Origin of the sequence: Pseudomonas sp. JL2 (genome assembly GCF_031570495.1) — a bacterium.
GTDB lineage: Bacteria > Pseudomonadota > Gammaproteobacteria > Pseudomonadales > Pseudomonadaceae > Aquipseudomonas > Aquipseudomonas rhizophila.
The window spans coordinates 56,866-147,930 of sequence record NZ_JAKUDH010000015.1; the positions used below are offsets into that span (position 1 = coordinate 56,866).

Annotated in this window: 86 protein-coding genes, 3 tRNA genes and 1 pseudogene; 40 read left to right on the plus strand and 50 right to left on the minus strand. The window is 59.8% G+C overall.

Annotated elements, in window-relative coordinates:
- Positions 1-154 precede the first annotated feature (154 nt).
- Both MKS85_RS18990 and MKS85_RS18995 read left to right on the plus strand, forming a co-directional pair.
- Positions 155-1,285 (plus strand): carbon-nitrogen hydrolase family protein, encoded by a 1,131-nt coding sequence (locus MKS85_RS18990; protein ID WP_188251329.1) that lies wholly within the window; start codon positions 155-157, stop codon positions 1,283-1,285.
- Between the two features lie 4 nt (positions 1,286-1,289).
- Entirely contained in the window at positions 1,290-2,327 is a 1,038-nt protein-coding gene (locus MKS85_RS18995; protein WP_188251330.1) for an AraC family transcriptional regulator, read from the plus strand.
- Between the two features lie 41 nt (positions 2,328-2,368).
- Here the strand turns inward: MKS85_RS18995 and MKS85_RS19000 are convergent, their stop codons facing one another.
- From MKS85_RS19000 to MKS85_RS19050, 11 genes are all read right to left on the minus strand, one after another.
- Positions 2,369-2,515 (minus strand): hypothetical protein, encoded by a 147-nt coding sequence (locus MKS85_RS19000; RefSeq protein ID WP_171061343.1) that lies wholly within the window; start codon positions 2,513-2,515, stop codon positions 2,369-2,371.
- Positions 2,516-2,631: 116 nt separating this feature from the next.
- The gene (locus tag MKS85_RS19005; protein WP_188251331.1) at positions 2,632-3,582 is read right to left on the minus strand and encodes a DUF2242 domain-containing protein; all 951 of its coding nucleotides are present in this window, start codon (positions 3,580-3,582) and stop codon (positions 2,632-2,634) included.
- A gap of 221 nt (positions 3,583-3,803) precedes the next feature.
- Complete coding sequence (locus MKS85_RS19010; RefSeq protein ID WP_310663116.1) at positions 3,804-5,675, minus strand: SurA N-terminal domain-containing protein; 1,872 nt, start codon at positions 5,673-5,675, stop codon at positions 3,804-3,806.
- 225 nt (positions 5,676-5,900) lie between these two features.
- A complete protein-coding gene (locus MKS85_RS19015; protein ID WP_047228496.1) occupies positions 5,901-6,176 on the minus strand; it encodes an HU family DNA-binding protein in 276 nt (91 codons plus the stop codon).
- A 148-nt stretch (positions 6,177-6,324) separates the two neighbouring features.
- Positions 6,325-8,721 (minus strand): endopeptidase La, encoded by a 2,397-nt coding sequence (gene lon / locus MKS85_RS19020; RefSeq protein WP_076383967.1) that lies wholly within the window; start codon positions 8,719-8,721, stop codon positions 6,325-6,327.
- A gap of 161 nt (positions 8,722-8,882) precedes the next feature.
- Positions 8,883-10,166, minus strand: a complete 1,284-nt coding sequence (gene clpX, locus MKS85_RS19025) for an ATP-dependent Clp protease ATP-binding subunit ClpX (protein ID WP_047228498.1) — start codon at positions 10,164-10,166, stop codon at positions 8,883-8,885.
- Between the two features lie 107 nt (positions 10,167-10,273).
- A complete protein-coding gene (clpP, locus tag MKS85_RS19030; RefSeq protein ID WP_003183177.1) occupies positions 10,274-10,915 on the minus strand; it encodes an ATP-dependent Clp endopeptidase proteolytic subunit ClpP in 642 nt (213 codons plus the stop codon).
- Positions 10,916-11,008: 93 nt separating this feature from the next.
- Positions 11,009-12,319, minus strand: coding sequence for a trigger factor (gene tig, locus MKS85_RS19035; protein WP_092400570.1), 1,311 nt, complete (start codon positions 12,317-12,319; stop codon positions 11,009-11,011).
- A 416-nt stretch (positions 12,320-12,735) separates the two neighbouring features.
- Positions 12,736-12,820, minus strand: a tRNA-Leu gene (locus MKS85_RS19040).
- Positions 12,821-12,877: 57 nt separating this feature from the next.
- Positions 12,878-12,953 (minus strand) — tRNA-His (locus tag MKS85_RS19045).
- Between the two features lie 41 nt (positions 12,954-12,994).
- Positions 12,995-13,071: transfer RNA gene (locus tag MKS85_RS19050), tRNA-Arg, on the minus strand.
- 281 nt (positions 13,072-13,352) lie between these two features.
- On the opposite strand from MKS85_RS19050, the gene folD reads away from it, so the two are divergent.
- Together folD and pbpG are read left to right on the plus strand one after the other, a co-directional pair.
- Positions 13,353-14,207, plus strand: coding sequence for a bifunctional methylenetetrahydrofolate dehydrogenase/methenyltetrahydrofolate cyclohydrolase FolD (folD, locus tag MKS85_RS19055; protein WP_047228500.1), 855 nt, complete (start codon positions 13,353-13,355; stop codon positions 14,205-14,207).
- Positions 14,208-14,476: 269 nt separating this feature from the next.
- Positions 14,477-15,415 carry a D-alanyl-D-alanine endopeptidase gene (gene pbpG / locus MKS85_RS19060; RefSeq protein WP_076386598.1) on the plus strand — a complete coding sequence of 313 codons (939 nt, stop codon included), beginning with the start codon at positions 14,477-14,479 and terminating at the stop codon, positions 15,413-15,415.
- 45 nt (positions 15,416-15,460) lie between these two features.
- Here pbpG and MKS85_RS19065 read toward each other — a convergent pair whose 3' ends face one another.
- Both MKS85_RS19065 and MKS85_RS19070 read right to left on the minus strand, forming a co-directional pair.
- Positions 15,461-15,664 (minus strand): DUF6021 family protein, encoded by a 204-nt coding sequence (locus tag MKS85_RS19065; RefSeq protein ID WP_076383965.1) that lies wholly within the window; start codon positions 15,662-15,664, stop codon positions 15,461-15,463.
- 99 nt (positions 15,665-15,763) lie between these two features.
- Positions 15,764-16,441, minus strand: a complete 678-nt coding sequence (locus MKS85_RS19070; protein ID WP_047228501.1) for a peptidase C39 family protein — start codon at positions 16,439-16,441, stop codon at positions 15,764-15,766.
- A gap of 223 nt (positions 16,442-16,664) precedes the next feature.
- On the opposite strand from MKS85_RS19070, the gene MKS85_RS19075 reads away from it, so the two are divergent.
- Positions 16,665-16,832: a hypothetical protein gene (locus tag MKS85_RS19075; RefSeq protein WP_171061342.1), complete on the plus strand. Its 168-nt coding sequence runs from the start codon at positions 16,665-16,667 to the stop codon at positions 16,830-16,832.
- A 76-nt stretch (positions 16,833-16,908) separates the two neighbouring features.
- On the opposite strand, the gene MKS85_RS19080 is transcribed toward MKS85_RS19075, so the two are convergent.
- Positions 16,909-17,658 (minus strand): TerC family protein, encoded by a 750-nt coding sequence (locus tag MKS85_RS19080; protein WP_047228502.1) that lies wholly within the window; start codon positions 17,656-17,658, stop codon positions 16,909-16,911.
- Positions 17,659-17,686: 28 nt separating this feature from the next.
- Positions 17,687-17,938: a hypothetical protein gene (locus MKS85_RS19085; RefSeq protein ID WP_107322275.1), complete on the minus strand. Its 252-nt coding sequence runs from the start codon at positions 17,936-17,938 to the stop codon at positions 17,687-17,689.
- 136 nt (positions 17,939-18,074) lie between these two features.
- Here MKS85_RS19085 and nhaR point away from each other — a divergent pair, with 136 nt between their 5' ends.
- Positions 18,075-18,971: a transcriptional activator NhaR gene (gene nhaR / locus MKS85_RS19090; protein WP_076383964.1), complete on the plus strand. Its 897-nt coding sequence runs from the start codon at positions 18,075-18,077 to the stop codon at positions 18,969-18,971.
- Here the strand turns inward: nhaR and MKS85_RS19095 are convergent.
- Entirely contained in the window at positions 18,968-20,125 is a 1,158-nt protein-coding gene (locus MKS85_RS19095; RefSeq protein ID WP_047228505.1) for an MFS transporter, read from the minus strand. The genes nhaR and MKS85_RS19095 overlap by 4 nt on opposite strands.
- Before the next feature lie 283 nt (positions 20,126-20,408).
- Between MKS85_RS19095 and sstT the strand changes: the two genes are divergently transcribed.
- The gene (sstT, locus tag MKS85_RS19100) at positions 20,409-21,641 is read left to right on the plus strand and encodes a serine/threonine transporter SstT (RefSeq protein ID WP_188251333.1); all 1,233 of its coding nucleotides are present in this window, start codon (positions 20,409-20,411) and stop codon (positions 21,639-21,641) included.
- A gap of 186 nt (positions 21,642-21,827) precedes the next feature.
- Here the strand turns inward: sstT and MKS85_RS19105 are convergent, their stop codons facing one another.
- Positions 21,828-22,337 (minus strand): DUF1993 family protein, encoded by a 510-nt coding sequence (locus MKS85_RS19105; RefSeq protein ID WP_047228507.1) that lies wholly within the window; start codon positions 22,335-22,337, stop codon positions 21,828-21,830.
- A 130-nt stretch (positions 22,338-22,467) separates the two neighbouring features.
- Here MKS85_RS19105 and MKS85_RS19110 point away from each other — a divergent pair, with 130 nt between their 5' ends.
- Entirely contained in the window at positions 22,468-23,115 is a 648-nt protein-coding gene (locus MKS85_RS19110; RefSeq protein WP_047228508.1) for a YceH family protein, read from the plus strand.
- Here MKS85_RS19110 and MKS85_RS19115 read toward each other — a convergent pair whose 3' ends face one another.
- Complete coding sequence (locus tag MKS85_RS19115) at positions 23,116-23,934, minus strand: shikimate 5-dehydrogenase (protein ID WP_188251334.1); 819 nt, start codon at positions 23,932-23,934, stop codon at positions 23,116-23,118. It lies immediately after the preceding gene.
- Positions 23,935-24,095: 161 nt separating this feature from the next.
- On the opposite strand from MKS85_RS19115, the gene MKS85_RS19120 reads away from it, so the two are divergent.
- Entirely contained in the window at positions 24,096-24,446 is a 351-nt protein-coding gene (locus MKS85_RS19120) for a hypothetical protein (RefSeq protein ID WP_047228510.1), read from the plus strand.
- Positions 24,447-24,542: 96 nt separating this feature from the next.
- Here MKS85_RS19120 and MKS85_RS19125 read toward each other — a convergent pair whose 3' ends face one another.
- From MKS85_RS19125 to MKS85_RS19140, 4 genes are all read right to left on the minus strand, one after another.
- On the minus strand, positions 24,543-26,063 hold the full coding sequence (locus MKS85_RS19125) for a nucleobase:cation symporter-2 family protein (protein ID WP_047228511.1): 1,521 nt from the start codon (positions 26,061-26,063) through the stop codon (positions 24,543-24,545).
- A gap of 140 nt (positions 26,064-26,203) precedes the next feature.
- Positions 26,204-27,022, minus strand: a complete 819-nt coding sequence (locus MKS85_RS19130) for an arylamine N-acetyltransferase (RefSeq protein ID WP_107322271.1) — start codon at positions 27,020-27,022, stop codon at positions 26,204-26,206.
- A gap of 110 nt (positions 27,023-27,132) precedes the next feature.
- Positions 27,133-27,927 (minus strand): exodeoxyribonuclease III, encoded by a 795-nt coding sequence (gene xth / locus MKS85_RS19135; RefSeq protein ID WP_047228513.1) that lies wholly within the window; start codon positions 27,925-27,927, stop codon positions 27,133-27,135.
- 107 nt (positions 27,928-28,034) lie between these two features.
- Positions 28,035-29,606 carry a GGDEF domain-containing protein gene (locus MKS85_RS19140; protein WP_188251336.1) on the minus strand — a complete coding sequence of 524 codons (1,572 nt, stop codon included), beginning with the start codon at positions 29,604-29,606 and terminating at the stop codon, positions 28,035-28,037.
- Positions 29,607-29,906: 300 nt separating this feature from the next.
- On the opposite strand from MKS85_RS19140, the gene chrA reads away from it, so the two are divergent.
- The gene (gene chrA / locus MKS85_RS19145) at positions 29,907-31,262 is read left to right on the plus strand and encodes a chromate efflux transporter (protein ID WP_160891330.1); all 1,356 of its coding nucleotides are present in this window, start codon (positions 29,907-29,909) and stop codon (positions 31,260-31,262) included.
- On the opposite strand, the gene arsN2 is transcribed toward chrA, so the two are convergent.
- Positions 31,259-31,690, minus strand: coding sequence for an arsenic resistance N-acetyltransferase ArsN2 (gene arsN2 / locus MKS85_RS19150; protein WP_188251337.1), 432 nt, complete (start codon positions 31,688-31,690; stop codon positions 31,259-31,261). The two genes, chrA and arsN2, sit on opposite strands and share 4 nt — an antisense overlap.
- Before the next feature lie 192 nt (positions 31,691-31,882).
- Here arsN2 and MKS85_RS19155 point away from each other — a divergent pair, with 192 nt between their 5' ends.
- Positions 31,883-33,034, plus strand: a complete 1,152-nt coding sequence (locus MKS85_RS19155) for a mechanosensitive ion channel family protein (RefSeq protein ID WP_188251338.1) — start codon at positions 31,883-31,885, stop codon at positions 33,032-33,034.
- Positions 33,035-33,109: 75 nt separating this feature from the next.
- Here MKS85_RS19155 and MKS85_RS19160 read toward each other — a convergent pair whose 3' ends face one another.
- The 3 genes from MKS85_RS19160 to MKS85_RS19170 form a co-directional block, all read right to left on the minus strand.
- Positions 33,110-33,370: a hypothetical protein gene (locus MKS85_RS19160; RefSeq protein ID WP_177500506.1), complete on the minus strand. Its 261-nt coding sequence runs from the start codon at positions 33,368-33,370 to the stop codon at positions 33,110-33,112.
- Between the two features lie 123 nt (positions 33,371-33,493).
- On the minus strand, positions 33,494-34,714 hold the full coding sequence (locus MKS85_RS19165; RefSeq protein WP_188251339.1) for an MFS transporter: 1,221 nt from the start codon (positions 34,712-34,714) through the stop codon (positions 33,494-33,496).
- 121 nt (positions 34,715-34,835) lie between these two features.
- Positions 34,836-35,858 carry an alpha/beta hydrolase gene (locus tag MKS85_RS19170; protein WP_188251340.1) on the minus strand — a complete coding sequence of 341 codons (1,023 nt, stop codon included), beginning with the start codon at positions 35,856-35,858 and terminating at the stop codon, positions 34,836-34,838.
- 247 nt (positions 35,859-36,105) lie between these two features.
- On the opposite strand from MKS85_RS19170, the gene MKS85_RS19175 reads away from it, so the two are divergent.
- Complete coding sequence (locus MKS85_RS19175; RefSeq protein WP_139049585.1) at positions 36,106-37,023, plus strand: AraC family transcriptional regulator; 918 nt, start codon at positions 36,106-36,108, stop codon at positions 37,021-37,023.
- 122 nt (positions 37,024-37,145) lie between these two features.
- Here the strand turns inward: MKS85_RS19175 and MKS85_RS19180 are convergent, their stop codons facing one another.
- The 3 genes from MKS85_RS19180 to MKS85_RS19190 all read right to left on the minus strand — a co-directional run bounded on the left by MKS85_RS19180 (position 37,146) and on the right by MKS85_RS19190 (position 39,934).
- Positions 37,146-38,033, minus strand: a complete 888-nt coding sequence (locus MKS85_RS19180; protein WP_139049584.1) for a LysR family transcriptional regulator — start codon at positions 38,031-38,033, stop codon at positions 37,146-37,148.
- Between the two features lie 4 nt (positions 38,034-38,037).
- Complete coding sequence (locus MKS85_RS19185) at positions 38,038-38,724, minus strand: cysteine hydrolase family protein (RefSeq protein ID WP_076383957.1); 687 nt, start codon at positions 38,722-38,724, stop codon at positions 38,038-38,040.
- A 124-nt stretch (positions 38,725-38,848) separates the two neighbouring features.
- Positions 38,849-39,934 (minus strand): diguanylate cyclase, encoded by a 1,086-nt coding sequence (locus MKS85_RS19190; RefSeq protein ID WP_047228522.1) that lies wholly within the window; start codon positions 39,932-39,934, stop codon positions 38,849-38,851.
- Between the two features lie 182 nt (positions 39,935-40,116).
- Between MKS85_RS19190 and MKS85_RS19195 the strand changes: the two genes are divergently transcribed.
- From MKS85_RS19195 to MKS85_RS19210, 4 genes are all read left to right on the plus strand, one after another.
- Complete coding sequence (locus MKS85_RS19195; protein ID WP_188251341.1) at positions 40,117-41,571, plus strand: NAD(P)/FAD-dependent oxidoreductase; 1,455 nt, start codon at positions 40,117-40,119, stop codon at positions 41,569-41,571.
- Between the two features lie 16 nt (positions 41,572-41,587).
- Positions 41,588-42,517, plus strand: coding sequence for an alpha/beta fold hydrolase (locus MKS85_RS19200; protein ID WP_047228524.1), 930 nt, complete (start codon positions 41,588-41,590; stop codon positions 42,515-42,517).
- 156 nt (positions 42,518-42,673) lie between these two features.
- The gene (locus MKS85_RS19205) at positions 42,674-44,050 is read left to right on the plus strand and encodes a VOC family protein (protein WP_223194424.1); all 1,377 of its coding nucleotides are present in this window, start codon (positions 42,674-42,676) and stop codon (positions 44,048-44,050) included.
- A gap of 230 nt (positions 44,051-44,280) precedes the next feature.
- Positions 44,281-44,799, plus strand: a complete 519-nt coding sequence (locus MKS85_RS19210) for an Hcp family type VI secretion system effector (RefSeq protein ID WP_047228526.1) — start codon at positions 44,281-44,283, stop codon at positions 44,797-44,799.
- A 313-nt stretch (positions 44,800-45,112) separates the two neighbouring features.
- On the opposite strand, the gene MKS85_RS19215 is transcribed toward MKS85_RS19210, so the two are convergent.
- From MKS85_RS19215 to MKS85_RS19235, 5 genes are all read right to left on the minus strand, one after another.
- Positions 45,113-45,283, minus strand: coding sequence for a hypothetical protein (locus MKS85_RS19215; protein ID WP_171061341.1), 171 nt, complete (start codon positions 45,281-45,283; stop codon positions 45,113-45,115).
- 31 nt (positions 45,284-45,314) lie between these two features.
- Positions 45,315-45,557 (minus strand): hypothetical protein, encoded by a 243-nt coding sequence (locus MKS85_RS19220; protein ID WP_047228527.1) that lies wholly within the window; start codon positions 45,555-45,557, stop codon positions 45,315-45,317.
- Between the two features lie 65 nt (positions 45,558-45,622).
- Positions 45,623-46,696 carry a lipocalin-like domain-containing protein gene (locus tag MKS85_RS19225; RefSeq protein WP_188251342.1) on the minus strand — a complete coding sequence of 358 codons (1,074 nt, stop codon included), beginning with the start codon at positions 46,694-46,696 and terminating at the stop codon, positions 45,623-45,625.
- On the minus strand, positions 46,686-49,151 hold the full coding sequence (locus MKS85_RS19230) for an FtsX-like permease family protein (RefSeq protein ID WP_223194429.1): 2,466 nt from the start codon (positions 49,149-49,151) through the stop codon (positions 46,686-46,688). Before MKS85_RS19230 ends, MKS85_RS19225 begins: the two co-directional genes overlap by 11 nt.
- Positions 49,151-49,819 (minus strand): ABC transporter ATP-binding protein, encoded by a 669-nt coding sequence (locus MKS85_RS19235; protein ID WP_047228530.1) that lies wholly within the window; start codon positions 49,817-49,819, stop codon positions 49,151-49,153. The genes MKS85_RS19230 and MKS85_RS19235 overlap by 1 nt, the downstream gene beginning before the upstream one ends.
- 247 nt (positions 49,820-50,066) lie before the next feature.
- Here MKS85_RS19235 and MKS85_RS19240 point away from each other — a divergent pair, with 247 nt between their 5' ends.
- The gene (locus tag MKS85_RS19240; RefSeq protein WP_188251344.1) at positions 50,067-51,986 is read left to right on the plus strand and encodes an acyltransferase family protein; all 1,920 of its coding nucleotides are present in this window, start codon (positions 50,067-50,069) and stop codon (positions 51,984-51,986) included.
- 1,038 nt (positions 51,987-53,024) lie between these two features.
- On the opposite strand, the gene MKS85_RS19245 is transcribed toward MKS85_RS19240, so the two are convergent.
- The gene (locus MKS85_RS19245; protein WP_188251345.1) at positions 53,025-54,776 is read right to left on the minus strand and encodes a sulfatase-like hydrolase/transferase; all 1,752 of its coding nucleotides are present in this window, start codon (positions 54,774-54,776) and stop codon (positions 53,025-53,027) included.
- 378 nt (positions 54,777-55,154) lie between these two features.
- Between MKS85_RS19245 and MKS85_RS19250 the strand changes: the two genes are divergently transcribed.
- From MKS85_RS19250 to MKS85_RS19330, 17 genes are all read left to right on the plus strand, one after another.
- Positions 55,155-56,519: a UDP-glucose/GDP-mannose dehydrogenase family protein gene (locus tag MKS85_RS19250; RefSeq protein WP_047228533.1), complete on the plus strand. Its 1,365-nt coding sequence runs from the start codon at positions 55,155-55,157 to the stop codon at positions 56,517-56,519.
- On the plus strand, positions 56,516-57,586 hold the full coding sequence (locus tag MKS85_RS19255; protein WP_107322257.1) for an NAD-dependent epimerase: 1,071 nt from the start codon (positions 56,516-56,518) through the stop codon (positions 57,584-57,586). The genes MKS85_RS19250 and MKS85_RS19255 overlap by 4 nt, the downstream gene beginning before the upstream one ends.
- Positions 57,583-58,329: a sugar transferase gene (locus tag MKS85_RS19260; protein WP_188251346.1), complete on the plus strand. Its 747-nt coding sequence runs from the start codon at positions 57,583-57,585 to the stop codon at positions 58,327-58,329. Before MKS85_RS19255 ends, MKS85_RS19260 begins: the two co-directional genes overlap by 4 nt.
- A complete protein-coding gene (locus tag MKS85_RS19265; RefSeq protein WP_047228536.1) occupies positions 58,330-58,974 on the plus strand; it encodes a CpsD/CapB family tyrosine-protein kinase in 645 nt (214 codons plus the stop codon).
- Positions 58,975-58,995: 21 nt separating this feature from the next.
- Positions 58,996-60,063 carry a polysaccharide biosynthesis/export family protein gene (locus MKS85_RS19270; protein ID WP_188251347.1) on the plus strand — a complete coding sequence of 356 codons (1,068 nt, stop codon included), beginning with the start codon at positions 58,996-58,998 and terminating at the stop codon, positions 60,061-60,063.
- A 2-nt stretch (positions 60,064-60,065) separates the two neighbouring features.
- Entirely contained in the window at positions 60,066-61,658 is a 1,593-nt protein-coding gene (locus tag MKS85_RS19275; RefSeq protein ID WP_047228538.1) for a Wzz/FepE/Etk N-terminal domain-containing protein, read from the plus strand.
- Complete coding sequence (locus MKS85_RS19280) at positions 61,655-62,758, plus strand: glycosyltransferase family 4 protein (protein WP_076383949.1); 1,104 nt, start codon at positions 61,655-61,657, stop codon at positions 62,756-62,758. Before MKS85_RS19275 ends, MKS85_RS19280 begins: the two co-directional genes overlap by 4 nt.
- Positions 62,755-64,125, plus strand: a complete 1,371-nt coding sequence (locus MKS85_RS19285) for an O-antigen ligase (protein WP_047228540.1) — start codon at positions 62,755-62,757, stop codon at positions 64,123-64,125. The genes MKS85_RS19280 and MKS85_RS19285 overlap by 4 nt, the downstream gene beginning before the upstream one ends.
- Positions 64,122-65,078, plus strand: a complete 957-nt coding sequence (locus tag MKS85_RS19290; protein WP_047228541.1) for a glycosyltransferase — start codon at positions 64,122-64,124, stop codon at positions 65,076-65,078. Before MKS85_RS19285 ends, MKS85_RS19290 begins: the two co-directional genes overlap by 4 nt.
- A complete protein-coding gene (locus MKS85_RS19295; RefSeq protein ID WP_188251348.1) occupies positions 65,071-66,207 on the plus strand; it encodes a glycosyltransferase family 2 protein in 1,137 nt (378 codons plus the stop codon). Before MKS85_RS19290 ends, MKS85_RS19295 begins: the two co-directional genes overlap by 8 nt.
- Positions 66,208-66,218: 11 nt before the next feature.
- Positions 66,219-67,223, plus strand: coding sequence for a polysaccharide deacetylase family protein (locus tag MKS85_RS19300; RefSeq protein WP_107322255.1), 1,005 nt, complete (start codon positions 66,219-66,221; stop codon positions 67,221-67,223).
- A complete protein-coding gene (locus tag MKS85_RS19305; protein ID WP_188251349.1) occupies positions 67,220-68,524 on the plus strand; it encodes a lipopolysaccharide biosynthesis protein in 1,305 nt (434 codons plus the stop codon). Before MKS85_RS19300 ends, MKS85_RS19305 begins: the two co-directional genes overlap by 4 nt.
- 239 nt (positions 68,525-68,763) lie before the next feature.
- A complete protein-coding gene (locus MKS85_RS19310) occupies positions 68,764-69,453 on the plus strand; it encodes a GNAT family N-acetyltransferase (protein WP_076383944.1) in 690 nt (229 codons plus the stop codon).
- A 214-nt stretch (positions 69,454-69,667) separates the two neighbouring features.
- Complete coding sequence (locus MKS85_RS19315; protein ID WP_047228547.1) at positions 69,668-70,357, plus strand: hypothetical protein; 690 nt, start codon at positions 69,668-69,670, stop codon at positions 70,355-70,357.
- Positions 70,358-70,362: 5 nt separating this feature from the next.
- Positions 70,363-71,541: a GNAT family N-acetyltransferase gene (locus tag MKS85_RS19320; RefSeq protein ID WP_076386594.1), complete on the plus strand. Its 1,179-nt coding sequence runs from the start codon at positions 70,363-70,365 to the stop codon at positions 71,539-71,541.
- On the plus strand, positions 71,513-72,307 hold the full coding sequence (locus MKS85_RS19325; RefSeq protein WP_047228569.1) for a ChbG/HpnK family deacetylase: 795 nt from the start codon (positions 71,513-71,515) through the stop codon (positions 72,305-72,307). Before MKS85_RS19320 ends, MKS85_RS19325 begins: the two co-directional genes overlap by 29 nt.
- Positions 72,308-72,403: 96 nt before the next feature.
- The gene (locus MKS85_RS19330; RefSeq protein ID WP_076383943.1) at positions 72,404-73,345 is read left to right on the plus strand and encodes an alpha/beta hydrolase; all 942 of its coding nucleotides are present in this window, start codon (positions 72,404-72,406) and stop codon (positions 73,343-73,345) included.
- 189 nt (positions 73,346-73,534) lie between these two features.
- On the opposite strand, the gene MKS85_RS19335 is transcribed toward MKS85_RS19330, so the two are convergent.
- From MKS85_RS19335 to MKS85_RS19360, 6 genes are read right to left on the minus strand one after another with little or no spacing between them, the layout of a single operon-like run.
- Positions 73,535-75,277, minus strand: a complete 1,743-nt coding sequence (locus MKS85_RS19335) for an ABC transporter substrate-binding protein (RefSeq protein WP_047228549.1) — start codon at positions 75,275-75,277, stop codon at positions 73,535-73,537.
- A gap of 46 nt (positions 75,278-75,323) precedes the next feature.
- A complete protein-coding gene (locus tag MKS85_RS19340; protein WP_047228550.1) occupies positions 75,324-75,596 on the minus strand; it encodes a DUF2160 domain-containing protein in 273 nt (90 codons plus the stop codon).
- Between the two features lie 10 nt (positions 75,597-75,606).
- Positions 75,607-76,407 (minus strand): carbohydrate ABC transporter permease, encoded by an 801-nt coding sequence (locus tag MKS85_RS19345; RefSeq protein WP_047228551.1) that lies wholly within the window; start codon positions 76,405-76,407, stop codon positions 75,607-75,609.
- 10 nt (positions 76,408-76,417) lie between these two features.
- The gene (locus MKS85_RS19350) at positions 76,418-77,284 is read right to left on the minus strand and encodes a carbohydrate ABC transporter permease (protein WP_047228552.1); all 867 of its coding nucleotides are present in this window, start codon (positions 77,282-77,284) and stop codon (positions 76,418-76,420) included.
- Positions 77,281-78,390 carry an ABC transporter ATP-binding protein gene (locus MKS85_RS19355; RefSeq protein WP_188251350.1) on the minus strand — a complete coding sequence of 370 codons (1,110 nt, stop codon included), beginning with the start codon at positions 78,388-78,390 and terminating at the stop codon, positions 77,281-77,283. Before MKS85_RS19355 ends, MKS85_RS19350 begins: the two co-directional genes overlap by 4 nt.
- Positions 78,390-79,484, minus strand: a complete 1,095-nt coding sequence (locus MKS85_RS19360) for an ABC transporter ATP-binding protein (protein ID WP_047228554.1) — start codon at positions 79,482-79,484, stop codon at positions 78,390-78,392. Before MKS85_RS19360 ends, MKS85_RS19355 begins: the two co-directional genes overlap by 1 nt.
- A 418-nt stretch (positions 79,485-79,902) precedes the next feature.
- On the opposite strand from MKS85_RS19360, the gene MKS85_RS19365 reads away from it, so the two are divergent.
- The gene (locus tag MKS85_RS19365) at positions 79,903-81,747 is read left to right on the plus strand and encodes a sigma-54-dependent Fis family transcriptional regulator (RefSeq protein WP_188251351.1); all 1,845 of its coding nucleotides are present in this window, start codon (positions 79,903-79,905) and stop codon (positions 81,745-81,747) included.
- A gap of 99 nt (positions 81,748-81,846) precedes the next feature.
- Here MKS85_RS19365 and MKS85_RS19370 read toward each other — a convergent pair whose 3' ends face one another.
- Positions 81,847-82,371 (minus strand): anti-virulence regulator CigR family protein, encoded by a 525-nt coding sequence (locus tag MKS85_RS19370; protein ID WP_047228556.1) that lies wholly within the window; start codon positions 82,369-82,371, stop codon positions 81,847-81,849.
- Between the two features lie 125 nt (positions 82,372-82,496).
- Between MKS85_RS19370 and MKS85_RS19375 the strand changes: the two genes are divergently transcribed.
- Together MKS85_RS19375 and MKS85_RS19380 are read left to right on the plus strand one after the other, a co-directional pair.
- Positions 82,497-83,711, plus strand: coding sequence for an MFS transporter (locus MKS85_RS19375; RefSeq protein ID WP_139049570.1), 1,215 nt, complete (start codon positions 82,497-82,499; stop codon positions 83,709-83,711).
- 204 nt (positions 83,712-83,915) lie between these two features.
- Positions 83,916-84,122 carry a hypothetical protein gene (locus tag MKS85_RS19380; RefSeq protein WP_188251352.1) on the plus strand — a complete coding sequence of 69 codons (207 nt, stop codon included), beginning with the start codon at positions 83,916-83,918 and terminating at the stop codon, positions 84,120-84,122.
- A 49-nt stretch (positions 84,123-84,171) separates the two neighbouring features.
- Here MKS85_RS19380 and MKS85_RS19385 read toward each other — a convergent pair whose 3' ends face one another.
- The 5 genes from MKS85_RS19385 to MKS85_RS19405 form a co-directional block, all read right to left on the minus strand.
- Positions 84,172-84,480, minus strand: coding sequence for an AzlD family protein (locus tag MKS85_RS19385; RefSeq protein ID WP_047228559.1), 309 nt, complete (start codon positions 84,478-84,480; stop codon positions 84,172-84,174).
- On the minus strand, positions 84,477-85,187 hold the full coding sequence (locus MKS85_RS19390) for an AzlC family ABC transporter permease (RefSeq protein WP_173406747.1): 711 nt from the start codon (positions 85,185-85,187) through the stop codon (positions 84,477-84,479). The genes MKS85_RS19385 and MKS85_RS19390 overlap by 4 nt, the downstream gene beginning before the upstream one ends.
- Positions 85,188-85,348: 161 nt before the next feature.
- Positions 85,349-85,717, minus strand: coding sequence for a hypothetical protein (locus tag MKS85_RS19395; RefSeq protein WP_047228561.1), 369 nt, complete (start codon positions 85,715-85,717; stop codon positions 85,349-85,351).
- Between the two features lie 205 nt (positions 85,718-85,922).
- Positions 85,923-86,120, minus strand: coding sequence for a hypothetical protein (locus tag MKS85_RS19400; RefSeq protein WP_047228562.1), 198 nt, complete (start codon positions 86,118-86,120; stop codon positions 85,923-85,925).
- Between the two features lie 182 nt (positions 86,121-86,302).
- Positions 86,303-86,809, minus strand: a complete 507-nt coding sequence (locus MKS85_RS19405) for an AAA family ATPase (protein ID WP_047228563.1) — start codon at positions 86,807-86,809, stop codon at positions 86,303-86,305.
- Positions 86,810-86,994: 185 nt separating this feature from the next.
- On the opposite strand from MKS85_RS19405, the pseudogene MKS85_RS19410 reads away from it, so the two are divergent.
- Together MKS85_RS19410 and MKS85_RS19415 are read left to right on the plus strand one after the other, a co-directional pair.
- A pseudogene (locus tag MKS85_RS19410) lies at positions 86,995-87,804 on the plus strand (GyrI-like domain-containing protein); the annotation flags it as partial.
- A 78-nt stretch (positions 87,805-87,882) separates the two neighbouring features.
- On the plus strand, positions 87,883-88,098 hold the full coding sequence (locus tag MKS85_RS19415) for a DUF6434 domain-containing protein (RefSeq protein ID WP_214914446.1): 216 nt from the start codon (positions 87,883-87,885) through the stop codon (positions 88,096-88,098).
- Positions 88,099-88,129: 31 nt separating this feature from the next.
- On the opposite strand, the gene MKS85_RS19420 is transcribed toward MKS85_RS19415, so the two are convergent.
- Positions 88,130-88,330: a hypothetical protein gene (locus tag MKS85_RS19420; protein ID WP_188251353.1), complete on the minus strand. Its 201-nt coding sequence runs from the start codon at positions 88,328-88,330 to the stop codon at positions 88,130-88,132.
- Positions 88,331-88,894: 564 nt separating this feature from the next.
- Here MKS85_RS19420 and MKS85_RS19425 point away from each other — a divergent pair.
- The gene (locus MKS85_RS19425) at positions 88,895-89,233 is read left to right on the plus strand and encodes a YceK/YidQ family lipoprotein (protein ID WP_188251354.1); all 339 of its coding nucleotides are present in this window, start codon (positions 88,895-88,897) and stop codon (positions 89,231-89,233) included.
- Between the two features lie 72 nt (positions 89,234-89,305).
- Here the strand turns inward: MKS85_RS19425 and MKS85_RS19430 are convergent, their stop codons facing one another.
- Together MKS85_RS19430 and MKS85_RS19435 are read right to left on the minus strand one after the other, a co-directional pair.
- Positions 89,306-89,650, minus strand: a complete 345-nt coding sequence (locus MKS85_RS19430) for a hypothetical protein (protein WP_188251355.1) — start codon at positions 89,648-89,650, stop codon at positions 89,306-89,308.
- Positions 89,647-89,976 (minus strand): MFS transporter, encoded by a 330-nt coding sequence (locus tag MKS85_RS19435; protein WP_188251356.1) that lies wholly within the window; start codon positions 89,974-89,976, stop codon positions 89,647-89,649. Before MKS85_RS19435 ends, MKS85_RS19430 begins: the two co-directional genes overlap by 4 nt.
- Between the last annotated feature and the right edge of the window lie 1,089 nt (positions 89,977-91,065).

Consider the following 91,065-nt stretch of genomic DNA (forward strand, 5'->3'; position numbering starts at 1 on the left):
ATCAGTCATGCCAGACAGCCTAAGAGCGGGAAGCTGCGTGCTCAATGGCCGTAACTGACAACTTAATGATCCAAATGCGCAACGCCCCTTGGCAACACCCCATCGTGGGCCCTACCCTAGTCAGCGAATCCGCACACGGCCGCTGACTGTTCCCATGCGCAAATTTCTGTACCTGCTGTTGTCACTGGCCTTGATTGCCGCCCTGATCACCTACGCACTGTGGACGGTGGATCGTCCGGCGGGTCATTACCTGTCAGACCTTCGCATCAACCTGGCGGTGAACCAGGGCACCCCCGCCGATCAAGGCAACTTGCTGGGCATCCAGCCCGAACTGTTCCCCACCGACTACCAGAGCCCCGAACGCCTGCACCGCAAACTGGCGGCCTATCTGCAAACCGCTCGTGACCTGGGCTTGCTCAATGACAAAACCGTGGTGGTCTTGCCCGAGCACATTGGCACCTGGTTGATGGTCGCCGGGGAAAAAGACGAGTTGTATCAGGCCGCCACGTTGAAGGAAGCGATGAACTGGCTGGCGGTCAGCAACCCGCTGGCGTTCATCCAGGCGCTGGTCAGCGCAAAAGGTGACAACCGGCTGGACGATGCTTACTTGCGCATGAAAGCCGACACCATGGCCCGTGACTACCAGGCACTGTTCGGCGGACTCGCCAAGGAGTTCGGCGTGACTCTGGTGGCCGGCTCCATCGTGCTGCCCGAGCCAAGCGTCAGCGATGGCCAACTGAAAGTGGGCCGGGGCCCGTTGTACAACAGTAGCTTGGTGTTCGGCCGCGACGGTCGGCCGCTGGGCCAGCCACAGCGCCAACAGCACCCCATGTTCGAGCAACAGGGCGTGCTTGGGCCAGACCATCCAGACACAATCAGCGTCGTCGACACCCCTGCCGGTCGCCTGGGCGTGCTGATCGGCAGCGACAGTTGGTACCCGGTTCATTATCGGCAGTTGAATGAACAGGGTGCGCAATTGGTGGCAGTGCCTGCCTTTGTCAACGGTCGCCATACCTGGGAAAAACCTTGGAGTGGCTATAGGGGCCTGTCCACACCGAGTGAAGTCAGCCTCAAGCCTGGGGAAGTGAGTGAAGGCCAGGCCTGGCATCGCCTGACACTGACCAGCCAGCCGCCCAGCAGCCAGGCCAGGGGCGGCGTCAGTGTCTTCCTGCGCGGTCAGTTCTGGGACAACGGCAGCGCCGGGCAGAGTTTCATCAGTCATGACGGCGAGCATTTTCCCGACGGTGAAGCTCGTGGCGCCCGTCTGCTGAACCTGTGGCTGTAACACCATGAAACCGCAACCGATGCGACTGGGAGACTTGTCAGTCAGCTTCGTCCATAGCCTGGCCGACGCGGTTGCCAGCCATGGCCACGATCCCCAGCCTTTGCTTGAACAATACGGTCTGGATGCGGCACGCCTGGCCGAGCCCGGGGCTCGTCTGTCGATCCCGCGCTACATGCGCCTGGGGCACGCCGCCATCCAACAGACCCAGGACCCTGCCTTGGGTTTGCGCATGGGCCAACTTAGCCGCTTGAGCCAGGCCGGGCTGGCAGGCGTGACGGCGGCTCAGGCACCGACGGTGCGCGAAGCCGCGCGGTGCATGATCCGCTTCGAGCCGCTGTACGGCTCCAACTATCGCGGTCAGTCGAGTTTTCATGAAGATGCCCGAGGCGCGTGGCTGCGGTTCTATTCCATCAGCCCCTATAACGCCTACAACCGCTTCGTCGTGGATTCGATCATCGCCGGCTGGCTGGCGCAGCTGTCCTGCGTGAGTGCTGTCGCGTTGAGGGCTGAACGGGTGGAAATCGAGTTCGAAGCACCGGCATACCTGGAGGCCTATCGCGCGCTCGGTGACTGCCCGATCCAGTTCGGTGCCGAACACAATCAGCTACGCCTGGGACTCGACAGTCTCGCCCAACGCAACCCCCAACATTGCCCCGGCACCTGGCGACACCTGGTTCAGTTGTGTGAACGGGAACTGGAGCAATTGACGCGCACCCGCAGCCTGCGCGAGCGCATCATCCAACTGCTGGGGCCCTTGCTCAACGGCGGTCGGGAACCCGACCTGGAAGAAGTGGCGGCGCGTCTGAAGCTGCCGACCTGGACACTGCGTCGCAAACTGGCCGAAGAAGGCACGCAATTTCGCGCAATCCTCAACGACACTCGCCGCGACCTGGCCATGACCTACATTCGCGACACTGAACTGGCGTTTGGTGAAATCGCGTACCTGCTGGGGTTCGCCTCAGCGGAAGCCTTTCAACGCGCCTTCAAGCGCTGGAACAACCAGACTCCGGGCGAGTTTCGGCGCAGTCGTAGAAGCATTTAAGCTGCAAACTTGCCGCTTATAACGTGTAGCTTTTAGCTGATTTACAGCTCTGTTGCATCCTCGGCGGGTTCCAGGGGATCAAGCTCATACGCCTGATATTCCAGCAGCTCTTCCTGATAATCATCCATCTTGAATCCTTCCCATAACGTAACGTTGAAACCGATGCCTGATGGCGCTGGAATCAGCATAAAGCCGCTTTATGAACAAAACATGAAGCAAAAGCTTCATGAATTAAACGTAGCACAGCGCTGGGAAATTACTGCGTGCAGGTGTGGCAAGGGATTTCCACCCTTGCCACTGAGCATCAAGAGGCGGGAAGCGGCTGGATCGGCTCGGAGGGGGCCGGCAAGGCGCTGGAGGGTGGCGGTGTAATGGCTTGCGTCGACGACTCTGGCTCGGATGATTCAGGCTCACTGGGTGCGATGGGCGCAGGCTCGGCCGGCGGCGCGACCGGCTCCGAACTGGCCGGAAAAGTCTCGGCAGGCGCGGGCGTGGCCTCCTCCACCGGCGCGACTGGCGCCGGTGCCGGTTCGGGAGCCGATTCGGAAGCCGGCTCCGGCTCTGGAGCTAGAGCAGGTACAGGAATCGGTGCCGGCTCTGGTGCAGGAACAGGCATCGGTGCCGGCTGCGGAGTAGAAACCGGTGACAACGCCGCCGGCTCGACCTGGGGTTCAGGAACGCCAAGCTCAGCCTTGGGCTTTTCGGTTTCTTCCACGGGTTTCTTCGCCTCGGGGGGCAGGAACAACTCCACGAGGGCAAAGAAACGCTCATAGAACTTCGCCGACGACACGGTTTCGCTGGCAACCTTGACCATCGAATCATCGGACGAGCCGATCGGCATCGACACCGATCCCAGCACCCCCACGCCCAAGCTGGCGGAGTTGTTGGTTTTTTTCAGCGCATAACGGTCCTGCAAGGCGTTGGCAAACATGGTCGCACGGTGTCCGGGACCACTGTCTTGCGCACAGACCAGATTGAAGCTGATCTCCATATGGGTTTCGCCGGTCTGCTGAAAACTCTTGTGACCGCTGACCAGCTTCGGATCGCTACTGGTAATGATGTAGCCCTGGCTGAGCAATGCCCGGCGCCCGGCTTCGCAGGTCGCCGCATCATTCACTGAATAGGAACGCGAGAACGTACCGGAGTCATCGAAGTTTTCATGCTCGTAGATAGCGGTTTTCTTCGACGAGCAACCGGCTGCAGCGGCCAGCACCAGTGCCAGCCCGACGGTGCGCATAGGGAATGATTTGAACATTGAACATCCTGAGGAAAACGATCCGGGGCGTATTGTGCAACAGAACGCTGCCAGGCCGCGTGGCTAATCTTGTCTCAAACGGGTTACAAGTCTACTGGGGGTTATTTGCGGGAAAAAGACGCGAATTCGGTGGAGCGACGAAGATACTGCCCGATGCAACAAGCAGACACAAAAAACCCGGCCTTTCGGCCGGGTCGTTGTGGGGCAAACCATCAGAGCACTTAGAAGCGCTCGATGTCCGCCTCACTCTCCAACTGCTTGCGATAGGCAGCGAAGTCCTGCTGGCCGACACGAGAAGCGAGATAACGGCGGTATTGCGCCTTCTCCTCATCGCTCGGTGCCGCCGCTTCGTTCACGCCGTTCAAACGCACGATGACCAGACTGCCGTCGGGCAACGTCACACTGCTGAACGTCGGCTTGTCTTTCGATTCGGGTTTAGGCATCCGGAACAATGCCTGCAACACCGCCGGATCAATCCCTTCCTGGCTTCGAGTCGCCGCCTCGATGACCTTCCATTTCTGACCTTCGACAGGTTGATCCAGGGCCGTCTTGCCATCGCGCAAACCGGCAATCAACTCCTCGGCCCGGGTCTTGGCCGCCGCACTGGCATGTTCCTTCGCCAGTTGAGCGCGAATGGCCCCGTCCACGCTTTCCAGTGGCATTTGCTCGGGCTTGCGGTGCTCCTTGGCACGCAGCACCACCACGGTTTCCGGGTCCAGCTCGATGGCGGTGCTGTTTGCACCCTCATCCAGTACCTCCGGGCTGAACGCGGCGGTCACCACGGCGCGGTTGGCCGCGATCCCCTCCCCACCCTCACGGCCGAACGGCGCCGAAGTGTGGACGGTCAGTTTCAGGTCCTGAGCCGGCTGTGCCAGGTCGGAGGCTTCGAAAGAGGCATCCTCCAGTTGCTTGGTCGCCTCCACGAAACGCTGCTCAACCTGCTGGGTTTTCAGCTCGCGAACAAGCTTGTCCTTGAGGCTGGCAAACGTTGGCACTTCAGGCGCTTCGACTCCCAACAACTTGATCAGGTGAAAACCGAAATCGGTACGCACCGGTGCCGATACCTGATCCTTGCTCAACGCATACAGAGCCTTTTCGAACTCCGGATCGTAGACACCCGGACCGGCATAACCGAGATCGCCGCCGCTGTTCGCCGAACCTGGGTCCTGGGAGAACTCCTTGGCCAACGCCTCAAACGATTCGCCTTTGGCCAAACGAGCCTGAATCTCTTCGATCTTCGCCTTGGCCTCGGCTTCGGTGACCTTGTCGTTCACTTCGATCAGGATGTGCGCAGCACGACGCTGTTCGGACAGGTTCGCGATTTCTTTCTGATAGGCCGCTTGCAGGTCTTCATCCTTGACGCTGACCTGATCGAAGAAAGAAGCCTTCTTCAGCTCAAGGTAGTCGATGACCACCTGGTCGGGCGTCATGAATTCCTTGGCATGCTTATCGTAGTAAGCCTTGACCTCATCATCGGTCAGTTTGACCGTCGACGAGTCGGCCTGGATATTCAAGGTGGCGAAATCCCGGGTCTGTTTTTCCAGACGGGCGAAGGCCAACACCTGGGCGTCGGTGACAAAACCACTCCCCGCCAGACCTGCGCGCAACTGGCCGATCAGCATCTCCTGAGCCAGCATCTGACGAAATTGCATGCGGCTGTAACCCAGCTGGCGGATCACCTGATCGAAACGCTCGGCGCTGAATTTGCCATCGACCTGAAACTCAGGCGTTTGCAGGATCACTTGATCCAGCGCCGCTTCGGAGAAAGCGAATTTCGAATCTTGCGCGCCTTGCAGCAACAGCTTGCGATCGATCAGGCCTTTGAGCGCTGAGTCGCGCAGCATTTTTTCGTCCAGCAACGAAGCGTCGAAATCCTTGCCCAGCTGTTGCATGAGCTGGCGGCGTTGCATGTCGACCGCCTGGCTCAGCTCGTTCTGGCTGATCTCTTCGCCGTTGACCTTGGCTGCGTCATTACTGTTGGTGGTAGCTTGAAAAATGGCATCGAAACCGGTCAACGCCATCAATACGACGATGACCCCGATGATGGTTTTGGCAATCCAGCCTTGTGAATTGTCCCTGATATTCTGCAGCATGCGTCCCCCAGAAACGGTTGAACTTCAAATTTAGGCAACCGTGGAGCGTGGGTAGAATCCGGATAGAAGAAAGGCGCATCCGAGGATGCGCCTTCTCGTAACTGGCGGAGCGGACCGGACTCAAACCCGCGAGTCCTGGCGTGACACACCGGCTACAAACCGGCTGTATGACCGCTCCGCTGCCAAGCCAGGCATGACCCCGACCCGGATAAACTCGGTGAAACCTTAGTCGTTAACAGCTTCTTTCAATGCCTTGCCAGCTTTGAAACCAGGCTTTTTGGCAGCAGGGATTTCCAGCGTTTGGCCGGTCTGCGGGTTGCGGCCGGTACGCGCTGGGCGATCAGTCACGGAGAAGGTGCCGAAACCAACCAGAACTACGGAGTCGCCGGCCTTGAGAGCGCCAGTGACGGATTCGATTACAGCGTCCAGCGCACGGCCAGCAGCAGCTTTCGGGATATCAGCGGATGCAGCGATAGCATCAATCAGTTCCGACTTGTTCACTCTAAGTCCCCTTATATCTATTTGAGATGATTCTAAGTTTTTTTGGTGAAAGCAAAAACGAGTGCTGAATGGCCTACAGACACTTAAGAGCCGCTTTATAACAAGGGCTCTAAAAAACTGTCAAGGAAGCCCCCCAGGCAAATGCGTATTAATGCGTGCTAATTCTTTCCTTAGAGTCAGACTCTCGCTTGTCTTCCTTCGCGACTATCTCCGGAGCCACATCCGGCAAGGGCTCCGGCGCGTATTGCAGCGCAATTTGCAGGACCTCGTCAATCCATTTAACCGGTTTGATCTGAAGATCCTGCTTAATGTTGTCAGGAATCTCCTTCAAATCGCGGACATTCTCCTCGGGAATGATCACGATCTTGATCCCGCCACGGTGAGCCGCCAGCAGTTTTTCCTTCAGACCGCCGATGGCCAATACCTGGCCACGCAGGGTGATTTCACCCGTCATGGCGACGTCGGCGCGCACAGGAATGCCGGTCAGCGCGGATACCAGGGCCGTGCACATGCCTACGCCGGCGCTCGGGCCGTCCTTGGGCGTAGCCCCTTCAGGCATGTGGATATGCGTATCGCGCTTCTCGTGGAAGTCCAGGGGGATGCCCAGGCTCCGGGCGCGGCTGCGCACGACCGTCAGCGCTGCGGTGATCGACTCGACCATCACATCGCCCAGCGAACCGGTCTTGATCAGTTGACCCTTGCCCGGTACCACGGCCGCTTCGATAGTCAGCAACTCGCCACCGACCTGAGTCCACGCAAGGCCAGTCACCTGACCAATCTGATCCTGCTGCTCGGCGAGGCCGTAGCGGAATTTGCGAACACCCAGGAAGTGCTCCAGCAGGTCCGAAGTAACCTTGACCGCGAAGCGTTTTTCCAGCGCATGCTCTTTGACCGCCTTGCGGCAGACCTTGGCAATTTGCCGCTCCAGACCACGCACACCCGCCTCGCGAGTGTAGTAGCGGATAATGTCGCGAATCGCTTCCTCGTCAAATTCCAGCTCGCCTTTTTTCAGGCCGTTGGCTTGGATTTGCTTGGGCGAAAGGTATTTGACGGCGATGTTGATCTTCTCGTCTTCGGTGTAGCCCGGCAGACGGATCACCTCCATCCGGTCCAGCAGTGCTGGCGGAATGTTCATGGAGTTGGAGGTGCAGAGGAACATCACGTCCGACAGGTCGTAGTCGACCTCCAGATAGTGATCGTTGAAATTGTGATTCTGCTCCGGATCGAGCACTTCGAGCAGCGCAGAAGCGGGATCGCCGCGCATATCGCTGCCCATCTTGTCGATTTCATCCAAAAGAAACAGCGGATTGCGCACGCCAACCTTAGTCATCTTTTGAATCAATCTTCCTGGCATCGACCCGATATAAGTGCGGCGATGCCCCCGAATTTCCGCTTCATCGCGCACGCCACCGAGGGCCATGCGCACGAATTTACGATTGGTCGCGTGGGCAATCGACTCTGCCAGCGATGTTTTACCGACCCCGGGAGGCCCCACCAGGCACAGTACCGGCCCGCGAATTTTCTTCACGCGTTTTTGCACGGCGAGGTATTCGAGGATACGTTCCTTGACCTCTTCCAGACCGTAATGGTCGGCATCGAGAATATCTTCGGCGCGGGCCAGGTCCAGACGGACCTTGCTTTGCGCCTTCCACGGCACCTGAACCAGCCAGTCGATATAGGAGCGCACCACAGTGGCTTCGGCAGACATAGGCGACATTTGCTTGAGCTTGTTCAGCTCGGCCTGGGCCTTGGCAAGTGCATCCTTGGGCAGGCCGGCGGCATCGATGCGCTTTTTCAGCTCTTCGATTTCGTTGTGCCCTTCGTCACCATCGCCAAGTTCCTTCTGAATGGCCTTCATCTGCTCATTCAGGTAGTACTCGCGCTGGCTGCGCTCCATCTGCTTCTTGACGCGACCACGAATGCGCTTCTCGACCTGCAGTAGGTCGATTTCGCCATCCAGCAGTGCCAGCACGTGTTCGACACGGGCAGACAAATCGATGATTTCGAGAATTTCCTGCTTCTGCTCGATCTTGAGGGCCATGTGGGCCGCCATCGTATCGACCAGCCGCCCAGGTTCGTCGATGCTGTTAAGCGACGACAGGACCTCAGCAGGCACCTTCTTGCCCAACTGCACGTATTGTTCGAACTGCGACAGAAGACTGCGGACAAACACCTCAGACTCACGCTCGGGCGCGTCCACTTCGTCGATCAGCGACACTTCGGCCCGGCAATGGCCGTCCACTTCGCTGAAACGCTCGACCGTGCCACGCTGCTCACCTTCGACCAGGACCTTGACGGTGCCGTCGGGCAGCTTGAGCAGCTGCAGAACTGTTGCAATTGTGCCTACGCGATAAAGTGCGTCTTCGCCGGGATCATCGTCAGCAGGATTTCTCTGCGCCAACAGAAGAATCTGCTTGTCACCCGTCATCGCAGCCTCGAGGGCTTCGATAGACTTCTCGCGCCCCACGAACAGCGGGATAACCATGTGCGGATAAACCACGACATCACGCAATGGCAGGAGAGGCAATTCGATGGTTGTCTTCATGATTTCGCCTCTACGGCGGCCACAAGGCCGGAAACAGATGGAAGTAAGCTTGAAACCAAGATGGGGGCAGCCTTGAAAAAAAACAAGCGCAAAGACACGTCTAAAACGCGCAAAAAGCAAAGGGGCCCGAAGGCCCCTTCTTTATTCCGGCACCGGGACGCTTAAGCGTCCGGCGCGGCCTTGGCAGCCGGCTCTTTGTTTTCGTAGATATACAAAGGCTTGGACTTACCTTCTATAACGCTTTCATCGATCACGACTTTACTCACCTCAGACTGCGAGGGGATCTCATACATCGTGTCCAGCAATACGCCTTCCAGAATCGAGCGCAACCCACGGGCACCGGTTTTACGCTCCAGGGCTCGTTTGGCAACCGATTTCAGCGCGTCGGAACGGAACTCCAGGTCTACACCTTCCATTTCGAACAGCTTGGCATATTGCTTGGTCAGGGCATTCTTCGGCTCGGTCAGAATCTGCATCAGTGCAGCTTCATCCAACTCGTCCAGCGTCGCCAGGACCGGCAAGCGACCCACGAATTCCGGGATCAGACCGAACTTGACCAAATCATCAGGTTCGACTTCACGCAGGGATTCACCGACCTTCTTACCCTCTTCCTTACTGCGCACTTCGGCGTTGAAACCAATGCCGCCACGGGTGGAACGGTTTTGAATAACCTTTTCCAGGCCGGAGAACGCGCCACCGCAGATGAACAGAATGTTACGCGTGTCGACCTGCAGGAACTCCTGCTGCGGATGCTTGCGACCACCCTGAGGCGGAACGGAAGCCACGGTACCTTCGATCAGCTTGAGCAAGGCCTGCTGCACGCCCTCGCCGGAAACATCCCGGGTGATGGACGGGTTGTCGGACTTGCGGGAAATCTTGTCGATTTCGTCGATGTAGACGATACCCATCTGGGCCTTTTCCACATCGTAATCGCACTTCTGCAGCAGTTTCTGAATGATGTTCTCGACATCCTCACCCACATAACCCGCCTCGGTAAGGGTGGTTGCGTCGGCGATGGTGAATGGAACGTTCAGCAAACGGGCCAGGGTTTCGGCAAGCAGGGTTTTACCCGAGCCTGTCGGGCCGATCAGCAGGATGTTGCTCTTGCCGAGTTCGACCTCGTCATTCTTTTTGTCACGTTGGTTCAGGCGCTTGTAGTGGTTGTACACCGCTACGGCCAGTACCTTTTTCGCGCGCTCCTGACCAATGACATATTGATCAAGGATGCCGCTGATTTCTTTAGGCGAAGGCAACTTATGCGCGCTGCTTTCGGCCTGGGCTTCCTGCACCTCCTCGCGGATGATGTCATTGCACAGGTCGACGCACTCGTCGCAAATGAAGACCGAGGGGCCGGCAATCAATTTGCGTACTTCATGCTGGCTTTTGCCACAGAAGGAGCAATAAAGCAGTTTGCCGTTGTCCTCGCCGTTGCGGGTGTCAGTCATTCGATCGATCCAAATCCGATAGGCTTGCAACACAAGATGAAGGCAATTGCGGGCTTTTTCAAGCCCGCAGGCGGCCGGTCATCCCAACCACCTGCATTTTGAGCGGCTTAGGCAGGCATTTGACGCTTGTTGATCACGGAGTCGATCAGGCCATATTCGGCCGCACGCTCAGCGCTCATGAAGTTGTCACGCTCGGTGTCACGCTCAATGGTTTCGAGGCTTTGGCCGGTGTGATGGGCCAGCAGCGAGTTCAAGCGCGAACGAATGTGGAGGATTTCCTTGGCATGGATGTCGATATCCGACGCCTGCCCCTGGAAACCACCCAACGGCTGGTGAATCATCATGCGCGAATTAGGCAGGCAGTGACGCTTGCCCGCTGCGCCACCGGCGAGCAGGAATGCGCCCATGCTGCAGGCCTGGCCGATGCAGATGGTGGAAACGTCAGGCTTGATGAACTGCATGGTGTCGTAGATCGACATGCCTGCTGTCACCGAGCCACCAGGTGAGTTGATGTACAGATGGATATCCTTGTCCGGGTTTTCCGCTTCAAGGAACAGCAGTTGCGCCGCAACCAGGTTGGCCATGTAGTCTTCAACGGGGCCGATCAGGAAGATGACGCGTTCCTTGAGCAGACGCGAGTAGATGTCATAGGCACGTTCGCCACGGGCAGACTGCTCGATAACCATCGGGACCAGGCCGCCTGCGGCTTGGATGTCAGAGCTCTGCTGATAAAAAGAATTGCGGGACATGTCTCGCAGTCACTCCCAAATAGTTATGTCTTGAATACGCATAAGCCAGCGCGAAGGCTGGCTTATGGGTGTGTATTTCTTACCGCAGAACGATCAATCGGCTTGTGGAGCTTCCACCGGCTTGACCGCTTCTTCGTAAGAGACCGCTTTATCGGTCACGCTAGCTTTCTGCAGAACAGTATCCACAACTTGTTCTTCCAGCACAACCGAACGGACTTCGTTCAGTTGCTGGTCGTTCTTGTAGTACCAGGACACGACTTGCTCAGGCTCCTGATAGGCCGAAGCCATTTCCTGGATCAGCTCGCGAACGCGGGCTTCGTCAGGCTTGAGTTCGAACTGCTTGACCACTTCAGCAACGATCAGGCCCAGCACAACGCGGCGCTTGGCTTGCTCTTCGAACAGCTCAGCGGGCAGTTGGTCCGGCTTGATGTTGCCGCCAAACTGTTGAACAGCCTGTACACGCAGACGGTTCACTTCGTTGTCCAGCAAAGCCTTTGGCACTTCGATCGGGTTGGAGGCCAGCAGACCGTCCATGACCTGGTTCTTGACCTTGGACTTGATGGCCTGACGCAGCTCACGCTCCATGTTCTTGCGAACTTCGGCGCGGAAACCTTCCAGACCGGTTTCCTTGATGCCGAACTGGGCGAAGAACTCTTCGTTCAGCTCTGGCAGTTTCGGCTCGGAAACGCTATTGACGGTCACGGTGAACTCGGCGGTTTTACCAGCCAGGTCCAGGTTCTGATAGTCCTCAGGGAAGGTCAGGTTCAGAACGCGCTCTTCACCGGCCTTGGCGCCAACCAGGCCATCTTCGAAGCCAGGGATCATGCGGCCAGAGCCCAGCACCAGCTGAGTAGCCTTGGCGGAACCACCGGCGAACACTTCACCGTCGACCTTGCCGACGAAATCGATGTTCAGTTGATCTTCGTTCTGGGCAGCACGATCGGCCACTTCGAAACGGGTGTTCTGCTTGCGCAGGATGTCCAGCATCTTGTCCAGGTCGGCATCCGAAACATCGGCGCTCAGACGCTCGACGGAGATGGACTCGAAACCGGCAACCGTGAACTCAGGGAACACTTCGAACGTGGCGATGAACTCCAGGTCCTTGCCCTTTTCCAGCACTTTAGGCTCGACGGACGGAGCACCGGCCGGGTTCAGCTTCTGCTCGACGACCGCTTCGTAGAACGAAGACTGGATCACATCGCCCACGGCTTCCTGACGTGCGTCAGCTTCATAACGCTGACGGATCACGCTCATTGGCACTTTGCCTGGGCGGAAACCTGGGATTTTGGCCTTTTGGGCAGTCTGCTGCAGACGCTTGTTGACCTGAGTCTCGATGCGCTCAGCCGGCACGGTGATGCTCATGCGGCGCTCAAGAGCAGAAGTATTTTCAACAGAAACTTGCATGGATATTCCTCGTTGCACAGACGTTGGCCGGGCGTTTCCGACCCCAGAATCAAGGGCATGCATTCTAGTAGGTCAAACTCAAGAAGTCACCCTACTGAAAAAGGGCTGGAAACAGGCGCCGAATTTAGGAGCGGACATACGGTCATGCCTCGCCCGGATTGCAAATACAGTCGGTCGCTGCAAGGCTCTGGGTCAATGCTTCTATATATAGGAGCAGCAAACCCGCGCGCCCGGCATCCGGTCTCGCGAGGAGACCAACGGGCATGCCGCGCATCATCAGGAAACACAATCGTGATGACCCGGGCACCCCGCACAACCCTGAACCAGGGTCGGCGACAAAAAAATCATGAATACAAAAACGGCGCAGCCCTCTTCAGGTACTGCGCCGTTCTCTGCTATTTAAATAGCGACTTGTATGGTGCGGACGGAGAGACTCGAACTCTCACACCTTGCGGCGCTGGAACCTAAATCCAGTGTGTCTACCAATTCCACCACATCCGCGTATCAAGCTTTTAAAGCAAAGGCGCCAGACTGTTAATCTGGCGCCTTTCTAGAATATGGGGTGGACGATGGGGATCGAACCCACGACAACGGGAGTCACAATCCCGTGCTCTACCAACTGAGCTACGCCCACCATATTGCCTTGTTGCCTTACTTGTGCCAAAGCTGCCTAATTGGCGCACCCGGCAGGACTCGAACCTGCGACCATCCGCTTAGAAGGCGGATGCTCTATCCAGCTGAGCTACGGGCGCCTTTTTAATCTGTATTCTTGGACGATTACAAACTAAGTGCTTTCAGTGTTACCGAGTTAAAACAACCAACTCTGCTCCACCTTCTTAACCAGTGCTAGGCTGTGCCCGACAAGTGCGACGAATGTTATAGACGGCCTGATAGGTCGTCAACTCTTTTTTAAAAAAAATTCATTTAATTAAAGGGGTTAGGGGAATTTGCAGACCAAGCGCCTTTGCCCTCACGCCTCGGCATGCGAGAATGCGTTCTCTTTTTTTCCCCTCTCGATGGTTAACCACGCGCAATGACTGCACAACTTATCGACGGCAAATCGATCGCCGCCAGCCTGCGCCAGCAGATCGCCCAACGAGTCACCGAGCGTCGCCAGCAAGGCCTGCGCACGCCCGGCTTGGCGGTGATCCTGGTCGGCAGCGATCCTGCCTCTCAGGTTTATGTCTCGCACAAGCGTAAAGACTGTGAAGAGGTCGGCTTCCTTTCCCAGGCCTACGACCTGCCTTCCGAAACCACTCAGCAAGCATTGGCTGATCTGATTGATCGCCTGAACGACGACCCGAACATCGACGGCGTTCTGCTCCAACTACCCCTGCCTGAACACCTCGACGCCTCCAAACTGCTGGAGCGTATCCGCCCGGACAAAGATGTCGACGGCTTCCATCCTTATAATGTCGGTCGCCTGGCCCAGCGTATCCCGCTGCTGCGCCCCTGCACCCCCAAAGGCATCATGACGTTGCTGGAAAGCACCGGCGTGGACCTGTACGGTCTCGATGCCGTGGTGGTTGGCGCGTCCAACATCGTCGGCCGTCCGATGGCCATGGAGTTGCTGCTGGCCGGCTGCACCGTCACCGTGACCCATCGCTTTACCAAGGACCTGGCTGGACACGTCGGCCGCGCCGACCTGGTGGTCGTTGCCGCCGGCAAGCCTGGCCTGGTGAAGGGCGAGTGGATCAAGGAAGGCGCCATCGTCATCGACGTGGGTATCAACCGCCAGGACGATGGCAAGCTGGTCGGCGACGTGATCTACGAAACCGCCCTGCCCCGTGCAGGCTGGATCACTCCAGTCCCTGGCGGCGTAGGTCCGATGACCCGTGCCTGTCTGCTGGAAAACACCTTGTATGCGGCGGAAACGCTGCATAGCTGATACGCCTTTTCAGCGCAGTTCCAATCCCTGTGGGAGCGAGCCTGCTCGCGATAGCTTTGTCTCAGCCTTCATCCATGCTGACTGACACACAGCTATCGCAAGCAGGCTCGCTCCCACAGGAGTTTTTGCGCCCTTCATTAAACTTTATTTAATCGCAAGCCCCGGCGGTACAGGCATATGGCGCTGTCGTCGCCCATACTCATAAAATGCAGCGCTTTTTTAACAAGCCATTGCTGCACGGCACCTTCAACTCTATCGAGTCTACTCGCGTGAAAATCCGTCTTTCTATCCTCAGCCTGTTCTTCGCTTTCACAGGTACCTTTATCACGCAGAATGTCGAGGCGCAGGAAACCATCGCCACCCCGCGAGACACCTCAAAACTGCAAGTCGCCTCGGGCAGCGCGATACTGCTGGACTTGCAGACGAATAAAGTCGTTTATGCCAGCAATCCCGACGTAGTGGTGCCCATCGCTTCGGTGACCAAATTGATGACCGGTCTGATCGTGCTGGATGCCAAGCAGGATCTGAATGAATACATCTCCATGACCATCGCCAATACACCGGAGATGAAGGGGGTATTTTCCCGGGTCAAGCTCAACAGCGAACTGTCACGCCGGGACGTGTTGCTGATTGCCCTGATGTCGTCGGAGAACCGCGCCGCCGCCAGCCTCGCCCACCACTACCCGGGCGGGTACGCAGCGTTCATCGCGGCCATGAACGCCAAGGCAAAGGCGCTGGGCATGAGCAGCACCCACTATGTCGAACCCACAGGCCTGTCGATTCACAACGTATCCACCGCCCGGGACCTGACCAAACTGCTGATCGCGGCACGCAAATATCCATTGCTGAGCGAACTGAGTACCACCAAGGAAAAGACCGTAACCTTCCGCAAACCGGTTTATAGCCTGGGCTTTCGCAATACCGACCACTTGGTCCATAAGGCTGGCTGGGACATCCAACTGACCAAGACCGGCTTCACCAATCAGGCCGGCCACTGCCTGGTACTGGTGACGAAAATGAGCAATCGACCGATGGCCTTGGTGGTGCTGGATGCGTTTGGGAAATACACCCACTTCGCCGATGCCAGCCGGATCCGTAGCTGGGTGGAAACCGGCAAAAGCGCCAGCGTCCCTGCCGCGGCCCTTCAATACAAGGCGGCCAAGAACCTCAAGAGCCGCCAAACCGGTGTAGTCGAAGCGTCGAATTAATTAACCAGGCAAACAAAGCCCCGACTCATCGGGGCTTTGTTTTATTCAAGGTTTTAGATCACCCAACGGGTCATACGCTCTGGAACCGGGCTCCTCCTGCTCATCCTCTTCGTCCAGAGGCGCCTTGGCGGGGCCTATCGGATCGACTTGAGGATCGCCGAGATCCGGCGAGTCGGGATCAAACCCCAAATCATCGCCAGAAGAATGTTCGGAAGAATGTGGCCCCGTAGGTGTTTTCGACTGTGCCATGCTTTTCTCCTCGCAAGCATGGGCCGGATATTCCGGCCCTGAGGTTAGGAGCCTCTGGCATGGCGGGTGGTGCCCGACAAGTGACGAACGGGGGTGAGATCAGTGTGCGCCGCTCAGGGCTTGAGTCGCCCGGGCCGCTGCCTGCTCCTGCCCTGCCCCGGCCAGTTCGCCCGCAGCTTTCAGCCAGCGCTGAGAGTCTACCTTGGCCGGGAGCTGCGTAGGTCGCTGGACCAATACCGCCCAGCCTCCAGCATCCTTGAGAGCCGACTCAAACCCACTGAAGCTCATCAGCAGCCGCCGGTTCATCCCTGATCGCAGCAAGACCGTCTGCTTTTGGCGGTCATAACCGACGAGAATGCCGTATCTGGGCCCAGACCAGAAAGCCGACCCCTCCGTATAGCGCACCAACACGGGATAACCTGCCGCGACTTGCTCCAACAGTGCCGGCAGTTCGCTGTCGAGGGGGTACACCACCAGCCCATACTCTCGCGCCAGGGTCTGCAGGTTCTGCTGCAAATGAGCCTCGCCTTCCGGCAGATGCAGAGGCTTCTCCAGCAGCCCCGGGGTGATTACCGTGCCTTGCAGCGTCAAGAGGCTGGCCAGCGACTGGGGGCCACCCTGGTACATCTCACCGCGAAAAAACGGCACGCTGTTGAGTTCCACCCGCTCGGGCAGGCGCTGAATCTGCGGCGACACACTGCCTGCGCAACCCGCCAGGGCCGCCAGGCAGGCCGTCACCAGTACCAGTGATCGAAAAGAGGAAATTACCGGAAACATTAGGACTCTCTTGTTAAGGCACCCGACATCGGGCCAGGCAAGGGCCGTCGATCATAAGGTGCAGACAGACGTGGGTATAGCCTTAAACAGCAGTCCCATCGCGGCGATAGAACGAAGCGGTCCGTCTGTCATCAATACCGATCGATTCCCTGCAACACTTTAGCGACTAGACTGTCCATTGTAACGAGTGCGTCGCCCTGAACTTGGGCAGAAGGAGGCACAGATGAGCCTGACCACAACAATCCTGATGCTGATATTCGGCTGGTTAAGCGTCGCCACAGCCATGCTGTGGGGCGTTTTGCGCATTGCACGCCGCCATCATCCTGCGCCACGACCAGCGCGGGCGGAAAAAGCACCAAAACCGGCCAGGCGCCACGCCGCCGCACACTGACCGGCCCGCCGCCCTTCAAAAATCCAAAAAAAAAGCCGCCCGGGCATGGACCCGGGCGGCTTTTGAGTGCCTGTAATCAGGCTTTGTCAGCCAACGCCCTTTGCTGACGACGACGCGACATCATGTTCAACACCTCAATCGCTGCCGAGAACGCCATGGCTGCGTAGATATAGCCCTTGGGCACATGAGCACCAAAGCCTTCGGCGATCAACGTCATGCCGATCATGATCAGGAAGCCCAGCGCCAACATGACCACTGTCGGGTTGTCGTTGATGAACTTGGCCAGCGGCTCGGCCGCCAGCAACATCACCAACACCGAGATCACGACGGCGATGATCATGATCGGCAGATGCTCGGTCATGCCCACGGCGGTAATGATGCTGTCGATGGAAAATACCAGGTCCAGCATCAGGATCTGACCGATCGCAGCGGCAAATCCGAGGGTCACGCCGGAGGTGGCGGATTTCGGATCATTCGGTGCCGGGTCCATGCTGTGGTGGATCTCGGTGGTGGCTTTCCACAGCAGGAACAGGCCGCCGGCGATCAGGATCATGTCCTTCCAGGAGAATGCCTGACCGAGGATTTCGATAACCGGCTCAGTCAACTGCACGATGAAAGCAATGGTGCTCAACAAGCCCAGGCGCAGGATCAGCGCCATGCCAATGCCGATACGCCGCGCCTTGGCGCGGTGCTGTTCGGGCAGTTTATTGGTCAGGATCGAAATGAAGATCAGGTTATCGATGCCGAGCACGATTTCCATGACGACCAGAGTCGCCAGCGCGATCCATGCAGTGGGGCTGGCAGCGAGTTGTAAAAGATAATCCATGGGTCAGTCCTGACTCGATATGACGGGGTTAAATGGTTTGGGTGGAGGTTTCGGATTCTTCAGCCTCATCCGCCGGCTTCTTCTTGGGGCTGATCAACCCGCCAGTGGCCTCGCTGATCGCCTGTTCCGCAGCCTTATGGGTGTCATCGATTGCCTGCTTGGCCGTTTCCGCGGCTTGCCCCATCAACTGCTGGGCACTTTTTTCGGCCTGTTCACAGCCAACGAGGGCGATTGAAGACACTGCCAACAAGGCCGCCAAACCCAGGGTTTTGTACGTCATGGATAAATGCCTCTCAGGGTTAAACAGAGCACCAAAGGTGGCTCACCGATGGCCCGGCATTCTAGAGAGGTGAATACTTCAGGAAAATTCGTATTTTCAGCGGTTATACTTCGATTTTTACGAATCGGTGTGCCTTATGCTCAATTACCGACAGTTGCATTACTTCTGGGTGGTGGCCAAGACCGGCAGCATTGTGCGGGCCTGCGAGCAACTGAACCTGACACCACAAACCATCAGCGGGCAGATCTCGCTGCTCGAGCAAACCTTTAACATCAAGTTGTTTCGCCGCGTCGGGCGACAGTTGGAACTGACCGAGGCTGGCCGCCAGACGCTGCCCTATGCCGAACACATGTTCCAGTTGGGTGGCGAACTGGAGCTTATGCTCCGGGCGCAACCCAATGAGCAGCAGACGCTGTTCCGGGTCGGGGTGGCGGACGTGGTGCCCAAGTCCATCGTCTATCGACTGCTGGCGCCGACCATGGAGCTGAGTGAGCCGCTGCGCATCACCTGCCGCGAAGACAAACTCGAGCGGCTGTTGGCGGACCTGGCGATCCAGCGCCTGGACCTGGTGATTTCCGACAGCCCGATGCCGACCCACCTGGACATCAAGGGTTATAGCCAGAAGTTGGGAGAGTGCGGGATCAGCTTCTTTGCCACCGCTGCGCTGGCCGAGCGCTATGGGCAGGATTTCCCCCGCAGCCTGAATGACGCCCCGCTGCTGATTCCAGGTGCCGAAACCGTGGTACGCAGCCGCTTGCAACGCTGGTTCGCCGAGCAACAGATCCAGCCACGCATCGTCGGCGAATTCGACGACAGCGCGCTGATGCAGGCCTTCGGGCAATCAGGCAGCGGAATTTTCATCGGCCCGAGCGTGATCGCCGAAGAAGTTCAGCGTCAGTACGGCGTACAGGTGATCGGCCAGACCGATGCGGTCAGCGAGTCGTTCTATGCCATTTCCGTGGAGCGCAAGGTCAGCCATCCGGGCATCGTCGCCATCGCCGAAGGGGCCCGACGCGAGCTGTTCAGCGCTTAGGACTGCGCGCAGGCGGCACGGGGCTTGAAGGTCATCAGCAATAACGCCAGCAGGATCGATATGAGGATGAACCCGGACGCGGCAAAACCAACGCTGCCCAGGCCCAGGGTATCGATGACGCGCCCACCGACCATCGCCCCCAAGCCAATTCCCAGATTGGCCCCGGCGATGTTCAGCGATGCGGCAAAGGCTGGAGCCTCAGGCGCGGCCTTCATCAGTCGTACATGACTGACCAGGAACAGGGCCGCCTGGGTCACTCCCCAGATGCCCATCGCTGCCGCCAGCCCGACGGTCGAATGAATGCTCGGCACCAGCGCCACCATGCCGCCGATCAGGAACAGACAAAACACCATCGAGGCGATCAAAGGGTGTCGGTCCACCGCGCGGCCGCCCAGAGAGTTACCCACCAGCCCCACGGCCCCGAAGCCCATCAGGCACCAGCCCACCAGTGTGCCGTCGAACCCGGCCAGGCGCTCGAGGATATCGGCCAGGTAGGTGTACGCGGTGAACATGCCGCTGAACACCAGGATCGACAGCAGCACATGGCCCTGCATCAACGGGCTGCGCAATATCTTGAGTTGCGAGCGCAAACTGACCTGGTGCTGATGCAGATTGGTTTTGGGCAGGTAGACAAACAGCAGCAAGGCCTTGGCGAACGCAACGAACGCCAGGATGGCGAAGGCGCTGCGCCAGCCGAACGCATCAGAAATCAGCGTGCCTACCGGAATACCGAACACCGTGGCACAGACAATGCCGAACCCGATCCGGGCGATGGCCCGCCCGGCAAACTGCGGCCCGACAATGTCCACTGCCGTTTCACTGGCCAATGCCCAGAACACCGGTAGCCCCAAGGCTGGGATCAATCGGGCGACGGCCATTACGCCGATATTGGGGGCCAGCGCCGCCAGTGTGTTGGCCAGACCAAACATCACCAACACGCTGATAAACAGCTTGCGCCGCTCAAAGCGGGCGAACCAGGCGGTCAGGAACGGCCCGAATGCCGCCACGGTAAATGCAAACAGCGTGACCAGCAGCCCGGCCTGGGCAATCGTGACTTGCAGGTCGCGGGCAATGGATGGCAACAGGCCGACGATGATGAATTCGGTGGTCAGCACTGTAAAACCAGCCGCCGACAACAGAAAAACAGACAACATGCAGAACTCCAGCAAAACAACGACACCAGCGTCAGCCCAAAAGGGTCGCTGGCAGAGTAGAAAGGGGATTGGCCCAAAGCCTAACAGAATGCGCCCCTCAGACAAACGCGTGTGAACGCCCAAGCGACGGATCGTCACAGGTCCGTCAGGTTTTTCCGCGGGCTGTGATAAAGTCCGCGGCCTGCAAACGCTGTACTTTCTTTTCGGTCCCGCTCACGTGGCCTGCCCGCCTGTTGCCCTGAGGGGTCGACCGTTGCACACAAAAAAAATCAGAGATGCCGTTATGACTGCTTTGTCTCCTTCCGTTCTACACCGCCTCAAACGCACCGGCCTGGTGACGCAAATCGTCATCGGTCTGATCGCCGGCATCATCCTGGCGTGGCTGGCACCGGACCTTGCCAAGTCCACCGCTTTCATCGGTAAGGTCTTTGTGTCAGCGCTCAAGGCCGTGGCACCGATCCTGGTGTTCGTGCTGGTCATGGCGTCGATCGCCAACCACAAGCACGGTCAGGAAACCCATATCCGGCCCATTCTCTTCCTGTACCTGCTCGGCACTTTCGCCGCCGCAGTGGTCGCAGTGGTTGCCAGTACCCTGTTTCCGTCCAACCTTGTCCTGGTGTCCCATGACGTCGCCGTCACCGCCCCCGGCGGCATCGGCGAAGTACTGCAGAGTTTGATGCTCAGCGTGGTGGACAATCCGGTCAGCGCCCTGATGAATGCCAACTTCATCGGCATTCTTGCCTGGGCCATCGGCATGGGCATTGCCATTCGGCATGCTGGCGAAACCACCCGTACCGTGCTCGGGGATCTGTCCAACGGCGTGACCGTGATCGTGCGCGTGGTCATCTGCTTCGCCCCGCTGGGGATCTTCGGCCTGGTGGCCTCGACCCTGGCAACCTCAGGTTTCAGCGCGTTGCTGGGCTACCTTCACCTGTTGACCGTGCTGATTGGCTGCATGCTGTTCGTGGCGCTGGTGATGAACCCGCTCATCGTGTTCTGGAAGCTGCGTCGCAACCCGTACCCACTGGTCTTCACCTGCCTGCGCGAGAGCGGCATTACCGCATTCTTCACCCGCAGTTCGGCGGCGAATATCCCGGTGAACCTGGAACTGAGCAAACGCCTGGGCCTGCACGAAGACACCTATTCGGTATCGATCCCGCTGGGCGCGACCATCAACATGGCCGGCGCCGCCATTACCATCACCGTACTGACCCTGGCGGCGGTGCATACCCTGGGTATCGTGGTGGACGTGCCGACCGCCGTGCTGCTGAGCGTCGTCGCGGCCATTTGTGCCTGCGGCGCGTCCGGCGTGGCCGGTGGTTCGCTGTTGCTGATTCCCCTGGCATGCAGCCTGTTCGGTATCCCCAGCGACATCGCCATGCAGGTGGTCGCCGTGGGCTTCATTATCGGTGTCCTGCAGGATTCGGCGGAGACTGCGCTCAATTCCTCTACCGATGTGCTGTTCACCGCGGCGGCTTGCTTGGGTGAGGAAGAGAAGCGCGAACGCGTGGCCTGACAGCGGCGCTGGAGGTATGACCGTCATCGCGAGCAGGCTCGCTCCCACAGGGTTTGTGGCAGATACAAATCCAATGTGGGAGCGAGCCTGCTCGCGATAGCGATGGCACAGCCACCGTGTAAACAGACCGCCACAAAAAAGCCCGGGACGGCCCACACCGTCCCGGGCTTTTTCATGCTGGCGGGTTTAGAACGCGCCCATGTAGTCGCGTTTGCCCACTTCCACGCCATTGTGGCGCAGCAGCGCATAGGTGGTGGTGACGTGGAAGAAGAACTGCGGCAGACCATAGGTCAGGAGGTAGTTCTGGCCGGTGAAGCGTTTTTCTTTCGGCGTGCCCGGACGGGTGACGATTTCGATGCCTTCCTTGCCGTCGATCTGCTCGGGGCTGATGCCGTCGATGAACGCCAATACCTTGGTGATCAAGGCTTGCAGTTCGGCAAAGGTGGTTTCGCTGTCGTCATATTTCGGCACTTCAAGCTCGGCCAGACGCGCGGACACGCCTTTGGCGAAGTCCACCGCGATCTGCACCTGGCGTACCAGAGGGAACATGTCAGGGTACAGGCGGGCTTGCAGGAACGCGTTCGGGTCGATGTTTTTCGCAGTGGCGTGGGCTTCAGCCTTGTTCAGGACATCACTCAGGGCGTTGAGCATCTGCTTGAAAACCGGGATGGAAGCGGCGTACAGGGAAATAGTCATGGCGATCTCATGCAGGTGGCAGGAAAGGACAAATCAAACGGGTGCGATTATAGCCACGCCTTGTTGCGCACCTTGTCTTTTATTGCGCAAGGATTAGGCTAGGCGGCTTCCACAGCATAGGGAACGCGCGATGAGTATCGAAGAACAAAGCCCGGCCGAAGAACCGCGGCTCAACAGCACGGAAATCCGCATTCTCGGCGCGCTGGTCGAAAAGCAGGCCACCAACCCCGAGACCTACCCGCTGACGCTCAACGCCCTGGTGCTGGCCTGCAACCAGAAGACCAGCCGTGAGCCGGTCATGAACCTCAATCCGGGCCAGGTCGGCCAGAGCCTGCGTGCGCTGGAAGGTCGCGGCTTTACCAAACTGGTGATGGGCAGCCGCGCCGACCGCTGGGAGCATCGGGTCGACAAGGCCCTGGAGCTGGTGCCGGCCCAAGTGATTCTGATGGGGTTGCTGTTCTTGCGCGGCCCGCAGACAGTCAATGAACTGCTGACCCGTAGCGGGCGGATGCACGATTTCGAAGACACCGAACAGGTGGTGCATCAGCTTGAACGGCTGATCGCCCGTGGCTTGGCGCTGTTGGTGCCGCGTCAGCCCGGCCAGCGGGAAGACCGTTACATGCACGCCATGGGCGACCCGGCGGATATCGAAGCGATCCTCGCCGCCCGCCAGCATCCCGTGGAGCGTGGTGCCGGCAGCGGCGTGTCGCTGGAGCGCATCGAAGAACTCGAAGCGCGGATCGCCGCGTTGGAAGAACGGCTGGCGCGACTGGAGTAATCAGGATCGAGCGAACGCCACGGCCTTCTTGAATTGTTCCGCGCTGGGCCGCACGCCGGTGTACAGGACAAACTGCTCCAGGGCCTGGATCGCAATCACTTCGAGCCCGGTGATGACCCGTTTGCCCTCAGCCTGGGCGCGCACGATCAGCGGCGTTTGCGACGGGATCGCCACCACATCGAACACCGTCTCGGCCGCTGCAATGGTCTCGGGCTCGAACGCCAGTTGATCGGCTTCCGGGCCACCGGTCATGCCGATCGGCGTGACGTTGATCAGCATCTGCGGCCGTCGCTGCCCCAGTTCAGCCTGCCACTCGTAACCCAGGGAGCCGGCCAAGGCTCGCCCGGCGGTTTCGTTGCGGGCCACGATCAAACCGTTTGAGTAACCACCGTCGCGCAAGGCGCTGGCCACGGCCTTGGCCATGCCGCCGCTACCGCGCAGAGCAAAGGTTGAACCCTTGGGCACCGCATGGGTTTGCAGCAATTGGGCGATCGCGATGTAGTCGGTGTTGTAGGCCTTTAAATGGCCATCGGTGTTGACGATGGTATTGATGGACTGGATCGCGGCGGCGGAAGGATCGAGTTCGTCGACCAGGGCGATGCAGTCTTCCTTGAACGGCATCGACACCCCGCACCCGCGGATGCCCAAGGCGCGGATGCCGCCTACAGCACCGGGCAAGTCCTGGCTGCTGAATGCCTTGTAGTAAAAATTCAGCCCCAGTTGCTCATACAGGTGATTGTGAAAGCGCAGGCCGAAGTTCCCAGGGCGCGCCGATAGTGACATGCACAGTTGAGTGTCTTTGTTGGGGTTGATCTGCATGCGTGACTCCTTGCAGTAAAGAAACCGCTACAGACCTTACACAATATTTACCCAACGGCACGGCAAATTCTGAAAAAATCGCTGTCAGAGCAAGTATCCCCGCGACCCTCATTCGGGTCTGTTGCAGACCACAGGCGCCGGGGCCAAAACGAGGAATCGTTATGAACCGTCAACTCCCCATCATCGCCCTGCTCATGGGGGCACTCGCGGTCACCGGCCAGGCATCCGCCCATGGTCGAGGTGGTTGGGAGGGGCCCGCCGTGTTTGGCGCAATCGTTGGTTCGGCCATCGTCGGCTCAGCGATCATCAACCGTGATCGTCCGGTCTACGTGCAGCAACCGGTGTACGTCCAGCCACAACCGGTTTATGTGCAGCAGCCGCCACCGGTCTACTACCAGCCACAGCCGGTCTACATCGAGCGCCCTGTCTACTATCGTCCGGCGCCGGTGTATTACGGGCCACCACGGGGCTATTACTACGGCCCACCGCGCGGTCATTACGGGCGCTGGTGATCAGTCTCTGAGGCAAAAGGAAAGGCCTGTGATCCTCGATCACAGGCCTTTCTTTATTAAGAGACATAAAGCCGAGCAAGCGCCGTCGTCACGAGGCTAGACGTGCTCGCTGCTTTTCAATCGTACCGGGCCATGCTCTACCGGTGCATGGGCTGCCTCCGACACCACCGGAATCTCGTTGCCATCGCAGTCGTGCAGCTTGCCGTCACTGAAGTAGTCGCCTTCACGCAGCGCCGCCAGGTCCTGATAACGCAACACCCGCTCGGTACCGGCGGCGAATACGGACTGTTGATCCGAGTTACCCCGGGTGAAGTGATTGAAGGCCAGGTTCAGCACGATTGCCATGATCGCCGAAGAGCTGATGCCCGAATGGAAGATTGTCGCGAACCAGCTCGGGAAATGATCGTAGAAATTCGGCGCGGCGATGGGAATCATGCCAAAACCGATAGAGGTGGCGACGATGATCAGGTTGACGTTGTTGCGGTAGTCGACTTTTGACAGCGTGCGGATGCCGCTGGCAGCCACGGTGCCGAACAGCACAATACCGGCACCGCCCAACACCGAAGTCGGCACCGCCGCGATCACTCGGCCCATGAACGGCAGCAGGCCGAGTACCACCAGAAATACCCCGCCAGTTGCCACCACGAAACGGCTCTTGATCCCCGTCACCGCCACCAGCCCGACATTCTGGGCAAAGGCGCTCTGGGTGAAAGAGCCAAAGATCGGCGCGATCATGCTCGACAGCATGTCGGCCCGCAAGCCGTTACCCAGACGCCTGGAGTCGACTTTGGTGTCGATGATCTCGCCCACCGCGAGGATATCGGCGGACGTTTCCACCAATGTCACCATGATCACGATGCACATCGACAGAATGGCCGCGACATGAAAAGTCGGCATGCCAAAGTGGAAAGGTGTGGGGAAGCCGAACATCGGGCCTTGGCTGACGGATGAAAAGTCCGCCATGCCCAGGAATACGGCGATGACCGTACCAATGACCATTGCCAGCAGAATCGACAGCCGCGAGATCGTCGCGCTGCCCATTTTGCTCAGCAGCAGCACCAGGACCAGGGTGACGGCGGCCAAACCGATATTGGCCATGCTGCCGAAATCGGCGGCGTGGCTATTGCCGCCCATCGCCCAGCGAGCGGCTACCGGCATCAAGGTCAGGCCAATGGTGGTGATGACGATGCCAGTGACCAGCGGCGGAAAGAACCGGGTGATTCGCGAGAACACCGGAGTAATCAGTAAGCCGATCAAGGACGCGGCGATCACCGCTCCGAGGATGGCCTGGAACCCCCCTTCTCCGCCGCTGCCGACGATCGCCACCATGGTCGCGACCCCGGAAAACGAAACGCCCTGCACGAGAGGCAACTGACAGCCGAAAAACGGCAGGCCAAGGGTTTGCAACAATGTTGCAAGCCCCCCCGCGAACAATGACGCCGCGATCAACAGGCCGATGTCCGCCGGTGACAAACCGGCGGCCTGACCGATGATCAGTGGCACAGCGACGATGCCACCGTACATGGTCAACACATGTTGCAGGCCGTAAGCCATATTCGCGCCGACGCCAAGGTTTTCGTCCTCGGGCCGTGGGAGTGAAACATGGGGCGTTTTCATGGTTCGGGAGTTCCCTGTTTTTTGTTATGCGCACACTGTATTCAAAACTCAGGACAAATGTCCATAGAGTTGTATACAACTTATTGCGCACAGCCATCCTCTCCCGCGGATCCTTGCGCCTCCCCTGCTACCCCACTTCGTTACAGAAGCCCAACCACGGCGGGCCGTAAAAGCTCGCGTGGCGGTACGCGCAGACCAAACTCGTTTTCCAGCAGGTCGATCAGTTCGTCGGCGTCGGTGATTGTCCGGCGCTCGCTTTGCTCGCCTATCCGGTGCAAGGCATAGCTGTTTCCGTTCAGGGTCTTGCGCAATCCATCGCCAGTGCGAGCCACCATCAACCGGCCCATGAATGGCGACTCGGGGTGGTTGCTGACGTACCAATTGCCGACGGTGTAGTCGATGTCTTCCTGGCGCTGCAGATCGAACAGGTACATCGGCCGCCATTCGTCGGCCACGCAGGCACGCAGCAGATAGCCGTCCGGGTGAGCCTCGATGCGATAGGGTTCGTGGGGAGTGGCCTGGATGTCACGGCTGTCCAGCAGCAGCGGCGCAGTAGGCACCATGCCGCCGAAGCCGACATCGGTGGTGTAACGCACGCCGTCAAGCGTCACCAGGCTGAGGCGGTGGGTGCGGGCGGGCCAGGCACCCTCGGGGGCATTCATCACCACCCGTCCGGTGATGCCTCGGGCTTCGAAGCCCAGTTCCAACAGCAGCGCCAGGAACAATTGATTGAGCTCATAGCAGTAGCCGCCGCGGCCTTGTTCGAAGACTTTTCGCTCCACTGATTCGAGGTCGATGGGGACGGGTTGGCCCAGCAGCGTCGAAAGGGTTTCAAAGGGGAACTCGGCGGTGTGGCGTCGTTGAAGCAGGCGCAAGGTGTCGAGGGTCGGGGCTGGCGGTGTGTCGAAGCCCAGGCGTTGCAGATAACGGCCCGAATCGTTCAGTCGGGTTTGGCTCATGAGGATGTCCTTTCCTGTCCAGTGCAGGGCTTACAAAAAGTCCGCTGCTGGGGTGCAGATATAAGGCATTCGCCTTTGCGAGACAATAACCGACCGCAGACCTCGCTCCCTCACCGACGTTTTCGCGAAGCGAGCCGGATCCAGGTCGGAGCATGGTCGCTGGGATGCGGTTGATTCCTGACCCATGCGTCCACGCCCGCCTCGCTCAGGTAAGGACTGGCCGCCGGGTTGAGCAGCAGGTGATCGATGCGCAGCCCGGAGTTCTTTTGCCAGTGCTGACGGAAATAATCCCAGAAGGTGTATACCCGCTCGTCCGGGTACAGATGGCGCAACGAATCGGTCCAACCCTGGTCGAGCAACCTTTGGTAACACTCGCGGCTTTCGGGTTGCAGCAGGGCATCCTTGAGCCAGGAACGCGGGTTGTAGATGTCCAGATCGGTGGGCACCACGTTGTAGTCACCCGCCAGCACCACCGGATGATCGCTGGCCTGCAGCCCCTGGGCATAAGCGATCAGCCGTTCGAACCAGGCCAGTTTGTAATCGAATTTGGGCCCAGGTTGCGGGTTGCCGTTAGGCAGATAAAGACAACCCACCAGCACGCCATGCACCGCTGCCTCCAGGTAACGACTGTGGCGGTCATCGTCGCCACCGGGCAAGCCACGGCGGCTCTCCAGCGGTTGCGCATCACGGGCCAGGATCGCAACGCCATTCCAGGACGCCTGGCCGTGCCAGAGCGATCCGTAACCAACCGATTCCAGCTGCGCTGTGGGGAAATCCTTGTCCGCTGCCTTGAGTTCCTGCAAGCAGACAATGTCGGGTTTCTCCCGCTCCAGCCACTCCAGCAGATTGGGCAGTCGGGCCCGGATACCGTTGATATTGAAGGTCGCTATGCGCAGGTTTTTCATCGGGCCAGGGCTCCAGATCCAGGACACTAGCTGTGACCGACAAGCCACCGTGGTGGTTGCAACGACTTACGATCTCCCGGCCATCGATTTTGATGATTTCTGCGACCTCAACGATCCGAGCGCGCCAGCGTATCAAACCCGTCTTCCATCGATAACGCCGCCACTCGGTTGCGTCCGCTGTGCTTGGCCTGATAAAGCGCCGCATCGGCCCGCTGGAGGAACACTTCAATGCTGTCCAAACTGCTGGGCACGAACGCGTAGCAGCCCAGGCTCACCGTCAAGTAGCCGGTAGGAGAGCCGGCATGGGTGATGTGTTGGTCGATAACGCTGCGGCGGATCTGCTCGGCCAGGGCTAAGGCCCCTTGCAGGTTGGTATCGGGCAGCAGCACCGCGAACTCCTCGCCGCCATAACGCACGGCAAGGTCAGCCTTGCGATGACAGCAGCCCTTGAGCACCTTCGCCATTTCTGCCAGGCAATGATCCCCGGCCACGTGGCCGTAGGTGTCGTTGTAACGCTTGAAGAAATCGATATCGAGCATGATCAGGCTCAAGGGGCTGCGCTGGCGGGCGCCCCGGCCGAACTCGATGTCCAGGGCCCGCTCGAACAGCCGACGGTTCGCAAGCCCAGTCAGGCTGTCATGGGTGGCAATCAGCTCCAACGCCTCCTGGGCCTTGCGCAGGTCCGCTTCGATCCGTTCGCTGTTGCGCAACTGGCGCACGAATACCCAGCCGAACAGGCAGATACCCAACACCACCAACGCTACGATGAGACTGGATTTGAAGGCTCTGTCGTGCCACCCCGCCAGGATCGCCTGTTCGGACATCGCGGCAGTGACCACCAGTGGATAGGCCTGTAAATGCTGGTGGTCATAGAGCCTGAGGACGCCATCGGCAGCGGAGCGGATGGTCGCGGTACCGGCGCTTTCGCTGTACAACTCATGCTGAAAGACCGGTTCCTCAGCCAGGGATCGACCGATTTTCGCCTCGTCGAAGGGGCGCCGGGCCAGCAAGGTCCCGTCGGACAAGGCCAGGACCATCTCGTCTTGATCAGCGAGGCTGAAGCTTTCGAAGAATCGATCGAAGTACGACATCTTGATCCCGGCCAACAATACGCCCTGGAAATTGCCGTCCTGATCATTCAAGCGCCGCGACACCGGGATGATCCACTCGCCATTTTGTCGACTGCGGATAGCCGGCCCGATATGAGCGATCAGGGCGGTGTTCTGCTGATGGAACGTAAAGTAGTCCCGATCTGCTACCCCTGGGCCCCTGTGCAGTTGTTCAAAGGACGTAATGACCCAATGACCGTGCTTATCGAACAGGAACAGGCCATGCAATTGCTCCAGGGCTTGCACGCGCCGGGCAAAGGTTTTCTGCAGACGTGGTTGCAGCGCCGGACCGAAACCGTCGCTCTCTATCCAGTCCGCCAGGCTGGTCAGGACCAGGTCTGTCTGCTGGAACGTGTCCTGAGCCTGTTGGGCCATGGCCCGGGTGAGGTTGGCTGAGGCGGTGCGCGCCGACTCCAGATCGTAGCGACGAGACTGTTCCAGTTGCAAAAAAAGCAGGCCACACAGGCACAGGCAGACCGCCGCGATAAACGCCACCGCTGCCTTGAGCAACGGCAGGCGCTTGAGGGCACCGCCGGGGACATGGAACGGATCAAAATGGGGGATAGGCAAGCGAATTCCTGAGGGGGGCAAAGCATGAGCGAAACCCTCAAAGCCCCCAATATTCGTGAGCTTAGCCTACCGCCTGGGGGGGCGGCAATTTGCCGGTGTGGCATAGCCGATGGGTGGCTCAATGGATCCAAAATCCTGCGCATGGCCCTGTCAAATTCACCCGTTCTGGCCGGAAAATCCCCCCCAATGGCGACAATCCCGGAAAGCCGGTTTTTTTCATGAATCGCTTTGCCAGGGCTATCAAAATTGCGTAACGCCCCATAACGTAGGTCGCCTTTGCCATCCAAGCACCGGCCGACCATGAATAAACCCATCCCGACCGTCGACGACCCGTTGTCCAGCCCCTCGGCCATCAGCTTGCGCGAGGCGTTCTGGTTCTGGCTCAAGCTGGGCTTTATCAGTTTCGGTGGGCCGGCAGGACAAATCTCGATCATGCACCAGGAGTTGGTGGAGCGCCGACGCTGGATTTCCGAACGACGCTTTCTGCATGCCCTCAATTACTGCATGCTGCTGCCAGGCCCCGAGGCGCAGCAATTGGCGACGTACCTGGGCTGGCTGATGCACCGCAGCTGGGGCGGGATCATTGCCGGGGCGCTGTTCGTGCTGCCTTCGCTGTTCATTCTCATCACATTGTCCTGGCTGTATGTCGCCTTTGGCGAAGTGCCGGTGGTGGCCGGGATTTTTTATGGCATCAAGCCAGCCGTGACCGCGATCGTCGTGCATGCCGCCCACCGGATAGGTTCGCGCGCGCTCAAGAACAGTTGGCTGTGGGCCATCGCCGCCGGCTCGTTCACCGCGATATTCGCTTTCAATCTCCCCTTCCCGCTGATCGTGCTGGGAGCGGCGGTCATCGGGTACTTCGGCGGCCGCTGGGCACCGGAAAAGTTCAGCCTGGGCGGCCACAACGCCACGCATCAATCCTTTGGCCCGGCATTGATCGACGATGACACCCCGCCCCCGGAGCATGCCCGCTTCAGCGCCTTGCGACTGGCCCGGCTGGCGATCATCGGCGCCCTGCTGTGGGCCTTGCCGATGGGTGTGTTGACCCTGTTGTTCGGCTGGGAAGGCACCCTGACGCAAATGGCCTGGTTCTTCACCAAGGCGGCCTTGCTGACGTTTGGTGGCGCCTATGCGGTTCTGCCCTATGTGTATCAAGGCGCTGTCGGACATTTCGGCTGGCTGACCCCGACACAGATGATCGATGGTCTGGCCCTCGGCGAAACCACTCCCGGCCCGTTGATCATGGTGGTCGCTTTCGTCGGCTTCGTCGGTGGCTACGTGATGCAGGTGTTCGGCCCTGAACAGGCCTTCCTCGCTGGCGCGGTTGCCGCCACGCTGGTGACCTGGTTTACGTTCCTGCCCTCATTCCTGTTCATCCTCGCGGGTGGGCCATTGGTGGAGTCGACGCATAACGAGCTGAAATTCACCGCACCGCTGACGGCGATTACTGCCGCCGTGGTCGGGGTGATCCTCAACCTGGCCTGCTTCTTCGGTTACCACGTGCTTTGGCCCAGCGGTTTTTCCGGTGCGCTGGACTGGCCGTCGGCAATCATCGCGCTCGCCGCCGCCATTGCGCTGTTTCGCTACAAACGCGGCGTCATCCAGGTGCTACTGGGATGCGGACTGACCGGCCTGGCCGTGCATCTACTGCGTTAGATGAGGCATTTGCTCAGGTAGGCCGCCGAGGCCGGGCACAATGATCTGAATTGGGCCGTTTCGCTGATCGACATCGGCGCCAGCGAACGGTCACGCGGCTGATACCCCTGGGCGACAAAGAAGCTAGCAGCACTGGCAGTGAGCAGGTGAAGGCGCTCCACACCTTGGTTTTTCGCAAAGTCTTCCAGAGCGACCAGCATCGCTGCGCCTATGCCGCGCCCCCGCAGCCCCTCAGGGACCACCAGAGAGCGTAACAATCGGTCCGCGCCCTCCCCCTCGATCCCGCCAAACGCTGTCTGAGCGTCTGCTTGCCTGAAGCTGAAAAAACGTCGGCCCTGCTGGTTCAGGTCGTCCACAGGCAGACCCGCCAGGATCAGCGCCTGGCGCAACGGCTCCAACTCCTCATTGCTCAGTTCGGTCATGTGCATGGCATTGCTCTGACAGAGGTTCTGCCCAGGAAACTACGCCGCCAGCACTCTCCTACGCAACTGCTCGCGCAGAACAAAATTGAACGGCCCGTGCTTTGCGCGAACTAACCAGGTTCATGCCCTGCCCAGGTTCTCACACCAAAGTCGGCAAGGGCCAAAACCTGAACAGCAATGGCACAGGTGACCGTTCACATGGACTCAAGCTCTCTTCAGTTCCTTACCGATACCCAATTACTCGGCATCTCCATCGCCAACTGGCTCCTGGCCCTGGGTGTGATGGTGGTGAGTTTTATCATCGTCAGGGCCGGCATCGGCTTGCTGTTGAGAAAAGTGCAGGCCCGGGCACAGAAACCCGATGCGTATGTCAGCCACATCGCCGTCGAAGTACTGTCCAGTACCAGCAATACGCTGTTGTTACTGGCCTCCATCCTCATTGGCGTCGGCGTCCTGGACCTGCCGGAGCGTTGGCTTGACCGGGTCAGCAGCCTCTGGTTCGTGGTCGCAGCCTTGCAGGTGGGGCTCTGGGCCAACCGGGCAATTGCCCTGGCGTTGCTGCACTATTTCGCCCGCCACAGCCACTCCGACATCCACCAGAAAAGCGCGCTGGCCACCCTGAGCCTGTGGGGCGCGAAGGTGTTTCTCTGGGCCGTGGTGCTCCTGGCGATGCTCTCCAACCTAGGCGTGAACATCACCGCCTTTATCGCCAGCCTCGGGGTCGGTGGTATCGCCGTGGCGCTGGCGGTGCAGAACATCCTCGGTGATCTGTTCGCCTCGCTGTCCATCGCCGTGGACAAACCGTTCGAGGTCGGCGACTTCATTGTCGTGGGTTCCCTGGCCGGCACCGTGGAACATGTCGGCTTGAAAACCACGCGGATCCGCAGCCTGGGTGGCGAGCAGATCGTGATGGCCAATGCCGGAATGATCAGCACCACCATTCAGAACTACAAACGGCTTCAGGAACGACGGATCATCTTTGAATTCGCCCTGCCCCATGACTGCTCGACAGAACAGCTAAGGCAAGTGCCGGTCATCGTCGAAAACATCATCAAGGCTCAGGAAAAGACCCGCTTCGACCGCTCGCACTTTCGCGGTTTCGGCGAAAGCGCATTGGAATTCGAAACGGTGTACATCGTGCTGGACCCCAGCTACAACGTTTACATGGATGTCCAACAGGCGATCAACCTGGGCATGATGGAAGAATTCGCCAGAATCGGTGTGCGATTTGCGATCCCGGCCCGTACCGTTCATGTCGCCTCGCTACCCGATACGCAGGGGCAAACGTCCAAGGAAAACGCTCACAAGACCTCGCTGGAAGCCGCGCCGGAATATCGCTCGCAGCATTAACCTCCAAGCATTTACCCTGTGGGAGCAAAGCTTGCTCGCGATGAGGGCGCACACGCAAATGGGCGCCCACTCGTATCAAATAAAACTGACAGACCGCGAATTAGCTGGCGGATTGAGCAACGCATTGGCGCCGGTCTCAATCGCCGGCGACCTGTTTTCCACCGTTGGTTTCCCTACGAGAAGGCTCAACGCGTTGTCGATCTCGTCGGCCGCCCCTTGTGCGTACTGTGCGTTTGCCCAGCTCCAATGGTGTTCAAACATCAACCCGCCCACCGCCTGCGCGCACAGTTCATCACTGCAGACCCCCATCTTTCCCGCCGCAGCGATCACGGCCATAAGGGCTTGCTCCAACTGGAAAATTCGCTCGGTAGTCACACTGACCCACTCGATAGGTAACGATCCCCTAGCCTACCAATATATCAATGTGCCACCAACCGCAGGCGCTCAACGGTCATCTGCTCAAACGGCCTTGGCTTGCGCCCGGGCGCGGATGTCTGGGCAATCCCGAACCGCGGCCCGTGCAGCCAGGATGCCGAGAACGGCTGCACCACCCAGCACAACCGCGCTGGCTTCGAAAGTCGCCTGATAGCCGCTCAGATCGAAAAGGATGCCGCCCACCGTGGCACCCGCCGCAATCGCAAGCTGAATGATCGCGACCATTAATCCACCCCCTGCTTCGGCATCATCTGGCAGCGTTCGCGCCAGCCAGGTCCACCAGCCGACGGGGGCAGCGGTGGCCACTAAACCCCAAAGCCCCAGCAGGATAATCGTGATGGTTGCCGACGCCCCGAACCCCACCAGGGCAAGTGCAATCGCTGCCATCAGCAACGGGATGACGATGAGCGTCCGGTACAGGCCATTTTTCAAGAACGCACCGATCACAAAGGTACCGAGCAAACCGGCCACGCCAATCACCAGCAATGCAAATGAAAGCAAAGACACGCTCATCTGCGTCACCGTTTCAAGGAACGGTCGTAGATAGGTGAACAACATGAATTGACCCATGAAGAATGCGCTGGCAGCCAGCATGCCCAAGGCTATGGGGCCCCGCGCCATCAATTTGAACACGTTGGCGCTGCCCTGCTTCGTCTGTGCCGGCATGGAGGGCAGGCGTAACAGCAGCCAGACCAAAGCGGTGGCGGCGACAGGCACAATGCAAAAGAACGCGCCACGCCAACCGATTATCTGCCCAAGAAAACTGCCCAGCGGCGCCGCCACCACAGTCGCCAACGCGTTACCGCCATTGACGATCGCCAGAGCCCGTGGGATCTGCTGATCCGGCACCAGCCGCATGGCCGTGGCGGCTGACAACGACCAAAAGCCGCCAATCGCAACGCCGATCAGTGCGCGTCCGGCCATGAATACCGCGTAATTGGGTGCCAATGAGACCACCGTTCCAGAAATGATCATCAACAGTGTCAGCAGCAGGAGCAAACTTTTACGGTCCACCCTAGCGGCAATCGATGCAATGAACAGGCTGGTAATCAGGGCAAAGGCGCCAGACACGGCGATGCCTTGACCGGCCTGCCCTTCGCTAATGTGAAGATCGGCCGCAATGGGCGTGAGCAGGCTGACCGGCATGAACTCCGATGCAACGAGGGCGAACGCAGCGAGGGACATGGCAAGCACCGCGCTCCACGTCGGGCGGTCTTGGGAGATGGGCAATACGCTATCGGTCATGGGATATGAATCCTGTGTTTCTTGAGCGTCGGGTCCACTGAAGACTCGAGGGGACGAACTGCGGCAACGAAGATCGCTGCCGCAGGACAAGAGGTGCCAAGTGATGGCGTGATTGAGGGAGTTACTTCAGATTGTTGCGAAAGAACCCGGCCAACTTGTCGAACGGGATCAGGTTCACCCGGTCGTAAAGGTCCACATGGTTGGCTCCCGGGATGATGAGCAACTCTTTGGGTTGCGCGGACCGCTTGTAGGCATCTTCACTGTACTCACGCGAGTGCGCCTCGGAGCCGGTGATAAACAGCAAAGGACGCGGCGAGATGCTTTCAATGTCATCGAACGGGTAGAAGTTCATGAACTTGACGTTGCTGGACAGCGTGGGCATGGTCGTGGTCTGCGGCGAAGCGCCGGCGGGAGTGACTTCGCCACGCGGGGTCCGGTAGAAGTCAAAGAACTCATCCGCGATGGCATCGCCCGTCAATTTCAGCGGTGAGCCAGAGGTGTACGAGGTTTTCCCACCGATAAACTCCACATAGCGCTGCTCGGCTGCCGTGGCCAGGAACTGTTTTTTCTGTTCCGCCGTTGTCGAGTTACCCAGGCCTTTGCGGTACAAGTCGCCATGGTTGTACATGCTGACCGTCGCGATGGCCTTCAGGCGCGGGTCTATCTTGGCTGCGCTGATGACGAAAGCGCCGCTGCCGCAGATACCAATGATGCCGATGCGCTCGCGATTGACGAACGGCCGGGTGCCGAGAAAATCCACCGCAGCGCTGTAGTCTTCTGCGTACATGTCCGGCAACACCGCATTGCGCGGCGTACCCTCACTCTCCCCCCAGAACGACAAATCCAGGGAGAGCGTAACAAAACCCTGCTCGGCCATTTTGGTCGCGTACAGATTGGAACTCTGCTCCTTCACCGCGCCCATGGGATGACCCACGATGATAGCGGCGCTTTTCGCCTTCGGGTCCAGTCCCTTTGGGACAAACAGATTACCTGCCACCTCCATCCCGTATTGATTCTTGAAGGCGACCTTTTCCACTGTCACCTTGTCACTTTTGTAGAAGTTGTCAGCACCGTTGGACATATCAGCCCCCATGGATGAGCAAGAGACGATAAGCAGACCGAGGGCAAGCAGCATTCTTTTCACTGGATAGTCCTTCTGTTTGAGTGATTCGAGGGGTGTCGCCCGCGTAGGCTCGAACATGCATTGAGTAATGATCTCCTGAGTCAGGTCGGATCAAATTTTCAGCGCCCAACCCGGATTTCAGGTAGCGCATTACGCTGCTTTTCTTGCCCGATCCTATGAGTTCGCCCACTTCATGTAGGCAGCGCTTCGCTTGGCGAGTTAATGTTCTGCCTATAGCTATCAGTCCTGGACAACTTCCGAACCCGCCATGACCACCCAACGCAAATCCCTGCAAGAGACGCTCGCCAGCCTCATTGACGCCCGGACCCCACAGACGGGGGACTTTGATATGCCGGTGGCCGGCCTTAGTTTCTTTCGACGTGAAGCCCCGGCGCGTCCCGTCATCTGCATGATCGAACCGAGCATCGTGCTCGTGGCCCAAGGCGTGAAACAGGTATGGGTAGGTGGCAAGGCGTATGGATACGACACCACACGATTTCTCATCACTTCGCTGGACATCCCCGCCAATTCTGAAGTGATGGTGGCAAGCCCGGAGCAACCTTGCCTGGGCCTGGTCTTCAAGCTCGACTTGCGCATGGTCGCCGATCTGGTCGCCCAGAGCGGCATGACGCCGTATCGAGACCGGCCCATCGGAATTGGCGCAGGCATTGGTACAGCAACACCTGAGCTTCTGGCGCCGTTCGCACGCTTGTTGGCGCTGCTGGATGAGCCTGACGCGATCCCTGTACTGGCGCCGCTGATCCAACAAGAAATTCATTATCGGTTGTTGATGAGCGACCAGGCTTCGCGGCTGCGTCAGATCGCCTCCGTGGACAGCCAGGGCTACCGGATCGCCAAAGCCATCGACTGGCTGAAATTGAATTACACCGAACACATCCGCGTAGAGGACCTCGCGGCGCGTGTGCAGATGAGCCCCCCCACCTTCCACCATCACTTCCGCCAGCTCACCGCGATGAGTCCGCTGCAGTACCAGAAGTGGCTACGGTTGAACGAAGCGAAGCGCTTGATGCTCAATGAGCATATGGACGTGGCGAGTGCGGCCTTCAAAGTGGGCTATGAAAGCCCCTCGCAGTTCAGCCGTGAGTACGGCCGTTTGTTTGGCATGCCGCCCAAGCGGGATATTGCGACGTTGCGCGGGCCAGCCGATCACACCAAGGCTGTTTGATTCATTGTGGCTTACCCCATTGTGACGAGGGAACTCCCTCGCCACGGCTCAGATACATCTTTCAAATCGTCGCAACGTTGTCCGGGCTTTTCAGGCCCCGGCGCTGTTCAGTCCGAGGTCCATCAGTTCCTGGCGCCGTAATACTGCGCCATGTAATCCACAAACACTCGAACCTTGGCCGGCAAATTCCGCGCATGCGGGTAAAGCGCATAGTAGTGCCGCTGCCCAAGCGTGTACTCAGGCAGAATCCGCACCAGTCTTCCCGTCAGCAAGTCATCCTGCACCGTCGCCAGGGTAAACGCGGCAATGCCCCCGCCCGCCAGAGCGCAGGCGTGCAAGGCGGTGATGGTGTCCGTATGAAAGCTGCTGGCGCAATCCACCGTGCTCGACTCCCCTGCTTCCCCCACCAGCACCCACTGCGTGGCCGAGGCATACGTCAGCAGCCGATGGTCGTTGAGTTCAGCAACGCCGCGAGGCAGCCCGCGCTTGAAGACATAGGCCGGTGCCGCCACCAGAACCAGCGGCGAAACGCTGAGCAAGCGCGCGACAAGACTGCTGTCGGCCAACGGCCCGCAAATCCGTAATGCCACATCGAACCCATCGGCTACCAGATCGACAAGCGGATCCGAGCAGGACAAATCGACCTGGATGTCCGGATAGCGCTCCTGGAACGCCGGCAACCAACGGGCCAGCTCCAGCGTACCGATCACCAGCGGTGAACTGATGCGCAGCAGCCCGGAGGGCCGTTCCTGTTCCAGGGTCACCGCCTGGGACGCGGCATCAACGCGATCCAGAATATCCACGCAAGCGGCGTAGTAGCGCTCGCCTGCTGCCGTAAGGCTCATGCGTCGGGTATTGCGATTGATCAGACGCACGCCCAGCACAGACTCCAATTGCTGCAAGTTGCGCGACACCGACGAATGAGTGGTGTCCAGTCGTTCGGCCGCGGCTGAAAACCCCTGAGCCTCCACGATGCAGCGAAACACGCGCATGGCGAGCATCTGATTCATATTTTCAGCGTACCGGCAGCTTGATGATTTGGGCGGTGGTCATCACATCACCGAAAGTATCCTCGACCTCGGCCAGTGCGGCCTTGTGCAAGGCGTCCTTGTCGATCGCTTCGCCACTGACCCGGGTGATCGCACGGGTAGCCGATGCATCGGAGGCGACCAACACATTGTAGCCAAGCGGCGCCGCATCACGGGCAGCACCGGCCACGCACGCGTGGGTCATGAGGCCGGAGATGATCAGGTTTTCGATACCAGCGCTCTTCAAACGCTTGTCCAGGTCGGTACTGCCGAAGACGCTGACAGTGGTCTTTTGCAAGACAACATCCTGGGCCCGGGGCTGCATGTCCGGATGGAATTTCACGGTTTCGCCACCCTCGGCAAACACCGCCGAACCGGCCGGCGCAATGTGCTGGATATGGAACACCGGCATGTGGTGATCATCGGCGAAATCAATCAGTTCGCGAGTATTGGCCAACGCAGCAGCGCCGTCAGGGATGGGCATTTTGCCGGTGAAATATTCGTTCTGAAAATCGATTACCAGTAACGCGGTTTTACCGGCCGGGAGTTGGTTGACCGGCTCCGCGCCAGCCATGGCTCGAATGGTGGGATGGGCATCAGCCAATGCGCCGGTGCTGGCGACAATACCGGAGAACGCACAAGCGGCGAGCAAACGACGGGTAAAACGTTGCATGAGGGATTCCTTCACAAGTGGTTGAGTGAAGCAATCCTAGGGGGATAGTTCAGGCCGGAACACAGTGCGGCTGGAACAGGACTTGTTTGTGTTACGCACAAATAAGCCCTCTTCCTCGGTTGAATCAGAAAGAAACCGCCGGTTCCTCGAGCATCTGGCACTGCCGATGGCAAACGACCCGGTTGCGCCCGCCGGTCTTGGCCTCGTAAAGCGCCTGGTCGGCGTCGTTGAGCCAGAGAGTGGCGTCGCCATAGGCCGGGTTGAAGGCGGCCAGGCCAATGCTCAGACTGCCCTTTAGCGCGGGGGCCTGCTCGTAGCCGAGCAGGGCGAACCGCTCACGCAGGGCCTCCATGGCCAGCACGGCATTGTGCAACGTCAGGTCCGGCAGAATCACGCAGAACTCGTCCCCCCCATAACGTCCGACAATGTCGGTGGCCCGCAGGTTTTGCTTGAGCATCTTGCCCAGCTGACGCAACACGATGTCACCAGCGCCATGGCCATAGGTGTCATTGATGGCTTTGAAGTGGTCGATGTCCATCAGCGCAATCACGCCGTGACCAGCCCCATCGTGTGGCTGTCGCAGGCAGCGCTGGAACTCCTCGTTAAGCCGGTCCTTCCACGCCCCATGATTGAGCAGACCGGTCAGGCTGTCGGTACGGCTCAGGGCCAACAACTCGCGCTTTTGCCGGCCCAGAATGGCGGTCTGGCGAAAACAGATCCAGCCCAACGCCAGCGGATATATGCACAACAGAGGCAAACTGGCATAGAGCTGCGCCGAACTGGTCATCGGCACACTGGTCAACGGGAAGATCGCCAGGCCCAGGGCGATGCCCGTCACTTGGACCGCCGCCCCGGCGAACAGAAAACGCAAGCCCCCGATGGAGACGTTGTTCATCGCCATCATTGCCAGCGTAACGGCTGTGGGCAGCGGATTGAATTGCATCGCAACGACCCAGAAACCGCCAAGAAAGGCGTCAATCAGCAAGTTTCGGCGTTCGGCCTGGTACGGCTGCGCCGCGCGACGGGCCCACTGATAGGCCACATGCGGCCATAACAAGCCGTTGAACAGCATGGCCCACCAGACCCAAGGTGCCGGGTCAAGGGGATAGACGGCGACACTCACCAACAACAACCCTAGCATCAGGCCCAGGATTCGTGAGGTGTAAAGCCTCCTGGCCAATGACAGTCCCTTTCGTCCCGTTCTTTGCATAGAGGCCTCTGCACCGAGGGCTTCCCGGGTTGTGGGATAGGGTTATTTGGAGTCTATCAGGGCAGCATCAAATAGCCACCATCGATGAAGGGTTATTTATTCGCCATCAAATGCACGGCTCCGCTCGGATTTTGGCTATACATGACAAAGGGAATCGGCAACCACCACCAGAAAGGAGGCCCATGCGCAGCTATCAGGTGTTGATCATCGGCAGCGGGTTCGGGGGCCAGTGCGCGGCAATCAATCTCCTCAAAGAGGGCATAACGGATTTCCTGCTCTTGGAGCGACGGAATTTCTTCGGCGGCACCTGGTGCCAGAACACCTACCCCGGCGCGGCGGTAGACGTGCCGTCGCCCTTGTATTCGCTCTCATTCGCCGCTTACGACTGGAGCCGGATGTTCGCCAGCCAGGAGGAGCTGCACCGCTACACCCGGCACGTGATAGAACGCTTCGCCCTGCAGGACAAGGTACAACTGGGCGCGAATGTGCAGCGGGTGGCATGGGACGACAATGCCCGACATTGGATCGTCGACACCGCCAGCCAAGGGACCTTTCATGCGCAATTCCTGATCAATGCCACAGGCCCCCTCAGCCAACCGGTGATCCCTGATTTCGAAGGCCGGGATCGCTTCCAGGGCAAGACGTTTCACACCAATGATTGGGACCACACCTACGACTATCGCCACAAACGCGTTGCCATCGTCGGCAGTGGCGCCAGCGCCGCCCAAGTCATCCCGGCCATTGCGCCAGAAGTCGCCCATCTGCACGTGTTTCAGCGTACGCCCCACTGGGTACTGCCGCGCCGCGACCGCACGTTCAACCGTCTCGAACGTTGGTTGCTGAGCCTGGCGCCGATGCGCACCCTGTTGCGCTGGTCGATCTACTGGCAATTCGAAACCCGGGTGATTGCGTTCAAATATTCACGGCCGGCGGTTCGCATGGTCCAGCGCCAGGCCCTGAACATGCTTGAACGCCAAGTGCCTGATCCGGTTCTGCGTCGTCGCTTGCCCCCTGACTACCTGATCGGCTGCAAGCGCGTCATCCTGTCCAGTACGTTGTATCCGGCCCTGTGCCGGGCCAACGTCAGCGTGCATGGCCAGGAGCACGGCATCGCCGCCCTCGATGAAACCGGCATCATCACCCGGGACGGCCAGCACATCCCGCTGGACCTGATCATCTGGTCGACAGGCTTTGACGCCACCGACGGGGTGATTTCCTATCCCGTCACCGGCCGCAACGGCACCCGACTGCACGACGTCTGGGCCCAATACCCGCGCGCCTACCTGGGTACCAGCCTGCCGGACTTCCCCAACCTGTTCATCGTGACCGGGCCCAACACCGGCATCGGTCACACCTCGGCACTGTTCATCATCGAGTCGCAGATGAACTACATCCTGGACTGCATCCGCACCTTGAACCGGCAAAACCTGCGCAGCATCGAAGTGCAGCCTGCCGCCGAACAGCGCTACACCGAAATGATCCACCGGGAAATGCAACGCACTGTATGGAAATCCGGCGGCTGTCACAGCTGGTATCAAAGCAAAAGCGGCCACGTCGTCGCGATGTTCCCCGGTTTCAGCTTCACTTATCACTATCTGACTCGTCGGCTCCGGTTGGCCGATCACATTCTGTCCTGACCCTGGAGGGCAAAGCATGTTGGTGTTGTGGGTAGTCCTCGCCGTGTTTATCGCCTGGAGCTGGCTGACGTATCCAGGCATCGGCCATGTGCTGTACGACATGGGCATGGCCCTGGAAGCGCGTCTGTACCGACTGCACAAGATCACGGTGCCCATCAGCGAGATGACCGTGTCGACCTGGCAAGGCGGGCCCTACGAAGCGTCCGGCAGCATATTGATGCTGCACGGCTACAGCGCCGACAAGAACCTATGGCTGCGTTTTGCCCGGCATTTTGTCAGCGACTACCGGGTGGTGATTCCTGACCTGGCCGGCCATGGCGAAACCGGCTTCAAGGCCGGCGGCGGTTATGACATCCCGACCCAGGCCCGACGGGTGATCGAACTGCTGGATGCCTGCGGCCTGGACAAGGTTCATGTGATCGGCAACTCCATGGGCGGTCATCTCGCCGCCTGGCTGGCAGCGACCTCCCCGGAACGGATACTCACCCTGGCCCTGATCGACCCGGCCGGCGTCACCGCGCCCGAACCCAGCGACATGGAGCGGCACCTGGCAGCCGGCCACAACCCGTTTCTGGTGCGCTCGCGGGACGACTTCGCTCCGTTCTACGCGATGACGATGGCCTCGCCGCCGTGGGTGCCGAGTGTGGTGCTGGCGGCGCTGGCCGAGCGTTATGAGCAGCGCCGGGATGAACTGGAAGAGATCTTCGTGGATTTTCGCGCCAGCCCGCCGATGGAGCCGCGCCTGCCCGACATCCGCGCGCCTTCGCTGCTGCTCTGGGGTCGCAAGGACCGGCTGATTGACGTCAGCAGTGTGCCCGTATGGAGCAAGGGCATCGCCGACTTGCGTGTGGAGATCTGGGAGGGAGTAGGCCACATGCCCATGGTCGAACGACCCGGGAGAACCGCCGCGCTGTATCGCGACTTTCTCAAGGGCCTGGGCCAGTGACCTTGATGCCGCTCTTCAAGGCTGCCTGAGCCACGGTGAAGTGGGCGGATCAGTCCCTGACAGAATGAAGTCCTGAAGATTCTTCGTTTGTCGACGCTGGTGAAGGCTGCGATCTTTCCTCCCACTTTCCCACAGCTTGCACCAGGAATTCTCACAATGAGCTTCGTCAGTCCCGACCTGATCCGCCAACGCTTCTCCAAGGCGATGTCCGACATGTACCGCGACGAGGTGCCGCTGTACGGGGCACTGATGAACCTGGTGGAACAGACCAATGCCCAGGTGCTGGTCAACGACCCGCACTTGGCCGAACACTTGCGCAGTACCGGTGAACTCCAGCGTCTGGACCTGGAGCGCCACGGCGCGATCCGTGTCGGCACCGCCGCAGAACTGGCAACCCTGGGGCGTCTGTTCGCGGTCATGGGCATGCACCCGGTGGGCTACTACGACCTCACGCCCGCCGGGGTGCCTGTGCATTCCACGGCATTTCGAGCCGTGCATGAAAGCGCCTTGCAGGTCAGCCCGTTCCGGGTGTTTACCTCGTTGCTGCGTCTGGAGCTGATCGAAAACGCCGAGCTTCGGGCCTTTGCCGAATCGGTACTGAACAAGCGCCAGATCTTCACCTCCGAGGCGCTCCAGCTCATCGACCTGGCCGAACGCCAAGGTGGCCTGACCGAACCACAGGCTGATGACTTCGTCCTGCAGGCCCTGGAAACCTTTCGCTGGCACCACAGCGCCACCGTCACGGCCGAGCAATATCGGCAACTGAGCGCCCAGCATCGGCTGATCGCCGACGTGGTGGCTTTCAAGGGCCCGCACATCAATCACCTGACGCCACGCACCCTGGACATCGACATCGTGCAGGCCCAGATGCCCGTGCACGGCATCACCCCCAAGGCAGTCGTCGAAGGCCCGCCCCGTCGGCATTGCCCGATCCTGCTGCGGCAGACCAGCTTCAAGGCGCTCGACGAACCTGTAGCGTTCACCGACCAGCCCCACTCCCAAGGCAGCCACAGCGCCCGCTTCGGCGAAATCGAGCAACGGGGCGCCGCCCTCACCCCGAAAGGTCGCGCACTCTACGATCAGTTGCTGAACGCCGCTCGGGATGCGCTGGGGGAGTTTCCCAACGAAGCCAACGCCGAACGCTATAACGCACTGATGACCGAGCATTTTGCCCAGTTCCCTGACAACCACGATGAGCTGCGTCGGCAGGCACTGGCGTACTTTCGCTATTTCGTGACGCCAAAGGGCCTCGCTGCCAAAGGCACGATCAAGCAACCGGTCTCGCTGGAACGCTTGCTGGAAGCGCAATACCTCCACGCCGAACCCCTGGTGTACGAGGACTTCCTGCCAGTGAGCGCCGCCGGCATCTTCCAGTCGAACCTCGGCGATGCCGCTCAAATTCACTACGCCGGACAGTCCAATCGCCAGGCATTCGAGCAAGCGCTGGGACAACCGACCATCGATGAGCTGCAGTTGTATGCCGAAACGCAACAGCGCTCGATGGATGAGTGCATGTCCGCCCTGGGAATGTAGGAAAAACCGGAAAGCCGAATGCGTAAGAAGTTGCGCATCCGGCTTGCCAACTACGCAACTCCCCGCGCGCATTCCTCTGTAGCCGGAGCGCTCATGGACTGGCGATTATTCCCAACCTATTGATATACATAGCTTTTATAGAAGCTGGCATAGCTCTTGATAACCGTCAGGCCACCTGGGGACGATTCCCTTCCCAGGTCCCTTTAGTTATCCCGCAAGGAGAGCATCCATTGGCTACCCCCGCTTACATGTCCATCGAAGGCACCAAACAAGGTCTGATCACTGCCGGCGCCTTTACGGCCGACTCGGTGGGCAACACCTACCAGGAAGGTCATGAAGATCAAGTCATGGTGCAAGGCTTCGAGCACCAGGTCATCATCCCCCGCGATCCTCAGTCGGGTCAGCCAACCGGCCAACGCGTGCATAAACCCCTGGTCATCACCAAGGTGTTCGACAAGGCCTCGCCGCTGCTGCTGGCGGCCCTGACCTGCGGAGAACGCCTGACCAAAGTCGAGATCCAGTGGTACCGCACCTCGGCGGCCGGCACCCAGGAGCATTACTACACCACCACTCTGGAGGACGCGATCATCGTCGATATCAAGGACTACATGCTCAACTGCCAGGACCCGGCGAACGCGCACTTCACCCATCTGGAAGATGTGCACTTCACCTACCGCAAGATCACCTGGACCCACGAAGTCAGCGGCACGTCGGGCTCCGATGACTGGCGTTCACCGGTGGCCGGATAGTCGTCGATAGATATTGATTCAGGATGGTGTTCGCCCAGTGCGACGGCCTCGGCATTCCATGCACTGGTAAAGAGCCTGACACTGGGCGAACGGGCATAATAATAGTGGAACTTGCAAAATATGTCCGGGAGCTTGTTTAAATAATTATTTATCTTTAGTCGTCATTATTAACGCCCAATCAATAACAGCTATACAAACAGCTATACAAAATCCAACAGCAGTATAAAAAAACATATCCGCTACGCCGAACAAGACCGGGCAAGTAAAGCAGCATTAACAAATGCGTTTTCAAGACCGCGCGGTCTATCAATCCTCAGCCCTGTCGCGCGGTCTTTTGTGCATCCGTCTCCCCCGCTTCAGTATCGCCTTCCTGCTGTTTGCGTTTAGCCGGATCGTTGGGGCGCAGGGCGTCGTTGTCACGCTCCACCTCACCCGGCATCGCCGGCTCGTCTGGATTGTGCGACGTTTGATCACTGGGTTTCATGGCGAACTCCTTGGTTTTTCGGGCCTGCGCGTCAGGCGTCAGGATCGGCGACTTCTTCAGCGACGTTGGCGTCGGGTGAACGATGGTGCAGTTGTTCGGCCTTGGCCTTGAGTTCCTGCCACTGTGCCAGGTCGATAGCGCCCTGGCCGAACAGGTCATCGGCCACCCGCATCAGCTCGGTGAAATGGACGTCGGGCGACTGCTGCCAGTAGGTCTTGTCGTCGAACAAGCGCTGCCAGTCGGCCAGCGAGGGAAGTGTGAGGTCATCACTCATGACGGACTCCTCAGAGGCATTCATAAGGTATGAGGGTCGACGTTCCCGGGGAGTTCCGGCGATTCTCAGTAGCCCGTCATTTCCAGGTAACCGTTGCCGCTGTGGCTGCCGCTCAGGTGCACCGGCCCTTCCCAATAGGGAATGCGCAGGTTCATCCAGGCGTTGGGGTTCAAGGCATCGGTGGTGATGTCGAGTCGCTTGCCGGGGATCCTGATCGTCCAGCGCACCGGCATTGAGCGCCCGGCAACCTCGGCGGTGTCCAGTGGTTCAAGGCTGATCTGCCCGGCATGCAAGGTTTGCGTCTGGCCTTGGGCATCGATCCAGGTGCCCGTGAGGTATGGCGCCCCCTCCTTGTGGCGCATGCGGTAGAGCATCACATGCTCGCCGCTGTCCAGGTGCAGGGAAAACCAGTCCCAGCCCGTCTGGTTCGCAGTCAGTGGCTGGCTGCTCCATTCGCGGTCGAGCCAGGCCGGGCCGCTGACCGTATAACGCTGGCCATCGATTTCCACATGGCCGCTGGCCTGGAAGAACGGTTGGCTGTAGTAGTACGACGCCTGGCCCTGTTCGGATTTCTGGCTGAACCCCTTATCGCCCTGTAGCACCAGCGGACGCGTCGACGTGAGGCGCAACTCATAACTGAAGTGTGGGCCACTGGCCTTGAGCTGCATGTCCGCCAATGGATCGGTCCCCGACGCTTGTGTAGCGAACCGCCAGTCATCGATCCAGGCGTCGAAAGGAGTCGTCTGCACCCCGGCCTGCCCCACTGCGCCCCGTGCATAGCGCTCGGCGGCATGGTGGACGGCGCTGGAAGTGACCGCGGCATGACCGAGCCAGATCGTCTGGTTGCGCCAGCCGCTGGCCTGGGGCGCGGCGTTCAGGGCGCTGCGAAACAGCGTCCATTGCACACCGTAATCGCGGCCCTCGGCATCCTTGAGATTGGCAGTGACGTACCACCACTCGATGCGAAATCCCTCATGAACACCATGATCGGCGGGAAAACTGAATACCCGCCCCGGCACCACGGGCGTGAATGCGCCGGCCTGCTCACCCAGGCCGGCGAAGCCCTTCGGCGGCGGTTGCCGGTTATCACAACCGCAGAGCAGTAGCGCTATCAGCATCAAGCCCAGTTTAATCTTCATGGGCAAAGGTCCTCAGCAAATCCGCCGGTTGCGTGCGGTACAACGCATACAGCGGCCAGGCCGATGCCAGCAGCGTGGCAAGCATCGCCAGGCCCAGCAACTGCGCCAATTGCCACGGGAATACCCGCAACGGCAGGCGCCAGCCGAAGGCCTGCACATTGATTACCGCGTCCAGGCACCAGGCCAAGGCGATGCCCAGTGGCAAGGCCAGTACCAGGGTCAATAGCGCCAACAGCCAGGTCTGGCCCAGATTGAGCAACATCAACTGCCGGAGCGTTACCCCCAGCGCCCACAGCGGCGCCAACTGGCCGAGGCGGCTTTGGCTCTGGGTCAGCAGACTGATAAACAACGCCACCCCGGCCACCGCCAGCGTCAGGCTATTGAGGGCAGCGGTGGCGGCGAAGGTGCGTTCGAATACTTGCGTCGACCAGCCCTTGAGCCGCGCCTGATCGACAATTCGGCTGTCATCCAGGCTGAACCGGGCCTGCAACGCCGCCAGCAACGCCGGGATCGCGGAGGGTTCGATGCGCAGGTTGAAGCGGTTCGGCGTCAGTTGCGGCCAATGCCGCAGCAAGTGGTCGGCATTGACCAGCACATGGCCCTTGGGGTTGCCGTAGTCGGCATAGATCCCGACAAGGCGCGGCGTCCAGGGCCCCTGGGGCGTCGGGATCGTCAATCGATCGCCAATATTCACGTTGAGACGCCGGGCCAGTTGTTCGCTGAGCATCAACGTGTCACCCCCGGCCAGTTGCTCCCAAGGCTTGTCGGAAACCGACTCCAGCAACGGCCAATGCTGACGATAGGCGCTGTGATCGATGATGCCGTAGATGTCCGTCGGCCAGCCTTGCAAAGGGATCGAGACCTGCCAGTTGGGCAATATCGTGCTGATCGCCGGTTGCTCCTTGAGCCAGGTGTGCAGCTCGCCCGCCTGGGCCGGGGTTTGCGGATTGATGTACAGCTCGGCGGTCAGCCGTTGCTCGAGCCAGTCACTGAAGGTCTGGCGAAAACCTGCGGTCATGCTGCCGGCACCGATATTCGCCGCCAGAGCCAGTAGCAACGCCATCAGTGCCAGGCTCAGCGTCGGCAATTGCTGACGGCAGTCGGCGAGAAACCATTGCCCAAGTACCGAACGACTGCGGCGCAACAGCAACTTCAGCGTGCCACTGAGCAACACCGGTAAAGCCAGGGCAGCGCCCAGCAACAACGCCGTCATCAAGACAAAACCGCTGCCCAGGCTGTCACCCCAGATCAACGCCGATACCGCGAGCAACCCCGCCAATGTCGCCACCCACCCCTGGCGCCGCAGCCAGCGGGCATGGGCCTGATGCCAGGCCTGGGGATTGGCCAGCGCCAACAGCGGCAGGCGCGCCGCCCGCAGCAAACTGTCGGCGCCGGCCAATAACGCGCCGAGCAAACCCAAGCCCACGCCGCTGAGCCACCACCAAGGGCTGAGGTTCAGGTGGCCGGCCACTTCGGCGCCGTACAAGCCGCGCAGGCTCGCCGCGACATCGGGCAACAACAGACTCGCCAGCCAGTAGCCGCTGAGCACTCCTGCGATTGCGCCGAGCAAGGCCAAGGCGCCCAGTTCGAGGGCCAGACTGGTGACCAGCAACCGCGCACTGACGCCACAGGCCCGCAAGGTTCGCAGCAAGCTGCGGCGTTGTTCCAGCGCCAGGCCAATGGCGGCGTGAACGATGAACAACCCCACCACGAAGGACAGCACCCCCAAGGCGTCGAGGTTCAGGTGAAAGCTTTCGGTCAGGCGTGACAGATTGTTTTCTTCATCGGCGCGCTTGAACTGCAGCCGGCCGTTGAACGCCGTCGGCAAGGGCGCGTTGAACGTGGCAGGCAATAGCAAGCGCGACAGCTGGTCCGGCCGTCCAAGCACCTGCTGGGCGAAGCCGATGTCCATCAGCAGCACGCCGGGCGCCATGTCCGCCTGGACAAGCAAAGGTGGCAGGGATTGTCCATCGACCGTCCGGGGCCGGTCCCCCTCGCTCAGCCCCAAGGCCTGCAAGGTCTGCGCAGCGATCCAGGTGCGGCCAGGCTCAGTGAAAAACTCCACCACGTCTGCCATCTCCCGGACCTGCCCCGCCACTGCCGCTCCGGGGGGCAAAGACACCGGGTCGATGCCCATTAACTGCAGACGCTGATCCTCGTGCCCCTGCAGCGTCACCCGAGCCTGCAACACGGGGGACACCGGCCATCCCAGGCGACGCAGATCGACAAACCATTGTTGAGTGAAGGTGCCGCCGGGCGCACTGAGGCTGGCCTGGGGTTCGCCACCAATCAACTGGCTGGCTCGTGCGTAGCTGTCCCGGGCCTGACTGTTGAGCGCCTGCACGCCGGTGAGCAGGCTGGTGGCGAGCCAGAGCCCGGTCAGGACGCTGAAAAACTGCACCGGGTGCTGGCGCCAATGGCTGAGCAAGGCCTTGAGCGTCTGGCGGAGGATCATCACCCTTGGGCCACCTGCGCCAGACGTCCGCCCTGCAAGACCACTCGACGGCTCAGACGGGCCGCCACCCGGGGACTGTGGGTCACCATCAGCAGGCTCGTCGGGCTGCCGTCCAGCAACTCCAGCAACAGTTGCAACACCTCGTCGCTGGTGGCTTCGTCGAGGCTGCCGGTGGGTTCGTCGGCCAGCAACAAGGGCGGCCGGGAGGCCAGTGCCCGCCCCAATGCCACCCGTTGCTGCTGGCCGCCGGACAGTTGTTCGGGATAGCGGTGCAGCAGTTGCGAAAGGCCGAGCCGTTGCACCAGATGGGTCTGCCAGGCAGGGTCATAGCGACCGCACAGACGCGCCTGGAACGCCAGATTATCCTCCACCGGCAAGCTACTGATGAGGTTGAACTGCTGGAACACCAGGCCGATCTGTGTACGTCGCCAGCTTGCCAGTTGGCTTTCGCTCATGCCGTCGAGCCTGCGCTCGCCAAAGCGAATGCTGCCACGGTCGACCTTGTCCAGACCGGCAACCAGATGCAGCAAGGTGCTTTTCCCGCTGCCGGACTCACCCATCAGTGCCAGGCTGTCGCCAGGGGCCAACGTCAGGTCGATACCCTGCAGCACCGGCAATGGCCCTTGCGGCGTGGCATAGCTCTTAAATACGTCGCGAACTTCAAGCATGAAAAGGCTCATGGGTAAACGTGAGGCTCAGGATAGCGGAGTTGGGTGACGGGCAGACCAAGGATGCGCTCAGGCGACGGGCAAACACCGCTGGTCGTCTACCCCGCCTGGTTTTGCCCGACGCCTTGCAAAGCATAAATTTCCAGCTATCAATCAATGACTAATACGTGCCGTTTACATGCAGTCGGCCCATTCGTCATAAACATGACGCACCTGGATTGCCTCCTATTCAAGGACGATCGCCGACATGCCTCAAACAAAATATCGCCTCGATATCGATGGGCTTCGCTGTATTGCAGTGCTGGCCGTACTCATCCATCACCTCAACGCCGACCTGCTGCCAGGCGGGTTCGTGGGGGTCGATATTTTTTTCGTCATCTCGGGTTTCCTCATCACTTCCCAGGTGTTTTCCGAGATCAAGGGCAACACCTTTTCGCTCAAGCGCTTTTATCAGCGGCGCATCAATCGCATCGTGCCCGCACTGGTCACTGTGTTGTTGGCGAGCGTGATCGCAGGGGCCTTCATCCTTTCCCCCGCCGACCTGACGCGGCTCAACGTCAGTGCGCTGTTCTCCCTGCTGGGGGTCTCGAATATCTATATCTGGATGAAGTACGGCAACTATTTCGCCGCCGATGCCAGCGAAGCGCCGCTGCTGCATACCTGGTCCCTGGGGATTGAAGAGCAGTTCTACGTGATCTGGCCGCTGCTGATCCTGATGCTCTATCGCCTGACACCGCGTTATGTCCTGCCGGTGTTGGCCGTCGGTATCGTGGCGGCGGTGGGGCTTTCCGAATACGCCACGAACGTCTTCGCCACGGCCTCCTATTACCTGCTGCCCACACGTTTTTTCGAGCTGATGCTAGGCGGAGCACTGGGTATCTATCTTTATCAGCCACGTACACTCGGCCGGATAGAAGTGCTGGCTTATACAGCGGCGGGGTATGGGCTGATTGGTTTTTCCTTGTTTGCCCTGAGCCGGGACACCCCCTTCCCCGGCGTCAATGCGTTGATACCTTGCCTGGGCGCGGCGCTGCTGATTCTGGCCGGCAGCGGTGGAGCTCGCTCCCGCCTGCTGACCAGCCGACCCATGGTGTTCATAGGCCTGATTTCCTATTCGCTGTATTTATGGCACTGGCCGTTGATTGCCTACCTGAATTACCTGGGCATCGAGATAACCCTTTCTGTGGGCATGTCACTGGTGCTGGTGTCGATTCTGTTGTCCTGGTGGTCCTGGCGGTATATCGAAATTCCCTTTCGGCGCACTGGCGCGCAATTGCAGTTTCCCCGCGTACTGGTCCGCCGATTCATGGTCCCGGCCCTGGGGCTGGCCGTCCTGGCGACCTTGAGCCTGCAATGGAATGGCTTCCCACAGCGTTTTGCGCCTGAAGTGTCGAGGCTCGAGGCCATGGCGCTGAGCAAACCGAACAGGCTTCGCAGCGGTTGCCATATGCCCAGTGCGCGGTACAGCGCCGAACCTGATCCGGATTGCCAGCTCGGTGCACACAAGGAGCAACTGGACGGGATGATGGTGGGTGACTCGTTCGCCAATCATTTCACGGGCATGGTCGATATCCTGGCCAAACCCAACGGCATCAGATTAATGGACTACACACTGGACGCCTGCCCGCCGATTTTCGGCTATGCCACCGAGGTGTCCGAGGCGTATGGCGACCGTTGCATGGCGCGCAACGACCGGGTGTTCGAGCTGATCAAGCAGAATCACTACCCATACGTCGTGCTGGCCGGCGCCTGGCCCAGAGATGCGTCGGCTGCGCACATTATCGAAGCGAGCATCAAGCACGTGGCGAACAACACCGGCCAGGTCATCGTGATTCTGCGCAACCAGAACATCGACAATGCAGCGACCTGCCCCGTGCGCCGCTTGATGTTCGGCACCGATCGCCCATGCTCGGCACCGCTGGACGTCACCGCGCCGTATTGGGAGGGGATACGCGCCAGACTGCCCCAGGTGCGCTTTATCGACCCCAATCAAGTGATCTGCCCAGCGGGGCTATGCAGCCCGATCATGGACGGGCAGTTGCTGTACCGCGATGACGCACACTTGAATGACGTGGGCTCACGCTTCATCGGCCGCACATTGCGCGAGCTGGGATTCTCCCTACTGCACGACCCGGCCCGACTCGGCCCGATCGCCACAACCCAGTGAGCCCCCTCCCCGCAGGTTTGTGGGGTATGCAAGACCTGCGGACAACTCGGACTACTGTGGGAGATTCTATGCTGCAAGCCCACCCACCGCCTTCGCGAGCAGGCTCGCTCCCAAAGGGATTTGCGGCGGCATGCAAGACCTGCGGACAACTCGGACTCCTGTGGGAGCGAGCCTGCTCGCGACGGCGGGGGGTGGGCTTGCAGCATAGAATCTCCCACAGTAGTCCGAGTTGTCCGCAGGTCTTGCATGCCGCCGCAAATCCCGTTGGGAGCGAGCCTGCTCGCGACGGCGGGGGGTGGGCTTGCAGCATAGAATCTCCCACAGTAGTCCGAGTTGTCCGCAGGTCTTGCATGCCGCCGCAAATCCCGTTGGGAGCGAGCCTGCTCGCGATGACGGCGGCACATTCAACATCGATCCCGACCGACACACCGCCTTCGCGAGCAAGCCCGCTCCCACAGGGGATTTGCGGCGGCATGCAAGACCTGCGGACAACTCGGACTCCTGTGGGAGCGAGCCTGCTCGCGATGACGGCGGCACATTCAACATCGATCCCGACCGACCCACCGCCTTCGCGAGCAAGCCCGCTCCCACAGGGGATTTGCGGCGGCATGCAAGACCTGCGGACAACTCGGACTCCTGTGGGAGCGAGCCTGCTCGCGATGACGGCGGCACATTCAACATCGATCCCGACCGACCCACCGCCTTCGCGAGCAAGCCCGCTCCCACAGGGGATTTGCGGCGGCATGCAAGACCTGCGGACAACTCGGACTACTGTGGGAGCGAGCCTGCTCGCGATGACGGCGGCACATTAAACATCGATTCCGACCGACACACCGCCTTCGCGAGCAGGCTCGCTCCCACAGGGGATTTGCGGGGGTATGCAAGGCCTGCGGACAACTCGGACTACTGTGGGAGCGAGCCTGCTCGCGATGACGGCGGCACATTCAACATCGATCCCGCCCGACACACCGCCTTCGCGAGCAGGCGCGCTCCCACAGGGGATTTGCGGGGGTATGCAAGGCCTGCGGACAACTCGGCCTACTGTGGGAGCGAGCCTGCTCGCGATGACGGCGGCACTTTCAACATCGATCCCGCCTGACCCGCCGCCATCTCGGCCTGAACCGGGCCTGGTGTGACAATGTGCTTGAGGTCGATGTGTTTCCATTCAGGCATCGCCCCCAGCCGCGCATTGAAGCGGTAGTTGAAGGTAAAGGCGTCTTCGGTCGGCTGGCTCAGGGATTTCCCATAGGTCGCTTCAACACCGGCCGGGTCGTACCCCATCAACTGCAACAGCGTCGGGAAGATGTTGTAGTGGCTGGAGCGGTCCTTGTTCTGTGCCCATGCCCGCTGCCAATCCAGGGTCTGCAAGCGCGCGCCTTCTATGACCACCAGCGGCACAAGCCCTTCCTCCGCCACCGGATCACCGCCGCAGTGGGTATTGAGCCCAGGGTTGCCGCGCTCGTGAAGGTCCTGGCCGTGGTCGGAGGTGTAGATCAGCACGGCGTTGCCCAAATCGGCCTGCTGGAAGATCCGCCTGAAGAACTCTCCGACATTCCACAGCAAAGTGTTCTGGTAGGCATTGCGGTACAGCTCCCAGTCATGGGTCCGGCCATCAAAACCGTCACGCTGGCCGGTATCGGCGACTTCGAGAAAGCGCCCACGCGGCAGTGCGGGACGATAGCTCATGAACTCATCCGGGTATTTGTCATGCACGGGAAAATGCGCACCGAGCTTGTTCACCACCACCAGCTCGGCCCGGTCATTGCCCAGCCGCTCGATCAGTTGCGCGGCAACCGCCATGTCTCGCTCGAACACCGGGGTGCGGTCGAACTGCACGAAGTCGTCGATATCGTTTTTTTCGGTGTCGGTCATCAGGTTCTGAAGGTGACCACCGGTACGCTGGGCGTCGATATAGACCGTGCGCAACCCGGCGTTTTTAGCGTACTGCCAGATCGACGGCAACGTGCTGTTGATGCGCACGTAATCGGCCCGGGTGCCGCCGTAACGCAAGGTGACGTTGGTGTCGGCGCTGCAGTTGGCAATGGAAGCCGCGTAGCCGAAATTGAACACCTGCACCCCATCGGGCGGGGTCTTGAGGCCGGTGTGCACGCCGAACGGCGTATTGATATCAAGATAATTCCCAGCGACGCTTTCATCGATAATCAGCACAATATCATGCTCGATCGGCGATGTTGGCCGCGTCAGGCGGATCGGCTCCCGAGGACCGACGGTGTTGTGCAGGGCTTCGTAAACGAACAGATTCAGATAGGCCAGCGGTGTGTACATCACCGGCAACCCCCGTGCGCCCTCGCCCGCCCGGACGAACAGAACACCACTGAGCAACAACACGCCCAACACAGGTGCGGCGATTGGCAAATAACCGGGCAATGACACCGACCGCCGAGGCTTGAGACCCAGTCCCAGCAGCAGCAACAGGCCACCGGTGGCGGCGCTGACAATCACTTCGCGGTACTGCGAAGCCGCCTCCCCGATAAAACCACCCGAATACACCAGCGACACAAACTGGCTGTACGTCAGATAGCTATCGGTCACCCTCGTGTAAACCTCGAAAAACACCGCCGAACCAAACATCGCCAAGGCAAACAAGTGGCGCACGAAGGTCTGGCGGATGTACGCACTCATCCACAGCGCCACCACCAACACCACGAACATCGCGCCGAACAGCAACGTGGCGAATCCCAAACCCAAGGTATTCAGACGATCAAGGTAATAGTCATATCCCCTGATCAGGTACAGCACCAGCAACAGTTCCTTGAGGTATCGGAGCATGTGTTTCTCGGCGATAGGGCGGCGTTGGATAGAGGGTCGTTTTCTGCACGTTAGCAGCGGCTTTGCAAAGCGCAAGAAAAGGGACGAACGGCCAATGCGTCAAAAAAAAGTTAGCCCAAAAATGACACACTTGAAGCCAGTTAAACGTAAAAATCTATGGATAAATACCGTTCATCGCCTAGTTAAAAGCCGTTACAGCCCTTTAAAAACGGCACTTTTCTAAACCAGTCAATGACTTGATATCAAAAGGCCAAGTTCTGTCGAGTTTGCCAACAGTGACAACTGTCATTTTGCTGACACGCTTTTCTGAAGCTGCGCTATACCCCTCTAAACAGTTTCATCCGAGTTACATCAACCGTCTTGCGAGGCACGCCAAAAATGGATGTGAGCGTATTTGGTACGGGGTATGTGGGATTGATTCAAGCGGCTGCGTTGGCCGACGTCGGTCACCGTGTTTTGTGCATCGACATTGACCCCAACAAGATCCGTCAGCTGCAGCAAGCGGTGCCACCGATCAGCGAGCCTGGGTTGTCCGAACTGCTCGAAGAGAACATCAAGAGTGGCCGGCTGCTGTTCAGTGATCAGGCCAGCGATGCGGTCAATCACGGCGAACTGATTTTCATCGCCGTCGGCACGCCAGCCGATGAAGACGGTTCGGCAGACCTGAGCCATGTACTGGCGGTCACCCGCCAGATCGCGGACTTCATGGACAGCGACCGCACCTTGATCATCAAGTCCACGGTGCCGGTCGGCACCGCCGACAAGGTCGCCGAATGTGCCCATCAGGCATTGGCTCGCCGGGGCCTGCAACAGCTGAACGTGCGAGTGGTGTCCAACCCCGAGTTTCTCAAGGAAGGCAGCGCCCTGGCCGACTGCATGCGCCCGGACAGGATCATCATCGGCACCGCCGACCCGCTGGCCCGCGATCAGATGAGCGAGCTGTACGCGCCCTTTTGCCGTAACCGCGAAAAGCTGATGTTCATGGACAACCGCAGCGCCGAACTGACCAAGTACGCGGCCAACGCCATGCTCGCCACCCGCATCAGCTTCATGAACGAACTGGCCAATCTCACCGAAAGGCTGGGCGCCGACATCGAAGCGGTACGCAAGGGCATCGGTTCGGACCCTCGTATCGGCTATCACTTCATCTACCCCGGGTGCGGCTTCGGCGGTTCATGCTTTCCCAAGGACCTGCGCGCCCTGCTGCATACCGCCGAACAGAGCGGCATGCCCCTGCGCCTGCTGCGCAGTGTCACCGACGTCAACGACAGCCAGCGACACATTCTCTTCGAGAAACTGACGCAACAGTTCTCCGGCGGCCTGGCCGGCAAGTCGATTGCGATTTGGGGCCTGGCTTTCAAACCCAACACCGATGACATGCGCGAAGCCCCCAGCCGCTACCTGATGGAAGCGCTGTGGCGCGAAGGCGCTCGGGTCCATGCCTACGACCCGGAAGCCATGTCCGAATGCCGCCGCCTCTACGGCTACCGCAAAGACCTGAACCTGTGCGCCACCCGCGACGACACCCTGGAGGATGCAGACGCCCTGGTGATCTGCACCGAGTGGAAGAACTTCCGGGTCGTGGATTTCGCTCTGTTGGCCAATAAGTTGCGCGCCCGGGTCATCATCGATGGCCGCAACCTGTACAACCCCGAACACCTGGCCGCCGCCGGCCTCTTGTATCGCGGCATCGGATTGCGTCACACCGTGCCCAGCAGTCTGACCCAGGGGCCACGGGCATGAACATTCTGGTGACCGGCGCGGCCGGTTTCATCGGCGCCCATTGCGTGCTGCGGCTGCTGCGCGACGGCCATCAGGTGTGGGGGCTGGACAATTTCAACGACTACTACGACCCGCAGCTCAAGCACGACCGCGTGGCGTGGGTGAAGGACCAGGCGGGGGACTTTGCGTTGGCCCGGGTGGACCTGACCGACGCCTCGGCCATCGATGAGTTGTTCCAGTCACACCGCCCCGACGTGGTGATTCATCTCGCCGCCCAAGCCGGCGTGCGTTATTCCCTGGAGAATCCACGGGCCTACGTCGACAGCAACCTCAGCGGGTTCCTGAACATTCTGGAAAGCTGCCGTCGCCATCCGGTCAAGCACCTGATCTACGCCTCCTCAAGCTCCGTGTATGGCGCCAACCAGCGCACACCTTACTCAGTACAGGACGGCGTGGACCATCCGCTGTCGCTGTATGCGGCCAGCAAGAAAGCCAACGAGTTGATGGCCCACAGTTACAGCCATCTGTTTGGCATCCCATGCACCGGCCTGCGGTTTTTCACGGTGTACGGCCCCTGGGGCCGGCCGGACATGTCGCCGATCCAGTTCGCCCGCGCCATCGCCGAAGGCCGCGTGTTGCAGTTGTTCAACCATGGCGAGCACCAGCGCGATTTCACCTACATCGACGACATCGTCGAAAGCATCGCCCGGCTGATCGAACGCCCGCCCCATGCCACGCCACAGTGGGATCGCGATCAACCGGACCCGGCCACCAGCGCAGCGCCCTGGCGGATCTACAACATCGGCGGGCAGCACCCGGTAGCGCTGCGCACCTATGTGGCATTGCTGGAAAAGCACTTGGGGCAAACCGCCCGGATCGAACTGCTGCCCCTGCAACCAGGGGACGTGTTGAACACCTGCGCCGATGCCAGCGGCCTGGCGCGGGCCACCGGTTTTCAGCCGCGCATCGAGCTGGACGAGGGCCTGGGGCGCTTCATTGCCTGGTTCCTCGATTACTACGCCCTGCCTATCGCCGACACCGCTTGCAGCCCAACGCATGCGACCAACCTTCAGCGGAGGAGTCTATGACCCGACATGAGCAATGCATCCCTATCACCGCCCGCGGGGGCGACAAGCGTGTCGATCCCGAGCACCGCCGACGCCTGGACGCGGCCATCCATCGTCAGGGCCGCGGCTGGCTGACCGGTCGCGACGGCGGACGACCCTGGACGGTCTCACGCACCAATCGGGTGGTGGCCTGTCTCGGCGCGCTGTCGATCCTGGTACTGCTCAGCCCGCTGCTGTTGGGCCTGGCACTGCTGATCAAGCTCTCAAGCCCCGGTCCAGTGCTGTTTGTGCAGAAACGCACCGGATACCGCGGTCGGGTCTTTGGCATGTACAAGTTCCGCACCATGGTTGCTGATGCCGAGGCGCTCAAAGAATCACTGCGCCACCTCAACAAGCACGGCGCCGATGCCATCGACTTCAAGATCGACAACGACCCGCGCATCACCCCCGTCGGCCGGTTCCTGCGACGCAGCAGCCTCGACGAGTTACCCAACCTGATCAATGTGGTGACCGGCGACATGCGCCTGGTCGGCCCGCGGCCGACCTCGTTCAACGCCTACCGCTACAAGGACAACCATCTTGTCCGCCTGAGCATCTATCCCGGCCTGACCGGCCTGTGGCAGATCTCCGGGCGCAGCAACATCGACTTCGACCAGCGCGTGGAACTGGACCTCAGCTACATCGCCGAACAAAGCCTGTTGCTGGACTTGAAGATCCTGATGATCACCCCTTTCAAAGTTTTCAGCGGCCACGGAGCGAGTTAAATGGACGGTTCAACCAATATCCTGAGCATCGCAAGCCCGAGCGAGACCAACCTGACCTCAACCGTGCTTGACCCATCCATACGGATTCTGCTTCTGACGGCCGCCAACACCGGCACCGGAACCAGTACCAGTGCCATGGCCCTGGCCGCTCAACTGGCGCAGATGAGCAGCGGCCGCGTATTGCTGGTGGACGCCAGCCAGTCGCCGCGCAACCTCAGCCAGCAATTATCGCTGCACAAGGAGCGCGGCTTCAGCGACCTGCTGTTCAACAGCCTCGCACCGCCCTTGTTGCAGGACTGCGTGGTGCAGACCTCCAGCTTGCCCTTCGACGTGCTGCCCAACGGTCGTCTGGGGCGCAATGCCGAGCGCCTGAACCCCGAGCAGCTTCGCCCGCTGTTCAAGCAACTGGCCGGGCAGTATCGCTTTGTGGTGATCGACGCTGACGCGGTGTACTCGGCCTGCGACACCCTGGTCATGAGCACCCAGGTGGACGGTGTGGTGCTGGTGGTGCGCGGTGAAGACACCCGCTGGGAGGTGGCCCAGGCCGCTCGCCTGCGTCTGACCCAGGCCGGCGCCAAGGTGGTGGGCAGCGTGTTCAACCGCCGCAAGTACTACATGCCCAAGTGGCTCTACAACAACCTGTAAGCCTGCAAAAAGGATGACGAGATGAACGCCAGATTGCTTGTCCTGCTGCTGTTGCCGCTTGCCGGTTGCACCAGCCACACCGAAACCCGCTCCATGCCGGTGCAGATCCTTACGGCGGCACCGGCCAACGCCCAGGCCACCGACATGCCCCGGGTCGAACAGACCCTGCGTCCCCAGGATGTGCTGGATGTGATCTTTCACATCAGCACCAGCGGGCCGGATGCCTACCGGGTCCAGCCGGGTGACCAGGTGGCCTTGAACTTCACCGCCGCCAGCCAGCTCAACGGCGCACAACAGGTAATGCCCGACGGCAGTATCGAACTGCCGGGGGCCAACACCTCGGTAAAAATCGCCGGGCTGACCACGGATGAAGCACGCCTGGAGGTACAGCGTGCCTATGACCGCAAAATGCTGTTCCAGCCCAACCGCAATCAATTGACGGTGCAGGTCACCAGCCCGTTGAGCAACGAGACAAAACTGCGCAACACCCTGACCCACCCGGGCACCGGCATGAGTCGGGAGATCACCGTGGGCCGGGATGGTTACGCAAGCTTCCCCGAAATCGGTGCCGTGCCGCTGCAAGGCATGACCGTCAATCAACTGGAAACCTACCTTAACGAGCGCTACGCCCAATTGCCGGGGCGCATGTCCGTCGATGTGCTGCTCAAATCCACCGCTGGCAACGAGATCTATGTCCTCGGGGAAGTGGCCCAGCCCGGTTCCTACCCGATCCGCCGGCCGATCTCGGTCCTCGAGGCCCTGACCCTGGCCCGTGGCACCAACGTCAAGGCCCGACTCGACTCGGTGGTGATCATGCGCCGCAACGGCAATCAGGTCGAAGCCCGCCACTATGACGTGGAAAAAGCCCTGAGCGGTGACGCCTCGCAGATCGCCTACCTGCAGCCCGAAGACATGCTTTTCGTGCCCAAGACCGGGCTGGCCAAAGCCGGTGAAATGGCTCGGCAACTGGCCGACGTGGTGCTGTTCCAGGGCATGGGGGTCAGCTTCGGCTACCGCCTTGACAGCAAAGGCGACGACGGCAGATCCGACAACAACGGCAGCGCTACTTCTTCGGCAGCAGGTAATTGATCATGAACCCCAAAGAAAACTATCTGCATGAGTTCTTCAGGATTTTCTTCGCCAACAAGCAGTGGGTGAAGCGCGTCTTCCTGATCTTCGCCGTGATCGCCCTGGCGCTGCCGTTGATGCTCAAACAGAGCTTCGACATCACCGCCCAGGTCATCGTCCAGTCGAAAAAACTCTCCCAGGGCGACGCCACCACGTCGCTGAACCAGGAAGACGCCACCTTCATTCCACCGTCCCTGGCGGACATGGAAACCGAGAGCAATATCCTGCGCTCGCCGGCCCTGATCCGGCAGACCATCAGCACCCTGCGCGACCAGGGCGAGTACACCCCTAGCCCCGGCATCTTCAACAAATGGGTGAGCGAGCCGCTCAAGCACTATGTCACCACGCCGCTGCGCGAGTACGTCGTCAACCCGCTGCGCGACGGCCTGGGGCTGGAAGTCGATCCGGTGCGAGATACCACGCTCGACATGCTGACCGACGAAGCCATCGCCAACCTGAAAATCGAAACCCTGCCAGGCTCCAACGTCATCTCCATCGTCTACAGCTTCGGCGACCCGGCCCAGGGCACCCGGTTCGTGGCGCAACTGCTGGAGAACTACCTCTCCGGTCGCCAGGACCTGCAATCGATCGAGCTGCCGCAAGCCTTCTATGAGCAGAAGAAAACCCAGTACCAGACTCGCCTCGACGGACTGGAGGGCACCCGCCTGGCGCTGCTTGAAGACGTCAGCTCCTCCGATCCCAAAGAGGAGATCACCTTCCGCCTGAACGCCATCAACACCGAAGAACAGGCCTTGAACCTGTACCGCGATCGTCTGCTGCAAAGCCAACGCTGGCTTGATTACCTCAAGACCAGCCTGGCAGCGGCGAACAACTCACGGTTCAACGACTACACCTTCCCGTTCACCTTCACGACCACCATGGACAACATCGCCTTCGAAGACCGGGAAATCAAACAACTGGGCGAGCAACTGACCACTCAGGTCAGCCGCTACATGAATGATCTGGCGATCTTCCAGCCCGGCAGCGAGCCGATGCTGTTGACTCGGGAGCAGATCGCGCGCACCCGCCAGCAGTTTCTCAAAGTGGTGAGCAACCGCATCCAGGAACGCACCAACGACCTGGCAGTCGTCAGCTCGGTGATCGACCAAAAAACCGCGCGCATCGCCGAGTTCAAGGAGCGTATCCATCAGTTGCAGCAAACCCAGAGCAAGCTGCGGCAGATGGACACCGAGATCAATGCCCTGCATGCGGCATTTTCCACCTACGCCCAGCGGTTCGCCGAGAGCAGCACCGCCCGCGCGCTGGACAACGACCTGTCCAATGCTCGCGTCCTCAGCCCGCCGTTCGAACCGACCGCCCCGGCGTTTCCCAAGCCGATGCTGATTATTGCGTTCGGTCTGTTCAGCGGCTTGCTCCTGGCGATCGCCCTGGTCTATGTGCGTGAGTTCTTCGACCATCGCTTCAAGCACCCTGCCCAGATTACCCAGCAACTGGATGTACCGGTGTTGCTGGTGATCAACGAGCAGAACCCCGAACAGGTCAACCCGCACCGCAATTGGAGCCTGCCCAGCCTTGTCCATTGGGTGCGCAATTGAACGCGCCGATTGGCCCGACCTGCCGCAGCAGCGCCCTGCCGATCATTCATTTGCTCGACAGCGGCGGCTTCTACGGGGCCGAGCGGATGTTGCTCGATCATTGCCTGGCCACGCCAGGGCAGCACCAGGTGCTGTTCCTGGCGGCGCCGCCGACCTTGATCACGCGCTTTCGCCAGGCCGGGGTCGATTGCCGCCACTGCGCCAGTTGGGCCGAGCTGTTGCAGCACCTGCGCCAGCGACGGGACGAGCAGCCGCTGATCAACACCCATAACTTCAAGGGCCTGCTGTTCGGCTGGGCTGCGGCCACGCTGCTGCGCTTGCCCCTGGTCATCACTCAGCACGGCTTTACGCCTCGCAGCACCAAGCAACGGTTCTACACGTGGCTGAGCCTGCAACTGTGCCGCACCGCCTCGGTCAAGCGCGTGGTCTGCGTGGCCGAAAGCATTGCCGTGCTGCACCGCCAGGCCAGCGTGCGCGCGGAAAAACTCGACGTGATCCCCAACGGCCTGCCGTCGATCACAGCACCGCTGCCTCATCGTGACGACCGGCTGCGCTGGCGGGTCGGCTACGTCGGTCGCTTGAGCCACGAGAAAGGCCCGGACCTGTTCCTCGACGCCATGATCCCCCTGTGCCAGCGGCATGCATCGCTGCACGCGGTGATGCTCGGCGACGGCCCGGAACGTCAGGCCTTGCTCAAGCGCATTGCCGACGCGGGCCTACCTACTCGCATCGAGCTGCCCGGCTATCAGACCGACATGAACCCCTGGTGGAGTCAGCTCGACGCGCTGGTGATCAGTTCGCGCACCGAAGGCACGCCGATGATTCTGCTCGAAGCGATGCAGGCCGGAGTGCCGGTGGTGGCGTTCGGTGTGGGGGGCATTCCCGACGTGCTGCAGGACCGTCACAACGGCCTGCTCGCGACGCCGGCCGACAGCGCCGAACTAGCCCGGCAGATCGAAACACTGTTTGGCGAACCGCCCCTGGCGCGGATCCTGGCCGATAACGCGCGCCGCACCCAACGGGACCGTTATGACCTGCGCGCCCTGGCCGAACGCTGGTCGCAGCTCTATATCCGCACGGCACGGGAGGCTCGTCCATGATTGTCCCGCTCTCGATCGTCAGTCTGCTGGGCCTGGTTTGCCTGGCGTTACTGGCCAGCCCCTATCCCTTCCTGGCGCCGGGAGCGGTGCTCGGCCTGGTGGGCGTCGCCGTGCTGTACCGCAAACCCGGCTGGGGCTTGCTGGGCATTGCGGCGCTGGTGCCGTTCGAAGGTCTGTTCAAGGAGAATGCTTTTTCGGGCAGCAAATTCTTCGGCGTGGCGCTGATTCTGATCCTGATGCTGCAACTGGCCCTGCGCCAGATTCCCTCATCACGCTTGCGCAGCAATATCTGGCGGCCGCTGATCGCCTTCATGATGCTCTATGGCCTGAGCCTGATGCTGTCGCAGAACCTGGGCCTGTCCATGACCCATCTGCGCGAACTGATGGTAGGGCTGATTCTGTTCGTGATTACCCTGCTGATCGGGCGCGAGCTGAACCTGGACCTGTTCTGCCGACTGATGACCCTGAGCGTGACCACCACCTGCGTGCTGGCAATGTTTTCGGTCAAATACCAGGACCAGGGCCGCGCATCCGGCCTGCTGGAAGACCCGAACGCCTTTGCCCTGTTGATCGCCTTTACCGTGCCGATGGCGTTGTTGCTGGTGTTGCGCAGCCCGAACCTGCTACACCGATTGTTCTGGGGTGGCTGTTTCATCCTGCTGCTGGGCGGCATGACCAAGACCGAATCGCGCTCGGGGCTGGTGGTGCTGTTGCTTAGCCTGGTGATTGGTCTCTATCACTATCGTGCCCAAATGCCGCGCATCCGCCCGCGACACCTGGGCTTCGCCATGCTCGGGCTGGCAATCATGATTCCCTTGGTGATTGCGGTGATGCCGGCCGGCTACGTGGCGCGTATCCAGTCGCTGAGCATCCTCAGCGCCGGCGCCAGTGCCCACAAAGACGAATCCCTGGGCCGTCGTGCCTCGTACATCGTGGTCGGCAGCAAAATGATTCGCGAGAACCCGGTGCTGGGCAGCGGCCCGGGCACGTTCCCGCTGCACTACGCTCCCACGGGCTACGCCAAGGCGTTCTCGGCCAATCGCAAGCTGGGGGATCTGTATCGCCGGGCCCACAACACTTACCTGGAAATCTTCAGCGAGATCGGCATCCCTGGCGGGCTGATGTTCGTCGGCATGATCGGCCTGGGCCTCTACAACCTGTGGCGCGCCCGCCAGCTCTGGTTGCAACGTCGGGACTGGGTGCAGGCGGACCTGCTGACGCACCTGGGCATGAGTTTCCTGTCGCTGGCGCTGTTTTTGATGTTCCTCAGCGCCCCCAACCATAAGTTGCTGTGGATCATGCTCGCCATCACCAGCGTGTTGCGCTACGACGCCGAACAGGCAACACCGCAGGAGGCCCGTCCATGAGCCGTATCAGCATTGTGATCCCGATGTTCAACGAGGCCCGACACATTGGCCGTACGTTGCTGGCGGCGCAGGAAGCCGCTCGCCAGGCGCAACTGGACTGTGAGTTGATCGTGGTGGACAACGGCTCGGACGATCATGGGCCGCGCATTGCCAACGAACTGGGGGCGCGCGTGCTGATCGTGCCCGGCGTGCACATCGGCGCCCTGCGCAACCGCGGTGCGGCCATCGCCCATGGGGAATGGCTGGCGTTCATCGACGCCGACATCGAGATGCCGGCCAACTGGCTCAAGCTGCTGCTGGAACTCCAAGGCCAGGGCGATGTGCTGGGCCTGGACCTGGACACCCCCGCTCAGGCGCCTTGGTTCGCTCAAGCCTGGCAACGCCGCAGCCAACGCCCAGGCTCGCGTCCCTTGCACCGGGTGCAGTGGCTGCCCAGCGCCAACCTGTTGTTGCGTCGCCAGTGGTTTGAGCAGGTCGGGGGGTTCGACGAAACCCTGCGCACGGGCGAAGACAAGGATTTTTCCCTGCGCCTGCGCAACGCCGGGGCGCAGTTGCTGCTGGTCAATGAAAACGTGGCCCTGCATTGGGGTTACGAAGGCAGTTGGCGGGAGTGGATGAGCAAGGAACTGTGGCGCCAGGGCAGCCATTTGCAGTTGCTGCGCAGCCATGGTCCGAGTCTGCGCCTGCTGCGTTTTCCGGCGCTGTCCATCGGTGCCTGGGGCCTGGACTTTCTGGCGTTGGTCGCTCTGTTCCAGGGCCAGCCGCGCATCGCGCTGATGCTGCTGTTGCTGACCTCTCTGCCCGCGTTGTTCCTCAGTCTGCGTCAAAGCGGGCGTGACCTGCGCCTGACGCTGCAACTGTGGGCCTTGCACGGGGTGCGCTTGCACCTGACCGGCGCCGCATTGCTTCTCAACCTATGTCATTGGAACGTCAGGAGACCTGCCCGTGGCTGAATTTCTTTACTGGTCGTGCCTGTTGCTGCCGGTGTACGCCTACCTCGGTTATCCGTCGATGCTGAGCCTGCTGGCGCCACTTTTTCCGCTCCGGCGCTACGGGCCGGCGTTGCCGATGGACGTCAGCATTGTCATTGCCGCCCACAACGAGGCACGGCACATCGAAGAGAAACTGCGCACCTTGCTGGCCCAGGACTACCCGGCGCGCTCGCTGCAAATCATCCTGGCCAGCGACGGCTCCACCGACGACACAGTGGCCTGCGCTCGGCGGGTCATCGACCCGCGCATCACCGTGCTCGACCTGCCGCGCCAGGGCAAGGCCGCCGCCCTGAATACCGGCGTGGCCCACAGCACTGGAGAGATCCTGGTGTTCACCGACGCCGACAACCAATGGGCCGCCGATACCCTTGGCCACCTGTTGGCCCCGCTGGGCGATCCGCAAGTCGGCGCCTGTGCCGGGCACATGGAAATCCCCGTGCCGGGCAAGGGCCTGAGCCTGGGCGATAGCCTGTATCGGCACTACGAAGGCTGGCTGCGTCAGGTAGAGAGCCGCACAGGTTGCATGGTCTCGGCCGACGGCGCCTTGCTGGCTCTGCGGCGCGAACTGTTTGAACCCATACCGGCGCAGGTCAACGACGACTTCTTCCTCAGCACCTGTGCGCCGGCGGCGGGCAAGTCCATCGTGTATGCGCCACTGGCCCGGGTCACCGACCAGGGCGTGGACGAAGCCGACAAACAGTTTCGCCGTCGCCAGCGGGTCACCGTTGGCGGCCTGCAAAGCCTGGCCCAGCGTCGGCAGTTGCTCAACCCTCTTCGTCACGGGCTCTACGCCATCGGCCTGATCAGTCACAAACTGATCCGCCGTCTGGCGCCGGTGTTGCTATTGCCGCTGCTGCTGAGCAACGCCTGGCTGTGGAATGAACATCTGTTCTATCGCCTGAGCCTGGTGGCGCAACTGCTCGGCTACGCCATTGCAATGATCGGCTTACTGGACGTAGGCCACCGATTGCCCAGGCCCTTTCGCCTGGCGGCGTTCGTGCTGGTGACGCTGGCGGGCATGAGCATCGGGCTGTGGCAGTTTCTGCGAGGTCATCGTTATAGCCAATGGAACCCCGAGCAGAACCGCTAAGGAGACGGCCCATGTCCATCAAACAAGTCTGCAAGCGCACCGGCGGCTGGCTGTACCTGAACACGTCCCTGGGCCGTGGTCCGTTGCGTGGCGCCGGCGTGATTCTGATGCTGCACCGGGTCCTTAACAATGACCGCGCCGCCGAGCTGCCCCATCGCAACGAATTGTGCGTGGGACCTGAGGCTTTCGAGCGCTTGCTGATCTGGCTGCAACGCTATTTCGAATGCGTGCCCTTGATGAGCCTGCTGCTGGCCGATCCTGAAAGCGTCCCGAATCGCCCGCGAGTGGCGCTGACCTTCGACGACGGCTGGCGCGACAACGCGATGAATGCCTTTCCTTTGCTGCGCCAATACCAGGTGCCGGCGAGTATTTTCCTGTCCACCGACTTCATCGGCAGCCGCCAGCACTTCTGGTGGGAAAGCATCGGCGAAACCCTGTGGGGCAGCCATGGCCAAGTGGCGCGACACTCGTTGATCGAGCATTTGCAGCACGCCGGCCGGCCATTGCCGGTGATGCTCGATGACTTGGATGAGCAGCGCCGCAGCCTGTCGCTGATGCATTATCTGCAGAGCCTCAAGAGCCTTGACCCGCAGGTCTTGAACGACCTCACCGACGCCTGTCCCACGGGCGCCCAGCCCCAGGCCCTGGACTGGTTCCAGGTACGAATGCTGGAAGATTCCGGGCTCATCCGCTTCGGCCCCCATGGTGCCAGCCACGCGATTCTCACCGCGCTGGATGATCAGCGTCTGCACGAAGAGCTGAGCCGCAGTCGGGCGGCCCTGGAGAACGGTTGCGCCCAGCCGCTGCCGGTGTATTGCTACCCCAACGGCGATCACGATGAGCGCGTGCGTCAACAAGTGGCAGCCCACGGTTTCCCATTTGCCCTGGGCACCGAAACCGGCTTGTATCGCACCGACGGCGATCCATTGAACCTGCCACGCTTCGGCGTCAGCCAACGCAATGCCCAGCACCCTGAATTGCTGGCCTGGCGCATTCGCCGGGGGACACGCCCATGAGCCGCGGCCACTACCTCAAGCACTTGGCGCTGAGCATGGGCACGCGCCTGGCGATGATCGGCCTGCGCCTGCTGCGCAATGTGCTGCTGGCGCGGATCCTGGGGCCCAGTGAACGCGGGCTGTTCGCCCTGCTGAGCACCCTGCCGGACCTGATCAGCGCCGTCACCAGTGGCGGCTTGAATTCGGCCGTGGGCTATCAAGCGGCTCAACAACGCTCGATGGGCCTGCTGCTCAGCCAGGTGCTGGTCTTCGGCTGCCTGTTGGCCGGGTTATTGACGGTGCTGGTGGTGGCACTGGTGCGCGAATTCGGCGGCGAACTGGACATCACCACACAGTTGGGACTGTTGGCGTGGCTGCTGCTGTTGGCCGTGCCGTTGACCGTGCTCAAGAGCGGCCTGCTGACACTGCACAATGCGTCCGGCGGCGTTGGCGCCTTCAATGCCCTGCGGCTGATGGAATCCCTGGCGCCACTGTTGCTGTTTCTGGCGCTGTTCTGGATGTGGAAAGACACCGCCCTGGAGGCCGCACTGATCAGTTGGCTGGCGGGTCTGAGCCTGGTGGTATTGGCCGGTTGGGTCTGGCTGCGGCGGGACCACAGGTTCACCCTGCAATGGGATCGCTCCAACCAGAAGGAGCTGTTGCGCTACGGTGCCCGCAGCCACCCCGATTTACTGTTCCAGCAAGTGGTACTGCGCTCGGACTACCTGTTCATCGGCGCCCTGCTGGGCAGCACTGCCCTGGGCCATTACGCCATGGCCAGCGCCGCCGCCGAACTGCTGCTGATTGTGCCTGAGGCGGTCACCACGCCGCTGATGAAGCGTTTGCTACAGCAGGACTCCGACATGAAACGCCTGACGCCTCTGGCCCTGCGCCTGACCGCCACGGTCATGCTCGGCGCCTGCCTGGGCATGGCACTGATTGGTGAATGGCTGATCGTCACGCTGTTCGGCGCGGCCTACCAACCAGCCTATCCCGCCTTGCTGGCGCTGCTGCCGGGGCTGTTCGGATTGTGCTACGCGAGCATCCTGCGCCTGGATCTGCTGGGCAAGAACCGGCCCGGCACGGTTTCGCTACTGATGGGTGTGGGAGCGTTATTGAACCTGGCATTGAACCTGATCCTGATTCCGCGTTACGGCATCGTCGGGGCCGCCGCGGCGTCTTCGATCGCCTATATGGCCGTGACCGTCGCGCTACTGGCGATGTACTGCCGCCTCAGCGGCGTGGCGCTATGGCAGACGCTGATCATCCTGCCCAGTGACCTGCTGCCGATGCGGCAGATGCTGATGGGGAAATCCGCATGAACGCCGTCGTCAGGCAGATCGTCATCGCGAGCAGGCTCGCTCCCACAGTGGCCCGGCGCCGGGCACAAGAGCTGCGGCCGCTACACCTCCAATGTGGGAGCGAGCCTGCTCGCGATGGGGTCGGCCCGGTGCCGATGCAAACCCATCAGATCGGGTTTCTCCTACCCGGAGACACCCTGTTTTGCCATGGACTGGAACACGCCCCTTTTCTCCCAACAAGCCACCCGTCAGGAGGCACCATGAAGTCCCTGCAAAAATTGCGTGATCGCATCCAGAAGAAAGGCCTGCGCGCTGTGCTCAAACAGCTGTTCAGGCGCTACGCGTATTTCCACTCCCGACTGGTGTGGCTGGAGCACGATGTGCGGACCCCGCTTCCCCCGCATAACCTCAAACCCTACCCACCAATGCGCCTGGAGTTCATCACGGTCAGCAATGCCGACGCGTTTGCCCGGCACTTCGGCGACCGCGTCAAAACCATGCGCGAGCTGGCGGCGGAGGGCTACACAGGCTTGATGTACCTGGATGCTCAAGGCGACACCGTGGGTTTCGCCTGGGGCAGTACGCGAGACTATTTCGACCGCCATTTCTATCGCTGCAACTTCCCGATCCAGCCTGGCGAGTACTTTCAGTTCGGTGGCGAGATGATCCGTGCCTACTGGGGTTCCAGGATGTCGGCGGACATGCAGTTGGAAATTTGGAAGATCATGGCTGACAAAGGTTGCGACACGATGGTCGATGTCTGCGACTTGCAAAACATCCCGGCGATCAAGATGCACCTGCGCATGGGCTTCCAGGAGCGCGGCAAGATCACCCACGTGTATCGCCTGTTCGGTCACTGGCGGTTTTTCCGCGACACGTTTTACCGCGGCTCGGCACTGGGCGCTTTTCAAAAACCGGATCAGCCGGTTGCATCGACTGCGGCGGCCTGATGTCCATGGCGATCCGGCTCAAATGGTGTCGCTCCTTGCCGTCCCAGCGGTGTGGCGCCGTGGCAGACACAGATCATCCTGCCCAGCGACTGGCTGCCGATGCGCCGGAGGCTGATGGGGACATCAGCATGAGTGCGCTCGTCAGCCAAAACCCCATCGCGAGCCAGCTCGCGATGGGGGCCATTTCCCAACCCGCCACCCGTCAGGAGGCACTATGAACGTTCTGCAAAAATTGCGTGATCGCATTCAGAAGAAAGGCCTGCGCACCGTGCTCAAAAAGCTGTGCAGACGCTACGTGTTTTTTCACTCCCAACTGATATGGATGGAGCGGGATCTGGTCAGTCCTGTGCGGCCTTGCAAACTTAAGCCTTATCCACTTTTGCGCAGGGAAGTCATCACTACCAGCAACGCCGACGCTTTCGCCACTCACTTCGGCGACCGTGTCGAGACCATGCGTGAGCTGGCAGCCGAAGGCCACACCGGCTTGATGTATCTGGACGACAAGGGCAACACCGTCGCTTTCATCTGGGGCAGTCAACGCGACTATTTCGACCGCCATTTCTATGGTTGCTGGTTCCCGGTCAAGCCGGGCGAGTTCTTCGAGTTCGGCGGTGAAATGATCCGCGCCTATTGGGGCAGTCAGCTATCGGTGGATGTGCAATTGGATCTCTGGAAGACCATGGCCGACAAAGGCAGCGACAAAGTAGTCGACGTCTGCGATCTGGAGAACATTCCAGCCGTAAAACTGCACCTGCGCATGGACTATCAGGAGCGCGGACAAATCACCCACGTGTATTGCCTGTTTGGCCGCTGGCGTTTTTTCCGCGACACGTTCTATAGCGGCTCACTACTGGACCCGTTTCGCAAACCGGCCCAGCCGTCCGCCACCACTGCGGCGGCCTGATGTCCATGGCGATCAGGTTCCAATGGTGCCGTTCCTTGGGCGCGGCGCAGTTCCCTGCAACAGCTTATGAACAGCTGCGAACCCTGGTGCCCGACACTACACCGTTCAACACATTGGCCTGGCTGCAAGCGGCGGAATTTGCGCTGCTGCCAGATCAGCAGCTCAACATACTGCTTGGCTGGCAGGATCAGACACTGTGCCTGTGTCTGCCGCTCATTTCGGGGCGCGAACGTATCTGTGGGCTGCGTTTCCGGGTATTGCGTCACTTGGGCTATCCATTGGCTGACCGCATCGCGCCGCTGATACGTCTGGAAGCCGAGGGTATGGCAGAGGCGCTGATGCAGATCCGCCAACATCTGCCCCATGCGTTACTACAGTTGAATGAAGTGACCGAACCGGTGGGTGAAGGAAGCGTCCTCAGTGCCTGGATGGCCCTGAGCTCGACCGGGGAACGGCGACTCAGTTGCCGGGTGCCGGTGCATTTGATCAGCGACAGCGACCGCCAGGAGATATCCGGTGATCCGCGCTACAAGTTACGCCGGGCGCGCAAGCGGATCGCCGCATGCGGTGCCCAAATCCGCCGGGTGACACCCGATGCCATCAGCATGGGGCTGCTGCTGCACGACCTTGCCGAAGTCGAGGCAGCCAGTTGGAAAGGAGAAGAAGGTGTCGGCATTTTCGCCGACCCCAGCCGTCGGCAATGGATGAATCACGCCTTCACTGCGCTCGCCGCCGAGGGCATGGTGCGGGTGGTGATACTGGAACTGGACGGTCGCTGCATCAGTTATCGCCTCGGCCTGCTGGATCAGGGACGACTGTACGACTACAACCTGGCGTTCCTGCCACAGCATGCCGACCTGGGCAGTGGTCGGGTTCTGCTCGAGGAGTGGATTCGCTGGGGGCTGGATGACAACTGGCGCTGGATCGATGCCTCGCGGGTCAGCCTGGAGAACTCGAGCCATCAACTGCATGAACGCATGACCGGACAACTGGAGCACTGGCGTTGGAGTTTTTATTCATGGCAGCCCGATGGCCTGGTACTGGGGCTCGCCTTGCGGTTATGGAAAAGCCTGAAACCGTTACTGCGCAAGCGCCCGACCGGGCAAAGCGCGACAGCGACTTCGTCATCTACCCCCAAGCGCCAGGAGAATGTGAATGCCACGCCAAGTGATCGTCAACGCTGACGACTTCGGACTCGATCTCAACGAAAACTCCCTGATTCTGCGGGCCTTCGAGGCTGGCGTGATCAGTTCGGCCACGGCCATGGCCAACATGCCGGCTTTCGAGCAAGCTTGTGAAATGGCCCGCAAACCGCTACTCGACGGCCGAATCGGCCTGCATTTCAATCTCAGCTTCGGCCGCCCGCTGAGCCAGACCATTGCTTCGCGACCGGCGTTTTGCGACACGAACGGCGAGTTCGACCTGAACCTCTCGCGCTACTGCCTGCGCCTTGGTTCAAAGGACCTCCGCGCGGTACAGGAAGAGCTTGATGCCCAATGGCAACGCTGCCTGGACCACGGCCTGCGGCCTAGCCACCTCGATTCTCATCAACACGTACATAACATCTGGCCCATTGGAGAGCTGGTGGCCCGCTTTGCCGCCCGACACGGCGTGCCGATTCGGTTGGCGCGTAACCTGGGGGCGAATCTCAACCTGCCCAAGCGCCTGTTCAAGACCATGCTCAACCGTCGCCTGCGCAGCCTGTGCGGCGCGACAGCCGACTACGTCTGCACACCCGCCGACCTGCACCACGCCGCGCCGCCAGGTCACGGCTCGCTTGAGGTAATCGTTCATCCACTGCACCTGGATGAAGACTTTGGCGACGCGAGCCTGATGCCAGGGGACTCACTGACCCAAGTGTTGCATAAACGCCTGTCGGGCGTACCTAGGGTGGCGTACGGCGCGGCGGTGAAGGCTTTGATATTGACCCAATATGGGGATGTGCAGTGATTTAGGATACGCGACAACAAGCCATCCGAAATCCCTCCACCCTTCCAGCGAATCTGATAAAAAGCACCTTCATGCCTTGAGTAGCGAATCGCATCGATGTCTTCGTCTCTTCTCTCCCGCCTTGGGCGACGCTGGCTGGCTTTGCTGTGCATGAGCGCGATGGTGGTCGGGCTGCCGGTGGGCTGTGGCGTGTTGCAGCACAAGGAACGTGAACTGGTGTTTCGGATCGAGCCGGGTACGGCAACCTGGTTCAGCGGCTTGCCGGGCGACGTGCAGGAGTTCGACCTCAAGCCCAAGAGCTTCAAGGCCGGGGAAAATATCCACGGCTGGTGGTGGCCGGCCGAACGCAAGAACGCGCCGGCGATTCTGTACCTGCACGGGGTGCGCTGGAACCTGACCGGTCAGTTGTTTCGTATTCGGCAGTTAAGGGCCCTGGGCTTTTCGGTGCTGGCCATCGATTACCGTGGTTTCGGCAAAAGCCAGGGCGATCTGCCGTCGGAAGCCAGCGTCTATGAAGATGCGCGCATTGCCTGGCAGCGTCTTGAAGTGCTGCAACCGGACCCGGCCCTGCGGCTGATCTACGGCCATTCACTGGGTGGCGCCGTGGCGGTAGACCTCGCCGCGGAGCTTGGCCAGAAGGCGGCGAAAGACGGCAGCCTCGTGCCCGCCCGAGGTCTGGTCATCGAATCCACGTTCACCTCTCTGGGCGATGTCGCCACCGCCATGGCGAACACCTCCCTGCCGGTGCGCTGGCTGCTGTCGCAGAAGTTCGACTCCATCGACAAGATCCGCGAGATCAACATGCCGTTGCTGGTGGTGCACGGCGCCGCCGACCGCTACGTCCCACCACGCTTGAGCGAACAATTATTCAACGCCGCCCTGGAGCCAAAGCGCTTGTTGCTGGTGCCAGGCGCAACCCACAACAACAGCATGAATCTGGCGGGCAGCACCTACCGCCAAGCATTGGAGGCCCTGATGAAAGCCGGGCCATCGCCAGTGGCCGGACACCCTCCTATCAGCCCGGCCAAGGCGGGCTGATTCAACTCCGCTACCCAATCCCCCTGTGGGAGCGAGCCTGCTCGCGATGGCGGCGGGTCAGTTGGCATTAATGCGGGATGTGCCACCGCCATCGCGGGCAAGCCTTGCTCCCACCGTTTTGCGCGTCGAGGGGCCGGTCGCAAAAAAAAACGGCACCTTACGGTGCCGTTCATTCATTGCAGGTCCAGCTTATTTACGCGCCGCCTCCCATGATTTCAGCAGTTCGGCGTAGCTCACGGTTTCACCCTTAGGCTTCTCGTTGGCCAGTTTCGGCTTCGGTGCGCCCGGTTGGTCGAACCAGTATTGCGCGTCGCGCTCAGGGTTCATTTTCGGGGCGCAGGTGGCCTGGGCCTTGGAGCGTTCCAGGCGGGTCATGATTGCGTCCTGATCCTTGGCCAACCCGTCGAGTGCCTGTTGCGGAGTCTTCTCGCCGCTGGCGGCTTCGGCGATGTGGCTCCACCACAGCTGAGCCAGGCGTGGATAGTCCGGCACGTTGGTCCCGGTCGGGGTCCATTGCACACGGGCCGGGCTGCGATAGAACTCAACCAGCCCACCGAGTTTCGGCGCCAGATCGGTCAAGGCCTGAGAGTTGATGTCCGACTCACGAATCGGCGTCAAACCTACAATGGTTTTCTTCAGCGATACGGTCTTGGACGTCACGAACTGCGCATAGAGCCAGGCGGCCAGCCTCTGCTTCTCAGGCGTGGACTTGAGGAACGTCCAGGAGCCCACGTCCTGATAGCCCAGCTTCATGCCCTCTTCCCAATACGGTCCGCGCGGCGACGGCGCCATGCGCCATTTCGGCGTGCCATCGGCGTTCATCACCGGCAGGCCCGGTTTGGTCATGTCGGCCGTAAAAGCGGTGTACCAGAAGATCTGCTGGGCGATGTTGCCTTGCGACGGCACCGGGCCGGATTCGGAGAAGGTCATGCCCGCCGCTTCCGGTGGCGCGTACTTCTTCATCCAGTCCACGTATTTGGTGGTGGCGAACACAGCCGCGGGGCCGTTGGTGTCGCCGCCACGGGTCACGCTGGAGCCGACCGGATGGCAATTTTCGACGCGAATACCCCACTCGTCCACCGGCAAGCCGTTGGGCAGGCCCTTGTCGCCGCCACCGGCCATGGAGAACCAGGCATCGGTAAAGCGCCAGCCCAGGGACGGATCCTTCTTGCCGTAATCCATGTGACCGTAGACGCGCTTACCGTCGATTTCCTTGACGTCTTCAGTGAAGAACTTGGCAATGTCTTCATAAGCCGACCAGTTCACCGGTACACCCAGCTCGTAGCCGTACTTTTCCTTGAACTTGGCCTTCAGGTCGGCCCGCTCGAACCAGTCGGCGCGGAACCAGTACAGGTTGGCGAACTGCTGGTCCGGCAGTTGATAGAGCTTGCCGTCCGGCGCGGTGGTGAACGAAGTGCCGATGAAGTCCTTGAGGTCCAGGGTCGGCGAGGTGTAGGCCTTGCCTTCGTTGGCCATCATATCGGTGATCGATGCGGTCTTGCCGTAGCGAAAGTGCGTGCCGATCAGGTCCGAGTCATTGACCCAACCATCGTAGATGTTCTTGTCCGACTGCATCTGGGTCTGCAGCTTCTCCACCACGTCGCCTTCCTGCAACAGGTCGTGGGTCAGCTCGATCCCGGTAATGTCCCTGAAGGCCTTGGCCAGCACCTTGGATTCATATTCGTGGGTGGCGATGGTTTCCGACACCACGTTGATTTTCATGCCGCGAAATGGCTCGGACGCCTTGATGAACCACTTGAGCTCTTCGAGCTGCTGTTCGGCTGTCAGGGTAGACGGCTTGAATTCACTGCCAATCCATTTTTTCGCCGCGTCTTCATAGGCGTCGGCCCAGGCCGCAGCGCTCAACCCGCTGAGTGCCAGCACGGCTGCCAATGAAACGCTATGTCGCAGCTTATTGTTTTTATCGAACATAGAGACCTCCTGTTTGGGTTTAAGAGCCTGATCGTCGAACCTTCGACTAGCCCCACCGCATCACTGCCAACAGCCACACCAAAGACAACGCGAACGCTATCCAGATGCTCCAGTCGGTGGCGCCGATTACCAGCAGATGCAGGTAGGCGCTACCGAGAAGACCGATAAACAACCGATCGCCACGGGTGGTGGCAATCGGCAGGAAACCGCGCCGAGGGATACTCGGCGAACGCAGTTCCCACGTAGTCATGCCTGCCAGCAGCAAGGCGATGACACCAAAGAAGGCCGCCGTCGGGCCGGTCCAGTTCATCCATTCCATCATCGTCTCCTCAGACCCGGCCCAGGGCAAAGCCCTTGGCCACATGGTTGCGTACGAACCAGATCACCAGCATGCCTGGCAGGATAGTCAACACCCCCGCCGCCGCCAGCACGCCCCAGTCGATACCCGATGCCGAGACCGTGCGGGTCATGACCGCCGCGATCGGCTTGGCATTCACCGAGGTGAGGGTGCGCGCCAGCAACAGTTCGACCCAGGAAAACATGAAGCAGAAAAACGCCGTGACGCCGATGCCGGAGCCGATCAACGGGATGAAGATCTTCGCGAAGAACTTGGGGAAACTGTAGCCGTCAATGTAGGCAGTCTCGTCAATTTCTTTCGGCACCCCGGACATGAACCCTTCGAGGATCCACACCGCCAGCGGCACGTTGAACAGGCAATGGGCCAAGGCCACAGCGATATGAGTGTCGAACAGCCCGATGGACGAGTACAGCTGGAAGAACGGCAGCAGGAACACCGCTGGCGGCGCCATGCGGTTGGTCAGCAGCCAGAAGAACAGGTGTTTGTCCCCCAGGAAACGGTAGCGGGAAAACGCATAGGCCGCCGGCAACGCCACAGCCAGGGAAATCACCGTGTTCAGGCTGACGTAGTACAGCGAGTTCAGGTAACCGGTGTACCAGCTCGGGTCGGTGAAGATCACCTTGTAGTTCTGGAAGGTGAAATCCTGGGGCCACAGCGTCAGGGTGCCGAGGATCTCGGTGTTGCTCTTGAACGACATGTTCAGCAGCCAGTAAATGGGCACCAGCAGGAACAGGATGTAGATCAGCAACGGAATCAGCTTTCTCTTGCTCATGGCGCGGGCCTCAACGGTTGGCGTCGGAATGAGTCATGGCGGTATAGAACAGCCACGACACCAACAGAATGATCAGGAAGTACACCAGGGAAAACGCTGCCGCCGGGCCCAGGTCGAATTGACCGATGGCCATCTGAGTCAGGGTCTGGCTCAGGAACGTGGTGGCGTTACCCGGCCCGCCGCCGGTGAGCACGAACGGCTCGGTATAGATCATGAAGCTGTCCATGAAGCGCAGCATCACCGCGATCAGCAGCACGCTCTTCATTTTCGGCAACTGAATATGCCGGAACACCGCCCAGTTGGAGGCCCGGTCAATTCGCGCGGCCTGGTAATACACGTCCGGAATCGCCCGCAACCCGGAATAGCAGAGCAGCGCCACCAGGGACGTCCAATGCCAGACGTCCATCACCAATACCGTGACCCAGGCGTCCATGGTGTTGGCCGCATAGTTGTAGTTGATGCCCATGGCGTTGAGCGTGGAGCCCATCAGGCCGATGTCGGCGCGGCCGAAAATCTGCCAGATGGTGCCCACCACGTTCCATGGAATCAGCAGCGGGATCGCCAGGATGATCAACACCAGGGACGACCATTTGCCCTTGGTCGGCATGGTCAGGGCGATGGCGATGCCCAACGGAATCTCGATCAGCAGTACGCACGCCGAATAGATGAACTGGCGCAGTAACGAGTCGTGCAGCCGTGGATCGAGCAGCACCTGCCTGTACCAATCGGCACCGACGAAATAACGACTGGACTGGTCGAAGATGTCCTGCACCGAATAGTTGACCACGGTCATCATCGGGATCACCGCACTGAACGCCACCAGCAGGAACACCGGCAACACCAGCCACCAGGCCTTGTTGTTCTGCACCTTGTTCATGGCTGCACCTCGCTCAACGGTTCCAGCAAGTATTCATCGGCATACACCATCAGCCATTGGCCCGGAAAACTGATGTACGCAGTGCCTTCGGGCACCGGTTTGTCTTCGGCCAGGCGCACCTTGATCGGCGCGCCATCGAGGTTGAGGGTGAGGATCTTGTAGGTGCCCAGGTCCTCGACGTGGACCACATCGGCCCGCATCGCATCGTCGTAAGGCCCGTCCCAGACATGGACAAATTCAGGACGAATACCGACCTTCAGGCTTTTGCCTTCGGCCTGGGCAATACCGCGTTGCAACGTTTCGGACAGCGGAAAGTGGGTGGAAGCGAAACCGACGCCGCCGGGTTGTGCCGTGACCTCGATCAGGTTCATCCCCGGGCTGCCGATGAAATAGCCGACAAAGGTGTGGCTCGGACGCTCGAACAACTCCCGAGGCGTACCGAACTGCACGATCTGACCGCCATACATCACCGCGATCTTGTCGGCGAAGGTAGAAGCTTCCAACTGGTCGTGAGTGACGTAGACCATGGTGATATTGAACTGCTCGTGGATCTGCTTGAGCTTGCGCCGCAGTTTCCATTTCAGGTGCGGGTCGATCACCGTCAGCGGTTCATCGAAGAGGATCGCCGACACATCGTCGCGCACCAGCCCGCGCCCCATGGAGACCTTCTGTTTTTCGTCGGCGGTGAGGTTGCGGGCCTTTTTGTCCAGCAGGTTCTGCAGGTCCAGGACCTCGGCGATTTCCTGCACCTTGGTGTGGATTTTCGCCTCCGCCATGCCCTGGTTACGCAGCGGGAAGGCCAAGTTGTCGAACACCGTCATGGTGTCGTACACCACCGGAAACTGGAACACCTGGGCAATGTTGCGACGCTCCGGGGTCAGGTCGTTGACGACTTTGCTGTCGAACATCACTTGGCCTTCAGAGGGGCCCAGCAGTCCGGAAATGATATTGAGCAAGGTGGATTTGCCGCAGCCCGATGGACCGAGTAACGCATAGGCGCCGCCCTGCTCCCAGATGTGGTTCATCTCGCGGATCGCGTAATCCTCTGGGCCCGCTGGGGTGCTGGTGTAGCTGTGGGCGAGGTTCTGCAAACGAATTTCAGCCATCAGGCAACCCTCGCAATACGCTGGCCTGGGGCTTGGACCAGCTTGCCCTGGGCATCGAAGACAAACAGTTTGTGGGTCGGAATGTAGATGCGGATCGGCTCATCCACGTCGTATTCATGGACGCCGGACAAGTGCAGCACCAGCAGGAAATGCTCGTTGCGCACGTGCAGGAATGTCTCCGAACCGCTGATCTCGGCCACCTCGACGGTCACCGCCAGTTCCAGGTCGTCGTCGTTGCTCGGCACCAGGGAAATATGACTGGGCCGCACACCGAAGCGGAACTCACCCTCGCCCACCGGCCGCAGATCGACGTTCAGCGGAAAGTGCACGAAATTGGCGAAACTTACTTCATTGCCGGCGATGCGGCCCGGCATGAGATTGATCGGTGGCTCGGAGAACAGCTCGGCGGCCAGTACGGTTTGCGGCTGGTGATACACCGAGGCCGACTTGCCGCTCTGGATCACCCGGCCCTCATGCAGAATCGTCGTCGTGCCGCCCAAAGCCAGGGCTTCGTTGGGTTCGGTGGTGGCGTAGACGGCGATGGTGTGGCGGGCCTGGAACAGTTCGCGCATTTCCTGGCGAAGTTCCTCACGCAGCTTGTAGTCCAGGTTCACCAGAGGCTCGTCGAACAGGATCAGTTCGGCGTCCTTGACCAGCGCCCGGGCCATGGCGGTGCGCTGCTGTTGGCCACCGGACAGCTCCAGCGGGTGACGCTGCAGGAACTTCTCAATGCGCAGCATCTTCGCGGTTTCCAGCACCTTGCTCTGGATCACCTCGTTGGACACACCGGCCTGGCGCAGCGGCGAGGCGATGTTTTCGAACACCGTCATGGTCGGGTAGTTGATGAACTGTTGATAGACCATCGACACGTTGCGCAGGCGCACCGGGCGCTGGGTGACATCAACGCCGTTCATCAGGATGCGACCGCTGTCGGGCTTGTCCAGACCGGCCATCAGGCGCATGAGGCTGGTCTTGCCGGACAGCGTGCGGCCCAGCAGAACGTTGAACGATCCGGGTTCGAAACTCAGGTTGGCATCGTCGATCCAGGTCTGGCCTTCGACGGTGCGACAAATGTGCTCAAGCGTTAATGACATGGCTCGGCCTTTTTATTATTTGGAGTCAAGCGACCCGAGTCTAAAAGCGAAAGCCGTGCCATAAATCACAAGCTCATGATCCTGTTGATTTTTTCTCTTATCCTTCAGAAAAGAACGTTCGTTGATGAACGAAAATGAACAACCTGACTGAACAACTGAACAGATTGCTGGTTGACAATGAACAATTTTGAACAACACTGAATAAAGGTTTTCGGCCGGCCTGACTTCGATCCTGTGGGAGCGAGCCTGCTCGCGATAGCTTTGTGTCAGGCACATCAATGCTACTGATCAAACGCTATCGCGAGCAGGCTCGCTCCCACAGGTTTCGTGTATCAAGTGACATTCAGGCATGCCCCAGCACAAGGAGGATGTGCGAGACTTATCACAACAATAAAAACAACATCTGCGAGAGTGCCCCATGGCCGCACCTGCTCCAGCCTTGTCCCACGAAGCCATCATCCAGGCCTCCTGGTCCCGCTGCCGCGCCTTTGGCCTGAATCACCAGAGTGTGCCTGCCTTCGATCAATTGCCCGCCGAAGGCATTGCCCAGTTGCTGGAAAGCCAGCATTCGCTGGTGCAGACCACCCACCAGGAAGTCCTGCCGTATTACGAGAATATCCTGAGCAACTCCAATTGCCTGATCATGCTGGCCGACAACCAGGGCCAGGTGCTGACCTCGTGGGGGACCCAGCGCTTTATCGAACCGAAACTGGCCCATGGTTTCAGCGCCGGGGCGAGCTGGATGGAGCGCTGCAGCGGCACCAATGCCATCGGCACCGCCCTGGCCTGTGAACAGGCGGTGCACATCGAACACGATGAACACTTCCTCAAGGCCAACCGCTTCATGACCGGCTCCGCCGCGCCGATCTTCGACGCCGAGCGCAAGGTCATCGCAGTGCTGGACGTTTCCAGCGACAGCTACCTGCCGCCCTCCCACACCCTGGGCATGGTCAAGATGATGAGCCAGACCGTGGAAAACCGGCTGATCCTCAACCTGTTTCGCGGTGAGCATTTCCAACTGACCTTCAACACCGGATTGAACAACCTCGACAGCCAATGGGCCGGGCTGCTGATTTTCGATGAAACCGGCCAGGTGCTCTCCGCCAACCGCCGCGCCGACAATCTGCTGGGCCTGCGCCTGTCACGGGTGAGCATCGAAAGCCTGTTCAAGGTTTCGCTGCTGGAGCTGCTGAACCAGCCCGACGGCCTGCCGTTCGCCCTGCAAGCGTCGGGGAGCAATCGCTTCCAGTGTTTGCTCAGACGCCCGCAACAGGTGACGGTCAAGGCCCGGGTCTTCAGCGAGCCAGCGCCCTCGTCCGCCCCCGCCGCGAACGTGATCAGCCTCAATACCCTGCACTTCGGCGACAGCCGCGTGGAAAAAGCCGTACGCCAGGCCGAACGCTTGCTGGAGAAGGACATTCCACTGCTGATCCACGGCGAAACCGGGGTCGGCAAGGAAGTGTTCGTCAAAGCCCTTCACCAGGCCAGCTCCCGCAGCAAGCAGCCGTTCATTGCGGTCAACTGCGCGGCGATCCCCGCCGAGCTGGTGGAATCGGAACTGTTCGGTTATGAAAAAGGCGCCTTCACCGGCGCCAATCAAAAAGGCAGTATCGGCCTGATCCGCAAGGCCGACCGCGGCACCCTGTTCCTCGATGAGATCGGTGACATGCCCCTCCCGACCCAGGCCCGATTGCTGCGAGTGTTGCAGGAGCGTTGCGTACAACCGGTGGGCAGCGCCGAGCTGTTCCCGGTGGACATTCGCATCATCTCCGCCACCAACCGCTCGTTGCGCGAACAGGTACAACTGGGCCGGTTCCGCGAAGACCTGTACTACCGCATCGGCGGCCTGACCCTGGAACTGCCGCCCCTGCGCGAACGCAATGACAAACAGGCCCTGTTCAAACGTCTTTGGGAGCACCACCGTGAACCCACACAATGGGCCGGCCTGAGCCGCGAAGTGCTGGATCTGTTCGAACGCCATCCGTGGCCAGGCAATCTGCGCCAGGTCAGCAGCGTGCTGCAAGTGGCCCTGGCAATGGCCGAAGAGCAGCCGATCCGCCCGGAACATCTGCCAGACGACTTCTTCATTGATCTTGAAATGGAGCCGGTGGAAACACCGGAGCCGCTGATGGTCGACCTGAACGATGTCGAGGACCTGAACCGCCAGTTGCAGGCGGTGGGCGGGAACATTTCGCACCTGGCGCGGCGGCTGGGGGTCAGCCGCAACACCTTGTACAAGCGCCTGCGACAACTTGAAAGCTGATGCAAAACCTGTGGGAGCGGGCTTGCTCACTCCCACAGGCGATTCGCTTAACTGACTGGCATCACTCCGAATGAGGCTGCTGTTTATTCCATTGGCGCTTTAGTCGAACGCACCGTTCAGCACTTCATAGATGATGCCGGTGGCAATCGCCACCAGAATCAGGTCCGTGCCCACCTGCTGCCATTCGTACCCGTCATAGTGCGGCAGGCGCCCCAACAAACGCCCATCCAGCTTCTTGGCAATACCCGGTGGCAACGGCTTGCCTCGGGCGAGGTTTTTCTGGATACCCGGCGGCAGTGGCGGACCGGGGCTCCAATAATCACGGTGACCGCTCACCAGGCCGAGAATGCCGCCGCGGTCGATGCTGGGGCCGTTGTGCCAATCGCCACCACCACCCGATGGATTGCCCTTGCCGCCCTGGTTACCTTTGCCGCCCTGATTGCTACCTGGGTTGCCTTGACCGCCCTTGTTGCCCTGCCCGCCTTTGTTTCCTTGTCCTTGACCCTGGCCTTGATCGAATTTGGCGTTCCCTTTGTCGTTACCCGGGTTCGCCACTACAGCGGTAGAACCCGCCACGAGGGCGAAGCAGGTAACCGCAACAATCAACGAGCGCGATTTGAACATGGTGGTTCTCACTGAAAAGGGAACATCCCTGTGAATATAGAGGCTAACAGTGATATTAGTTCCATATCATACTGCGCGCTGACAGCAAGGCCCGATACCGTACAACGACGTTTCCAAGGAGCTCCATGCGCAAGGATTACCTGGCCTTTTTCGTTTCAATGTTCCTCTCACGGCTGGCCGACCAGATACTGCTGTTCATCGTCCCGCTGATTGTTTTCCAGACCACCCAAAGCGTCTCCTGGGCGGGCCTGGCCTTCTTCGTCGAATCCCTGCCACGCTTTCTGTCGTTCCCGATCTGCGGGGCGTTGTGCGACAAGTTCTCGCCCATTCGAATCCTGCACATCAGCCAGGTTTATCGCGCCGTGATGTGCATCGCCGCCGTGGTGCTCTTCATGATTTTTGGCGGCATTTATTGGATCGTCGCCCTCTCGGCGGTCTGCGGTGTATTGACCACCCAGGGCATCATGGCTCGCGAAGTGGTGATGCCCTACATCTTCAAGCATTACACCTACACCAAGACCTTGTCGTACTCGCAGATCGCCGACCAGACCGGGCTGGTGCTGGGCCCGCTGATCGCCGCGCTGATGCTGGAGGTATGGGCCTGGCACTGGGTGGTGCTGGCGATTGCCGTACTGTTCCTGCTGGCGGACCTGGCCATGCTGTTCTGGCAGCGCACCAGCGCGGTCACACTGGAAACCTTCGAACAACATCACGACGTCTGGCTGAACCCGCTGCGCATTGCCTTCGGTCACATCCGCAACCTGGCCGAGCTGAAAAAAATCATCGGCCTGGCCGTAGGGGTCAACCTGATCATCGGCGTCACCCTCGCCACCTCGGCGGCCATGGTGATCGGCGAGTACAGCGCCGGCAAGGACTACTACGCCTGGTTACAGGCAGCCGGGGCCGTGACCACTATCATCATTCTGTTCTTCCTGGCGCGGGTGACCTTGCCCTTGAGAGTCTTGGGCAGTGTGTCTTACACGCTGATCGCCGCCGGCGCCTTCATCACAGCATTCAGCCCGACAGTGTGGGGTTACGTCGTCGGATTTCTGCTGATCGTCGGCTTCGACAAGATGTTCAACGTCTACATGCGCAGCATTCGCCAGCAGGTCATTCCAGCCAAGGATTTTGGCAAGACCGTCGGCGTCATTACCCTGCTCAACAACCTGTCACAGCCCTTGGCGGGGCTGCTGGTCGCACTGCTGGCAGCGCCCGTCGGAACGCAGCAGGTGATCCTGCTGCTGGCGCTTGCCACCAGCCTGATCGGCATCACCGTGGTCGCGTTCTTCAGCAAGACGGCAGGCATGCCGGCCGGCTATGGCGCCGACACAGACGCTTGAGAAGTCGCCCGCGTCTTTAAATATTCATCTGTGGGCGGTTAGAGTTTCCCGGTGCCCACCATTCGTCGCTAATGGAAGGTGACGCGCATTTCGCCGCCACGTCTGGCTCAGGGTTTGCACCGACTTGTCATGGCAGCCCCAGGGCGACGTAACCCTGACGCGGCGGCCGTCTTATCACTGCTGGTCAGTCACCGGAGATGTACCGTGTCAACTCTCAATGAAATCGCAGCGAACCACGCGAGAATGGCAAAGGCAAAGGAAGAAGAGTCGATACGGCTGCGTGCACTTCACGGTCAAATAGTCGGTGGTTTTGACATTGCGCCGGTCGAAACAAAACAGAAGATGCCACTGCGCTTCATGGCCGGCGTTCAGGACCACTCGTTCGGGGAGGCATTGGCCCTGAACTTCTGACCTGTGTTACTTGGAATTCATCGCCCGCTTGTGAGCGGGCGACATGGTTTCAGAACTGCCTGACCAAAGCGGCTGCAAGTATCCCGGCCGCAATCGCCGGCAGAGGTTTCTTCACGATCACCATGATGATTGCGGTGCTCAGCAAAGCCAGGCGCGCGCCGTTGTCACCCTCGATCGCCAACGGGGCAAGCACGGCCACCAATACCGAGCCGGACATTGCCGTGATGAATTGCTGCACCCGATAGTTGATCGGCACGAACGACATCACGAAAACACCGCCCCAGCGGGTCGCCAACGTCACGATGGCCATGATCAGGATGATGATCAGGGTGCCATGGCCCGCCGTGTCGATATTCATTGTTTTTTCTCCATCCACAACGCGCCCAGAATACCTCCCGCCAAAGCCCCCACCACGACATGACTGTTAGCCGGCAGATACCAGTAGGCCAACAGCGATGAACAGGCCGCCACCGTCCAGATGATGAGCATGCGCAGGTTCTTCTTCCCGCCCACGACCATCGCCAACAGGAAACACCCCATCACCATGTCGAGCCCGAAACTGACCGGGTCTTCAATGGCGCTGCCAAAGTGCAGCCCCAGCCAACTGCCCAGGATCCAGGCGACCCAGAGCGCGATGCCACCGCCAAATAAAAGCCCCAGCCCAGGTTTTCCACGGCTGAACGCTTGCATCGCCATGGCCCAGTTGGCGTCCGAGACCACCAGCATCACCCCATAACGCTTGGCAACCGGCAGCTCCCGTAGCCATGGGTAGAGCGTGGCGCCCATCAACAGGTGCCGGGCGTTGATGGCAAAGACGGTGATCATCAACGGAACGACCGGGACCTGTTGGCCCCACAGATCCAGCGCAGCAAATTGAGAAGCGCCGGCGAATACCAGCGTGCTCATGAGCACGGCTGAAACATCACTCAGCCCTGACTGCGCTGCGGCCAGGCCAAAGGCGACGCCGAATACAACGACGAACAGAGAAATGGGGAGCAGCTGTTTGAAGCCGTCGTAGATGTGATTGAGCTTTAGTTCATGCAGGCGAGATTCTACGTTCGACAAGAGATGGCCTCTTAAAATATTTGCTGCGTCACTTGAACAACCCAGGGCCGCAAGACAGGAACCGTGTCAACAAAGAAGTCATAGGGAGCCCTACGATTCAATGTAGGGCTTCCTTTAGCCATTCTCGTCAGTTATCACTGCGAACGCACTGAACTGCTGACTTACTCAACCGCCGACCGGCTATTACGCCAGAACAGATACGCCAGCCCCACCGGTGCTATGAAAATCGCCAACGACCAGCACATCGCCATGGTGAAAACCTTCACTATCAGCATGAACAGCGCATTCACGAAGAAAACGTTGTTACCCATGATGTAGCCAACAACGCTTTCGTAGACGAATCGAGAATACGGATAGAGCAATGAGTTGATGACCGCCAACACAATCAGCCCAGGCTTGGCACCGATTCCCCCAGGGCCATTGGCCGCCAAAGAGATGATCATCACAGCGAACACCAGCCCAAAAAGGAATTGGCGGATGTAGTAGCTGGTAGTAAGACCCCCAAAGGTCTTGGCGAAAAATGAGTGCATAGAAGATCCCTCTTGAACGCTGATTTAAACGAGGCGCCACCATACCAGCATCATTTTTTCGCGCAAGATCAAGCAGATCCCCGGATTGATGTCTGCGCAAGCGGTAGACAACCGGACCGAGTCCTTGCTTTTAGAAACTGAGACCTACAAAAAACGGGCGACTCATAAGTCGCCCGCTTTTGCCATAAATCAGCAAGGACAAAAGCTAAGCGTCGGGATGCTCACTGGCCACCGAATCGGCCGCCTCCACATCAGACATATCCTCCTCGACAGGAGCCTCGTCATCCGCCGGCAATGGAACCTCGGGGCCGTCCTTCTTGGGATCGTGGCCTGTTTCATTATCCGTGCCACGGGTTACGTCCTGCTGGGATTTGTTCCCAGGGGCATTCTCGTCGATTTCCATGTTGGCTCTCCGTTCTGACGCGAGGGATTTCCACGCTTAAACATCAGAGATGTCTGGGCAACTGCAAGTGCCGGGCAATGGATGAACGGCAGGTACAGAAAAAACCGGAGTTTGGATCGGTGGATTCAGGGAGCGTTGGCGCTGGACACGGAGTTCTGAGTGGACTGCGCCGCGCGCCGACGTTACTCACGGGACAGGAATCGGTCGATGATCATCGAGACCGCTTGCACCGGAGAGACCAAGGCTGTGTCTATGCAAAACGAAGCTTCATCCCATGGCTCATATTCATGATCCAGTACCGATTGCCAGGTTGGTGGAGTCAGCCCTGGAACATCAACCATCCTTGTTTCGACCCGGCGTCGATGTTCATCTTTATCGGAACAGACCACTTGGATATTTGCTAATCGGACACTGGCCTGTGAGGCGATTTCGCTCCACGCGATCCGGCTTTCGAGGACGGGATTGACACAATCAACAATGACCGTGCGGCCCAAACGAAGATTACTCCGCGCAAGCTCATTGGCGACCATGTAACCACTGCGCCCCACATCTTGCGCAAGAGCGCCCGAGTTTCGAATCGCCTGCTCAATAGTATCGATCCGCAGGTACATGGCGCCTGTTGTCGCGGCGAGATCATTGGCGATAGTCGTTTTTCCGGTGCCGGGAAGGCCGCTGAAGACGATGAGCATTCCATATCCTTCGATGAGTGAGTTAATCCAGTGTAGGCAGTAGCCTTATGGCTCGTCCTTGATATGCACGCAGGCAGACGTGGAGGTCGTTCATATGCCCTAGCGTGGAAAGCGGAAACCAATAACGATCAAATACTGTCCCCATTCATTTGATAACGTCGCTTCAGCATTCATCGAGATTCGTCATGCTGAGTATCGAAAGGGCCTTGTGGTACATCGAGCTGGAACTGGGATCCCAACTCGATCTGGGACGTGTCGCGCGCCATTGCAACATGTCTCCCTTTGCCCTGGCCCGTTTGTTTGCAGTGTCGACGGGTTGGTCGGTGATGCGTTACATCCGTGCACGGCGTTTGAGCCAAGCGGCACTGACCTTGCGTCGAGGCGCACCGGATATCCTGCAAGTAGCGCTGGATGCTGGCTATGGCTCCCATGAAGCTTTTACGCGCGCCTTCTGCGATCTGTTTGGGTTCACTCCGAAGCAGGTGCGTGGGCACGAGGATGCACATCTCTCGCTGGTGGAGCCATTACGTATGAAAGAAAGGAAACTTGTAACACTCTCCAAACCCCGTTTTGAAACCAGAGCAGCGTTTTTCATAGCGGGTCTTGGGGATCGTTTTACCTTCGATAGGAACGAAGGCATCGTCGGCCTATGGCAAGCGTTCTCCCCCTACCTGGGACAGGTTCTAGACCAGGTAAACAGCTGGAGCTATGGCCTGTGTTGTAATCCTGAACTGGACGGTAGTTTTGAGTACATTGCCGGCACAGAGGTGTCCTGCGTTGACGGTCTTCCTTCGGCTTTTCGGTATTTCAGGGTGCCACGGCAAGACTATGTGGTTTTTCGACACCAAGGCCACATCTCGACGATCCATCAGACGTTCTTCACGATTTTCAATCACTGGCTGCCTGAATCCGAATACGAGCTTGCCGACGCGCCTGAGTTCGAGCAGTACAGTCCGGATTTCGAACCCTCCCGAGAGAAGGGTTACGTGGACGTGTGGATACCGCTTGCAAGACGCCAAGCATCCCATGCCATGAACTCACAAATTAGGCCACTCAGCATGGAGCCCGCGCCCATGAGTTTTAATTGGCACAGTGATCAGCTCACAAGAGATACGCCAGTTTGCAAGAATTACCGAAACACACAGAACGTCCGTAGATTCATGGTGGAGCACTGCGGCGCGAAGTTTAAATTTGATAAAGGCTTTATGGCCTGGATACGTGATGGCGTACCTAAAACGCTTGGAGAGGTCGTCGATGAGTGGCTGCAGCGCAATCGTGATACCCATTGAACGAGCAGGCGTCATGTAAAACTCTAAACGCTCAATGAAGAACCCTGCGGCTCTCTCCAATCCTGATCCTGTCGAGCGCCCTGTTTAAAGCATCCAAGGCATCGAGCAGGGCTTTCGCCTCAGCCTCCCGACCATCGCCCCAGAGGCGTTCTGCCACTTTGTTCAGTGCCTGGATGGAGCGCTCAATTTCAGCAGCCGTCGCTGTCTTGCTTTCCTGAAGTTTCTTGGGCATTGATTATTCGTCCTCGGGCGTGTTGTTTCATCAGTTTCGACGCGAATACATCGCACGGCAGAACGCTATGCAGGGTTCCACCCATTCCACCGCCGATGCCCCCAATCGGCGATAAAGCTAGCCCAAGACCACTTCGAAAGAGATCAAATGGACGGGCCCGTTCCAGCAAAAATTTCAAAGTTTCATGCCTTTCCAGCTCAGCATCCGCCACAAGCAGTTCTGCTACAAGTTTCGCGAGTGTTGACCTGGACTAGTTCATCTTCGCCGTTCAGGTCGCCATACGCGCTATCTCGTCGGGAGCTTGCACCTGCAGAATTGCTACAACTAAACCCTGTGGCAAACCGGCATTCTTGGCAGCGGCGATCAAGTAGGCGGCGCAACTCACCGCGGAATAACCCACCAGCGGCGAGTTGACTTGAGCTTGACGCTTATCGTCGCCATAACCCTCTCCAGTGCCGCGACACAATTTGCTGATGCGCGAAAGGTGTCGAAACCTATGAACTGAGAATTCGCGATTCCACCCACTCGTCTACAATCCAAAATTCTTCTAAAGGACTTGAATCAATGAATTTCAGGTGCATTCTGTTGGTGCTCGCGGTCGCTTCAGCGTCGGGATGCGGGACGATCAATACGACCTTTCGGGATGATGCTGTGGCTAGCGGTAAACTGGCTCGCTGGCATTCCCACTGTGACTCGGTTCCACGAATCTATAGCGGTGCAGTTTTTGATTACTGCACACTGGATGCGGAACCACGGCAAAACACTGGCTTCGATGGACACCCCGCCCCAGCACTTATTGTACTCGACATGGGCCTCTCAGCTGTCGCGGACACTCTCTTATTGCCTTACTCCGTCTATCTGCAAAACAAGCACGGCGATATCAGGAAAGCGCGTTTCGAATAGCAAGGCAAGCTGATCACGGGCGGACCATTTGCAGCTGTCCCGGCTTCGCATAATTGAGAAGCGCACCCCGACTTACTTGGGTCGGCGTTCGACCCCGCCGGGCGCCTTGTCACACCGCATGCAATGCTCACAGTTCAGATGTCGGCAGATCCAGGCTTTTACCCGCTGCCAGTAGGTGACCATGAACAGGTGATGGATGCCGGCCAGAGCCAGGGCGATGTGCAGCGTCAGCCCGGCAGTGGTCGGGCCGAACAGAAAGCTGTCATGCCGGGTAGTGACCACGTACGCGCTGATGGCGATAGCCGAGTAGATCAGCTTCCCGAGGATGCCGTCCCTCACCTTGCCACTTACCACGCACCAGAATGCCCACAAGGCGATCATGCCGCAGGCGATGAAGTTGATCAGTTCAAGGTTCATGGTGGATTGCCTCCCCCGAACCTCTGGCGAATAAACGCCCAGAGGTCAGCGGCTTTGATGGCCCGGGTGATGGCGGCGATGAGTGAACCACCGAAGGTGCCCAAGAGGAAACCAACACCGGAAACGCTGCGCGGCTCCACCATCCCGAAATAGGAACTAATCACGCCCCTCAGGTAATGGGGACAGACCGCACCCGAGAAAATGAAGATGGCCCAGGCCTTTCGGTCTACCAAGTCATCACGGTGCCAGAAACTGGTGGCAATCGCGCCAATCAATCCGGCCAGTGCCCAGTGAAGCTTGTCGAGCAGGCGATGCAGGAATTCCATGCGCTCAACTCCGTAGGTATGACTGAATTTGAATCAGCTCCAGCAGCACTCCCAGCTCAGAGCAATGGGTGTAGTGGAGCCGAAAACGACAAAGCCTCGGCAAATGCCGAGGCTCATAAATATGTGGAGATATCTTTAAGCTGAGGCCACGACCCCCGCAGTGAGCAAAACAATTCCCAAATACCAACCCCAGAGGAACACCTTCGCTTGTGAGTCTTTCTTCGCATAGACGTACACGTAAAAAGGTATGACTAAGCAGAGCATGGCTTGGGGTAACGAATTTTTTATGGCAACGCAGAAAATGACCAGCTGCATAGCAACCATTAAGCCGAGCCCCGACAGGAGCAAGTAGATGACCATCCGATTACATCCATTTGAAATGAGTGGTGAATGTATCGGCGGCCCAATCAGAAACTAAAAGCCCGATAATGCCGGCTCTTTCTCTTTCCATATAAGCACAAAAAAGCCCGACGCAATGGCCGGGCTTTCTCTGTGGTGTCGCGCTTGAAAAGCTGAACACGGTGCTATGAAAACAGAGCTAATCCATATGGACAACTCTTTTTTCAAGCTGCCTCCCTCATCCGCTCCAAGACGCAATCCACCCAGGTAACGCCGGCCTTGATCAGCTCCCGGGCCTTGCCTTCGCTCGTGCCGTATTGGCGGCCGACTCGCACCGCGGCCCACTTAGCGCCGTAGTACAGCCAGATGGAAAAGGGGACAGATTTATTTCTAGCCGTCAGTTGCTCCAAGCGAATCCATTCGATGAAAACTCTCAGCGCAGCGAAGCAAAAANGCCGTATTGGCGGCCGACTCGCACCGCGGCCCACTTAGCGCCGTAGTACAGCCAGATGGAAAAGGGGACAGATTTATTTCTAGCCGTCAGTTGCTCCAAGCGAATCCATTCGATGAAAACTCTCAGCGCAGCGAAGCAAAAAACAAATCTGTCCCCTGTCTCCTTTTGGATCAGATTAACGCAGCAATTAGGGGGACGAGTGAAGCGCTTAGGGGATGATCGGAGTATCTATCCGCTCACCAGTTTCCATATCATTGTAGTGGTCAACTAATCCCGGACACGACGTTAAGTTTTTC

What these genes read in the sequence shown, in the direction of transcription:
- MKS85_RS19355 (WP_188251350.1), bottom strand. Translation starts at nt 78,390, where the DNA reads ATGGCTGAAATTCGTTTGCAGAACCTCGCCCACAGCTACACCAGCACC.
- MKS85_RS19270 (WP_188251347.1), top strand. Translation starts at nt 58,996, where the DNA reads ATGAACGCCAGATTGCTTGTCCTGCTGCTGTTGCCGCTTGCCGGTTGC.
- MKS85_RS19285 (WP_047228540.1), top strand. Translation starts at nt 62,755, where the DNA reads ATGATTGTCCCGCTCTCGATCGTCAGTCTGCTGGGCCTGGTTTGCCTG.
- sstT (WP_188251333.1), top strand. Translation starts at nt 20,409, where the DNA reads ATGACTGCTTTGTCTCCTTCCGTTCTACACCGCCTCAAACGCACCGGC.
- nhaR (WP_076383964.1), top strand. Translation starts at nt 18,075, where the DNA reads ATGCTCAATTACCGACAGTTGCATTACTTCTGGGTGGTGGCCAAGACC.
- MKS85_RS19110 (WP_047228508.1), top strand. Translation starts at nt 22,468, where the DNA reads ATGAGTATCGAAGAACAAAGCCCGGCCGAAGAACCGCGGCTCAACAGC.
- MKS85_RS19400 (WP_047228562.1), bottom strand. Translation starts at nt 86,120, where the DNA reads ATGGAAATCGACGAGAATGCCCCTGGGAACAAATCCCAGCAGGACGTA.
- MKS85_RS19205 (WP_223194424.1), top strand. Translation starts at nt 42,674, where the DNA reads ATGAGCTTCGTCAGTCCCGACCTGATCCGCCAACGCTTCTCCAAGGCG.
- MKS85_RS19335 (WP_047228549.1), bottom strand. Translation starts at nt 75,277, where the DNA reads ATGTTCGATAAAAACAATAAGCTGCGACATAGCGTTTCATTGGCAGCC.
- MKS85_RS19120 (WP_047228510.1), top strand. Translation starts at nt 24,096, where the DNA reads ATGAACCGTCAACTCCCCATCATCGCCCTGCTCATGGGGGCACTCGCG.
- folD (WP_047228500.1), top strand. Translation starts at nt 13,353, where the DNA reads ATGACTGCACAACTTATCGACGGCAAATCGATCGCCGCCAGCCTGCGC.
- MKS85_RS19330 (WP_076383943.1), top strand. Translation starts at nt 72,404, where the DNA reads ATGTCTTCGTCTCTTCTCTCCCGCCTTGGGCGACGCTGGCTGGCTTTG.
- MKS85_RS19325 (WP_047228569.1), top strand. Translation starts at nt 71,513, where the DNA reads ATGCCACGCCAAGTGATCGTCAACGCTGACGACTTCGGACTCGATCTC.
- tig (WP_092400570.1), bottom strand. Translation starts at nt 12,319, where the DNA reads ATGCAAGTTTCTGTTGAAAATACTTCTGCTCTTGAGCGCCGCATGAGC.
- MKS85_RS19425 (WP_188251354.1), top strand. Translation starts at nt 88,895, where the DNA reads ATGAATTTCAGGTGCATTCTGTTGGTGCTCGCGGTCGCTTCAGCGTCG.
- MKS85_RS19165 (WP_188251339.1), bottom strand. Translation starts at nt 34,714, where the DNA reads ATGACCGATAGCGTATTGCCCATCTCCCAAGACCGCCCGACGTGGAGC.
- MKS85_RS19275 (WP_047228538.1), top strand. Translation starts at nt 60,066, where the DNA reads ATGAACCCCAAAGAAAACTATCTGCATGAGTTCTTCAGGATTTTCTTC.
- MKS85_RS19195 (WP_188251341.1), top strand. Translation starts at nt 40,117, where the DNA reads ATGCGCAGCTATCAGGTGTTGATCATCGGCAGCGGGTTCGGGGGCCAG.
- MKS85_RS19420 (WP_188251353.1), bottom strand. Translation starts at nt 88,330, where the DNA reads ATGCCCAAGAAACTTCAGGAAAGCAAGACAGCGACGGCTGCTGAAATT.
- MKS85_RS19320 (WP_076386594.1), top strand. Translation starts at nt 70,363, where the DNA reads ATGGCGATCAGGTTCCAATGGTGCCGTTCCTTGGGCGCGGCGCAGTTC.
- MKS85_RS19260 (WP_188251346.1), top strand. Translation starts at nt 57,583, where the DNA reads ATGACCCGACATGAGCAATGCATCCCTATCACCGCCCGCGGGGGCGAC.
- MKS85_RS19085 (WP_107322275.1), bottom strand. Translation starts at nt 17,938, where the DNA reads ATGACGTACAAAACCCTGGGTTTGGCGGCCTTGTTGGCAGTGTCTTCA.
- MKS85_RS19375 (WP_139049570.1), top strand. Translation starts at nt 82,497, where the DNA reads ATGCGCAAGGATTACCTGGCCTTTTTCGTTTCAATGTTCCTCTCACGG.
- chrA (WP_160891330.1), top strand. Translation starts at nt 29,907, where the DNA reads ATGAATAAACCCATCCCGACCGTCGACGACCCGTTGTCCAGCCCCTCG.
- MKS85_RS19385 (WP_047228559.1), bottom strand. Translation starts at nt 84,480, where the DNA reads ATGAATATCGACACGGCGGGCCATGGCACCCTGATCATCATCCTGATC.
- MKS85_RS19185 (WP_076383957.1), bottom strand. Translation starts at nt 38,724, where the DNA reads ATGCAACGTTTTACCCGTCGTTTGCTCGCCGCTTGTGCGTTCTCCGGT.
- MKS85_RS19180 (WP_139049584.1), bottom strand. Translation starts at nt 38,033, where the DNA reads ATGAATCAGATGCTCGCCATGCGCGTGTTTCGCTGCATCGTGGAGGCT.
- clpX (WP_047228498.1), bottom strand. Translation starts at nt 10,166, where the DNA reads ATGACTGACACCCGCAACGGCGAGGACAACGGCAAACTGCTTTATTGC.
- MKS85_RS19190 (WP_047228522.1), bottom strand. Translation starts at nt 39,934, where the DNA reads ATGCAAAGAACGGGACGAAAGGGACTGTCATTGGCCAGGAGGCTTTAC.
- MKS85_RS18995 (WP_188251330.1), top strand. Translation starts at nt 1,290, where the DNA reads ATGAAACCGCAACCGATGCGACTGGGAGACTTGTCAGTCAGCTTCGTC.
- MKS85_RS19125 (WP_047228511.1), bottom strand. Translation starts at nt 26,063, where the DNA reads ATGAAAACGCCCCATGTTTCACTCCCACGGCCCGAGGACGAAAACCTT.
- MKS85_RS19080 (WP_047228502.1), bottom strand. Translation starts at nt 17,658, where the DNA reads ATGGATTATCTTTTACAACTCGCTGCCAGCCCCACTGCATGGATCGCG.
- MKS85_RS19220 (WP_047228527.1), bottom strand. Translation starts at nt 45,557, where the DNA reads ATGAGTGATGACCTCACACTTCCCTCGCTGGCCGACTGGCAGCGCTTG.
- xth (WP_047228513.1), bottom strand. Translation starts at nt 27,927, where the DNA reads ATGAAAAACCTGCGCATAGCGACCTTCAATATCAACGGTATCCGGGCC.
- MKS85_RS19370 (WP_047228556.1), bottom strand. Translation starts at nt 82,371, where the DNA reads ATGTTCAAATCGCGCTCGTTGATTGTTGCGGTTACCTGCTTCGCCCTC.
- MKS85_RS19230 (WP_223194429.1), bottom strand. Translation starts at nt 49,151, where the DNA reads ATGATCCTCCGCCAGACGCTCAAGGCCTTGCTCAGCCATTGGCGCCAG.
- MKS85_RS19350 (WP_047228552.1), bottom strand. Translation starts at nt 77,284, where the DNA reads ATGAACAAGGTGCAGAACAACAAGGCCTGGTGGCTGGTGTTGCCGGTG.
- MKS85_RS19225 (WP_188251342.1), bottom strand. Translation starts at nt 46,696, where the DNA reads ATGAAGATTAAACTGGGCTTGATGCTGATAGCGCTACTGCTCTGCGGT.
- MKS85_RS19435 (WP_188251356.1), bottom strand. Translation starts at nt 89,976, where the DNA reads ATGGAATTCCTGCATCGCCTGCTCGACAAGCTTCACTGGGCACTGGCC.
- MKS85_RS19365 (WP_188251351.1), top strand. Translation starts at nt 79,903, where the DNA reads ATGGCCGCACCTGCTCCAGCCTTGTCCCACGAAGCCATCATCCAGGCC.
- MKS85_RS19115 (WP_188251334.1), bottom strand. Translation starts at nt 23,934, where the DNA reads ATGCAGATCAACCCCAACAAAGACACTCAACTGTGCATGTCACTATCG.
- MKS85_RS19155 (WP_188251338.1), top strand. Translation starts at nt 31,883, where the DNA reads ATGGACTCAAGCTCTCTTCAGTTCCTTACCGATACCCAATTACTCGGC.
- MKS85_RS19095 (WP_047228505.1), bottom strand. Translation starts at nt 20,125, where the DNA reads ATGTTGTCTGTTTTTCTGTTGTCGGCGGCTGGTTTTACAGTGCTGACC.
- MKS85_RS19075 (WP_171061342.1), top strand. Translation starts at nt 16,665, where the DNA reads ATGAGCCTGACCACAACAATCCTGATGCTGATATTCGGCTGGTTAAGC.
- MKS85_RS19200 (WP_047228524.1), top strand. Translation starts at nt 41,588, where the DNA reads ATGTTGGTGTTGTGGGTAGTCCTCGCCGTGTTTATCGCCTGGAGCTGG.
- MKS85_RS19065 (WP_076383965.1), bottom strand. Translation starts at nt 15,664, where the DNA reads ATGGCACAGTCGAAAACACCTACGGGGCCACATTCTTCCGAACATTCT.
- MKS85_RS19235 (WP_047228530.1), bottom strand. Translation starts at nt 49,819, where the DNA reads ATGCTTGAAGTTCGCGACGTATTTAAGAGCTATGCCACGCCGCAAGGG.
- MKS85_RS19175 (WP_139049585.1), top strand. Translation starts at nt 36,106, where the DNA reads ATGACCACCCAACGCAAATCCCTGCAAGAGACGCTCGCCAGCCTCATT.
- MKS85_RS19305 (WP_188251349.1), top strand. Translation starts at nt 67,220, where the DNA reads ATGAGCCGCGGCCACTACCTCAAGCACTTGGCGCTGAGCATGGGCACG.
- MKS85_RS19240 (WP_188251344.1), top strand. Translation starts at nt 50,067, where the DNA reads ATGCCTCAAACAAAATATCGCCTCGATATCGATGGGCTTCGCTGTATT.
- MKS85_RS19070 (WP_047228501.1), bottom strand. Translation starts at nt 16,441, where the DNA reads ATGTTTCCGGTAATTTCCTCTTTTCGATCACTGGTACTGGTGACGGCC.
- clpP (WP_003183177.1), bottom strand. Translation starts at nt 10,915, where the DNA reads ATGTCCCGCAATTCTTTTTATCAGCAGAGCTCTGACATCCAAGCCGCA.
- MKS85_RS19000 (WP_171061343.1), bottom strand. Translation starts at nt 2,515, where the DNA reads ATGCTGATTCCAGCGCCATCAGGCATCGGTTTCAACGTTACGTTATGG.
- MKS85_RS19160 (WP_177500506.1), bottom strand. Translation starts at nt 33,370, where the DNA reads ATGGCCGTGATCGCTGCGGCGGGAAAGATGGGGGTCTGCAGTGATGAA.
- MKS85_RS19005 (WP_188251331.1), bottom strand. Translation starts at nt 3,582, where the DNA reads ATGTTCAAATCATTCCCTATGCGCACCGTCGGGCTGGCACTGGTGCTG.
- MKS85_RS19130 (WP_107322271.1), bottom strand. Translation starts at nt 27,022, where the DNA reads ATGAGCCAAACCCGACTGAACGATTCGGGCCGTTATCTGCAACGCCTG.
- MKS85_RS19430 (WP_188251355.1), bottom strand. Translation starts at nt 89,650, where the DNA reads ATGAACCTTGAACTGATCAACTTCATCGCCTGCGGCATGATCGCCTTG.
- MKS85_RS19315 (WP_047228547.1), top strand. Translation starts at nt 69,668, where the DNA reads ATGAACGTTCTGCAAAAATTGCGTGATCGCATTCAGAAGAAAGGCCTG.
- lon (WP_076383967.1), bottom strand. Translation starts at nt 8,721, where the DNA reads ATGAAGACAACCATCGAATTGCCTCTCCTGCCATTGCGTGATGTCGTG.
- MKS85_RS19405 (WP_047228563.1), bottom strand. Translation starts at nt 86,809, where the DNA reads ATGCTCATCGTCTTCAGCGGCCTTCCCGGCACCGGAAAAACGACTATC.
- MKS85_RS19395 (WP_047228561.1), bottom strand. Translation starts at nt 85,717, where the DNA reads ATGCACTCATTTTTCGCCAAGACCTTTGGGGGTCTTACTACCAGCTAC.
- MKS85_RS19290 (WP_047228541.1), top strand. Translation starts at nt 64,122, where the DNA reads ATGAGCCGTATCAGCATTGTGATCCCGATGTTCAACGAGGCCCGACAC.
- MKS85_RS19245 (WP_188251345.1), bottom strand. Translation starts at nt 54,776, where the DNA reads ATGCTCCGATACCTCAAGGAACTGTTGCTGGTGCTGTACCTGATCAGG.
- MKS85_RS19250 (WP_047228533.1), top strand. Translation starts at nt 55,155, where the DNA reads ATGGATGTGAGCGTATTTGGTACGGGGTATGTGGGATTGATTCAAGCG.
- MKS85_RS18990 (WP_188251329.1), top strand. Translation starts at nt 155, where the DNA reads ATGCGCAAATTTCTGTACCTGCTGTTGTCACTGGCCTTGATTGCCGCC.
- MKS85_RS19105 (WP_047228507.1), bottom strand. Translation starts at nt 22,337, where the DNA reads ATGACTATTTCCCTGTACGCCGCTTCCATCCCGGTTTTCAAGCAGATG.
- MKS85_RS19345 (WP_047228551.1), bottom strand. Translation starts at nt 76,407, where the DNA reads ATGAGCAAGAGAAAGCTGATTCCGTTGCTGATCTACATCCTGTTCCTG.
- arsN2 (WP_188251337.1), bottom strand. Translation starts at nt 31,690, where the DNA reads ATGCACATGACCGAACTGAGCAATGAGGAGTTGGAGCCGTTGCGCCAG.
- MKS85_RS19010 (WP_310663116.1), bottom strand. Translation starts at nt 5,675, where the DNA reads ATGCTGCAGAATATCAGGGACAATTCACAAGGCTGGATTGCCAAAACC.
- MKS85_RS19215 (WP_171061341.1), bottom strand. Translation starts at nt 45,283, where the DNA reads ATGAAACCCAGTGATCAAACGTCGCACAATCCAGACGAGCCGGCGATG.
- MKS85_RS19415 (WP_214914446.1), top strand. Translation starts at nt 87,883, where the DNA reads ATGAGTTTTAATTGGCACAGTGATCAGCTCACAAGAGATACGCCAGTT.
- MKS85_RS19310 (WP_076383944.1), top strand. Translation starts at nt 68,764, where the DNA reads ATGAAGTCCCTGCAAAAATTGCGTGATCGCATCCAGAAGAAAGGCCTG.
- MKS85_RS19340 (WP_047228550.1), bottom strand. Translation starts at nt 75,596, where the DNA reads ATGGAATGGATGAACTGGACCGGCCCGACGGCGGCCTTCTTTGGTGTC.
- MKS85_RS19360 (WP_047228554.1), bottom strand. Translation starts at nt 79,484, where the DNA reads ATGTCATTAACGCTTGAGCACATTTGTCGCACCGTCGAAGGCCAGACC.
- MKS85_RS19255 (WP_107322257.1), top strand. Translation starts at nt 56,516, where the DNA reads ATGAACATTCTGGTGACCGGCGCGGCCGGTTTCATCGGCGCCCATTGC.
- MKS85_RS19300 (WP_107322255.1), top strand. Translation starts at nt 66,219, where the DNA reads ATGTCCATCAAACAAGTCTGCAAGCGCACCGGCGGCTGGCTGTACCTG.
- MKS85_RS19265 (WP_047228536.1), top strand. Translation starts at nt 58,330, where the DNA reads ATGGACGGTTCAACCAATATCCTGAGCATCGCAAGCCCGAGCGAGACC.